General features: G+C 62.4%; 97 protein-coding genes, 5 tRNA genes and 1 pseudogene (2 of these 103 running past the window's edge). 46 read left to right on the top strand and 57 right to left on the bottom strand.

Annotation, left to right across the window (positions count from 1 at the left end):
- From treZ to FW789_RS02610, 6 genes are all read left to right on the top strand, one after another.
- Positions 1–1,422, top strand: partial view of a malto-oligosyltrehalose trehalohydrolase gene (treZ, locus tag FW789_RS02635; protein ID WP_446430842.1) — the 3' portion only. The gene continues 321 nt to the left of window position 1, outside the view; 1,422 of the gene's 1,743 nt are visible here — the last part of the coding sequence; its start codon lies beyond the left edge, outside the window; it ends in the stop codon at positions 1,420–1,422.
- Positions 1,419–3,488, top strand: coding sequence for a 4-alpha-glucanotransferase (gene malQ, locus FW789_RS02630; protein WP_446430841.1), 2,070 nt, complete (start codon positions 1,419–1,421; stop codon positions 3,486–3,488). Before treZ ends, malQ begins: the two co-directional genes overlap by 4 nt.
- Positions 3,485–6,253 (top strand): malto-oligosyltrehalose synthase, encoded by a 2,769-nt coding sequence (locus tag FW789_RS02625; protein ID WP_446430840.1) that lies wholly within the window; start codon positions 3,485–3,487, stop codon positions 6,251–6,253. Before malQ ends, FW789_RS02625 begins: the two co-directional genes overlap by 4 nt.
- 17 nt (positions 6,254–6,270) lie before the next feature.
- Entirely contained in the window at positions 6,271–6,588 is a 318-nt protein-coding gene (locus FW789_RS02620) for a DUF2934 domain-containing protein (RefSeq protein WP_207073043.1), read from the top strand.
- Between the two features lie 151 nt (positions 6,589–6,739).
- Positions 6,740–8,893, top strand: a complete 2,154-nt coding sequence (gene glgX, locus FW789_RS02615) for a glycogen debranching protein GlgX (RefSeq protein ID WP_103437915.1) — start codon at positions 6,740–6,742, stop codon at positions 8,891–8,893.
- A gap of 405 nt (positions 8,894–9,298) precedes the next feature.
- Positions 9,299–10,375, top strand: a complete 1,077-nt coding sequence (locus FW789_RS02610; RefSeq protein ID WP_446430839.1) for an autotransporter domain-containing protein — start codon at positions 9,299–9,301, stop codon at positions 10,373–10,375.
- Between the two features lie 48 nt (positions 10,376–10,423).
- On the opposite strand, the gene glgB is transcribed toward FW789_RS02610, so the two are convergent.
- From glgB to FW789_RS02595, 3 genes are read right to left on the bottom strand one after another with little or no spacing between them, the layout of a single operon-like run.
- On the bottom strand, positions 10,424–12,637 hold the full coding sequence (glgB, locus tag FW789_RS02605) for a 1,4-alpha-glucan branching protein GlgB (protein WP_446430838.1): 2,214 nt from the start codon (positions 12,635–12,637) through the stop codon (positions 10,424–10,426).
- On the bottom strand, positions 12,638–15,949 hold the full coding sequence (treS, locus tag FW789_RS02600) for a maltose alpha-D-glucosyltransferase (RefSeq protein ID WP_186699341.1): 3,312 nt from the start codon (positions 15,947–15,949) through the stop codon (positions 12,638–12,640).
- Between the two features lie 25 nt (positions 15,950–15,974).
- A complete protein-coding gene (locus FW789_RS02595) occupies positions 15,975–17,993 on the bottom strand; it encodes an alpha-1,4-glucan--maltose-1-phosphate maltosyltransferase (RefSeq protein WP_186699343.1) in 2,019 nt (672 codons plus the stop codon).
- 139 nt (positions 17,994–18,132) lie between these two features.
- Here FW789_RS02595 and FW789_RS02590 point away from each other — a divergent pair, with 139 nt between their 5' ends.
- From FW789_RS02590 to FW789_RS02570, 5 genes are all read left to right on the top strand, one after another.
- Positions 18,133–18,294: a hypothetical protein gene (locus FW789_RS02590; RefSeq protein ID WP_181003808.1), complete on the top strand. Its 162-nt coding sequence runs from the start codon at positions 18,133–18,135 to the stop codon at positions 18,292–18,294.
- A 221-nt stretch (positions 18,295–18,515) separates the two neighbouring features.
- A complete protein-coding gene (locus FW789_RS02585; RefSeq protein ID WP_186699346.1) occupies positions 18,516–19,679 on the top strand; it encodes an isovaleryl-CoA dehydrogenase in 1,164 nt (387 codons plus the stop codon).
- An 18-nt stretch (positions 19,680–19,697) separates the two neighbouring features.
- Positions 19,698–21,305, top strand: coding sequence for a carboxyl transferase domain-containing protein (locus FW789_RS02580; RefSeq protein ID WP_446430837.1), 1,608 nt, complete (start codon positions 19,698–19,700; stop codon positions 21,303–21,305).
- A gap of 4 nt (positions 21,306–21,309) precedes the next feature.
- A complete protein-coding gene (locus tag FW789_RS02575; protein ID WP_207073037.1) occupies positions 21,310–22,122 on the top strand; it encodes a gamma-carboxygeranoyl-CoA hydratase in 813 nt (270 codons plus the stop codon).
- Positions 22,119–24,068, top strand: a complete 1,950-nt coding sequence (locus FW789_RS02570) for an acetyl/propionyl/methylcrotonyl-CoA carboxylase subunit alpha (protein WP_446430836.1) — start codon at positions 22,119–22,121, stop codon at positions 24,066–24,068. Before FW789_RS02575 ends, FW789_RS02570 begins: the two co-directional genes overlap by 4 nt.
- A 50-nt stretch (positions 24,069–24,118) precedes the next feature.
- On the opposite strand, the gene FW789_RS02565 is transcribed toward FW789_RS02570, so the two are convergent.
- Complete coding sequence (locus FW789_RS02565; protein WP_103437924.1) at positions 24,119–24,826, bottom strand: LexA family transcriptional regulator; 708 nt, start codon at positions 24,824–24,826, stop codon at positions 24,119–24,121.
- 97 nt (positions 24,827–24,923) lie between these two features.
- Between FW789_RS02565 and FW789_RS02560 the strand changes: the two genes are divergently transcribed.
- The 3 genes from FW789_RS02560 (at position 24,924) to FW789_RS02550 (ending at position 27,475) form a co-directional block, all read left to right on the top strand.
- Complete coding sequence (locus tag FW789_RS02560; RefSeq protein WP_101320948.1) at positions 24,924–25,229, top strand: DUF6124 family protein; 306 nt, start codon at positions 24,924–24,926, stop codon at positions 25,227–25,229.
- A gap of 431 nt (positions 25,230–25,660) precedes the next feature.
- Complete coding sequence (locus FW789_RS02555) at positions 25,661–26,167, top strand: sigma factor-like helix-turn-helix DNA-binding protein (protein WP_207073035.1); 507 nt, start codon at positions 25,661–25,663, stop codon at positions 26,165–26,167.
- A 159-nt stretch (positions 26,168–26,326) separates the two neighbouring features.
- A complete protein-coding gene (locus FW789_RS02550) occupies positions 26,327–27,475 on the top strand; it encodes a M14 family metallopeptidase (protein ID WP_207073034.1) in 1,149 nt (382 codons plus the stop codon).
- Here FW789_RS02550 and FW789_RS02545 read toward each other — a convergent pair whose 3' ends face one another.
- From FW789_RS02545 to FW789_RS02515, 7 genes are all read right to left on the bottom strand, one after another.
- Positions 27,476–28,444 (bottom strand): Csu type fimbrial protein, encoded by a 969-nt coding sequence (locus FW789_RS02545; RefSeq protein WP_186699358.1) that lies wholly within the window; start codon positions 28,442–28,444, stop codon positions 27,476–27,478.
- A complete protein-coding gene (locus FW789_RS02540) occupies positions 28,441–30,762 on the bottom strand; it encodes a fimbria/pilus outer membrane usher protein (RefSeq protein WP_446431050.1) in 2,322 nt (773 codons plus the stop codon). Before FW789_RS02540 ends, FW789_RS02545 begins: the two co-directional genes overlap by 4 nt.
- A 76-nt stretch (positions 30,763–30,838) precedes the next feature.
- Positions 30,839–31,615, bottom strand: a complete 777-nt coding sequence (locus FW789_RS02535) for a fimbrial biogenesis chaperone (RefSeq protein ID WP_411562842.1) — start codon at positions 31,613–31,615, stop codon at positions 30,839–30,841.
- 36 nt (positions 31,616–31,651) lie between these two features.
- Positions 31,652–32,155 (bottom strand): spore coat protein U domain-containing protein, encoded by a 504-nt coding sequence (locus FW789_RS02530; protein WP_207073033.1) that lies wholly within the window; start codon positions 32,153–32,155, stop codon positions 31,652–31,654.
- Between the two features lie 3 nt (positions 32,156–32,158).
- Entirely contained in the window at positions 32,159–32,692 is a 534-nt protein-coding gene (locus FW789_RS02525) for a Csu type fimbrial protein (RefSeq protein ID WP_103437931.1), read from the bottom strand.
- 17 nt (positions 32,693–32,709) lie between these two features.
- Positions 32,710–33,240 carry a Csu type fimbrial protein gene (locus tag FW789_RS02520; RefSeq protein WP_103437932.1) on the bottom strand — a complete coding sequence of 177 codons (531 nt, stop codon included), beginning with the start codon at positions 33,238–33,240 and terminating at the stop codon, positions 32,710–32,712.
- A gap of 30 nt (positions 33,241–33,270) precedes the next feature.
- The gene (locus tag FW789_RS02515) at positions 33,271–33,777 is read right to left on the bottom strand and encodes a Csu type fimbrial protein (protein ID WP_446431049.1); all 507 of its coding nucleotides are present in this window, start codon (positions 33,775–33,777) and stop codon (positions 33,271–33,273) included.
- A gap of 347 nt (positions 33,778–34,124) precedes the next feature.
- On the opposite strand from FW789_RS02515, the gene FW789_RS02510 reads away from it, so the two are divergent.
- From FW789_RS02510 to FW789_RS02500, 3 genes are read left to right on the top strand one after another with little or no spacing between them, the layout of a single operon-like run.
- Positions 34,125–36,377 carry an ATP-binding protein gene (locus tag FW789_RS02510; RefSeq protein WP_446430835.1) on the top strand — a complete coding sequence of 751 codons (2,253 nt, stop codon included), beginning with the start codon at positions 34,125–34,127 and terminating at the stop codon, positions 36,375–36,377.
- A 15-nt stretch (positions 36,378–36,392) separates the two neighbouring features.
- Positions 36,393–36,854, top strand: a complete 462-nt coding sequence (locus tag FW789_RS02505) for a response regulator (protein ID WP_103437935.1) — start codon at positions 36,393–36,395, stop codon at positions 36,852–36,854.
- Between the two features lie 11 nt (positions 36,855–36,865).
- Entirely contained in the window at positions 36,866–39,250 is a 2,385-nt protein-coding gene (locus FW789_RS02500) for a response regulator (protein ID WP_446430834.1), read from the top strand.
- 96 nt (positions 39,251–39,346) lie between these two features.
- Here the strand turns inward: FW789_RS02500 and FW789_RS02495 are convergent.
- Positions 39,347–39,421 (bottom strand) — tRNA-Gln (locus FW789_RS02495).
- A gap of 268 nt (positions 39,422–39,689) precedes the next feature.
- Between FW789_RS02495 and FW789_RS02490 the strand changes: the two genes are divergently transcribed.
- Complete coding sequence (locus tag FW789_RS02490) at positions 39,690–39,932, top strand: DUF465 domain-containing protein (protein ID WP_101320974.1); 243 nt, start codon at positions 39,690–39,692, stop codon at positions 39,930–39,932.
- A gap of 176 nt (positions 39,933–40,108) precedes the next feature.
- Positions 40,109–41,188 carry a cell division protein ZapE gene (gene zapE / locus FW789_RS02485; RefSeq protein ID WP_207073031.1) on the top strand — a complete coding sequence of 360 codons (1,080 nt, stop codon included), beginning with the start codon at positions 40,109–40,111 and terminating at the stop codon, positions 41,186–41,188.
- Here zapE and FW789_RS02480 read toward each other — a convergent pair.
- Positions 41,185–43,074 (bottom strand): propionyl-CoA synthetase, encoded by a 1,890-nt coding sequence (locus FW789_RS02480; RefSeq protein ID WP_411562840.1) that lies wholly within the window; start codon positions 43,072–43,074, stop codon positions 41,185–41,187. The genes zapE and FW789_RS02480 overlap by 4 nt on opposite strands.
- 200 nt (positions 43,075–43,274) lie before the next feature.
- On the opposite strand from FW789_RS02480, the gene FW789_RS02475 reads away from it, so the two are divergent.
- A complete protein-coding gene (locus FW789_RS02475; RefSeq protein ID WP_446430833.1) occupies positions 43,275–44,141 on the top strand; it encodes a LysR family transcriptional regulator in 867 nt (288 codons plus the stop codon).
- Here the strand turns inward: FW789_RS02475 and FW789_RS02470 are convergent.
- The 5 genes from FW789_RS02470 to FW789_RS02450 form a co-directional block, all read right to left on the bottom strand.
- On the bottom strand, positions 44,115–45,272 hold the full coding sequence (locus FW789_RS02470) for an HPP family protein (protein ID WP_446430832.1): 1,158 nt from the start codon (positions 45,270–45,272) through the stop codon (positions 44,115–44,117). The genes FW789_RS02475 and FW789_RS02470 overlap by 27 nt on opposite strands.
- Before the next feature lie 133 nt (positions 45,273–45,405).
- Complete coding sequence (locus FW789_RS02465; protein ID WP_186699370.1) at positions 45,406–46,725, bottom strand: sensor histidine kinase; 1,320 nt, start codon at positions 46,723–46,725, stop codon at positions 45,406–45,408.
- Positions 46,722–47,390: a response regulator transcription factor gene (locus tag FW789_RS02460; protein ID WP_101320987.1), complete on the bottom strand. Its 669-nt coding sequence runs from the start codon at positions 47,388–47,390 to the stop codon at positions 46,722–46,724. Before FW789_RS02460 ends, FW789_RS02465 begins: the two co-directional genes overlap by 4 nt.
- Positions 47,391–47,705 carry a PepSY domain-containing protein gene (locus FW789_RS02455; RefSeq protein ID WP_103437941.1) on the bottom strand — a complete coding sequence of 105 codons (315 nt, stop codon included), beginning with the start codon at positions 47,703–47,705 and terminating at the stop codon, positions 47,391–47,393. It lies immediately after the preceding gene.
- Entirely contained in the window at positions 47,705–48,010 is a 306-nt protein-coding gene (locus tag FW789_RS02450; RefSeq protein ID WP_103437942.1) for a PepSY domain-containing protein, read from the bottom strand. Before FW789_RS02450 ends, FW789_RS02455 begins: the two co-directional genes overlap by 1 nt.
- Positions 48,011–48,235: 225 nt before the next feature.
- Here FW789_RS02450 and queD point away from each other — a divergent pair, with 225 nt between their 5' ends.
- Positions 48,236–48,592 carry a 6-carboxytetrahydropterin synthase QueD gene (gene queD / locus FW789_RS02445; RefSeq protein WP_101320994.1) on the top strand — a complete coding sequence of 119 codons (357 nt, stop codon included), beginning with the start codon at positions 48,236–48,238 and terminating at the stop codon, positions 48,590–48,592.
- 6 nt (positions 48,593–48,598) lie between these two features.
- On the opposite strand, the gene FW789_RS02440 is transcribed toward queD, so the two are convergent.
- Positions 48,599–49,366, bottom strand: a complete 768-nt coding sequence (locus tag FW789_RS02440) for a hypothetical protein (RefSeq protein ID WP_446430831.1) — start codon at positions 49,364–49,366, stop codon at positions 48,599–48,601.
- A gap of 67 nt (positions 49,367–49,433) precedes the next feature.
- Complete coding sequence (locus tag FW789_RS02435; protein WP_103437944.1) at positions 49,434–49,901, bottom strand: DUF1289 domain-containing protein; 468 nt, start codon at positions 49,899–49,901, stop codon at positions 49,434–49,436.
- 407 nt (positions 49,902–50,308) lie between these two features.
- On the opposite strand from FW789_RS02435, the gene acnB reads away from it, so the two are divergent.
- Positions 50,309–52,918, top strand: coding sequence for a bifunctional aconitate hydratase 2/2-methylisocitrate dehydratase (gene acnB, locus FW789_RS02430; protein ID WP_103437945.1), 2,610 nt, complete (start codon positions 50,309–50,311; stop codon positions 52,916–52,918).
- A 120-nt stretch (positions 52,919–53,038) separates the two neighbouring features.
- Here acnB and prpF read toward each other — a convergent pair whose 3' ends face one another.
- From prpF to FW789_RS02405, 5 genes are all read right to left on the bottom strand, one after another.
- Complete coding sequence (gene prpF, locus FW789_RS02425; RefSeq protein WP_446430830.1) at positions 53,039–54,226, bottom strand: 2-methylaconitate cis-trans isomerase PrpF; 1,188 nt, start codon at positions 54,224–54,226, stop codon at positions 53,039–53,041.
- Between the two features lie 55 nt (positions 54,227–54,281).
- Positions 54,282–56,870 carry a Fe/S-dependent 2-methylisocitrate dehydratase AcnD gene (acnD, locus tag FW789_RS02420; RefSeq protein WP_411562835.1) on the bottom strand — a complete coding sequence of 863 codons (2,589 nt, stop codon included), beginning with the start codon at positions 56,868–56,870 and terminating at the stop codon, positions 54,282–54,284.
- A 155-nt stretch (positions 56,871–57,025) separates the two neighbouring features.
- Entirely contained in the window at positions 57,026–58,153 is a 1,128-nt protein-coding gene (prpC, locus tag FW789_RS02415) for a bifunctional 2-methylcitrate synthase/citrate synthase (RefSeq protein WP_186699379.1), read from the bottom strand.
- 66 nt (positions 58,154–58,219) lie between these two features.
- A complete protein-coding gene (gene prpB, locus FW789_RS02410) occupies positions 58,220–59,110 on the bottom strand; it encodes a methylisocitrate lyase (protein ID WP_103437949.1) in 891 nt (296 codons plus the stop codon).
- Positions 59,107–59,823: a GntR family transcriptional regulator gene (locus tag FW789_RS02405; protein WP_103437950.1), complete on the bottom strand. Its 717-nt coding sequence runs from the start codon at positions 59,821–59,823 to the stop codon at positions 59,107–59,109. Before FW789_RS02405 ends, prpB begins: the two co-directional genes overlap by 4 nt.
- A 306-nt stretch (positions 59,824–60,129) precedes the next feature.
- Here FW789_RS02405 and rloA point away from each other — a divergent pair, with 306 nt between their 5' ends.
- The 5 genes from rloA to FW789_RS02380 all read left to right on the top strand — a co-directional run bounded on the left by rloA (position 60,130) and on the right by FW789_RS02380 (position 65,501).
- Complete coding sequence (rloA, locus tag FW789_RS02400; protein WP_103437951.1) at positions 60,130–60,666, top strand: retropepsin-like aspartic peptidase RloA; 537 nt, start codon at positions 60,130–60,132, stop codon at positions 60,664–60,666.
- A gap of 5 nt (positions 60,667–60,671) precedes the next feature.
- On the top strand, positions 60,672–62,207 hold the full coding sequence (gene rloB, locus FW789_RS02395) for an osmotic stress tolerance membrane protein RloB (protein ID WP_103437952.1): 1,536 nt from the start codon (positions 60,672–60,674) through the stop codon (positions 62,205–62,207).
- Positions 62,207–63,190: an alpha-L-glutamate ligase-like protein gene (locus FW789_RS02390; RefSeq protein ID WP_103437953.1), complete on the top strand. Its 984-nt coding sequence runs from the start codon at positions 62,207–62,209 to the stop codon at positions 63,188–63,190. The genes rloB and FW789_RS02390 overlap by 1 nt, the downstream gene beginning before the upstream one ends.
- Before the next feature lie 132 nt (positions 63,191–63,322).
- Complete coding sequence (gene pabB, locus FW789_RS02385; RefSeq protein WP_103438813.1) at positions 63,323–64,666, top strand: aminodeoxychorismate synthase component I; 1,344 nt, start codon at positions 63,323–63,325, stop codon at positions 64,664–64,666.
- A gap of 100 nt (positions 64,667–64,766) precedes the next feature.
- On the top strand, positions 64,767–65,501 hold the full coding sequence (locus FW789_RS02380; protein ID WP_101321028.1) for a phosphoadenylyl-sulfate reductase: 735 nt from the start codon (positions 64,767–64,769) through the stop codon (positions 65,499–65,501).
- 48 nt (positions 65,502–65,549) lie between these two features.
- On the opposite strand, the gene cysB is transcribed toward FW789_RS02380, so the two are convergent.
- Entirely contained in the window at positions 65,550–66,524 is a 975-nt protein-coding gene (gene cysB, locus FW789_RS02375; RefSeq protein ID WP_101321031.1) for an HTH-type transcriptional regulator CysB, read from the bottom strand.
- Between the two features lie 127 nt (positions 66,525–66,651).
- A complete protein-coding gene (locus tag FW789_RS02370; RefSeq protein ID WP_103437954.1) occupies positions 66,652–67,149 on the bottom strand; it encodes a universal stress protein in 498 nt (165 codons plus the stop codon).
- 286 nt (positions 67,150–67,435) lie between these two features.
- Between FW789_RS02370 and FW789_RS02365 the strand changes: the two genes are divergently transcribed.
- The gene (locus FW789_RS02365; RefSeq protein ID WP_150569846.1) at positions 67,436–68,512 is read left to right on the top strand and encodes a 3-deoxy-7-phosphoheptulonate synthase; all 1,077 of its coding nucleotides are present in this window, start codon (positions 67,436–67,438) and stop codon (positions 68,510–68,512) included.
- Between the two features lie 57 nt (positions 68,513–68,569).
- On the opposite strand, the gene FW789_RS02360 is transcribed toward FW789_RS02365, so the two are convergent.
- Entirely contained in the window at positions 68,570–68,851 is a 282-nt protein-coding gene (locus FW789_RS02360) for a GNAT family N-acetyltransferase (protein WP_101321037.1), read from the bottom strand.
- A 507-nt stretch (positions 68,852–69,358) separates the two neighbouring features.
- On the opposite strand from FW789_RS02360, the gene oprI reads away from it, so the two are divergent.
- The gene (oprI, locus tag FW789_RS02355; protein ID WP_003259780.1) at positions 69,359–69,610 is read left to right on the top strand and encodes an outer membrane lipoprotei OprI; all 252 of its coding nucleotides are present in this window, start codon (positions 69,359–69,361) and stop codon (positions 69,608–69,610) included.
- A gap of 139 nt (positions 69,611–69,749) precedes the next feature.
- Here oprI and FW789_RS02350 read toward each other — a convergent pair whose 3' ends face one another.
- The 3 genes from FW789_RS02350 to FW789_RS02340 all read right to left on the bottom strand — a co-directional run bounded on the left by FW789_RS02350 (position 69,750) and on the right by FW789_RS02340 (position 71,798).
- Entirely contained in the window at positions 69,750–70,727 is a 978-nt protein-coding gene (locus FW789_RS02350; protein WP_103437956.1) for a L,D-transpeptidase family protein, read from the bottom strand.
- A 125-nt stretch (positions 70,728–70,852) separates the two neighbouring features.
- Entirely contained in the window at positions 70,853–71,134 is a 282-nt protein-coding gene (locus tag FW789_RS02345; RefSeq protein ID WP_101321041.1) for a hypothetical protein, read from the bottom strand.
- Between the two features lie 58 nt (positions 71,135–71,192).
- Complete coding sequence (locus FW789_RS02340; RefSeq protein WP_178080780.1) at positions 71,193–71,798, bottom strand: arylesterase; 606 nt, start codon at positions 71,796–71,798, stop codon at positions 71,193–71,195.
- A 10-nt stretch (positions 71,799–71,808) separates the two neighbouring features.
- On the opposite strand from FW789_RS02340, the gene FW789_RS02335 reads away from it, so the two are divergent.
- The 3 genes from FW789_RS02335 to greB all read left to right on the top strand — a co-directional run bounded on the left by FW789_RS02335 (position 71,809) and on the right by greB (position 75,645).
- Positions 71,809–72,492, top strand: coding sequence for an ABC transporter ATP-binding protein (locus FW789_RS02335; protein WP_103437957.1), 684 nt, complete (start codon positions 71,809–71,811; stop codon positions 72,490–72,492).
- Positions 72,492–74,999: an ABC transporter permease gene (locus FW789_RS02330; protein WP_446430829.1), complete on the top strand. Its 2,508-nt coding sequence runs from the start codon at positions 72,492–72,494 to the stop codon at positions 74,997–74,999. Before FW789_RS02335 ends, FW789_RS02330 begins: the two co-directional genes overlap by 1 nt.
- 169 nt (positions 75,000–75,168) lie before the next feature.
- Entirely contained in the window at positions 75,169–75,645 is a 477-nt protein-coding gene (gene greB, locus FW789_RS02325; RefSeq protein ID WP_103437959.1) for a transcription elongation factor GreB, read from the top strand.
- A gap of 48 nt (positions 75,646–75,693) precedes the next feature.
- Here the strand turns inward: greB and FW789_RS02320 are convergent, their stop codons facing one another.
- Both FW789_RS02320 and FW789_RS02315 read right to left on the bottom strand, forming a co-directional pair.
- Positions 75,694–76,002 carry a hypothetical protein gene (locus FW789_RS02320; RefSeq protein ID WP_101321052.1) on the bottom strand — a complete coding sequence of 103 codons (309 nt, stop codon included), beginning with the start codon at positions 76,000–76,002 and terminating at the stop codon, positions 75,694–75,696.
- Positions 76,003–76,208: 206 nt separating this feature from the next.
- Positions 76,209–77,618, bottom strand: a complete 1,410-nt coding sequence (locus FW789_RS02315; protein WP_446430828.1) for a transglycosylase SLT domain-containing protein — start codon at positions 77,616–77,618, stop codon at positions 76,209–76,211.
- A gap of 148 nt (positions 77,619–77,766) precedes the next feature.
- Between FW789_RS02315 and FW789_RS02310 the strand changes: the two genes are divergently transcribed.
- From FW789_RS02310 to FW789_RS02300, 3 genes and pseudogenes are all read left to right on the top strand, one after another.
- Entirely contained in the window at positions 77,767–78,576 is an 810-nt protein-coding gene (locus FW789_RS02310; RefSeq protein WP_446430827.1) for a TatD family hydrolase, read from the top strand.
- A 108-nt stretch (positions 78,577–78,684) separates the two neighbouring features.
- A complete protein-coding gene (locus tag FW789_RS02305; RefSeq protein ID WP_340611655.1) occupies positions 78,685–80,163 on the top strand; it encodes a methyl-accepting chemotaxis protein in 1,479 nt (492 codons plus the stop codon).
- A gap of 75 nt (positions 80,164–80,238) precedes the next feature.
- Positions 80,239–80,460, top strand: a pseudogene (locus FW789_RS02300) (terminase); the annotation flags it as partial.
- Between the two features lie 2 nt (positions 80,461–80,462).
- Here the strand turns inward: FW789_RS02300 and FW789_RS02295 are convergent.
- From FW789_RS02295 to FW789_RS02285, 3 genes are all read right to left on the bottom strand, one after another.
- Positions 80,463–81,260 (bottom strand): acyl-CoA thioesterase, encoded by a 798-nt coding sequence (locus FW789_RS02295; protein WP_186699389.1) that lies wholly within the window; start codon positions 81,258–81,260, stop codon positions 80,463–80,465.
- A gap of 111 nt (positions 81,261–81,371) precedes the next feature.
- Positions 81,372–82,139 carry a CHAD domain-containing protein gene (locus tag FW789_RS02290; protein ID WP_446430826.1) on the bottom strand — a complete coding sequence of 256 codons (768 nt, stop codon included), beginning with the start codon at positions 82,137–82,139 and terminating at the stop codon, positions 81,372–81,374.
- 14 nt (positions 82,140–82,153) lie between these two features.
- On the bottom strand, positions 82,154–82,432 hold the full coding sequence (locus FW789_RS02285) for a hypothetical protein (RefSeq protein ID WP_101321064.1): 279 nt from the start codon (positions 82,430–82,432) through the stop codon (positions 82,154–82,156).
- 154 nt (positions 82,433–82,586) lie between these two features.
- Here FW789_RS02285 and FW789_RS02280 point away from each other — a divergent pair, with 154 nt between their 5' ends.
- Entirely contained in the window at positions 82,587–83,627 is a 1,041-nt protein-coding gene (locus tag FW789_RS02280; RefSeq protein ID WP_446430825.1) for a patatin-like phospholipase family protein, read from the top strand.
- Positions 83,628–83,700: 73 nt separating this feature from the next.
- Here the strand turns inward: FW789_RS02280 and FW789_RS02275 are convergent, their stop codons facing one another.
- The 12 genes from FW789_RS02275 to FW789_RS02220 form a co-directional block, all read right to left on the bottom strand.
- Positions 83,701–85,572, bottom strand: coding sequence for a SurA N-terminal domain-containing protein (locus tag FW789_RS02275; RefSeq protein WP_446430824.1), 1,872 nt, complete (start codon positions 85,570–85,572; stop codon positions 83,701–83,703).
- 180 nt (positions 85,573–85,752) lie between these two features.
- Positions 85,753–86,025, bottom strand: coding sequence for an HU family DNA-binding protein (locus FW789_RS02270; protein ID WP_101321070.1), 273 nt, complete (start codon positions 86,023–86,025; stop codon positions 85,753–85,755).
- Between the two features lie 152 nt (positions 86,026–86,177).
- Positions 86,178–88,574, bottom strand: a complete 2,397-nt coding sequence (lon, locus tag FW789_RS02265; protein WP_207073015.1) for an endopeptidase La — start codon at positions 88,572–88,574, stop codon at positions 86,178–86,180.
- A gap of 153 nt (positions 88,575–88,727) precedes the next feature.
- Complete coding sequence (gene clpX / locus FW789_RS02260; RefSeq protein ID WP_103437966.1) at positions 88,728–90,011, bottom strand: ATP-dependent Clp protease ATP-binding subunit ClpX; 1,284 nt, start codon at positions 90,009–90,011, stop codon at positions 88,728–88,730.
- 108 nt (positions 90,012–90,119) lie between these two features.
- Complete coding sequence (gene clpP / locus FW789_RS02255) at positions 90,120–90,761, bottom strand: ATP-dependent Clp endopeptidase proteolytic subunit ClpP (RefSeq protein ID WP_101321077.1); 642 nt, start codon at positions 90,759–90,761, stop codon at positions 90,120–90,122.
- A 91-nt stretch (positions 90,762–90,852) separates the two neighbouring features.
- The gene (tig, locus tag FW789_RS02250; RefSeq protein WP_103437967.1) at positions 90,853–92,166 is read right to left on the bottom strand and encodes a trigger factor; all 1,314 of its coding nucleotides are present in this window, start codon (positions 92,164–92,166) and stop codon (positions 90,853–90,855) included.
- 234 nt (positions 92,167–92,400) lie between these two features.
- The gene (locus FW789_RS02245; protein WP_207073014.1) at positions 92,401–92,706 is read right to left on the bottom strand and encodes a DUF6388 family protein; all 306 of its coding nucleotides are present in this window, start codon (positions 92,704–92,706) and stop codon (positions 92,401–92,403) included.
- A 221-nt stretch (positions 92,707–92,927) separates the two neighbouring features.
- On the bottom strand, positions 92,928–93,707 hold the full coding sequence (locus FW789_RS02240; protein ID WP_186699395.1) for a class I SAM-dependent methyltransferase: 780 nt from the start codon (positions 93,705–93,707) through the stop codon (positions 92,928–92,930).
- Between the two features lie 242 nt (positions 93,708–93,949).
- Positions 93,950–94,025 (bottom strand) — tRNA-His (locus FW789_RS02235).
- 33 nt (positions 94,026–94,058) lie between these two features.
- Positions 94,059–94,143 (bottom strand) — tRNA-Leu (locus FW789_RS02230).
- 57 nt (positions 94,144–94,200) lie between these two features.
- Positions 94,201–94,276, bottom strand: a tRNA-His gene (locus FW789_RS02225).
- A 50-nt stretch (positions 94,277–94,326) separates the two neighbouring features.
- A tRNA-Arg gene (locus FW789_RS02220) sits at positions 94,327–94,403 on the bottom strand.
- A 269-nt stretch (positions 94,404–94,672) separates the two neighbouring features.
- Between FW789_RS02220 and folD the strand changes: the two genes are divergently transcribed.
- Positions 94,673–95,527, top strand: a complete 855-nt coding sequence (gene folD / locus FW789_RS02215; protein WP_101321083.1) for a bifunctional methylenetetrahydrofolate dehydrogenase/methenyltetrahydrofolate cyclohydrolase FolD — start codon at positions 94,673–94,675, stop codon at positions 95,525–95,527.
- 77 nt (positions 95,528–95,604) lie between these two features.
- Here the strand turns inward: folD and FW789_RS02210 are convergent, their stop codons facing one another.
- Positions 95,605–97,308: a putative bifunctional diguanylate cyclase/phosphodiesterase gene (locus FW789_RS02210; protein WP_446430823.1), complete on the bottom strand. Its 1,704-nt coding sequence runs from the start codon at positions 97,306–97,308 to the stop codon at positions 95,605–95,607.
- A 401-nt stretch (positions 97,309–97,709) separates the two neighbouring features.
- Between FW789_RS02210 and FW789_RS02205 the strand changes: the two genes are divergently transcribed.
- From FW789_RS02205 to FW789_RS02190, 4 genes are all read left to right on the top strand, one after another.
- On the top strand, positions 97,710–99,020 hold the full coding sequence (locus FW789_RS02205) for a C4-dicarboxylate transporter DctA (protein WP_103437970.1): 1,311 nt from the start codon (positions 97,710–97,712) through the stop codon (positions 99,018–99,020).
- A 69-nt stretch (positions 99,021–99,089) separates the two neighbouring features.
- Positions 99,090–99,797 carry a FadR/GntR family transcriptional regulator gene (locus tag FW789_RS02200; RefSeq protein WP_103437971.1) on the top strand — a complete coding sequence of 236 codons (708 nt, stop codon included), beginning with the start codon at positions 99,090–99,092 and terminating at the stop codon, positions 99,795–99,797.
- Between the two features lie 16 nt (positions 99,798–99,813).
- A complete protein-coding gene (locus tag FW789_RS02195; protein WP_446430822.1) occupies positions 99,814–100,509 on the top strand; it encodes a GntR family transcriptional regulator in 696 nt (231 codons plus the stop codon).
- A 74-nt stretch (positions 100,510–100,583) separates the two neighbouring features.
- The gene (locus tag FW789_RS02190) at positions 100,584–101,570 is read left to right on the top strand and encodes a hypothetical protein (RefSeq protein WP_446430821.1); all 987 of its coding nucleotides are present in this window, start codon (positions 100,584–100,586) and stop codon (positions 101,568–101,570) included.
- Here FW789_RS02190 and FW789_RS02185 read toward each other — a convergent pair.
- Positions 101,560–101,988 (bottom strand): PACE efflux transporter, encoded by a 429-nt coding sequence (locus tag FW789_RS02185; RefSeq protein WP_150570772.1) that lies wholly within the window; start codon positions 101,986–101,988, stop codon positions 101,560–101,562. The genes FW789_RS02190 and FW789_RS02185 overlap by 11 nt on opposite strands.
- Positions 101,989–102,096: 108 nt before the next feature.
- On the opposite strand from FW789_RS02185, the gene FW789_RS02180 reads away from it, so the two are divergent.
- From FW789_RS02180 to FW789_RS02170, 3 genes are all read left to right on the top strand, one after another.
- Positions 102,097–102,975, top strand: a complete 879-nt coding sequence (locus FW789_RS02180; protein ID WP_186699400.1) for a LysR family transcriptional regulator — start codon at positions 102,097–102,099, stop codon at positions 102,973–102,975.
- A 162-nt stretch (positions 102,976–103,137) separates the two neighbouring features.
- Positions 103,138–105,024: a methyl-accepting chemotaxis protein McpA gene (mcpA, locus tag FW789_RS02175; protein WP_446430820.1), complete on the top strand. Its 1,887-nt coding sequence runs from the start codon at positions 103,138–103,140 to the stop codon at positions 105,022–105,024.
- 168 nt (positions 105,025–105,192) lie between these two features.
- Positions 105,193–105,978, top strand: coding sequence for a sulfite exporter TauE/SafE family protein (locus FW789_RS02170; protein ID WP_103437975.1), 786 nt, complete (start codon positions 105,193–105,195; stop codon positions 105,976–105,978).
- A gap of 33 nt (positions 105,979–106,011) precedes the next feature.
- On the opposite strand, the gene FW789_RS02165 is transcribed toward FW789_RS02170, so the two are convergent.
- Entirely contained in the window at positions 106,012–107,055 is a 1,044-nt protein-coding gene (locus FW789_RS02165) for a DUF1176 domain-containing protein (protein WP_446430819.1), read from the bottom strand.
- 103 nt (positions 107,056–107,158) lie between these two features.
- Positions 107,159–107,698, bottom strand: coding sequence for a histidine phosphatase family protein (locus FW789_RS02160; protein ID WP_186699406.1), 540 nt, complete (start codon positions 107,696–107,698; stop codon positions 107,159–107,161).
- 104 nt (positions 107,699–107,802) lie between these two features.
- Between FW789_RS02160 and FW789_RS02155 the strand changes: the two genes are divergently transcribed.
- Positions 107,803–108,372, top strand: coding sequence for a biliverdin-producing heme oxygenase (locus tag FW789_RS02155; protein ID WP_446430818.1), 570 nt, complete (start codon positions 107,803–107,805; stop codon positions 108,370–108,372).
- Here the strand turns inward: FW789_RS02155 and FW789_RS02150 are convergent, their stop codons facing one another.
- The 5 genes from FW789_RS02150 to FW789_RS02130 form a co-directional block, all read right to left on the bottom strand.
- The gene (locus FW789_RS02150) at positions 108,373–108,705 is read right to left on the bottom strand and encodes a DUF3325 domain-containing protein (RefSeq protein ID WP_207073008.1); all 333 of its coding nucleotides are present in this window, start codon (positions 108,703–108,705) and stop codon (positions 108,373–108,375) included. It lies immediately after the preceding gene.
- Positions 108,702–110,237 carry a PepSY-associated TM helix domain-containing protein gene (locus FW789_RS02145; protein WP_207073007.1) on the bottom strand — a complete coding sequence of 512 codons (1,536 nt, stop codon included), beginning with the start codon at positions 110,235–110,237 and terminating at the stop codon, positions 108,702–108,704. Before FW789_RS02145 ends, FW789_RS02150 begins: the two co-directional genes overlap by 4 nt.
- On the bottom strand, positions 110,234–110,521 hold the full coding sequence (locus tag FW789_RS02140; protein ID WP_186699414.1) for an iron transporter: 288 nt from the start codon (positions 110,519–110,521) through the stop codon (positions 110,234–110,236). Before FW789_RS02140 ends, FW789_RS02145 begins: the two co-directional genes overlap by 4 nt.
- 23 nt (positions 110,522–110,544) lie before the next feature.
- The gene (locus FW789_RS02135; RefSeq protein WP_186699416.1) at positions 110,545–112,785 is read right to left on the bottom strand and encodes a TonB-dependent siderophore receptor; all 2,241 of its coding nucleotides are present in this window, start codon (positions 112,783–112,785) and stop codon (positions 110,545–110,547) included.
- A 223-nt stretch (positions 112,786–113,008) separates the two neighbouring features.
- Positions 113,009–114,949: a methyl-accepting chemotaxis protein gene (locus tag FW789_RS02130; protein ID WP_446430817.1), complete on the bottom strand. Its 1,941-nt coding sequence runs from the start codon at positions 114,947–114,949 to the stop codon at positions 113,009–113,011.
- Positions 114,950–115,198: 249 nt separating this feature from the next.
- On the opposite strand from FW789_RS02130, the gene FW789_RS02125 reads away from it, so the two are divergent.
- On the top strand, positions 115,199–115,343 hold the 5' portion of the coding sequence (locus FW789_RS02125) for a Y-family DNA polymerase (protein WP_207073005.1). The gene runs 1,136 nt beyond the window's last position; 145 of the gene's 1,281 nt are visible here — the first part of the coding sequence; the start codon lies at positions 115,199–115,201; its stop codon lies beyond the right edge, outside the window.

Here is a 115,343-nt window from a genome sequence, read left to right as displayed (position 1 = left end):
ATCCAGGAGGTGCACGTCGGCCTGCTGGACGGCTACGCCGGCGTCGCCGGGCAACTGCCGCGGCTGGCTGAGCTGGGCGTAACTGCCATCGAATTGATGCCCTTGGGGCAGTTCCCAGGCGAGCGTAACTGGGGCTACGACGGCGTGCTGCCGTTCGCTCCACAGCACAATTACGGCAGCCCGCAGCAGTTGTGTGCACTGGTTGATAAAGCCCATGGCCATGGCCTGATGGTGATGGTCGATGTGGTCTACAACCACTTCGGCCCGGACGGCAACTACCTGCACGCCTACGCTGACCCGTTTTTCCGCGAAGACCGGCAGACGCCATGGGGCGCCGCGATTGATTTTCGCAAGCCCGAGGTGCGCGAGTACTTTATCCAGAACGCCCTGATGTGGCTGTGTGACTACCGCATTGACGGCCTGCGCCTGGATGCGGTGCATGCTATCGACCAACCGGATTTTCTACTCGAACTGGCCGCCCGGGTGCGTGCTGCAGTAGAGCCGGGACGACAGGTCTGGCTGGTACTGGAAAACGAGCACAATCAGGCCGACCTGCTCGAACAGGGCTTCGACGCGCAGTGGAACGACGATGGCCACAACGCCTTGCACGTGCTGCTGACCGACGAAGTGGAAGGGTATTACGAAGACTACAAGGACCGTCCAGTTGAAAAGCTCGCTCGCTGCCTGAGCGAGGGGTTCGTGTTCCAAGGGCAGAACACTCGCCACGGCACCCCGCGTGGTGAACCCAGCGGGCATCTGCCGCCGACCTCGTTCGTGCTGTTTTTGCAGAACCACGACCAGATCGGCAACCGCGCCATGGGCGAGCGCCTGACCCGCCTCTGCCCGCCGCAGGCGCTGCGTGCCGCAACCGGGCTGTTGCTGCTGTCGCCGATGATCCCGTTGCTGTTCATGGGCGATGAAGAAGGCAGCTGTCAGCCGTTCGTGTTCTTCACCGACTTCCATGACGAACTGGCCGATGCAGTACGTGAGGGGCGCCGCGGCGAGTTTGCCCACTTCGCCGCATTTGCCAACCCCGATACCCGCGCCAAGATCCCCGACCCGAACGCCGCCGCGACCTTCAACGCCTCACGGCTCGATGGCCAGCAAGTACTGGCCGGCTGGCACGGCTTGTACCAGCAACTGCTGCAACTGCGCGCTCGGCATATCGTCCCGCACTTGCCCGGCACCCGCGCCCTGGGCTGCGAAGTGCTCGGCGACAAGGCCGTCAGCGCGCGCTGGCAGTTGGGCAACGGCAGCGAGCTGCGCATCGACCTCAACCTGGGCGGTACTGCCGTCAACGCCAACCTGCCCGCCGCCCGCTGGCGCCTGTTCGACACTGGCGCCGATGCCCACCCTGACACTTCCCTGACCGCGCACAGTTGCGTGGTCAGCCTGATCCCTTCTGGCCTGGAACCATCATGAGCGACTCGCCCCTGCACCAATTGGCCGCTCGGGCCGGCCTGGCCCGAGACTGGATAGACGCCAACAACCGCCCGCAACAGGTCAGTGACGATGTCCTGCGCCAGGTCCTGGCCGGCCTCGGCCACCCTGCTGACGATAATGCCGCGATCACTGCCAGCCTGCGTGATCTGGAACACGCCGAAGACGGCGAGCACCTGCCGCCGCTGTTGACCTGCGAGGTCGACCAGGCGCTGTCGCTGGTGCATTACTTCCCGGCGGGCAGCGCTGTGCAGTGCGTGCTTGAAAACGGCGACCCGCTCGAGCTGCAACTGGACGAGCAGGCGCGCCTGCCGGGCACCCTGCCGCTTGGTTACCATCAACTGCAGATCGAGCAGCGCGAGTTCACCGTGGCGGTCTGCCCGCCGCGCTGTTACAGCCTTGAACAAGCCGTTGACGAGCCGCCTGCGCGGCTGTGGGGCCTGGCCGCTCAGTTGTACAGCCTGCGCCGGGAAGGTGGCGGCGGTTACGGCGATTGCATGGCCTTGGAGCAACTCGCCCGAAGCGCTGCCGAGCGCGGTGCCGACGCCATCGCGATCAGCCCCATCCATGCCTTGAGCCTCGCCGATCAGCAGCATTTCAGCCCCTACTCGCCTTCCAGCCGGCTCCAGCTCAACAGCCTCTATGCCAGCCCCGCCACCGTCCTCGGTGAGCGCGCGGTGCGCCTCGCTGTGGAAGCCTGCCTGTTGCAGCCAACCCTCGATGCACTTGAGCAGGAGCCGCTGGTCAACTGGCCGGTGGCCGCCGACGCGCAACAGCGCGTGCTGGAAGTCCTCTACAAAGACTTCAACCAGGGCAATCATCCGCTGCGTGATGACTTTGACAGTTTCTGCGCAGCGGCCGGCGAGCCACTGACGATGCATTGCCGCTTCGAGCTGCTGCAGGCCGAAGCTGTTGCCCAAGGCCTTGGCAGCGACTGGCGTAACTGGCCGCCGGACTGGCAAGACCCCCACCACCCTGAAGTCGAAGCACTGGCCGCCGCACATCCGTCGCGGGTGGAGTTTCATGCCTTTTGTCAGTGGCTGACTGAGCGCAGCCTGCAACGCGCACAACAGGCGGCAGTTGCCGGCGGCATGGCCATCGGCCTGATCGCCGACCTCGCCGTGGGTGCGGACGGTGCCGGCAGCCAGGCCTGGAGCCGGCAGGATGAACTGCTGGCCAGTCTGACCGTCGGCGCACCGCCGGATATTCTCAATCGCTCGGGGCAAGACTGGGGCATCAGTGCGTTCTCCCCAGAGGGCCTCAAGCGCAACGGCTACCGCGCCTTTATCGAAATGCTGCGGGCCAACCTGGCACATGCCGGCGGCCTGCGCATCGATCACGTCATGGGCCTGCGCCGGCTGTGGCTGATCCCCAACGGCGCCAAACCCAGCGAGGGCGCGTACCTGAATTTCCCGCTCGACGACCTGCTGCGCCTGCTGGCGCTGGAATCGGTCAAGCATGAGGCGGTGATCCTTGGCGAAGACCTTGGCACGGTGCCCGACGGCCTGCGCGAAACCCTGGCGAGCAAGGCCCTGCTGGGCATGCGCGTACTGCCTTTCGAGCAGCACTCGACCGGCCACTTCAAGGCGGTCCTGGACTGGCCGGACGACGCCATGGCGACCACCGGCACCCATGACCTGGCGCCCCTCGCCGGCTGGCTGCAAAGCCGCGATATCGACTGGAGCCATCGTTTGCAGTTGCTCGATGCCGCCGCAGAGCTGCACTGGCGTCACGACCGGCAAAAAGAGTGCGACGGCCTGCGCCGCCTGCTGGAAAGCAACTACGGCCCGCTGCCCGGTGATGACGAGTTGATTGACGCGGCTATCCGCTTTGTCGGCCATACCCGCGCGCCGCTGGTACTGATCCCGCTGGAAGACCTGCTTGGCAGCGATGAGCAGCCCAACCTGCCCGGCACTACCGAAGGCCACCCCAACTGGCGGCGGCGTTTTACCAAGCCTGTGACTGAATTACTCGATGACGAAGACGCTGCACGGCGTTTGGAACTGCTGGCGCAAGCCCGCGAGCAAGCTTGGGAGCGTGACCGATGAAAGCCTTGACCGCAACTGTGCGCCTGCAATTGCACAGCGACTTCACCCTTGACGATGCAGTGCCGCTGGTGCCGTATTTTGCCCGCCTGGGCATCAGCCATGTGTACGCCTCGCCGATCCTCAAGGCCCGCGCCGGGTCACGTCATGGCTATGACGTGGTCGACCCGACCCAGATCAACCCGGAGCTGGGTGGCGAGGCGGCTTTGCTGCGCCTGGTCGCCGCCCTGCGCAAGCACGGCATGGGCTTCATTCTCGACACCGTGTCCAACCACATGGCCGTCGGTGGCGCCGACAACCCCTGGTGGCAGAGCCTGTTGGCCTGGGGTCGACGCAGCCCCTACGCCGAATTCTTCGATATCCAGTGGCACTCCGCCGACCCGCTGCTGGCCGGTCAACTGCTGCTGCCGTTTCTCGGCAGCGATTATGGCCAGGCCCTGCAGAACGGCGAACTGCCGCTGACCTTCGATGCCACGACCGGCATGCTCGAGGTTGCTCATTATGATCACCGATTCCCGATCTGTCCGGCCGATTACGGCCAGATCCTCAGCCACATTCCACAGCTGCAAGACCTGGCTCAGCACTTCAGTGCCTTGCGCGGTTCGGCGCAGCCGCTGATAGACGCTCAGGCTCTGCACGCCGAACTGGCACGCCGGGTCAATGCCGGCACCTCGCTGGAGCAAGCCTTGGCTGCCTTCGACAGCAGCAGCGAGCAAGGCTTCCATCGCCTGCACGAGCTGCTCGAACGGCAAAGCTACCGTCTGGCCAGCTGGCGCACCGCTGCCGACGACATCAACTGGCGGCGCTTCTTCGACATCAACGAGCTGGGAGGCCTGCGCGTTGAGCGTTCGGTGGTGTTCGAGGCGACTCATGCGAAGCTGTTCGAGCTGATCGAACGCGGCCTGGTCGATGGCCTGCGCATCGACCATATCGATGGCCTTGCCGACCCTCGTGGTTACTGCCGCAAACTGCGCCGACGGGTCGACGGCCTGCTCGCCGCCCGGCCAGTGGAAGCCGCCGTGGAGCACTTCCCGATCTACGTGGAGAAAATCCTCGGCGTCGACGAGCACTTGCATCAGGACTGGTTGACCGACGGCACCACCGGTTACGAGTTCATGAACCAGGTGTCGCTGGTGCAGCACGACCCGGCCGGTGAGGCGCCGTTGACCGAGCTTTGGCGCGAAGTCAGCGAACGCCCCGAGTTCGAGGAAGAAGTCCGTCAGGCGCGCAGACTGGTGCTCAACGCGAGCCTGGCCGGCGACTGCGAATCGGTGGCGCAGGCCTTGTTGCAAGTGGCCCGCGACGACCTGATGACCCGCGACCTGACCCTGGGCGCGATTCGCCGCGCCTTGCAGGCGTTGGTCGAGCACTACTCGGTGTACCGCACCTACATCAATGCCCTCGGCCGCCCTGCCGAAGACGAAGCGTTCTTCCAACAGGCCCTGCTTGCCGCCCGGCAGACCCTCAGCGAAGCCGACTGGCCGCTGCTGGCCCAGCTCGAGCAGTGGCTCGGCGGCCAGCGCTGGCGCAGCCTGCCACCGGGCCGGGCGCGCAAGCAGCTGCGCCATGCCTGTGTGCGCTTCCAGCAACTGACCGCGCCCAGCGCCGCCAAAGCGGTTGAAGACACCGCCTTCTATCGCTCGGCGCGGCTGTTGTCGCGCAATGACGTCGGCTTTGAAGCCGAGCGATTCAGCGCACCGCCCGAGGCGTTCCATGAAGAAGCGCAGCGGCGCCTGCGTGACTTCCCCGACAACCTGCTGGCCACCGCCACCCACGACCACAAACGCGGTGAAGATTGCCGTGCTCGGCTGGCCGTGCTCAGCGAACGCGGGCCGTGGCTGGCGGGCCGTGTCGAGCACTGGCGCGAACTGGCCGAGCCGCTGCGCGAGGCCCTGAACGATGGCCCGGCGCCGAGCCCGGGCGACGAGCTGATGCTGTATCAGACCCTGCTCGGCAGCTGGCCGCTGCAGCTTGATCTGAACGATCAAAGCGCGTTGGAGCAATACGCCGAGCGCATCCGTCAGTGGCAACAAAAAGCCCTGCGTGAAGCCAAACTGCGCAGCGCCTGGAGTGCTCCGAACGAGGCCTACGAGGCCGCCTCGGCGGCGTTTGTCGATGGCCTGTTGCTGGAGCGTGATCACCAGCAACTGCGCAATTCCCTGGCTGAAGCTGCACAGGCGCTGGCCTGCCCTGGCGCACTCAACGGCCTGGCCCAGACCCTGCTGCGGATGACCTCTCCGGGCGTGCCAGACCTGTACCAAGGCAACGAGTACTGGGACTTCAGCCTGGTCGACCCGGACAACCGGCGCCCGGTCGACTACGCTCTGAGACGGGCCACGCTGGATGCCAGCACGCCACTGGCCGAGCTGCTTGGGCAATGGCGCGATGGGCGCATCAAGCAAGCGCTGATCGCCGAGGTGCTTGACCTGCGCATGGCGCACCCGCAGCTGTTCCGCCGTGGTGACTACCTGCCGCTGGAGGTACAGGGCGAACATGCCGACAAGGTCCTCGCGTTTGCCCGTGTTGCCGAGGGCGAGCGCGCCATCGTGGTGGTGCCGCGCCTGGCCAGCAGCTTGCTGGGCACTGCCAGCGCACCGTTGATCCCAGCGCAGAACTGGGGCAACACACAGCTGATTCTGCCGTTTGCCGAGTCCACTGCACATTGGACTGGACTTTTTGCGAGCCGCGCGGTCAGCCCTACTAGAGCGCTGAATTTGCGCGACGTATTGGCGGAATGCCCGGTCAATCTGTTGATACAACAATCTTGAGTATCAGGAGCGTCATGATGAGTGCCAACGAAAAGCGTATTCGCCAGTTTGCCTACGAAATCTGGGAGTCCGAAGGCAAGCCAGAGGGTCATGAGGAACGCCATTGGGAAATGGCCCGCAAGCTCGTCGAAGCGGAAGCCAGTTCGCCCCAGGCCGAGCCCCGTAAAAAACCTGCAGCCAAGCCCAAGGCCGCTGCCGAGCCCAAAGCTGCCGCGCAGCCAAAGCCCAGCGCCGCCCAGAGCAAAGCAGCACAGGCCAAACCTGCCGCCAGCGCAGCAGAAAAGCCAGCCGCCGCGAGGAAGTCTCGCACTGCGAAGAAACCTGCCGGCAGCTGAAACGCAACAATTGCGTAGCGGTTGAGCTCAACGCCTCCAGTACCCCGGCGCCGTCCTGCAAAGCAAGTTTGCAGCGGCGCCGGGGCTGGCTTGAGTTGCCCGCCGTACGACCACCTTTGCCCACCCATTCCCCTTGCCATCGAGGTCTGCCATGAGCCCCCGTGCCCAAAAGAAAACCCGCTCCGTTGCTCCCTCGCGCATTCGCGAGGGCATGCCCTTCCCCCTCGGTGCTACCTGGGACGGCCTGGGCGTCAACTTCGCCTTGTTCTCGGCCAACGCCACCAAGGTTGAACTGTGCATCTTCGATTCCAGCGGCGAGCAGGAGCTCGAGCGTATCGAGCTGCCTGAGTACACCGACGAGATCTATCACGGCTACCTGCCAGACGCTCACCCGGGGCTGGTTTACGGCTACCGTGTGTATGGCCCGTACGAGCCGCAGAACGGTCATCGTTTCAACCCTAACAAGCTGTTGATCGACCCCTACGCCAAACAGCTGGTCGGCACCCTGAAGTGGTCCGAAGCGCTGTTCGGCTACACCATCGGCCATCCCGATGGCGACCTGTCGTTCGACGAGCGTGACAGCGCCCCGTTCGTGCCCAAGTGCAAGGTCATCGATCCGGCCTTTACCTGGGGCCGCGACCACCGGGTGCAGGTGCCGTGGGATCAGACCATCATCTACGAAGCCCACACCCGTGGCATCAGCATGCGCCACCCTTCGGTGCCGGAAGAGCTGCGCGGCACCTTCGCCGGTCTGGCCAACGATGATCTGCTCAAGCACATCAAGGATCTGGGCGTTTCGTCGATCGAGCTGCTGCCGATCCACGCCTTCGTCAACGACCAGCACCTGCTGGAAAAGGACCTGAGCAACTACTGGGGCTACAACAGCATCGCCTTCTTCGCGCCGCACCCGGCGTACCTGGCCAGCGGCAAGATCGCCGAGTTCAAGGAGATGGTCGCGCACCTGCACAACGCCGACCTCGAAGTGATCCTCGATGTGGTCTACAACCACACCGCCGAGGGCAACGAGCAAGGCCCGACGCTGTCGATGCGCGGTATCGACAACGCCTCGTACTACCGCCTGATGCCGGATGACAAGCGCTACTACATCAACGACTCCGGCACCGGCAACACCCTCGATCTGAGCCACCCGTGCGTGCTGCAACTGGTCACCGACTCGCTGCGTTACTGGGCCGGCGAGATGCGCGTGGACGGCTTCCGCTTCGACCTGGCGACCATCCTCGGCCGGTACCATGATGGCTACAACGAGCGCCACAGCTTCCTCGTCGCCTGCCGCCAGGACCCGCTGCTGAGCCAGGTCAAGCTGATCGCCGAGCCGTGGGACTGCGGCCCGGGCGGTTACCAGGTCGGCAACTTTGCGCCGGGCTGGGCCGAGTGGAACGACCGCTTCCGCGACACCGTGCGCAGCTTCTGGAAAGGCGACGAAGGCCAGCTGGCCGACTTTGCCGCGCGCATGACTGCCTCCGGCGACATGTTCAACAACCGCGGCCGGCGCCCGTATTCTTCGGTCAACTTCATCACCGCCCACGACGGCTTTACCCTGCGTGACCTGGTCTCGTACAACGACAAGCACAACGAAGACAACGACGAGAACAACCAGGACGGCACCAGCAACAACATGTCGTGGAACTGCGGCGTCGAAGGCCCGACCGAAGATCCCGAGATCGCCGCCCTGCGCATGCGCCAGATGCGCAACTTCTTCTCTACCCTGCTGCTTGCCCAAGGCACGCCGATGATCGTTGCCGGTGACGAGTTCAGCCGCACCCAGCACGGCAACAACAATGCCTATTGCCAGGACAGCGAGATCGGCTGGATCAACTGGGACCTGGACGAAGAAGGTAGCGAGCTGCTGGCCTTCGTCAAACGCCTCACCCGCCTGCGCCTGAAGTACCCGGTGCTGCGTCGCTCGCGCTTCCTGGTCGGCGATTATAACGAAGCGATCGGCGTCAAGGATGTCACCTGGCTGGCGCCGGATGGCAACGAGATGAGCGTCGAGCAATGGGAAGATCCGCACGGGCGTTGCCTGGGCATGCTCATCGATGGCCGTGCGCAGGTCAGCGGCATCGCCCGCCCAGGCTCGGAGGCCACCGTGCTGCTGATCGTCAACTCACACCACGACAAGGTGCCGTTCCTGCTGCCTTCGGTGCCACAGGGCGAGCACTGGAACTGCCTGATCGACACCGACCGACCTGAGCTGCGCAAGGCTGAGCGGCTGGAGTTCGGCACCACCTTCGAGGTGACCGGCCGTTCGTTCCTGCTGATGGTGCTGGAGCGGGACGAAGACTGAGTGCGGGTGATGGCTGATGCACCTCTGCTGCGCTGTATCGCTGCAGAGGTGCAGGTCACACACCGAAAAGTCACACGCCGCTAGCAATGTTTCGGCATAGCCAATTCAGGGCAAATAGCGATCCTCGCTATGCGCCTTGAATTGTTCAACGATTCCAATCCTTTACCTCCATTTACAGTTCATCCACACGCCCCTCACAGATTCTTGACGCAAGCGCTGCGGTCTCCTTAGCTGAACTTACCAACTGTAGTAAATATTTCGCGCCGGGCGCTCTGGCGCGCGCCTTCGTGCGCGTTGAACACGCCCTGCGTGCTGGTTTGGGTCGCCCTCTGATGTGTGCCGTACAGCCCGTGACAACAGGCCAGGTCCCTTGGCTGTATTCAATGACAACAGAGGAGAACCGCCATGAACAAGACAGCGCATCCATCACGGATGGAGCATGTTTTCTACGCGGTTTCCACGTCGCTGCTTCTGGCAACCCCGGTGGAAACTTTTGCTTTCGATCAGCAGGACGACGAGCCCTTCGCCAGCCTCTTGCAGCAACCGGCTCCGGCGCAGTTTTCGCTTGATCCGGTCAGCGCCAGCGGCTTGAACATCAATACCCTGAGCGCCCTCTCAGAACGGCTGAGCGGGCGTCAGCAGCGGCCCCTGCCTGACGTGGACGCCAACCAATGGGCACAGCTTTTTCCCGGCCTGCCGCGCAGCAGCGCCCCAATGCAAAATCAGCTCGAAGCCCGCAGCCAGCAGTTGATCGTCGGACCTGATCTGCTGGTGCGCGAATCATCCGCCGGCAACCTGCACCGCGCCGGCATCTTCGCCGGCCAGAACAACCTGCGGAGCTCGTTCAACGGCATGCGCCCGCTGCTTGGCGACAAGCAGCGCAATGCAGTCAGCCTCAGCGGCGAAAGCCTGGGCGTGTACTGGAGCATGAGCAATGACAAGGGCTGGCACCTGGATGCAGTGGCCATGGGCACGCGCATCGACGTCAGCGGCCGCAGCGACAGCGGCCAGCGCCTGGACGATAGCGGTCACGCCATGACCTTCTCGGTCGAGGGCGGTTTGCCTATTGGTCTGGGTGGTGGCTGGGTGATCGAGCCGCAGGCGCAATTGATCAATCAGCAGTTCTTCCCCGGTAGCCAGGCGCAGGAGGCGACGTTGCAGGCGTTCGACAGCCAGCCGAACTGGAGCGGCCGCGTCGGGGCCAAACTGTCGGCCCGTTATGATGTACGCGGAACGCCGGTCGAACCCTACCTGCGGACAGACGTCTGGTACGACTTCAGCAACGCCGATGGCGTACAGCTGGATCAGGTCGACAAGATTTCCAGCTCGCGCAAGTCGACCACGGTCGAACTTGGCCTGGGGCTGGTGGCGCGGATGACGCCGGATGTGGCGCTGTTCGTCAGCGCCGACTACAGCAGCGACGTCGACGACAATGATCTGAATGGGCTGATTGGCAGCCTGGGTGTGAAGATGCGCTGGTGAACCGATCCGGGCAAGCTGCAGCGAGGCTGCGGCTTGCCCGGACTGGATTCAGCTGGCTGGCTTAAGCACCAGTACGCCCAGTGGCGGCAGGTTCAGCGCCAACGACAGCGGCTGCCCATGAGCCGGCAGCGCTTCAGTCGCTACGGCGCCCAGATTGCCGACGTTGGAGCCGGCGTACTCCTGTGCGTCGGTGTTGAGCAGCTCTTGCCAGTGCTCAGCAAACGGCACGCCAACCCGGTAGCCCTCACGCGGCACTGGGGTGAAGTTGGCCACGACCAGCAATGGCTCGCCACTGCTGCTCCAGCGTAACCAGGCAAATACACTGTTCTGCGCGTCGTCGCCGATCAGCCACTGGAAGCCCTGAGGCTGGCAGTCCTGCTCGTGCAATGCCGGCAGTTCGCGGTACAGGCGGTTGAGGTCGCCAACCAGCTGTTTGACGCCCTGGTGCTCGGAGTACTGCAGCAGGTACCAATCCAGCTGCTGGTCATGGTTCCACTCACGCCACTGACCAAACTCACAGCCCATGAACAGCAGCTTCTTGCCTGGGTGCATCCACATGAATGCCAGGTAGGCGCGCAGGTTGGCAAACTTCTGCCAGCGGTCACCGGGCATCTTGTCGATCAGCGAATGCTTGCCATGCACCACTTCGTCGTGGGAAATCGGCAGGATGAAATGCTCGGAGTAGGCATAGATCAGGCCGAAGCTCATCTCGTTGTGGTGGTGATTGCGGTGTACCGGGTCGTTCTGGATGTAGTGCAGGGTGTCGTGCATCCAGCCCATGTTCCACTTGTAGTCAAAGCCCAGGCCGCCCTGCTGGGACGGTTGGCTGACGCCGGGCCAAGAGGTGGATTCCTCGGCGATAACCAAGGCCCCAGGCGCCTCATGGGCAACCACGCCGTTGAGGTGACGCAGGAAGTCGATGGCCTCCAGGTTCTCGCGCCCGCCATGGCGGTTGGGCACCCACTCGCCGGCCTTGCGCGAATAGTCGCGGTAGAGCATCGAGGCCACGGCATCGACGCGCAGGCCGTCGATATGGAAGTGCTTCAGCCAGTGCAGCGCCGAGGCCATCATGAACCCACGCACCTCGTTGCGGCCGAGGTTGTAGATCAGCGTGTTCCAGTCCTGATGGAAGCCCTCCAGTGGGTTTTCGTACTCATACAACGCAGTCCCATCAAAGCGCGCCAGGCCGTGCTCATCGGTCGGGAAATGCGCCGGCACCCAGTCGAGAATCACGCCGATGCCGCCCTGGTGGCAGGCATCGATGAAGGCAGCAAAATCTTCGGCAGTGCCGTAGCGCGACGTCGGTGCGAACATCGACAGCGGCTGGTATCCCCACGAGCCCCCGAACGGGTGCTCCATTATCGGCAGCATCTCGATGTGGGTGAAACCCAGCTCCTGCACATAGGGCACCAGGCGCTCGGCCAGCTCACGCCAGTTATACAGTCGGGCTACTTCACCGCTGTCATTGAGCTCGCACTGCCACGAGCCCACGTGCAGCTCGTAGATCGACAGCGGCGCGTTGTAGGCATGGCGCTGGGCGCGTTGCTCCATCCAGTCCTGGTCGCGCCATTCGTGGCCCAACGGGCCGGCCACTTTCGAGGCAGTGCTGGGCGGCAGCTCGGTGGCGCGTGCCAACGGGTCGGCCTTGAGCGGCAGCACGCCATCCTGGCCGAGCACTTCGAACTTGTAGGTCTCGCCAACGCCCAGGCGCGGCAGAAACAATTCCCAGACCCCGGCGCCATGGCGCAGGCGCATCGGGTGGCGGCGGCCGTCCCAGTTGTTGAAATGGCCGACGACCGAGACCCGCTTGGCGTTCGGCGCCCACACCGAGAACAGCACGCCGTCGACGCCGTCGACCTGCATTGGCTGGGCGCCAAAACGCCCGGCCAGGTCACGGTGATTGCCCTCGGCAAACAGGTGCATGTCGATGTCGCCCAGCTGCGGGCCGAAACTGTACGGGTCTTCGGTGACCTGTTCACCACCGGCCCAGTTGATTACCAGTTGATAGTCCTGCGGCTGCGCCATGCGGGCGCTGAACAAACCGGGCAAGCTGCCCTGTTGCATTTCGGCAAGCACGCTGCCGTCGCTGCGCGAAATGACTTTGGCGCTCAGCGCGGCCGGTAGAAAAGCACGCACAAACTGTCCGCCCGCACCGTCCGGGTGCGGGCCGAGCACGGCAAATGGATCGGCGTGCTCGGCGCGGGCCAGGGCGTCGATGTCCCGTTGCCGAAGGCCGCCGTTGTCACGCTTGGTTGCGTTCATTTATGACTCTCCCCAGGTACTGATCAGTCCATGCAGACCATGCAAAGGCACGGCCAGCCAGCTTGGCCGGTTTTCGGCTTCATAAGTAATTTCGTAAGCAGCCTTTTCCAGGCAGAACAGCTCCAGTGCCGCGCGCTCGCCGTCGGCCTGCTCCCAGGCGTGGGGCATGGCGGCAGTGGCCAAACCATAGGCTTCGACGAAGGCGTGACGTGACTGGTGCAGGTACTGCCTAGCTACTCGCTGACGTGCCTGCCGCGCGGCGTCGGACAGGTCTACTGCCGAGTCGCTGCGCAGAATCATCGCAGCAGCATAGTCGAACGAGCGCAGCACGCCGCTGACATCTTTATATGGGCTGTGCTTGGCCCGGCGCTCCTGCAGCGGCCGGGCCGGCTCGCCCTCGAAGTCGATCAGGTAAGCGTCGCCCTGCACCACCAGTACCTGGCCCAGATGCAGGTCACCATGCACACGCATGAGCAAGCCACCCTGGGCCTGTTGAGCCAGCTCCTCGACGCGCTTGGCGAGGCCGTCGCGCTGTTGCTGCAGGTCGTCGACCAAGGCCTGGCTTTCGCTGTCGAGGCTATCGCGGTGCTGCGCGAGCAGGTCCAGCGCGTGGCTCAGTTCGGCGCTGATCTGCTCGCCCCAACGGGCGCTGTCGTCGGCGCTGCTGGCGCGTGGCGCGAACGCCTCGTCCTCGGTCGGCGTGGCCAGCAGCAGGTGCATTTCACCCAGACGCTGCCCGAACAGTGCGGCGAAGCCGTTGAGCTCGGTCAGGGCATCGGTGTGCGTTTCAGCGTCGGTACGGGTGGGCTCCATTTCATCGCGAATCGCGCGCTCCAGAGTGTTCTGGGTCCAGGCCCAGGCATCGCCCTGGTTGCTCAGGTAGCCCTGGGCGATCATCAATAGATTTGGCTCTTTCTGCGCATCCACTCGGCTGACCCACGCCAGCAGCGGCGAGATATTGGCAAAGCCGCCAGCGGTCAGGTAGGCGCTCATTTCCAGCTCGGGGTGAATACCCGGATTGACCCGGCGGATCAGCTTGAGTACTACGCAATCGCCGATCACTACCGAGCTATTCGACTGCTCGGCACTCAGGTAGCGCACCGGGCTGTCTTCATCCAGCCCAAGCGGCGCCAACAGGTCAGTCGCCTGGAAGCGCAACTCCCCATGCTCATAAGGCAACACGGTGCCGTCCTGGCAGTTACGCAGCACCGCACGAATGAACGGCTCGAGCACGAAGGCGTCGGTGATGAGGCCAACCTGACTGCCCCGACGCACGCGCGACAAGGCCAGTTGCTGCGGCAGCGCGCTGTGGATCTGGTCTTCAGGCAGCAGGCCAAACGGCAATTGATAATGGGTGGTCACGCCGTTGCTGAGCACTTCCAGCTCGGCCAATAACACCGGCGTGGTGGCCGTAGCCAGGCGTACGCCGTAGCTCAGCCGAACCTGGTCAATCGGTGCTTCCTTGCCGGCAAACCAGCGCCGCTTGGGCAGGTATTGCGGCAGTACCGAAGTTTCCAGGGCGTCTCGTGCGGGGGCATCAAGTAGCTCTTCCATACGTTTACGCAGCACCAATGTGGTCAGTTCAGGAAGGCTTTCTGCAGGCTCGGCATGCCAGCTGGGCATGCGCTCACGCGAGGCGAGGACGAACCAGTAGAAGCCGTAAGGCGCCAAGGTCAACAGGAACGGCAACTGGCCTATCGGCGGGAAGGCACTGCCACCGAGCATCTCCACCGGCACCCTATCGACGTACTGTGACAGGTCGAGTTCGGCCGCCTGCGCGGCGCGCGACACGTTGGCCACGCAGAGGATGGTTTCGCTATTGCCGTTGGCATCGGTGTATTCGCGGATGTAGGCGAGGATGCGCCGGTTGCTCGGCGTCAGGGTCTTCATGCTGCCGCGGCCAAAAGCCTTTTGCTGATTGCGCACAGCGAGCATGCGCCGGTTCCAGTTGAGCAGCGAATGCGGGTCGTGGGCCTGGGCTTCGACGTTGACCGTCTGGTAGCCGTAGAGCGGGTCCATCACCGGTGGCAGCACCAGCCGCTGCGGGTCGGCGCGAGAAAAACCACCGTTGCGGTCCGGCGACCACTGCATCGGCGTGCGAACGCCATCGCGGTCGCCCAGGTAGATGTTGTCGCCCATGCCCAGCTCATCGCCGTAGTACAGGGTCGGCGTACCGGGCATCGACAGCAGCAGGCTGGTCAGCAGTTCGATGCGCCGGCGGTCACGCTGCAGCAGCGGCGCCAGGCGCCGGCGGATGCCGAGGTTGATCCGGGCGCGGCGATCTTCAGCGTAGTAATTCCATAGGTAGTCGCGCTCACGGTCAGTGACCATCTCCAGGGTCAGCTCATCGTGGTTACGCAGGAAGATCGCCCACTGGCAGTCCGCCGGGATCTCGGGCGTCTGGCGCAGGATGTCGGTGATCGGGAAGCGGTCTTCCATGGCCAGGGCCATGTACATGCGCGGCATCAGCGGGAAGTGGAACGCCATGTGGCATTCGTCGCCAGTGCCCTCGCCAAAGTACGGCCGGGTGTCTTCCGGCCATTGGTTGGCCTCGGCCAAGAGCATGCGGTCCGGGTAGTTGGCGTCGATCTCGGCACGGATGGCTTTCAGCACTACATGCGTTTCAGCCAGGTTCTCGTTATTGGTGCCATCGCGCTCGATCAGATACGGGATCGCGTCCAGGCGCAGGCCGTCGACGCCGATGTCGAGCCAATAGCGCATTACATCGATAACGGCCTTGAGCACCCGCGGGTTGTCGAAGTTGAGGTCCGGCTGGTGCGAGTAGAAGCGGTGCCAGAAGTACTGCCCGGCAACCGGGTCCCAGGTCCAGTTGGACTTCTCGGTATCGAGGAAGATGATCCGCGTGCCGTCGTACTTCTGGTCGTCGTCCGACCACACGTAGAAATCCCGCGCCTTGCTGCCACGCTTGGCATGGCGCGCGCGCTGGAACCACGGGTGCTGGTCGGAGGTGTGGTTGATGACCAGCTCGGTGATCACTCGCAGGCCGCGCTTGTGCGCCTCGGCGATGAAGCGCTTGGCATCGGCCATGCTGCCGTAGTCCGGGTGCACGGCCTTGTACTCGGCAATGTCATAGCCGTCATCGCGCCGCGGCGACGGGTAGAACGGCAGCAGCCACAGCGTGTTGACGCCCAGCTCGGCGATGTAATCGAGCTTGCTGATCAGCCCGGCAAAATCACCGATGCCATCATTGTTGGCGTCGAAAAACGACTTGATGTGCAGCTGGTAGATCACCGCATCCTTGTACCAGAGCGGGTCGTCGATAAACGCTGCCGGGCGTGAACGCTTGGCCATGTGCGACTCCTGTACGAGATCAAGGCTACTGCGCGGCGCTGATACGCCAGATACCAAACGGCTGATAGCTCGGGTCGATGCGCATCCACTGGGTCTTGCCGTGCCAGGTCCAGCGGTGGCCGTTCATCAGGTCCTCGCCGTAGGTGTCAGCGTTGTCATCCAGGCCCAGTTCCCACAGTGGCAGTTCAAAGTTCGCCTCCTGGACGTTGTCCGGGTCCAGGTTGATCGCGATCAGAATGTAATTTTCGCGGTCGGCGGTGCGCTTGGCGAAATACAGGATGTTGTCGTTCCAGCAGTTGAAGAACGCCACGCCCAGGTGCGTCTGCAAGGCCGGGTTTTGCCGGCGGATGCGGTTGAGCTGGGCGATCTCGGCAATGATGTTGCCGGGCGCGGTGAAGTCGCGTGGGCGGATCTCGTACTTCTCCGAATCGAGGTATTCTTCCTTGCCCGGAATCGCCGCCGCTTCGCACAGTTCAAAGCCTGAGTACATGCCCCACAGCCCTGAGCCCATGGTCGCCAGCGCAGCGCGAATCAAAAAGCCGGCACGGCCGGAACGCTGCAGGAAGAACGGATTGATGTCCGGCGTGTTGACGAAGAAATTCGGCCGGTAGCAGTGGCTCCATGGCGGCTGGTTCAACGTTTCGAAGTACTCCTGCAGCTCCTGCTTGCTGTTGCGCCAGGTGAAGTAGGTGTAGCTTTGCGCATAGCCGACCTTGCCCAGGCGGGCCATCATCGCTGGTTTGGTGAAGGCCTCGGCAAGGAACAATACGTCAGGGTACTGGCTACGCACATTGGCGATCAGCCATTGCCAGAACGGCAGCGGTTTGGTGTGCGGGTTGTCGACGCGGAAGGTCTTGACCCCCTCCTCGACCCAGCCGATGACCACATCGCGCAGCGCCAGCCACAGCGAGGGCACGGCGTCGGCGGCATAAAAGTCAACGTTGACGATGTCCTGGTACTTCTTCGGCGGGTTTTCCGCATAGCGGATGGTGCCGTCCGGGCGCCAGCTGAACCAACCGGGGTGCTCGACCAGCCAGGGGTGGTCTTGCGAGCACTGAATGGCGAAGTCGAGGGCGATTTCCAGGCCGTGCTCGGCGGCTGCAGCCACCAGCCGGCGGAAGTCTTCGCGGCTGCCCAGTTGCGGATGAATGGCATCATGACCGCCGTCGGCACTACCGATCGCATACGGGCTGCCCGGGTCATCAGGGCCGGCCTGCAGTGAGTTGTTGGGGCCTTTGCGGTGGCTGCGGCCAATCGGGTGAATCGGCGGGAAGTACAGCACATCAAAGCCCATGTCACGGATCATCGGCAGGCGCGCATGGACGTCGTTGAAAGTGCCGTGGCGCGCCGGGTCGTCGGTGATCGAGCGCGGGAACAGCTCATACCAACTGGCGAACTGCGCCGCCGGGCGATCGACGTCCAGAGGGAATTCGATACTGCGGGTCAGGTAGCTGCGGTGCTCGGCCTCGGCCATCAGGCGCGCGGCATCTTCGCCCAGCAGCAGTGCAACCTGGGCTTGCTCATCGAGCCCGACCAGACGCGATTGCAGCGTCAGAATCTGCTCGCGCAAGGCGCCGTCCGTGCGCTCGGCGCCCTTGCCCAACAGCAGGCGGCCCTCCTCCAACTCCAGCTTGATCTCGACCGCAGCGTTGAATTTCTTTTCCAGGTCATAGCAGAAGGTGGCGTACGGATCGATCCAGGCTTCGATGCTGAACAGGTGCAGGCCCAATCCGGTCGGGGTGAATTCCCCAAGCCACAGATCATTGCCCGCGTCCTCCATCGGCACACTGTGCCACTCGCGGCTGCGCGCTTCACGCCAGTGCAGCAGCACCATCAGCCGATCATGGCCGTCGCTGTAGACTTTGCTGCTGACCGTCACCGGCTGGCCGCTGATGGCTTTGGCGGCAAAGGTGCCACCGTCGAGTACCGGTGCGGTGTCTTCAATGACCAGACGCGGCGCCAGCAACGCCTGGGCCAGGCTGATCGCCTGATCCGGGTGGTCATTGGCCATGGGCACGCTTTCGAAGGGCTCGTTGCGAGACATCGGACCTTGCTCCCTGTGGGCTTGAGGCGGTAAGGGTTCAGAGCCGTCGAAGGCGTGGGGGGTTCAAAAAAAAATGAGCAAATGGCGCAGGCGTGGTTCAAAGCCTTTGCATCCCTCATTTACCCAGCGAGGTCAGGCCATGAACATTCCAATCCCGGCGGAGACCCCCGATCCGAACATCGACGACCCGAGCTTGCCGCCGCCGGTGCCGCAGGATGATCCGGATGAGTTGCCGATCAAGCCGACCATGCCGCCTACGGTGGGCGACCCGCCGAGTGAGGAACCGCCGGTCAAGGTCTGAGCATAGTCAACAAGTGCGTTTATAGTCCGAGGGGCCGCTTTGCGGCCCTTTCTAATTGAGTCAGATCCCGACCAAACCTGCCTCTTAAAGCTTACGTTTACGTAAAGGTGATGATGCGATTGACAGTCTTCGACCACAGGTTTACGTTAACGTCAATCAGCCGCAACATCGCTCCCGTGTAGGGGCGTGGTGATATTTCAAGAACAATAAGGTACCCAAGCATGCATTACCCCAGCCTGAACTTCGCCCTCGGCGAGACCATCGACATGCTTCGCGACCAGGTCCGCGCCTTTGTCGCCGCCGAGCTGGCGCCGCGCGCAGCGCAGATCGACCAGGACAACCTGTTCCCCGCCGACATGTGGCGCAAGTTCGGCGACATGGGCCTACTCGGCATCACCGTGCCGGAAGAATACGGCGGCGCCGGCCTGGGCTATCTGGCCCACGTCGTAGCCATGGAAGAAATCAGCCGTGGCTCGGCTTCGGTGGCCCTCTCCTACGGAGCCCACTCCAACCTCTGCGTCAACCAGATCAACCGCAACGGCAGCCACGCGCAAAAGCTCAAGTACCTGCCCAAGCTGCTCAGCGGCGAGCATGTCGGTGCCTTGGCGATGAGCGAACCGAATGCCGGTTCCGACGTGGTGTCGATGAAGCTGCGCGCCGAACAGCGCGGCGATCACTACGTACTCAACGGCAGCAAGACCTGGATCACCAACGGCCCGGATGCCAACACTTACGTGATCTACGCCAAGACCGACCTGGACAAGGGCGCCCATGGCATCACTGCATTCATCGTCGAGCGTGACTGGAAGGGCTTCTCGCGTAGCAGCAAGTTCGACAAGCTGGGCATGCGCGGCTCCAACACCTGCGAGCTGTTCTTCGACAACGTCGAAGTGCCTGCGCAGAACATCCTCGGCCAGCTCAATGGCGGCGTGCGCGTATTGATGAGCGGCCTCGACTACGAGCGCGTAGTGCTCTCCGGCGGCCCGACCGGGATCATGCAGGCCTGCATGGACCTGGTAGTGCCGTACATCCATGACCGCAAGCAGTTCGGCCAGAGCATCGGCGAGTTTCAGCTGATCCAGGGCAAGATCGCCGACATGTACACCCAACTCAATGCCAGCCGGGCGTATCTATATGCTGTGGCGCAGGCCTGCGACCGCGGCGAGACCACGCGCAAGGACGCCGCCGGGGTGATCCTCTACAGTGCCGAGCGCGCCACGCAGATGGCGCTGGAGGCGATCCAGATTCTGGGCGGCAATGGCTATATCAACGAGTTCCCGGCGGGCCGCCTGCTGCGCGATGCCAAGCTCTACGAAATCGGCGCCGGCACCAGCGAGATCCGCCGGATGCTGATCGGCCGCGAACTGTTCAACGAAACCCGCTGAGCACAAGGACCTGCGCCCATGGCTATTCTGCACACCCAGATCAACCCGCGCTCTGCCGAGTTTGCCGACAACAGCGCGGCCATGCTCGAACAGGTTCAGGCGCTGCGCAGCCTGCTCGCCCAGATCTGCCAGGGCGGCGGCGCCAAGGCCCAGGAGCGGCACACAGCGCGGGGTAAGTTGTTGCCGCGGGAGCGTATCGACCGCTTGCTCGACGCTGGCTCGGCGTTTCTTGAAATCGGCCAATTGGCCGCTTACGAGGTGTACGGCGAAGACGTGCCCGCCGCTGGCGTGATCGCCGGCATCGGTCGGGTCGAGGGCGTCGAGTGCATGATCGTGGCCAACGATGCCACGGTCAAAGGCGGCTCTTATTACCCGCTGACGGTGAAAAAACACCTGCGCGCGCAGACCATCGCCCTGCAGAACCGCCTGCCGTGCATCTACCTGGTCGACTCCGGCGGCGCCAACCTACCGCGCCAGGATGAGGTGTTCCCGGACCGCGAACACTTCGGTCGGATCTTCTTCAACCAAGCCAACATGAGCGCCTTGGGCATCCCCCAGATCGCCGTAGTGATGGGCTCGTGCACCGCCGGCGGCGCCTACGTGCCGGCGATGGCCGACGAGGCGATCATGGTCCGCCAGCAGGCGACGATCTTCCTCGCCGGGCCGCCGCTGGTCAAAGCCGCAACCGGCGAAGTAGTGACCGCAGAGGAGCTGGGCGGCGCCGACGTGCACTGCCGCATCAGTGGCGTTGCCGACCACTACGCCGACAACGACGAACACGCGCTGGCCCTGGCCCGGCGCAGCGTGGCCAACCTCAACTGGCACAAGCTCGGCCGCCTGCAGTGCCGCGCACCGGTTGCGCCGTTGTACAGAGCAGACGAGCTGTATGGCGTGGTGCCGGCCGACCCCAAGCAGCCGTTCGACGTGCGCGAGGTGATCGCGCGGCTGGCCGACGGCTCGGTCTTCGATGAATTCAAGGCGCTGTTCGGCACCACCCTGGTGTGCGGCTTCGCCCACCTGCACGGCTACCCGGTGGCGATCCTGGGCAACAACGGCATCTTGTTTGCCGAGGCCGCGCAAAAAGGCGCGCACTTCATCGAACTGGCCTGTCAGCGCGGCATCCCACTGCTGTTTCTGCAGAACATCACCGGCTTTATGGTCGGCAAGAAGTACGAAGAAGGCGGCATCGCCAAGCACGGCGCCAAGCTGGTGACGGCGGTGGCCTGCGCCCAGGTGCCGAAGTTCACCGTGATCATCGGCGGCAGCTTTGGTGCTGGCAACTATGGTATGTGCGGCCGCGCCTACGACCCACGCATGCTGTGGATGTGGCCCAACGCACGGATCGGCGTGATGGGCGCCGAACAGGCGGCCGGGGTGTTGGTCCAGGTCAAGCGCGAGCAAAGCGAACGCGCCGGCGCGCTGTTCAGCAATGCCGACGAAGCCGCGCTCAAGCAGCCGATTCTTGAACAGTACGAGCGCCAGAGCCACCCCTACTATTCCAGCGCGCGGCTGTGGGACGACGGCGTCATCGACCCAGCGCAAACCCGCGATGTACTGGGCCTGGCGTTGTCTGCCGCGCTCAATGCGCCGATCGAACAGAGCCGTTTCGGCATCTTCCGGATGTGACCCCATGAGCGACTACAGCACCCTTGAACTGATCAAGGACCCCCGCGGCTTTGCCACCCTGTGGCTGAACCGGGCCGACAAGAACAATGCCTTCAACGCGCAGATGATCCGCGAATTGATCGTCGCCGTTGACCGCCTGGGCGCCGACCCAAGCCTGCGCTTCGTGCTGCTGCGCGGCCGTGGCCGGCACTTCAGCGCCGGTGCCGACCTGGCCTGGATGCAGCAATCAGCGCAGCTCGACTTCAATACCAATCTGGACGACGCCCACCAGTTGGGCGACCTGATGTACAACCTGTACAACCTCAAGCTGCCTACCTTGGCCGTGGTGCAAGGTGCCGCTTTTGGTGGCGCCCTGGGTCTGATCAGCTGCTGCGACATGGCTATCGGCAGTGAGGATGCGCAGTTCTGCCTGTCGGAAGTGCGCATCGGCCTGGCACCGGCGGTGATCAGCCCATTCGTGGTCAAGGCCATCGGCGAGCGTGCCACTCGCCGTTATGCGCTGACAGCCGAACGCTTCAGTGGCGTGCGTGCGCAGCAGCTGGGCTTGCTCGCTGAAGCCTACCCGGCGGAACAACTCGATCAGCAGGTCGAGGCCTGGGTCGACAATCTGCTGCTCAACAGCCCGCAGGCACTGCGCGCCAGCAAGGACCTGCTGCGTGAGGTCGGCCACGGCGAGCTGACTCCGGCAGTACGCCGTTATTGTGAAAACAGCATTGCCCGCATCCGCGTCAGCGCCGAGGGCCAGGAGGGCCTGCGCGCCTTCCTCGACAAGCGCCGCCCCGCCTGGCAACCCACCGACAAGGACGCACGCCCATGAGCCACCCCACCCTGACTACCTTGCTGGTTGCCAACCGCGGCGAAATCGCATGTCGGGTGATGCGCACCGCTAAAGCCATGGGCCTGACCACTGTCGCCGTGCACAGCGCCATCGACCGCGATGCGCTGCACACTCGTGAGGCCGATATCCGCGTTGATCTGGGGGGCAGCAAGGCTGCCGAGAGCTATCTCGATATCACTAAGCTGCTGGCAGCAGCCAAAGCCAGCGGCGCCCAGGCGATCCACCCAGGCTACGGCTTTTTGTCGGAGAACGCCGGCTTTGCCCGAGCCATTGAGCAGGCCGGGCTGATCTTCCTCGGCCCACCGGCCAGCGCCGTCGACGCCATGGGCAGCAAGTCGGCGGCCAAGGCGCTGATGGAGGCCGCGGGCGTGCCGTTGGTGCCCGGCTACCACGGCGCTGCGCAAGATCTGCAGGCGTTCCGCGAAGCCGCCGAGCGAATCGGCTACCCGGTGTTGCTCAAGGCCAGTGCCGGCGGCGGCGGCAAGGGCATGAAGGTCGTGGAAGAGGTCAGCCAGCTGCGCGACGCGCTGGCCTCGGCTCAGCGTGAAGCGCAGGCCTCGTTCGGCAATGCGCAGATGCTGGTGGAGAAGTACCTGCTCAAGCCGCGCCACGTAGAGATCCAGGTGTTTGCCGACCAGCACGGCAACTGCCTGTACCTGAACGAGCGCGACTGCTCGATCCAGCGCCGTCATCAAAAGGTCGTCGAAGAGGCGCCAGCGCCCGGGTTGGCGCCGGCGCTACGCAAAGCCATGGGCGAAGCGGCCGTGCGCGCTGCACAGGCAATTGGCTATGTCGGCGCCGGCACGGTCGAGTTTCTGCTCGATGCCCGCGGCGAGTTCTTCTTCATGGAAATGAATACCCGGCTGCAGGTCGAGCACCCGGTCACCGAGGCGATTACCGGCCTTGATCTGGTCGCCTGGCAAATCCGCGTGGCCCGCGGCGAACCGCTGCCGATCACGCAGGCGCAGGTGCCGCTGCGCGGCCATGCTATTGAAGTACGGCTGTATGCCGAGGACCCGGTCAACGAGTTTCTGCCGGCCACCGGGCGCCTGGCGCTGTACCGCGAGTCGGCGCCGGGCGAAGGCCGCCGGGTCGACAGCGGCGTCAGTGAAGGGGATCAGGTATCACCGTTCTATGACCCGATGCTGGGCAAGCTGATTGCCTGGGGTGAAGACCGCGAGCAGGCGCGTCTACGTTTGTTGGCGATGCTCGACGAATTCGCTATTGGTGGAGTCAAGACCAATATCGCCTTCCTGCGGCGGATCCTCGCGCACCCGGCGTTCGCTGCCGCCGAGCTGGATACTGGCTTCATTCCCCGGCATCAGGAGGCATTGCTGCCGGCAGCTGGTGAGCTGCCCGTTCAGTTCTGGGAAGCCGCAGCACAGGCCTGGCTGCAGGGCGAAGCCACGCGGGTTCGCGAAGATGATGCCGACTCACCGTGGGCCGCCCCCACTGGCTTGCGCCTGGGCCTGCCCAGCCAGAGCAGCGTCCACCTGCACAGCGGCGGGCAGGCTCAAGCGGTGACGCTGCAGGCCAGCGCGCCGTCGACCCTGCGCCTTGAGGGGGAACAGTTGTGCCAGGATGTGGACGGCGTGCGCCGGCGCCATCTGGCGATTCGTCGTGGCGCCACCCTGTACCTGCGCTGGGACGGTGACATGCATGCCGTCAGCGCCTACGACCCGATTGCCGAGGCCGAGGCCAGCAACAGCCAGCACGGCGGGCTCAGTGCGCCCATGAACGGCAGCATCGTGCGGGTGCTGGTCGCGCCTGGGCAGGCGGTCGAGGCCGGCACTGCGCTGGTGGTGCTGGAGGCCATGAAGATGGAACACAGCATCCGCGCCGCCCAGGCGGGTACGGTCAAAGCGCTACTGTGCGAAGAAGGTGACATGGTCGCTGAGGGCGCGGTACTGGTCGAACTGGAGTAACGTCTGTGCGTTCTCCGTGTCCCGCTTTGCGGCGCCACGGAGTACGCCGCTCAGAAGATCCCGTGCACGCGCACGACGACGCCAAGGAACTCACAGCCCTCTTCGCACACCAGCGTTGGGTAACTGCCATTTAGTGCTTTCAGGTAGCGTTGGCCACCCTCCTCTGTCAGCTGGCGGAAGATCGCCGACTTGCCGGGCTGGCGGGCCACTACCAAACGCCCTGGCTCCACGGCAACGCCACTGTCAACCAGCACCAGCATGCCCTCGGCAACGCTCTTGCCACTGACTGCGCTCATCGCATCGTTTTCAACCGGTAGCCACCAGGCGTTGCCCTTGGCCAGGTAATCGGTCTGCTCGAACACGCCTGGGTCGCTAGCCGCCTCGCTGCCCAGTGTCTCCCACGCACGCAGCGGGTAACGAAAGCACACTATGTATTTGGTCCAGTCTTCATCTTCGACGCTATCGTCGACGGCATAGCGCACGCGCTCTTCACCGATCTGCCCGGCCACCTGCAACTGCAGGCTGACGTGGTAGTGCGGCATGCCCAGTTCGACGAACACCTTGTTCATCGAATCGACCCGTGGTTGACGGCGTTTGCACAGCCAGTGGCCAATGCTGCCCTGGGAAACGCCAACGCGTTCGGCGAGCAGTTCCTGCGAGATGTCGAGCTCCTCCATCCGGTCACGGATGAGGGCAATCCATTTATCCATATTCATCGCTGGCACGATACGGACTGCCTCTAGGCGCTCAATACACATAAGGTAGTATTTCCTTGAAAGCATAAAAATACATTAGGTATTAGAATCAGGCAGAGTCCTTCCCACAGCGCCGTTCCCGGTATCAGGATGAAACCCCATGAAAAAAGACGAAACAGATCTGGACAGTGAAGCTGCGCGCCGCGCGCTTGACTACTACCTCAACCCCACCCCGCCGCGGCCCAACCTGGACAACAAGGTGTGGACCTTGCAGCCCGGGGTTTCCATTGGTGAAGCCCATGACCATGCGCTGGCCCTGCTGCGCTGCGCGGCGGCAACGGCCCATGAAACCGCCACCCACCAGGACGGCATGACCCGCGAGGTGACACTGGCGCTGATGCATATGGTGAACATGGCAAGGTCACTGCTCGAGCACAAAAAGGCAGTGATGACGGACGACAGATAAGAGCAGAACGTGAACGCCAGGTAACGGCAATGGCCCCGATTGCCGGGACAGGATGAGGGGTGCAGGTAATTTTTTTACCGATTTCAACAAATATCGTTTGACTGGCAAATGATAACGATTATTATTGCACTCAGCAGGTCGCGAGACCCGCTGGATAACCTGGAGACCTTAGGTCGGACTCTCAGATTATCTCCTCATCAGGCTAATCACGGTTTTTGACCCGGCTTTTTGCCGGGTCTTTTTTTTGGTCTTCAGGCTAATGAAGATGGGTACCGCTTGATGGCCGCGATCATAGCAAAAGTGTTTCTACAGGTGAATGGATGTAACAGCCTTTTACGCAAACAGCACTTGAGAATCAATCTCGTTAAGATTAAGCTGTTCGCGCATCAGGGAAGATGCCCCCACCCCTACACCTGAGCAAGGAGCCACCCATGACCCGCCTGCTGCCCCTTGAACAGCGCCTGCACAGCCATACCGATGAAGACGCCTTGCTGCACCGTCTGCGCCGTCTACCGCGGCGGGTGCAACAAGTGTTTCTGCTCAGCCGCCTCGAACAATTGCCGTTCGCCGCCATCGCCGAGCGCCTCGATCTCAGCGTACACGCCGTCGAACGCCACATGCATCAAGCGTTGCAGGGCACTCAGGCTCGGTCTGACAGCTTTGCCAGCGCCGCCGGCCATTGGTATATGCGCCTGCAAAACCCACAGGTCAGTGCCAGCGAGCGGATCGACTTCCGCCGTTGGCTGGACGCCGCCGACGAGCACTTGCAGGCCTTCCACCAGACCGAACTGCACTGGCGCCGCCTGCTCGCCCCGGCACGTCAACTGGGGCAGGACGGTTGGTACCGGCAGGGTCAGGCAGCGCTGTCACTGGGCGGTTGCTCGATCGCGGCCGGCCTGGGCCTGGCCGCCCTGCTGGCGATGGCGTACTGGGTGTGAGTAAACCCAGCCCTTGAGCCAGGCGCGGCCTGGCTGCGTTGCCGAGCAATGCCGACACTCGATGAAACACCCCCTGGCAACCGGCAACACATTTGCAGTCCCAGCCGGCGCTGCGAGCGGTGTAGAGTAACCGTCACAAAAAGCCACAGGAGCCTGGCAATGACCGTGACGTCGCCCGCTGTAACCATCGACTGCGCTTTCGATTCCGGCAATATTCAGGTGCTCGACGCCAGCAATCCAGAGCAGGTGCATCTGGCCATTCGCCCGGACAGCCACAGTGGCCACTTCCAGTGGTTTCACTTCAAGGTAGATGGCCTGACGCCTGGCCACACTCACCGTTTCAGCCTCGACAACGCCAGCCAGTCTTCCTACCCCAATGCCTGGAGCGGTTATCAGGCAGTGGCCTCGTACGATCAGCAGGTGTGGTTCCGCGTCCCCAGCCGATTCGACGGCGAGGCCCTGCACTTTGAGTTACAGGCCACTCAGACGCAGGTCTGGTTCGCCTACTTCGAGCCCTACTCGCGTACCCGCCACAACCAATTGATCGACCGCGCCCAGCAGCTGCCGGGAGTCGAGTTGCTGGCCCATGGACGCAGCGTGCAGGGCCGTGATATCCCACTTTTGCGCGCTGGTGAAGGTGCGCCCGGCAAGCGCAAGCTCTGGCTGATCGCCCAGCAGCACCCGGGCGAGCACATGGCCGAGTGGTTCATGGAGGGCGTGATCGAACGCCTCAAAGCCAACGATGCGCAGATTCAGGCATTGCTCGCTCAAGCCGACCTGTATCTGATCCCGAACATGAACCCGGACGGCGCCTTCCTCGGCCATTTGCGTACCAACTTCAAGGGCCAGGATCTGAACCGTGCCTGGCAGTCAGCCAGTGTCGACACCAGCCCCGAGGTGCTGTTTGCCCAGGCACAGATGAAGCAATACGGCGTCGATGCATTTATCGACGTGCACGGTGACGAAGAGATCCCCCACGTGTTCACCGCCGCCTGCGAAGGCAACCCAGGCTACACCCCGCGCCTGGCGAAGCTCGAGGAGCAGTTCCGCAGCACTTTGTGCAGCATCACCGCAGACTTTCAGACCACCCACGGCTATACCCGCGACCAGCCTGGTCAGGCCAACATGACCCTGGCCTGCAATGCCGTTGGGCATCAGTACGACTGCCTGTCGCTGACCCTGGAGATGCCCTTCAAGGACCACGACGACGCGCCCAATGTGCAGACAGGCTGGTCTGGGCAGCGCTCGAAGGATTTGGCCGGTGCGGTGCTGGAGACGTTGGCGAAAATCGCGCGTGATCTACGCTAGCTAGAACTGCACATCCAGAATCACGCTGTCGCTGTAGCTTGCAGCCGGCGGCGTCGGTTGATCGCTGTAGACCCGCGCGTTGTAGTTGAAAATCTGGCTACCGGTGCCAGTGCCTGCGCCCGGGTTGACGTTGGCATCGGTACTGGCACGCCTAGCTGTATTCAGCGAGCCCCAGCGCTCGCTGCCGGCGCTCTTGAAAATGTCATAGGCCAGATAGTTATTGGCCGGTGATTTCATCCGTCGACGGCCGCCAGCGGGGTTTACCCCATCATCCAGGCCAACGGTGTAGTTGCTGCCCTTGGTACAGGAGATGTTGATGCTTTGGTTGACCGTGGTAAACGCACTTACCACCGGCGCACTGTTGAAGACAATATTCGGGGTGGTGATCTGGCAGTCATTGCTTACCGTCAGGCTCACGTTGAGGGTGCGGCTGCCATTGCCCTTGTCGCGGCCCAGGCAAATCGTGCCGGCACTGATGCCAGAGCAGTAGTCCCAGGCCCAGGCGATGGTCAGGGTTTCCTGGTACAGGCCCGCAGCAACGTTGGCACCCAGGTTGGTCTTCACATACAGCGGCACGGTCTTGGGTGTGGTGCCATTGAGCAGGCCAAGCAGGTCGAGGATGCCGTTGCGGGCGAAGTCGAACGCCACGCCACGGGTGATCGGAAAGCTCGTGCTGTTATTGGCATACAAAGTGTAAGGGATCACGTCACCGGTTGGCCCAACCAGCCCGCTGGTGCTGGAGGTGATGGTTGCGTAGAAGTGATCGCCCGAACTCAGCAGACTGAGCAAAGAACCGGTGCACTGCAAACCGGCATTGCTGGTCGAGGCGCTTTGCACTGTGCCGCGCACCAGGGTCGAGTTGACCGTGCCGAAGCTCGCCGGCAGGGTATTGACCATATTGCACAGACCCCAGGCCGGCGCCGCCATCACCGTCGCGAGCAGCGCCACTGCCCCTGCAAAGCGGTTCATTGACACACCAGCGGGCCAATCAACGGCACCGGCCCCTGCCCTTCCGGCAGATCAAAGGCCACTTGGCACTGGCCGCCCTCGGCCAGCTCGACCTGCAGGGTGTTGTGCGCCGAGAGGTTCTCCAGGTACACCAGGCCGTCCCAGCCGACCACCGCCAGGCTGCCGCTCTGCTGATGGGTCACCTGGCTGCCCAGCTTGAGGTTGTTCTGCTGCGCGTCGACCAGCACGATGCTCGCCGCCAGCACCCGCTTAAGCGGGAACTCCAGCAAGTAGCCGCTACCCCGGCGCACGGCGACCCGCTGCTCGACCTGCGGTGCCAGCACATCGGCCGACAGCTCCATTGGATCGATCTCATACTTGCCGCGGTAGTAACCGCTGCTGTACGGCACCAACAAGTGGCCGTTGCGGTCAGTGCGGCCGACCAGCTGATTCTCATAGCGCACCGGGACATCGGCGTAACCGTCGGTGCTGACCACTACAAAGGCATCGTCAATCCGGTTGGCGGCAAACAGGCCGGCGTCCATCCATACCAGCGAACCGCTGGCGTCGGCCCAGCGGGTCATGGCGTCACTACTGCCATAGGTGCCAGCCTGCAACTGCACCGACTGCAGGCGCCAGGTCGCGTCAGCCTGGCGATAGGCTTCGCGGTCGCCATCGGCATAACCGAGATTGAAACCGATACCGCCACCCACCGGCACGGCGCGGCTGTAGTTGACCCGCTGCTGGCGGCTGCCATCCTGGCTGCGCTCCATGCTCAGGGCCAGGTTGCCATGCAGGTCGAACGGGATGACCAGCTGCGCCTGCATGGCCCACTGGCTTTCGCCGATCTCGCGGTTGGCCGACAGGTACAAGCTGCTATTGCCCCACAACGAGCGGCTCCAGCTCAGGTTGAGCAGACGGGTACGCGAGCCGTCTCCGGCCTGCACATCGAAATAGCCGGCACCGAGGCTGCCATAGCGCTCAAGGTTCAGACTCAGGGTGACCTGTTCACTACGCTTGGACAGCTGCGTGTACGGCGTGTCGACCCGCGACAGGTCGGCGTAGTCGCCATGGCGCTGCAGGCGCTGGTAACTGAAACCGAGGCGCTGGCTGTTGTATTGATACCCCAGTGCAACCTGCTGACCCTGCTCGCCGTCGAAACGGCTTTGCGCCAACGCCGCATTGAGCACGCCAAAATTGCCCAGCCGTAGATTGCCGCCCAGGCCACCGAGGGCAATGGTCTCGGCGCTCTCCAGATGGCCCTCGAGGGTAAAGCTGTCGCTGACACCGTGGCGCAGGCTGACGCTGGCAACGCCTGTGCCGTAGCCAAAATCACGTACGCCGTAGTCGCGGCGCAGGCTGCCGGCCGCCAGGGAAAAGTCGCTCAGGCCCTTGCCCAGCAGGCTGCTGGTGACGTAGAACGGCAGCGTGGTCGACACCTGGCGGCCGAGGGCGTCGGTGGTCACCACCACCGCTTCGCCGGCACCGTTGATGAACGGTACGTTGGTCAGGGTGTATGGCCCGGGTTGCAGGTCGGTGGTGCTCGCCTTGTAGCCGTTGATGAACAGGTCCAGCGACGTCGGCACCGCCGCCTCGCCGGCAAAGGCCGGCAGCGGATAGGTGACCAGGTCCGGGCGCGCGGCAAAGTCACGCGACAGCTGCAGGCCGCCGAGCCGCACCGAACTGGTCCAAGGCAAGGCGCCGGTGACCAGGTCACCGGCCTCGATGGTCAGCAGGCGTTGCTCGTCGGTATAGCGCCAGGTCGTGTCGTAACGCAGAAATCCCTGACGGGTATCGGCCTGCGGTGCGCTATTGAAGGCCTGGCGCCACTGGCCGGTGGTGCTGAACGTGCCCCAGCTGTCGAACAGACGCAGCTCGTTCCAGGCGGCCAGGTAGGTGCCGCTCTCATCGGTGTCATTCAGGTAGACGTCGTAGTTGAGCAGCGCGCCGAAGCTGCTGCGGGCGTCGCTGGCCGGGTACAGGCCGCGCTCGCCAACCCGCTGCAGCGGCAACCAGGCAGCGGGTACCTGCAACAGCAGGCGCTGGTTGGCGCTGTCGTAGTCGGCATGCAGGCCGGCATAAGCATCCAGCGCCACCTCACCCTGAGTAACCCCCGGCAGGCTGATGCCCGCTGCAGTGAGCACCTCACTGGCGATAAACAAGCGCCCGGCGCGTTGCTGCACGGGCACCAGCTCAGCCCTGGGCATTTGGTTCACCAGCAGGTCGAGGTACAGCGTGGCATCGGTGACCGCGCTGCTCTCGCTCGGTGGCGGCGGCAGGCCGTTGGCCAGCGCCAGCTGTGGCCCCAGCAGCAAGCCCAGGCACACCTGATGGGCCATACACGACAGCCATTTCACACACGGCTTCCAGCCATTGTCGGGTCCTCCGTGGCCCCTGACGTCGATTCATCGAAGTTCACTTGCCCGGGCTGATGGCCTGGGCCACGTCCTGACCGTTGACCCGGCCCTTGAGCACACTCGCTGCGGTGGGGACTGCGGGCACTGGCCAACGCATGCTGGCGCCGGGCAGCACATAGCCAAGCAGGCCTTCAACCACCGGCTTGTCCTGGCCGGCCTGCTGCAGCACTACATCGGTCAGGCGCGCGTGGACCGGGCCGCTGTTGCGCAGCTCGACGAAGGGCTTGCCCTGCACATTGACCGCGCGCCAGCTCAGCTGCGGCTTGCCGACTCCATCGGCACTGCGCTTGCCATCCGGGTCGGGTTTGCCCCACAGGCCTTCGCCATACACGAACAACGGCACCGAATAGCGCATCTGCAGGCGGATCGCCGCCGTCGGTGCCTGAGTACTGGCATCGACCGGCAAGGGTGAGGGGATTTCGTCGATGATGATGCGGTAGGCCTGCTCCTGACCGGCCGGCGAGCTGCCGGTACGGGTCAGCCGGATCAGCTGCTTTTGCCCCGGCGCGATATTCGCCACCGGCGGGCTGCCGATAATCTCGCGCTGGGCCTGGAACTGCTCCTCAAAGCCGCCCTGGCGCCAGGCAAATACGCGCACCTGCAGGTTGGCCGGCGTAGTGCCGCGGTTTTCCAGCCACAGCGCTCCCGCCTTCTGATCTGCCTCCAGCACCGGGTCAATTGGCCAGATCAGCACTGAGGTTGCCGCCGCGGCTGGCTGACTGGCCAGCAGCAACCCAACTACTATTGCTTGCGCCCACTTCGCGCCTGCCCCCATGCCATTCTCCTTGGTTTGTTGTGTTGATCCCTGCGTTTACCAGGTCACCGTGACCTGCACGACATCGGTATAGGTACCTGCCGGCAATGTCCCCGGCAGCTGCGTGCGACCGTAAACCGGCAGCTTGATCGCCGTCGGGTCGCTGTAGCTGACCGACGTCACCTGGCCGATTGCAAGGCTCTGACTGAAGCCGGCGTCGCGATACAGTTGGTAGGCGAGCAGTTGCGTGCCACCGCTGCGCTTCAGGTTGCGGGTCCCGCCGCTGTTGTTCTGGCCACCGTCCAAGGCCATGCTCAATGCCACCCCCGGCGTGCACTGGAAGCTCACCGTGCTGCCACCCAGCGCTGCGCTGACGCTGGCCTTGGACAGGGCTGATTGCGTGCCGAAGTCGAGGCTGCCGTAAGCGCTCACCCCGCCCACAACCAGGCACCCGGCCACGACCTGCGCGCTGACCTGAAAGGTACTGGTGGTCGCTGCATCCAACGGCAACGCCAGCACCAGGCCCAGCCCCGCCGTGGTTACGCGCACCCAGCGATTCATGGCTCAGAACGTCAGCTCGACGGCAACCGTGTCGGTGTAGGTGCCCGCCGGCAGGCCAGCCTTGCCCTTGGCCTGACCATACAGGTTGACGGTCTGGGCGGCGCCGGTACTGGTCGGCACGGCAATGCTGCCGTCGATGGCCAGCGGCACGGTGTGTCCGGCATCGGTATAGAAGTCATACGGCACAAAGTTGCCATTGCCGTCGGCCAACGCCCGCGTCCCTCCCGTCGACAAGCCATCATGAGCGCCGGCGCGCACGCGAATTGACGCCCCGGTGCCATTCGAGCAGAGGATGCTCATGGCGCCGCCACCCGGGCCCATGACCTGGGCATTGGCGGTACCGAACAAGGCGTCCTGAGTACCGAAGTTGAGGTTACCGAAGTTGACCCCGGAGGTACCGGCACTGCCGTTGACCTGGCAGGCGGCGATCAGGGTCAGGGTCGAGTTGATGGTCCCGGTCACGGTGGCTGCCTGAGCCTGGGACGCCAGCGCCAGGGCGAGCCCGGCGAGTACTGAGCAGGTGAGGTGTGTGCGCATCGGATTCTCCTTGGGTGTTACCAGTCCAGGGTCACGCTGAGGGTGTCGCGGTAAAGACCGGCGGGCAGCGCGCGCGGCTGCGCGATGACCACGCCGTAGATCGGAATCGGGATCTGCTGGCTGCTGTTGACGGTGAAGGTGCGCGCCTGGCCTACCGGGTAACGGCTGTTGCCGGTGGGATCGACCGCCAGTTGGTAAGGGATCATCTCGCGACCGTTGCTCAGCCGGCGCACACCATCGCCACCGTTCTGGCCAGCATTGATGCGCACGCTGAAGGCGCGCACCGACGGCGTGCAACTGATCTGCAGGCCACCATCGCCTGCGATTTCGTCGACCTTGCCCTGCAACGGCTCCTGCCAGCTCGGCCCGCGCGAACCAAAGTCCATGACCCCTGGCGTACCCAACGTCGCCGGTGGCTGGTCGCTGCTGATCTGGCACGCGGCACGGATCACCAGGCGCGCTTCGATAACCCCGGTGGTGCTGCCATGCACGGCGCCTGGCAGCAGCAGTGGGCCCAGGCTCAGGAGCAGAATGCCTGTGCGACTCATGACGTTGCCTCCTTGCTCATGGCGATGCCCCTACCAGGTGACCGTGACTTTCAACAAGTCGGCGTACAGGCCAGGCCGTGGCACCCAGGCCAGGCTGTCGATGCGCGCATACAGCGGCAACTCGACCGAGCCACTGTCTGGCACCCGCGCCGATTGTGCGCCGCCAACACTCAGCGGCTGGCGCCAGCCTGCGTCGCTGTAAAGCCGATAGGGAATGGGCCTGGCTCGCGCATCCGCGCTGGCCAGGAAGCGCAGCTCGCCTAAGCCGCCATGCTGGCCGCCGTCGACGCGGATTTGATAAGGCGTGTCCGGGTTGCATTCGAGCCGTGGTGGCCGCGGGCTGAGCAGCACGCCGGTCAACGGCGCAGCGGCGCCGTCAAGGCGTGCTGCGCTGCCAAGGTCGATCTGGCCCAATGCTTGCGCCGCCGCATCGCGGGGTTGGTTGACCAGCATGCAACCACGCTCGACCTGCACCCGCACCTCGACCAGAAAGTCCGCCGCCAGGCTGTTCACGCTCAACAACAGCCCCGACCACATGGCCACTCCGCGTACTTCCACCGCACTATCCCTGTTCAAGGCCCTGTTTCCAGGCTATGACCTTGAGGGTAGCAGCGCAGTCTGATCCCGCCGGGTTTGCCCTACCCTTCATTGGCATTAACAACAATGGCTTAGGTGGCTATTTGCCGCGTTAAAGGCCACCCGTTCCGCACCTTTCACGGCACTGCACGCTATTTTTGTACTCTAACCGGCGAACCCCTGAACTAATCAGACCTCAAATGGCCATATGCCGGCAAAGCAGCCGACAATCTGATACTTTTGCAGCAGCAACATCCTGTGCCATGCGCTTTCCGCCGGGCGAGGACAGAATTACCAGGAGTACCTCTTTGACAACTGCCCCCACTGCATTCGACCAGGCTGTCGAGCGCTGCGCCCAGGAGCCTATTCAGGTCCCCGGCAGCATCCAGCCGCAGGGTTTCATGCTGGTACTCGACGAGCAGGACCTGTGCGTGCTGCAAGCCAGCGAGAACGCTGAGCGCTGGCTTGGGGCTGCGGCGCCGGAGCTGCTTGGGCGCACCTTCGCCGAGCTGATCAGCGACAGTTTCGACCTGCGTGCACAGATGCAGTATCTGCCGGTCGATGAGGTATTCCCGTTTCATATCGGCGACGTTGAACTACGCCAGCCCAGCCCAGACTGCAGCCACATGCGCGTACTGGTGCATCGTCACGACCAGGTCCTGATCACTGAATTCGAACCGATCCGCACGGCCAGCGGCCCGTCCGGGCATGGCGATTACTACCCGCTGGTACGCGCCTTCGTCGGCAGCGTGCTCAAGGTCAGCTGCATCGTCGAACTGTTGCAGCAGTCGGTCCTGCAGATCAAACGCATTACCGGCTTTGGCAGGGTCAAGGCCTACCGCTTCGATGCCGAAGGCAACGGCGAGGTACTTGCCGAGGTCGCCGACCCCGGCTACCCGAGCTATCTGGGCCTGTGCTTCCCAGCCTCCGATATTCCACGCCAGGCCCGCGAGTTGTACCGAGTCAATCGGATTCGGGTCATCGAAGATGCCAACTACATTGCCTCGCCGCTGTATCCCCACAGCAACCCGCGCACCGGCAAGCCGCTGGACATGAGCTATGCGGCGCTGCGCGCGGTATCGCCGGTGCACCTACAGTACATGCGCAACATGGGCACCCTGGCATCGACCTCTTTGTCGATCGTGGTAGACGGCAAGTTGTGGGGGCTGATCTCCTGCCATCACGACCAGCCGCACGCCGTCGACCTGCCCACTCGCACGGCCTGCGAGTTGCTGGCCAGCGTGCTGTCGCTGCAGATCGAATCCCGGGAAGCGCACACCGGCACCCAGACCATGCTCGACATGCGCCAGCGCATCGTGCGCATGCTGGCTTCGATGGCCGACCACGACAGCGTCAGTGCTGGTTTGAATGCCTTGCCCCAGGTCCTGCTCGATTTTGCCAGTGCCACCGGCGCGGCGATCATCAGTGCCGAGCGCTGCGACCTGATCGGCGTGACGCCGCCCGCTGCGCAGGTCAATGCGCTGGTCCACTGGCTGTCGCAGCAAGACGCCGAGTCGGTGTTCAGCAGCGACAACGTGCGCCGCGACATCCAGGACTTACCAGAGCTGGCCAAGCACGTCGGCGGTGTGCTGGCGGTGGCGATTTCGCAGATTCACTCGCACTATCTGGTGTGGTTCCGCCCCGAGCAGGTACGCACGGTCAACTGGGCCGGGCGCCCGGAAAAAGCCATCAGCGCCGCGGGCCGCCTCAACCCGCGGCACAGCTTTGAGCGCTGGCAGGAAGACGTTGGCGGTTACTGCGAACCTTGGGACCCGCTGATCATCGAAGGCGTGGCCGAACTTCGCATAGCCGTACTGGGGATTGTGCTGCGCAAAGCCGAAGAGCTGGCGCAACTGGCCGGTGAGCTGCGCCAGTCGAACAAGGAACTCGAAGCGTTTTCCTACAGCGTGTCGCATGATCTGCGCGCACCGCTGCGGCACATCGCCGGCTACACCGAACTGCTCACCGAAGTCGAAAGCGAGAACTTCAGCGAACGCGGCCAGCGCTTCCTCAAGCACATCGAAGAAGCCGCGCACTTTGCTGGCACGCTTGTCGACAACCTGCTCAATTTTTCCCAGATGGGCCGCTCCGCCCTGCGCATGTCGGATGTCGACCTGAACGCCCTGGTCGAAACCATTCGCAACGAGCTGGCACCGGATTTTGCCGGCCGTACAATCATCTGGGATGTGGAAAAACTGCCCAAGGTGATCGCCGACCCGGCGTTCATCAATCTGGCACTGCACAACCTGATCGCCAACGCGATCAAGTACACCCGTGGCCGCGAACCTGCGCGTATAGAGATCCGCGCCAAGCAACACCCGCACGAAACTGAAATCTATATTCGCGACAACGGCGTCGGCTTCGATATGGCCTATGCCAATAAGCTGTTCGGCGTGTTCCAGCGCTTGCACCGCATGGAAGACTTCGAAGGCACCGGCATCGGCCTGGCCAGCGTGCGCCGGATCATCGAACGTCACGACGGCCGTGTCTGGGCTGACGGCGAGATCAATCAGGGAGCGTCGTTCCATTTCGCCCTCCCTCGCCATTCATCGAACACCTGAGGTAACGTATACATCATGCTAAAACCGATCTTGTTGGTCGAAGACAACCCCAGGGATCTGGAGTTGACGCTTGTCGCGCTGGAGCGCAGCCAGCTGGCCAACGAAGTCATCGTACTGCGCGATGGCGCCGACGCCCTCGACTACCTGTTGCGCCGCAACGGTTACGCCGAGCGCGACGATGGCAACCCGGCCGTGCTTCTGCTCGACCTGAAACTGCCCAAGGTGGATGGCCTGGAGGTGCTCAAGGCGGTGCGCGAAACCCCTGAGCTGCGCAGCATCCCGACGGTAATGCTGACCTCCTCGCGGGAAGAACCCGATCTGCTGCGCGCCTATGAGCTCGGGGTCAATGCCTACGTGGTGAAGCCGGTCGAGTTCAAGGAATTCGTCACGGCCATCTCCGATCTGGGGATCTTCTGGGCCGTCCTTAATGAACCGCCGCCTGGCTCTTTGCGGCTGACTCGGCGTGGTAACAATTGAGTCCAACTAGCATGTTGTCAGGCCCGCTCAAGCTACTGATGGTCGAAGACAGTTCGATGGATGCCGAGCTGACCTTGTTGCGCCTGGAGCGCAGCGGGTTGCAGATCGAGTCGCAACTGGTGTTCGACCATATTGGCGTCGAGCATGCGCTGCACCACGGCCGTTTTGACCTGATCCTGTGTGACTGCGTGTTGCCTGGCTCGTCCGGCATCGAGGTGCTGGCGATTGCTCAGCGGCTGGCGCCAGATGTGCCGTTCATCTTTCTTTCAGGCATTTATGGTGAAGAGCACGCGGTGGAGATGATCCGCCTTGGCGCCACCGACTATGTCCTGAAGAAGAACCTGCCGCTGCTGCCCAAGGCCGTGCGCCGGGCGCTGACCGAAGTGCAGGAGCGCCATCGCCGTCGCCGCGCCGAGGAAGCGCTGGCCGAGCTTGAGGCGCGCGCCCGGTTTGCCATCGATGCTGCGGGCATGGGTACCTGGGACTATCGCCCGCAGGAAGATCTGCTGCTCTGGGATGACCGCTGCAAGACCTTGTTTGGCCTGCCTGTCGACACTCAGATGTCGTTGGATGTGTTCTACGCAGGTATCTATCCCGAAGACGTCGCGCTGGTTCGTGACGCTGTCGAGCAGGTCATGCAGCCCCAGGCAGGCGGTCACTACCGGGTCGAGTTTCGTATCAATCAGCCTGACGGCCTCGAGCCGCGCTGGTTGCTCTCGAGCGGCCAGACCCAATTCGTCGACGGCCGCTGCCTGCGCTTTTCCGGCGTATTGCAGGACATTCATGAACAACGCCAGGCGACCACGGCGCTCAAGCAGCTCAACGAGATGCTCGGCGAGCGGGTCGAGCGGCGTACCCGGGAGCGCGATCGCTCATGGGAATTGTCCCAGGACTTGCTGGCGGTACTGAACAGAGACCTGACCCCGGTCGCGCTCAACCCAGCCTGGGAAGTCAGCCTGGGCATCTCGCGTGAACGCCTGAGCCAGACCACCCTGCTGCAGCTGCTACCCGAGCCGGATCAGGAAGCCTTTCTCGCTGAGCTGGCAGCGCTCGGCCAGGGCCGCACCAGTGCCCGCTTTGTAGGGCGCATTCAACATGCCAGCGGCCAACAGCGCTGGTTGTCGTGGGTGATCGTGCCCGAGGACACCCTGCTCTATGTGGTCGCCCGTGATATCACCAGCGAGCGCGAATCGTCGATGGGCCTGGCCGAGGCCAACATGCGCCTGCGCGAGCAGATCGATGAGCGCGAGCGTATCGAAGCGGCGCTGCAGCAGATGCAGCGGCTGGAGGCAGTCGGCCAACTGACCGCCGGTGTCGCGCACGACTTCAACAACTTGCTGACGGTGATTCTGACCGGCGCGAGTTTCCTTGAGCGTGACCTGCAGAAAGAGAATTACGACAAGGCCCGCAGCCGCCTCAAGCACATCCGCGAGGCTGGCGAGCGCGGTGCCAAGTTGACCTCACAGTTGCTGGCCTTCTCCCGGCGCCAGCGGCTCGAGCCTGTGCCGCTGAACCTCAACCAGACCCTCACCGGCCTGGAAGAACTGCTGCGACGCACCTTGGGCGGCAATGTCTCGGTACGCCTGGATCTGGATGCCAGCCTGTGGCAGGCACTGACTGACCCGACCCAGACCGAGATGATCATTCTCAACCTGGCGATCAACGCCCGCGACGCCATGGCCGATGGCGGCCAGCTGATTCTGTCGACGCGCAATACGTTGATCACAGAACGCGCCCAGCGACCGGAAGACCCGGAGCCTGGCGAGTACGTGATGCTGTCGATTCGCGATACCGGTTGCGGCATGAGTGAAGAGGTAGTCGGCAAGGTATTCGAGCCATTCTTCACCACCAAGGACATCGGTAAAGGCTCGGGCCTTGGCCTGGCCCAGGTGTTCGGCTTCGCCAAGCAATCGGGTGGCGGCGTGTCTATCGATACTGCGCCTGACCAGGGTACCTTGGTGTCGGTCTACCTGCCTGCGGTCAAGCAGCCTGTAGCCGTCGAAGCACCCGCGGCGCCTGCGGCGCCAGCCCTCTCGGCAGAAGGCCGTGATCGCACCGTGCTGTTGGTGGACGATGATCACCTGGTTCGCGACATGATCGGCGAGCTGCTGCGCTCGCACGGTTACCAGGTACGCCAGGCGCACGGTGGCGAGCATGCCCTGTGCTTGCTCGATGAACACGTCGATGTGCTGCTGACTGACTTTGCCATGCCCGAATTCAACGGCGCGCAGCTCGCGTTGGCGGCGCGTGAACGCTTCCCGCAATTGCCGGTGGTGATTCTCACGGGCTATGCCGAACTGCAAGGCTTCGAGCTAAGCGACAGTGTGGTCATTCAGAAACCGGTACAGGATCAGCTGCTGGCGAAGACCCTGGACGATTTGCTGGGCGCGGCCTGAGCACTGCGCTCAGCCGTTGCTCAGCAACTGCAATACGGATGGGGAGCGTTGGCTGGATTGCCCGGGAATAGAGAGAGGGTAAAGCGAGGAAAATAATGGCAGGGGCGGCTGGATTCGAACCAACGCATGGCAGGATCAAAACCTGCTGCCTTACCGCTTGGCGACGCCCCTGTATCTGATGCAACGAGTGCAATGCACTGTCGCTCTAACAATTCCCGTGGCTGACAACATGAGTTGTTGTCGGGGAATGCGCGGCACTTTAACAACAATCCTTGATCATGAAAACCCCTCTTTTAAAAAAAATCTCAAAAAAACAGCAAGTTAGTTAGAAACCAGTCGCGGTGCGACCGCCTGTCGGCAAAGCTCGCCCAGCTAAAAACCAAATCAGCGCAGCCCCGCTCAATAGTCAGGTAATCCCAGCGCTAACAAGGAGGGCGTCATGCCAGTTTCCCATGATCTGTACCAAGACCTGCACTACCCACGCGAAATCGTTCAGCAGCGCCGCCAGCAGGATCAGACCCTTGATCGCCTGCTCGACGAGTACGTCGATATCGACAACCAGGTGCTGGCTGCCGAGGCCATCTCGGCGGGCTATACCAGCGATGATGACCTGCACCGCCTCAAGGAACGTCGCTTGTCGATCAAGTATATGATCGACCGTCAGCTCAAGCGCGAGGACTGAGGTTGTTCATTTGGCAGTGGCGCATGACTACTGCCAGCGGGCACTGACCGGTCGGTAGTCGCCCACAATCGCCTTGCGACCCGCCGGGATGATTGCCTGCCAGCGGTGCTTGCGGTGAAAATGGTCGCTCACTGGAGGGCACCAACCGCCCTGCCCCGCCTGCGAGGACCACCCGCTTGTCTGCCTGGATTTCCACGCCGCTTCGCCACTTGCGCCGCCGCTCGCGTACCGATGCGCAAGGCGATTGCCAGCTGTTGAGCTACTTCGAGGACAAGGCCAGGCAGCGCGGCTATAGCTTGAGCGAAGGCCAATGCCGGGTTATCGAGCGCATGACGCAACAGTTTGCCGCGCTGGCTGATGGCCAGGCGCGCAGCTTGTATCTGTATGGATCGGTTGGCCGCGGCAAGAGCTGGCTACTCGATGGCTTTTACCAGGCGCTGGAGGTGGAGGCCAAGCTGCGCCTGCACTTCCACGATTTCTTCGCTCGTCTGCATCAGGGCATGCACCGCCATCGCGGCGCCGACAATGCCATGGCGGCGACCCTGGATGAACTGATTGGCGACTGCCAGGTGCTGTGCTTCGACGAGTTCCATGTGCACGACATCGGCGATGCGATGCTGCTCACCCGGCTTTTCAGCGCGCTGTTCGAGCGCAATGTATTTGTCGTCCTGACCTCCAACTATGCCCCCGAAGGCCTGCTGCCCAACCCCCTTTACCATGAGCGGTTTTTGCCAGTGATCCGCCTGATCAACAGCCGCATGTTGGTGATGGAAGTGGGCGGCGACATCGACTTTCGCAGCCTGCCGGCCAACCGCGCGCACCAGCGTTTTACCCAGGGCCACTACGTATGGCCCGGCACAGCTGAGCAACGCCTGGCCCTGGCGCTGCCTGAAACCCAGCCGCTGACCCTGGACATCAACCATCGCCCGCTGCGCGCTCTGGCCAGCCAGGATCGACAGGTGCACTTCAGCTTTGTCGATCTGTGCGAGCAGGCCACGGCAGTGGCGGATTATCTGGAGCTGGCCAGCCGTTACGATCGCTGGATCATCGACGACCTGGAAGACCTGGCCGAATGTTCGCTCGCAGCGCAGCAACGCTTCGTCAACCTGGTCGATGTGCTGTACGACCAAGACTGCGAGCTGGTGCTGATTGGCCGCTATCCGCTCGAGCAGAGCCTGGGTGGCGCCATTGCCGACCTGATGCGCAGCCGCAGCCGTCTCGGCCAGCTGCATCAGATCGGCACGACTGTGCTTTAACCTGCTCGGGGCAGATCGGCCAGCACCGCTTCGATTTCGCCAAGCACAGCCGGGTCATCCAGCGTTGACGGTGGTACATAGGCCTGACCGTCAGCGATCTTGCGCAGCACCGCGCGCAGAATCTTGCCGGAGCGTGTCTTGGGCAAGCGCTTGACCAACCGCACCCGGTTGAAGCATGCCAGCGCACCGATCTGCTCACGCACACTGGCAACCAGTTCAGCCTGCAATTTTTGCTCGGCTAGCTCTTCGCCGTCCTTGAGTACCACCAACGCCAGCGGCACCTGGCCCTTGATGTCGTCGTGCACACCGATCACCGCGCACTCGGCAACCGCCGCATGGCGGGCGACCAGATCTTCCATTTCGCCGGTAGACAACCGATGCCCGGAGACGTTGATGACGTCATCGGTGCGACCCATGATGTAGACGAAGCCGTCATCGTCCAGGTAGCCGCCGTCACCGGTATGGTAGTAGCCCGGATAGGTGTGCAGATACGCCTGTAGATAGCGCTGATGATCACCCCACAGCGTCTGGCTGCAGCCCGGCGGCAACGGCAGGGCGATGACGATCGCGCCCTGTTGATTCGGCCCGAGCAAATGGCCGTCGTCGTCCAGCACCTGCACGTGGTAGCCCGGTACTGCGCGGTTGCTCGACCCCGGGCGCGCCGCACTGCCTTCGAGGCCGACACAGGGGGCGGTCACCGGCCAGCCGGTTTCGGTCTGCCACCAATGGTCATGCACCGGCTTGCCTGTGACCTGCTCCAGCCATTGATGGGTGCTTGAATCAAGCTTTTCCCCGGCCAGGAACAACTGGCGCAGGGAGCTCAGGTCATACCCGGCGAGCAGTTCGCCATGGGGGTCTTCCTTGCGGATCGCGCGCATCGCCGTCGGCGCGCAGAACAAGGCATTCACCTGATACTGCTCGACCACCCGCCAGTACGCGGCGGCGTCCGGGGTGCGGATCGGCTTGCCTTCATAGAATACCGTGGTGCAACCAGTCATCAGCGGCCCGTAGACGATCAGCGAGTGACCGACCACCCAGCCCACATCGGAAATCCCCCACCAGACATCGCCCGCCTGCATACCATAGATATGGCGCATGGTGTAGCTCAAGGCGACCGCGTTGCCGCCGTTTTCGCGGACGATGCCCTTGGGTTTGCCGGTGGTGCCGGAGGTGTACATGATATATAGCGGGTCGGTTGCACTGAGCTCGACCGGCGCCACAGGCTGCGCGTTGACCAGCGCCTGTTGCCAGTCCAGGTCACGCCCAGGCTGCAGCGCGGCCTTGGCCTGTGGCCGCTGCTGCACCAGCACGTGGCGGGGCTGATGGCTGGCCAGTTGCAGGGCGCGGTCGATCAGCGGCTTGTATTCGATGACCCGATCAAACTCCAGCCCGCAGGAGGCCGTGAGCACCAGCGTCGGCTTGGCGTCATCGATACGCAGGGCCAGCTCGTTGGCGGCAAAACCGCCGAACACCACCGAGTGCACTGCGCCAATCCGCGCGCAGGCGAGCATGGCCATGGCCGCCTGCGGCACCATCGGCATGTAGATGACGACACCGTCGCCCTTGCGCACGCCCAACTCGCGCAGCAGCCCGGCCAGCCGCGCCACCTCATCGCGCAACTCACGGTAGCTGAAGCGCTGCTGGGTGGCGGTTACCGGCGAATCGTAGATCAACGCGGTCTGCTCGCCACGGCCTTGTTCGATCTGGTAATCCAGGGCTAGGTAGCAGCTGTTCAGGCGCCCGTCGGCAAACCAGCAATGGCTGCCGTCGGTGTTGTTGATCAGGGTCTGGCGCGGCTTGTGGTACCAGGCCAGCTGGTCGGCCTGCTCGGCCCAGAAGGCCACAGGGTCGGAAATGGAACGGGCGTAGCTGTGCTGGTAGGTCATGTCAGTCGCAACCCGATACTTGTTGTTATTGAAGGGCGAGCCTGCAGTATGGACCTGCCTGACGCCCCTGCCATGGGACTAAAGTCCATAACCGACCTGCAAATTCGCAGCAGCAGGCTCTATCAAGGCGGCGCTTTTGATGCGCGCCAAGCAGCGAGCAAGGCTCTAGAATAGCCATCACCTTGATCAATGAGCACAGCATGGATATCGAACAGGCACGCACCTTTCTGGAGATTGTGCGCTGCGGCAGCCTGGTCGCCGCCGCCGAGGGCCTGTGCGTGTCGCAGACGGCAATCACCGCAAGGGTGCAGCGTCTTGAGCAGCAGCTAGGTTGCCAGCTGTTTGTCCGCAGCCGCAGCGGCGCCAGCCTGACCGCAGACGGTGAAGCCTTCGTCACCTACGCCCACCAACTGGTGGAAACCTGGGAGGCCGCCCGCCGTGACCTGCCGCTGCCGCAGGGTTGTCAGCAGCTGCTGCACCTGGGCGGCGAAACCAGCCTGGGCAACCCGCTGCTGCTCGACTGGGTCAGTGCGCTGTACCGCGAGATGCCCAGCCATGCCATCCGCAGCGAGGTCAGCGACGGCGAATCGTTGCTGCGCAAGGTCGAGCGCGGCTTGCTCAATGCTGCGCTGGTCTATCAGCCCATCTACGGGCCTGGCCTGCAGGTGGAGCAGTTGATGGAAGAAAAACTGGTGCGCATCCGCCACGTAGAACGGCCAGAGCCGTATGTGTATATCGACTGGGGCGAGACGTTTCGCCGCCAGCACGATGCCGCCCTGCCCGACTGCGCCCGCCCAGCGCTGAGCTTCAACCTCGGCCCGCTGGCCTTGCAGTTCATTCTCGAGCACGGTGGCAGCGGTTATTTCCGTACACGGGTGGTGCAGGCTTATCTGGACAGCGGCGTGTTCGAGCGGGTGCCGCAAGCGCCGGAATTTACCTACCCGACTTTTCTGGTGTACACCCGCAAGCACGACAGCGCCGCCTTGCAGCAGGCCTTCGGCGTGCTGCGCCGGCAAGTCGCTGCGGGCGTCAGTGACTGGTCACAACGCTGGGACCCGCTCATCTGAAGCACGCGTGCTGTGGTTGAGCAACTGCCGCTTGAGACCGGCAATCAGGTCGGTCTGGGTGATCACCCCGACCAGCTTGCCGTCATCGAGTACCGGCAGGCAGTGCAAGCCTTGCTCGCACAGCAATGGCAGCAGGCGCTCCAGCGGGTGCTGGCTGCTGACACTGATCACCCGTCGGCTCATCACCTGCTCCAGCACCACCGGCCTGCGCCGCCACAGCCCACGCCAGCTGAACCGCGCCCGCGCCATGGCCGCCGTCAGCACATCACTGAGGCTGACGATGCCGACCAGGCGTCCCTCCGCCAGTACTGGCAGCGTCTTCAGGTGGTGGCTGGCGAGCATCTGCCAGGCTTGCTCCAGCGTGGTCTGCGGGCTGGCAAACTGCACATCGCGGGACATCACCGAAGCCGCGGTGATACCGCCTAGACTGCGCTGCAAGGCATGCTGTTCAGTGGCCAGAAGAATACGCTCAAGCTCGTCACGGCTGACGTCAACGTACTCGCCGATGTCTTCCAGGGCCTGATCAAGATCGTCACTGCTAAAACCCACCCGGGCGCTGGGCACCGGGTCGTGGGTGTGGTGCAGATCCTTGCGCGGCAAGCCAGGCTTGGGATAGCGCACGCCGGTCAGGCGGTTGTAGACCACCGCCACTGCGACCAGCACCAGCGCATTGAGCATGATTGGCTCGAGCAGATGATCGCCCATGGCGACCAGCCCGGAATCGGCCAGTACCGCGCTGACCGCTACTCCGCCGCCCGGCGGGTGCAGGCAGCGCAGCAGACACATGACCAACAACGACAAGCCCAGTGCAGCGCCAGCCACCCACAGCTCGCTGCCCAGGTGCTGGCGCATGACCAAGCCGATTACGCCCGCCAGCGCGTAGCTGCCCAGCACCGACCACGGCTGCGCCAGCGGCCCGGCGTGCACGGCGAAAACCAGCACGGCTGTTGCCGCCAGAGGGCCAAGCAAATGCAGCGCAATGGAGGGACCATAGGCCAGGCTGCACAGCCAACCTGCGAGGCACAGGCCGAGCAAGGCACCGACGCCTGCGCGCAGCCATTCTTTGGGAGGAATATTGAGGGGCGCCGGAATCAGGCGCTGCAACAGGGGTTCGGGACGCAAGGCAGACATCGGCAGAACGTGCTCTTCAACTTGGCTGGGATGAGCCATTTCAGAGCAAGAGTGTGCCGCGCGCACTATTGTGGGGCAAATTCAAAATAATGCGGTTTGGGCTCAATAATTTTGCAGCATCGGCGTAGGCCGTTCAGCGGCCTTTGCCGGGCAGCTCGATGCTCACTCGCAGGCCGCCTTGAGGGCTTTCCTGCAGGGCGATAGTGCCGCCCCAGGCGTCAATGATATCGCGCACGATACCCAGGCCCAGGCCGTGGCCGTTGACCTGTTCGTCCAGCCGCGAACCTCGCTCGAGCACGTGCACGCGTTTTTCCTCTGGAATGCCCGGGCCGTCATCATCCACCCATAACTGATAACCGGTGGCGCTCGTGGCGATACCCAGGCGAACTTCACTGTCAGCCCATTTGCAGGCATTGTCGAGCAGGTTGCCGAGCAGCTCGAGCAGGTCTTCACGGTCCCACGGCAGCAGCAGCCCGGCGGGCGTGTCGCGCTCCAGCAGCAGACCTTCACCATGAATCATGCCCAAGGTTGCCAGCAGGCTTGGCAGCTCCGCATCGCAATCAAACTGCGCGCCGGGCAAAGCATCGCCCGCCAACCGCGCACGGTTGAGTTCACGTTCCAGGCGCTGCTGGATCTGTTCGAGCTGCTCGCGCATTTGCATGCGTACGTCAGGCAAATCGCGCAAGCGCTCGCTGGAGGCCAGGCTGAGCAGAACCGCCATCGGCGTTTTCAACGCATGGCCGAGATTGCCCAGCGCGTTGCGCGAGCGGCGCAGGCTATCTTCAGTGTGGGCCAGCAAATGGTTGACTTGATCGACCAGCGGCTGCAGCTCGCTGGGTACTTCGGCATCCAGCTGTGAGCGCTGGCCTTGCTGCAGCTGCGCGATCTGCTGGCGGGCTCGCTCCAATGGCCGGAGCGAGCGGGTAACAGTGATGCGCTGCAATACCAGCACCAGCACCAGGGCGACCAGGCCCATGCCCAGGCCGATCTGCTGCATGCGCTGAAAGCCCTGGCGTATTGGTGAATAATCCTGCGCGACGCTGATCGAGATGTCCTGACCCAGGCGTCGATAGTCAGCACGCAGGGCCAGCAATTGTTGGCCCTCAGGACCTAATACATGGGTATCTTCGAGCCCCGGCTTGGCCGGCTTGGGCATGTCCAGGTCCCACAACGAGCGAGAACGCCAGCTGCCCTGCTCGAAATCGATGCGAAAGTAATACCCGGAAAACGGCCTTTGGTACGCCGCCGAGATGCGCCGCTCATCCAGCTGCAAACCGTCCGGGCCGCGCCCCAGCGCCACCAGCAGGTTCTCGCTTTCCTTGCGCAAACCGACTTCGAGGTAACGCTGCAGGCCAGCCTCGAACAGCCACAGGGTCAACTGCGCAAAGCCCAGCCCGATCACTACCAATACGGCGATAAGGCCAACACTCAAGCGTGCCTGGATCGACTTCACGGCGTGCTGCCGGCGTAGACGTAACCTTGCCCGCGACGGGTTTCGATGACGCTGCGGCCGAGTTTACGCCGCAGGTGATTGACGTGCACCTCAAGCACGTTGGAGTCGCGCTCGGTTTCGCCGTCATACAGGTGCTCGGCCAGATGCCCCTTGGACAGCACCTGGCCAGGATGCAGCATGAAATAGCGCAGCAGGCGAAACTCCGCCGCGGTCAGTTGCACATCGACACCCTCGCGGCTGACACACTGGCGGCTTTCGTCCAAATGCAGGCCGGCTGCTTCAAGCTTGGGCTGATTGGCCAGGCCGCGCGCGCGGCGCAGCAGTGCCTGAATGCGCAGTTGCAGCTCTTCAGGGTGGAACGGCTTGCTCAGGTAGTCGTCGGCGCCGGCCTTCAAGCCTTCGATGCGCTCGGCCCACGAGCCGCGCGCCGTCAGGATCAGCACTGGCGTGGCCAACCCGCCTGCACGCCACTGGGCGAGGACTTCCAATCCCGGCAAGCCGGGCAAGCCAAGGTCGAGAATGATCAGATCGTAGGGCTCGCTCTGGCCTTGATAGACCGCATCACGGCCGTCGGCCAGCCAGTCGACGGCATAGCCCTGACGCTGCAGGCCGGCAGTCAGCTCATCGGCCAGCGGCACGTTATCCTCGACCAGCAACAGGCGCATTCAGTCGTCCTCCTCGTCTTTGAGCAGCACACCGCTGCGGGCATCCAGCTTGATTTCGCGCACCACCCCTTCAAGGGTCAGCAGCTCGACCTCGTATTCATAGCGGCCATGTTTTTCTTCAAGCTCTGCCTCAAGCAAACGTGCCCCGGGATAACGCCCCAGGGCAGAGTCGAGCAGATGCTCAAGCGGCAGGATGATGCCCTTTTGCCGCAGCGCGAGGGCTTCATCCTGGTCAAGATCACGCGCCAGCGCCAGTGAACACACGGCCATCAGGGCCAGCGCCAGGTAGCGCGGCTTGCGCGATAGCGGGCTCATTATTTGTCTTGGGCGTTTTTCAGTATTTCGCCGGTCTTGGCATCCAGATCAACGTCCCACTCAACGTTCTGCGCATCGCGCAGTTCGACCTTGAGGATGTAGCGGCCGTATTCGTTTTCAAGCTCGGAATCGGTGATGGTTGAACCAGGATGCTTGGCCTTTGCAGTCTCGGCCAGTTTCTGCAATGGCTGCACGGTGCCGGCTTTTTCCAGGGCGCTGATTTCATGCGCCGGCACGTCGGCCAGGGCAGCGGTGGCAGCTACAGACAGGGCAGCAGCAGTGAACAGGGCAGTCAAAGTCTTCATGAGTATCTCTCCATCGGAATGTACAAGTTGTCTACGGGGTTAAGATTAACCACGGCTCCTTAAGCCAACCTGAAATTGCTCGCGGGCATGATAGCGCATGCCTTGAGCACTGTTGCAGTAGGTGCGCAAGCGCCACCGGGCAGCTGACCACACAGGCACAACCACTCACTGCGGCCATGCTGGTAGAATCGCCGCCATTCTCGCTTGCAACAGAGTTACTACCCCGTGGAAATTTTCAAAGAGTTCACCTTCGAATCGGCCCATCGCCTGCCCAATGTCGCGCCTGGTCATAAATGCGGCCGCTTGCACGGCCACTCGTTCAAGGTTGCCCTGCACCTGACCGGCCCGCTTGACCCGCATACCGGCTGGATCCGCGACTTCTCCGAAATCAAGGCGATTTTCAAGCCGATCTACGAGCAGCTCGACCACAACTACCTGAACGACATTCCTGGCCTGGAAAACCCCACCAGCGAAGTGATCGCGGTATGGATCTGGCAGCAGGTGAAACCGCTGCTGCCAGAACTGTCCAAGGTGCGTATTCACGAAACCTGCACCAGCGGCTGCGAGTACAGCGGCGCGTAGGCGGTTTCAGCCTATCGAGGGGTTCGGGTGCGGCGGCACGCATGGGTTGTCGATACACATCAGCAACACACCCGGCCTGCCGCGGCCTGTATTCAGATACCCTTGCCCATTCTCTACCAGTCGGCGCACCTTGACAGCTTCAAGGCCGCCATAGAGAGACAGGTTCAGGTGCAGGCCGCCCTCCACCAAGTGTTCCGGATTCAGGCCTGCGATGTGCCAGAGCGGCGTCTTCAAGCCCTTTCTGAGTTTGTAGAGCGGCAAGTCGAGATCAATCTGTGTGTCTATCGGCAGTCTTACCGCCAACGCTACACCGACCGGATCGTGCAGGGTTATTACCCCTTCTTTATCGATCAGGCTGCCAGCTTTGGCGGCTGCAGGGTAAAAACCCAGATAGCCGCTTCTGCTCACGTCCAACCAGTAGTTGAGCCTGGGATACTGGTCGCTGTTGCGGCCAGTATAGGCCGGGCGGATCTCGTAGACGTAGCCCAGCGCATGGCGATAGGTGCCGAACCAGAAGGTATCGACACTGAGCGATTGTCGTGAATCTTCGCCCTGCCATTCGTCCGGCGGAAATGAATCTGGCCGTGTTTCGTCATAATTGCGGCTCGCTATCAACCAGCCACTGTCGCTATTCCAGCCATCGAATTCGGTCCAGAGCGGCCGAGACAGGTCGTCGCCGTCCTCCCATACCGCAGGGGTCGAAACATAATCTGCAAGTTGCCAGCGGCAGCGGGCGGTAAAACTCAGTTCAGGCATGAATACAAGGCTGCTCATCACGTCACTCCAGCTTGAAGGAGCGATGAACGCTAAGGACTGCTGGCGCCGCGCGGCAGCTGGAAGGCTACCCCAGCACGTCCTTGAGAAACGACGGTGCGATGTAGCGCTGGTAATGTGCTTCGGACAACAGGAAGAACTCCCGGTCGATGGCGTCGCGCAACTGTGGCAGATCCCAGCCACGAAACTCAGGCAATAGCGCCATGCCATAGGCCTCAAGGTCACGGATCATCCGCGCGCCCCTGGCAATCAATTGATAGGCCCAGCAGTACTCTGACTGCTGCACCACAAAACGGATCGAGCGCTGCTCCAGTTGTTGGCGCAGGCAGTCCTTGTCGAACACTTCCAGCTTGGCCATCATCACCTGCACCAGCAACTGCTCCAAGCGTAGCCATACCGCGAGCTTGGCCTCTTCACTGTAGCCGTTCCAGTGGATCACTTCATGATGAAAGCGCTTGCAGCCGCGGCATACAAGATCGCCGTAGACGGTCGAGCAGAGCCCGACGCACGGGGTTTTGATGGACTGATTGGACATGAACAGACAACAGCTTGGCGGTGGCACACGCTCCCATGTTAGCCCTTTGTCTAACCAGGGTCACTTGTTAAAGTCGCATCCCGCGCCTTACTTTTGTTCAGTTTTTGCCGTAGAATCAACCGGCCTTTTCAAGGCAACAATGTCCGTTGGAAGCTGTTTTCAAAGCGTCACGAAGCACAGTTAATCCGGTAGAACGGTGTTGGCCGGACCATGCAGCCCTCGCATGCTCCGCGCCAACCCCTCATCAGCGCTCCGTTCTACAGGCGTAAAACTTTGAAAACAGCTTCTGCAAGGATTTTCCGCACGCCTGGCTAGGCGGCTCACAAAGCCGTATTGCGCATGGCTGCGCCAAATCCTGGATGAGCGTCCCGGACTCCCTTTAGGGACCACTGATGAGGGTAATAACTGTGCTTGAAGCCTACCGCAAACATATCGAAGAGCGTAAAGCCCTGGGCATCGTGCCCCAGCCGCTGAACGCCGAACAGACTGCAGGCCTGGTCGAACTGTTGAAAAACCCGCCAGCCGGCGAAGAAGCCTTCCTCGTTGACCTGATCACCAACCGCGTACCACCAGGCGTTGACGAAGCTGCATACGTCAAGGCCGGTTTCCTCTCGGCCATCGCCAAGGGCGAAGCCACTTCGCCACTGCTGGACCGCAAGCATGCCACCGAACTGCTCGGCACCATGCAGGGCGGCTACAACATCGAGACTCTGGTCGCGCTGCTGGACGACGCCGAACTGGCTGCCGTCGCGGCCGAACAGCTCAAGCACACCCTGCTGATGTTCGATGCCTTCCATGACGTCGCTGAAAAAGCCAAGGCGGGCAACGCCCACGCCAAGGCTGTGCTCGACTCCTGGGCGAATGGCGAATGGTTCACCAAGCGTCCTGCGATCGCCGAGAAGTACACCCTGACCGTGTTCAAGGTGCCTGGCGAAACCAACACCGACGACCTCTCCCCTGCCCCGGATGCCTGGTCGCGCCCTGATATCCCGCTGCACGCCCTGGCCATGCTGAAAATGGCCCGTGACGGCATCGAGCCTGAGCAACCAGGTTCGGTCGGTCCGCTCAAGCAGATCGAAGCCATGCGCGCCAAAGGCTTCCCGGTCGCCTACGTCGGTGACGTGGTCGGTACCGGTTCGTCGCGTAAATCGGCAACCAACTCGGTACTGTGGTTCTTCGGTGACGACATCCCCAACGTGCCGAACAAGCGCGCTGGCGGTTTCTGCTTCGGCACCAAGATCGCTCCGATCTTCTACAACACCATGGAAGACGCCGGCGCCCTGCCAATCGAATTCGACTGCAGCAACCTGGCCATGGGCGATGTCATCGACGTGTACCCGTACAAGGGTGAAGTACGCCGTCACGAAAGCGACGAGCTGGTCACCACCTTCGAACTCAAGACGCCAGTCCTGCTCGACGAAGTCCGTGCTGGCGGCCGTATCCCGCTGATCGTTGGCCGTGGCTTGACCGACAAGGCGCGCACTGAGCTGGGCATGGGTCCAACCGACCTGTTCAAGCTGCCGGACGCACCGGTCGATACTGGCAAGGGCTTCACCCTGGCGCAGAAAATGGTTGGCCGTGCCTGCGGCATGCCAGAAGGCCAGGGCGTCCGTCCAGGCGCCTATTGTGAACCGAAGATGACCACCGTGGGCTCGCAAGACACCACCGGCCCGATGACCCGCGACGAGCTCAAAGACCTCGCTTGCCTGGGCTTCTCGGCTGACCTGGTCATGCAGTCGTTCTGCCACACTGCGGCTTACCCGAAGCCAATCGACGTCACCACCCACCACACCCTGCCGGATTTCATCCGCACCCGTGGCGGCGTGTCGCTGCGTCCTGGCGACGGCATCATCCACAGCTGGCTGAACCGCATGCTGCTGCCTGACACCGTCGGCACCGGCGGCGACTCGCACACCCGCTTCCCGATCGGCATCTCGTTCCCAGCCGGTTCCGGCCTGGTCGCCTTCGCCGCTGCCACCGGCGTGATGCCGCTGGACATGCCAGAGTCGATCCTGGTTCGCTTCAAGGGCAAGCTGCAGCCTGGCATTACCCTGCGTGACCTGGTCCATGCGATCCCGTACTACGCCATTCAGCAAGGCCTGCTGACCGTCGAGAAGAAGGGCAAGATCAACGCCTTCTCGGGTCGCATCCTGGAAATCGAAGGCCTCGACGAGCTGACTGTCGAGCAAGCGTTCGAGTTGTCCGACGCTTCCGCCGAGCGCTCTGCTGCTGGCTGCACCATCAAGCTGCCGGAAAAAGCGGTTGCCGAATACTTGCAGTCGAACATCACCCTGCTGCGCTGGATGATCAGCGAAGGCTACGGCGATGCGCGGACCATGGAGCGCCGTGCGCAAGCCATGGAAGCCTGGCTGGCCGACCCGCAGCTGCTGGCTGCCGACGCCGATGCCGAATACGCCGAGATCATCGAAATCGACCTGGCCGACGTCAAAGAGCCTGTGCTCTGCGCGCCGAACGACCCAGACGACGCCCGCCTGCTGTCTTCGGTACAGGGCGAGAAGATCGACGAAGTGTTCATCGGCTCGTGCATGACCAACATTGGTCACTTCCGCGCTGCTGGCAAGCTGCTGGAGAAGGTCAAGGGCGGTATTCCGACCCGTCTGTGGCTGGCTCCGCCAACCAAGATGGACGCTCACCAGCTGACCGAAGAAGGCTACTACGGCATCTACGGCAAAGCTGGCGCGCGCATGGAAATGCCAGGTTGCTCGCTGTGCATGGGTAACCAGGCACGCGTGCAGACCGGTTCGACCGTGGTTTCCACGTCGACCCGTAACTTCCCTAACCGTCTGGGCGATGCCACCAACGTCTACCTGGCTTCGGCCGAGCTGGCAGCTGTGGCTTCGATCATCGGCAAGCTGCCGACCATCGAAGAGTACATGCAGTACGCCAAAGACATCGACAGCATGGCTGCCGACGTCTACCGCTACCTGAGCTTCGACCAGATCGCCGAGTTCCGTGATGCTGCGGAAAGCGCCAAGATCCCGGCTGTTCAGGTCTGATACCTGCAACAAGCGCCTAGCGCGGTAAAAAAGAAGCCCCGGCAGTGATGCCGGGGCTTCTTTTTATGCGGTGCTTTTGTTGCCGTTCAGCTTGGGCGAAGCCGCTGCACAGCGATGTGGCTAGAAGCTGTCCGCCGGCACCCGCACCCACCCTTCCATCAGCACCCGCGCACTGCGGCTCATGATGGCCTTGGTCACGGTCCACTGGCCGTCTACCTGGCGCGCCTCGGCGCCGACGCGCAATGTCCCGGACGGATGCCCAAAGCACACCGCCGTGCGCTCACCACCGCCGGCGGCCATATTGACCAGCGTCCCAGGAATGGCGGCGGCGGTGCCGATGGCGACTGCTGCTGTACCCATCATGGCGTGGTGCAGTTTACCCATCGACAACGCGCGCACCAGCAGGTCGATATCTGCCGCCGCGACCGCTTTGCCACTGGACGCAGCATAAGCAGCAGGTGCCGCGACGAAGGCCACCTTGGGCGTGTGCTGACGTTCGCGGGCCTGCTCGAGGTTGCTGATCAAGCCCATGCGCAGTGCGCCATAGGCACGAATGGTCTCGAAGCGCGCCAGCGCTTGCGGGTCAGCATTGATCGCATCCTGCAATTCGGTACCGCTGTAACCGAGGTCTTGCGCATTGAGGAAAATGGTTGGGATGCCGGCGTTGATCAGAGTCGCTTTGAACGTGCCAACCCCTGGCACTTCCAGGTCATCAATCAGGTTACCGGTGGGAAACATCGCCCCACCGCCTTCATCATCGGCGGCCGGCTCGACGAACTCCAGTTGCACTTCGGCAGCAGGGAACGTCACCCCGTCCAGCTCGAAGTCACCGGTCTCCTGCACTTCGCCGTTGCTGATCGGCACATGGGCAATGATGGTCTTACTGATGTTGGCCTGCCAGATACGCACCGTGGCAGTGCCGTTGTGCGGGATGCGCGCCGGGTCGACCAAGCCGCTGCTGATAGCGAACGAGCCGACCGCTGCCGAGAGGTTACCGCAGTTGCCGCTCCAGTCGACAAACGCCTTGTCGATGGCGACCTGGCCGAACAGGTAGTCAACGTCGTGCTCAGGCTTGGTAGTGGTCGAGACGATCACCGCCTTGCTGGTACTCGACGTGCCGCCGCCCATGCCGTCGGTCTGCTTGCCGTATGGGTCGGGGCTGCCGATCACGCGCAGCATCAGCGCGTCCCGGCCAGGCCCGGGCTGGCGAGCGCGTTCAGGCAGGTCTTGCAGCGAGAAAAACACGCCCTTGCTGGTACCACCGCGCAAGTAGGTGGCCGGGATCTTGATTTGTGCTGGATGGGTCATGGCTCAGTCCTGGCTGTGTAGGGGGATGCAAAAGGGCCGCAGAGCGGCCCTTCGGTCAGACAGTGGCTTCGAGGAAATCCTGGGCAAAGCGCTGCAGTACCCCGCCCGCTTCGTAGATCGAGACTTCTTCAGCGGTATCCAGGCGGCAGGTCACCGGTACCTCGAGGCGCTCGCCGTTGCGGCGGGTGACCACCAGGGTGAGGGTCGCCCGCGGGGTGCGCCGACCGAGCACGTCGTAGCTTTCGCTGCCATCGAGGCCGAGGGTGTTGCGGTCGGTGCCGGCCTGGAACTCCAGCGGCAACACCCCCATACCGACCAGATTGGTGCGGTGAATGCGCTCGAAGCCTTCGGCAACGATCGCCTCGACCCCGGCCAGGCGCACGCCCTTGGCGGCCCAGTCGCGTGACGAGCCTTGGCCGTAATCCGCACCGGCAACGATGATCAGCGGCTGCTTGCGCTGCATGTAGGTTTCGATCGCTTCCCACATGCGCACCACCTGCCCTTCCGGCTCAAGCCGCGCCAGCGAACCCTGCTGCACGCTGCCATCGGCCTTGCGCACCATTTCGTTGAACAGCTTGGGGTTGGCAAAGGTGGCGCGCTGGGCTGTCAGGTGATCGCCGCGGTGGGTTGCGTAGGAATTGAAGTCTTCCTCGGGCAGGCCCATCTTCGCCAGGTATTCACCGGCGGCGCTGTCGAGCATGATCGCATTCGACGGCGACAGGTGATCGGTGGTGATGTTGTCCGGCAGCACCGCCAGCGGGCGCATGCCGCGCAGGCTGCGCTCACCGGCCAGGGCGCCTTCCCAGTACGGCGGGCGACGGATGTAGGTGCTCATCGGACGCCAGTCGTACAGCGGCGGGACCTTGGGCCCAGTGTCTTCTTCGATGGCGAACATCGGGATGTACACACTGCGGAACTGCTCGGGCTTGACCGCTGCACCGACTACGGCGTCGATCTCGGCATCGCTGGGCCAGATGTCCTTGAGGCGGATTTCCTTGCCGTCGACCACGCCCAGCACATCCTTCTCGATATCGAAGCGGATGGTCCCGGCAATGGCGTAGGCCACCACCAGCGGCGGCGAAGCGAGGAACGCCTGCTTGGCGTACGGGTGGATGCGCCCGTCGAAGTTGCGGTTGCCCGACAACACCGCGGTGGCGTACAGGTCGCGGTCGATGATCTCCTGCTGGATAACCGGATCGAGCGCGCCAGACATGCCGTTGCAGGTGGTGCAGGCGAAGGCGACGATGCCAAAGCCCAGTTGCTCCAGCTCATGTTCGAGCCCGGCTTCCTGCAGGTACAGCTTGACCGCCTTGGAACCCGGCGCCAGCGACGACTTGACCCACGGCTTGCGGGTCAGCCCAAGGCGGTTGGCGTTGCGGGCGATCAAGCCAGCGGCGATCACGTTACGCGGGTTGCTGGTGTTGGTGCAGCTGGTGATGGCGGCGATGATCACGGCGCCGTCCGGCATCTGCCCAGGCACATCCTGCCAGGCCCCGGCGATGCCTTTGGCGGCCAGCTCGCTGGTGGCCACGCGGGCATGCGGGTTGGATGGCCCGGCCATGTTGCGCACCACGCTCGACAGGTCGAAGCTGAGGACACGCTCGTAAACAGCGTCGACCAGGCTGTCGGCCCAGAGGCCGGCGACCTTGGCGTAGTTCTCGACCAGTTGCACCTGCTGCTCTTCGCGGCCGGTCAGGCGCAGGTAGTCGATGGTCTGCTGGTCGATGGCGAACATCGCCGCAGTAGCACCGTATTCCGGAGCCATGTTGGAGATGGTGGCGCGGTCGCCCAGGGTCAGCGCGCGGGCGCCCTCACCGTAGAACTCCAGATAGGCGCCGACCACCTTCTGCTTGCGCAGAAACTCGGTCAGAGCCAGGACCAGGTCGGTGGCGGTGATGTTCGGCTGCAGGCGGCCGGTCAGCTCGACGCCGACGATTTCCGGCAGGCGCATCCACGAGGCGCGACCGAGCATGACGTTCTCGGCTTCAAGGCCACCCACACCAATCGCGATGACGCCCAGTGCATCGACATGCGGGGTGTGGCTGTCGGTGCCGACGCAGGTGTCCGGGTAGGCTACGCCGCGCTCGCTGTGGATCACCGGCGACATCTTCTCCAGGTTGATCTGGTGCATGATGCCGTTGCCGGGCTGAATCACATCAACGTTCTTGAAGGCTTTCTTGGTCCAGTTGATGAAATGAAAGCGGTCTTCGTTGCGCCGGTCTTCGATGGCGCGGTTGCGCTCGAAAGCCTGCGGATCGTAGCCACCACACTCGACGGCCAGGGAGTGGTCGACGATCAACTGCACGGGCACTACCGGGTTGACCTGGGCCGGGTCGCCGCCCTTGTCGGCGATCGCGTCGCGCAGGCCTGCCAGGTCGACCAGGGCGGTCTGGCCAAGAATGTCGTGGCACACCACCCGCGCCGGGAACCAGGGGAAGTCGAGATCGCGCTTGCGTTCGATCAACTGCTCCAGCGAGGCATTGAGGGTGGCTGGATCACAGCGGCGCACGAGGTTTTCGGCCAGTACGCGGGAGGTGTATGGCAGGCCTGCGTAGGCGCCGGGCTTGATCGCCTCGACCGCTGCGCGGGCATCGAAATAGTCCAGGCCGGAGCCTGGCAGTGCCTTGCGGAAGGTGCTGTTCATATAGTTATCAGGCTCACGGTATTGGTTGGTAAAGCTGGGGGCGCTGCACGCCCCTTTCGCGACGCAAGGCCGCTCCTACAAAAGCACCGCAGTCCACTCCAGGAGCGGCCTTGTGTCGCGATAGGGCTGCAGAGCAGCCCCCGACACCCGCAGCCTCAACGCTGCTCTATTGGCACATACTCACGCTGCTCGACCCCGACATACTCCGCACTCGGGCGAATGATCCGGTTGTTGGCACGCTGCTCGAACACATGCGCCGCCCAGCCGGTCAGCCGCGAGCAGACGAAGATGGGTGTAAACAGCTCGGTCGGAATGCCCATGAAGTGATACGCCGAGGCATGGTAGAAGTCGGCGTTGGGGAACAGCTTCTTCTGCTCCCACATGGTCTTGTCGATCGCTTCGGAAACCGGATACAGCACGGTGTCACCGGCTTCATCAGCGAGCTGTTTGGCCCAGCCCTTGATCACCTCGTTGCGCGGGTCGGACTCTTTGTAGATCGCGTGGCCAAAGCCCATGATCTTGTCTTTACGCTCGAGCATCTGCAGCAGCTCGGCGGTCGCTTCCTGCGGGCTCTGGAAGCGCTCGATCAAGGCCATCGCCGCTTCGTTGGCGCCGCCATGCAGTGGGCCGCGCAGCGAGCCGATCGCCGCGGTAACGCACGAATACAGGTCAGACAAGGTCGAGGCACAGACCCGGGCGGTAAAGGTCGAGGCGTTGAACTCATGCTCGGCGTACAGAATCAGCGAGACGTTCATCACCTTCACATGCAGTTCGCTCGGCTTCTTGCCGTGCAGCAGTTGCAGGAAGTGCCCGCCGAGGGTGTCTTCATCGCTGTTGCAGGCGATGCGCACGCCATGGTGGCTGAAGCGGTACCAGTAGCACATGATCGCCGGGAACAGCGCCAGCAGGCGATCGGTCTTGTCCTGTTGGGTGTCGAAGGTCAGCTCCGGCTCAAGCGTGCCGAGCATCGAGCAGCCGGTGCGCATGACGTCCATCGGGTGGGTATCACGGGGAATGCGCTCAAGCACTTCCTTGAGCGCCTGGGGTAGATCACGCAAGCCCTTGAGCTTGCGCTTGTAGTCGTTGACTTCGGCTTTGCTGGGCAGCTCGCCGTACAGCAGCAGGTAGGCGACCTCTTCGAATTCGGCATGCTTTGCCAGGTCACGCACGTCATAACCACGGTAGGTCAAGCCGGCACCGGCCTGGCCAACGGTCGACAGCGCGGTCTGGCCGGCCACCTGGCCACGCAGGCCTGCGCCACTGAGTACTTTTGCTTCGGCCATGGGGCTTCTCCTTTATTGAACTTGTTATGGAATTGCTGGCTAATCCGAGCGACTGCTAACTGAGTGTCAGCCTTTTTTCTGGGCAAACAGCGCATCGAGGCTCTGCTCGAAGGCGTGGTAGCCGATGGCATCGTAGAGCTCCATGCGAGTCTGCATGGTGTCGATGACGTTTTGCTGAGTGCCGTCGCGGCGCAGTGCGGTGTAGACATTTTCCGCCGCTTTGTTCATGGCGCGAAACGCCGACAGCGGGTACAGCACCAGCGACACGTCGACGGCTGCCAGTTGTTCGGTGGTGTACAGCGGAGTCGCGCCGAACTCGGTGATGTTGGCCAGGATTGGCGCCTGCACGCGCTCGGCAAAGGTCTTGTACATTGCCAGTTCAGTGATCGCCTCGGGGAAGATCATGTCGGCCCCCGCCTCGACACAGGCGGCGGCGCGGTCCAGCGCGGCGTTGAGGCCTTCCACTGCCAGCGCGTCAGTGCGCGCCATGATCACGAAGCTGTCGTCCAGACGCGCATCGACGGCGGCTTTGATCCGGTCGACCATCTCCTGCTGGGTGACGATCTCCTTGTTAGGTCGGTGGCCGCAACGCTTGGCGCCAACCTGGTCTTCGATATGAATGGCCGCCGCGCCGAACTTGTTCATCGAACGCACGGTGCGCGCCACGTTGAATGCCGAAGCGCCAAAGCCAGTGTCGACATCCACCAGCAACGGCAGGTCGCAGACGTCGGTGATGCGCCGCACGTCGGTGAGCACGTCATCCAGACCGGTGATACCCAGGTCTGGCAGGCCAAGCGAGCCGGCGGCGACGCCGCCACCGGACAGGTAGATGGCCTTGAACCCGGCGCGTTTGGCCAGCAACGCGTGGTTGGCGTTGATCGCGCCGACCACCTGCAAAGGATGTTCAGCGGCAACCGCGTCGCGGAAACGTTGGCCTGGCGTGCTCTTCACAGTCATGACTCACCTCGTGGGCTGTTGTTGTCTGCGCCTTCATAGTGGCGCGCGATATTGCGTTTGGACGCGCCGATATGGCGGCGCATCAGCAGTTCGGCCAGCTCGCCGTCGCGGTCGGCAATCGCATCGAGGATGCGGTGATGCTCGGCGAAGGCCTGATGCGGGCGGTTAGGCGTGGCGGAAAACTGGATGCGGTACATGCGCACCAGCTGGTACAGCTCGCCGCAGAGCATCTGCACCAGGGTCTGGTTGCCGCTGCCCTGAATGATGCGGTAGTGGAAGTCGTAGTCACCTTCCTGCTGGTAGTAGCCCACCCCGGCCTGGAACGCGGCATCGCGCTCGTGGGTGTCGAGCACCCGGCGCAGTTCGTCGATCTCGGCCGCACTCATGCGCTCGGCGGCCAGCCGACAGGCCATGCCCTCGAGCGATTCGCGGATCTCGTACAGTTCGATCAGTTCAGCGTGGCTCAGCGATACCACGCGAGCGCCAACATGCGGCACCCGCACCAGCAAGCGCTGGCCTTCGAGGCGATGGATAGCCTCACGCAATGGGCCCCGGCTGATGCCGTAGGTGCGCGCCAGCTCCGGCTCGGAGATCTTGCTGCCTGGAGCGATTTCGCCTTTGACGATGGCAGCCTGGATACGCCGGAAGACGTTTTCCGAAAGCGTCTCGCTTTCTTCCACTATGTTCGGCGGGGCTTGGCTGAGCTCCAGCATATTGTCGACACCTTGAACTTCAATAGCCACAAAACTAGCTAAACAGGGGTGAATAGTCAAAGCCAAAATGTACATTGTCGACAATCGTCTAACGGCGAACTTAAAGCGCGCCAGCACTGTCAGATTGCGACGCGCTGGCGTCAAGACGTCGCCGTGGTAGAATGCCGCGCTTCCCTGAGGGGGCATCAACAGTCCGCCTGTCGTCGTATGTCATTTGTGTAGTCATTTGTATAAGTGTCGACAGATCAAAAGGATGCTTGGCCAGTCGCCTTGCCCTGAACCCAGCACAGCACCGCGCCAGGATTTATGAGACTTACACCCGTTCTATTGTTGTTCTGCCTTGCCCTGCTGCCGACCTTCGGCCACGCAGCCGAGAAGACCGTGTACGGTCTGAACGAGTACGCCCACTTGAATGACCTCGACCTCGAGGTTGCGGCCAAGCTCGATACCGGCGCCAAGACAGCCTCGCTGAGTGCCCGTGATATCAAGCGTTTCAAGCGCAACGGCGAGAGCTGGGTGCGCTTCTACCTGGCCATCGATACCGCTCATTCGCACCCGATCGAGCGGCCGCTGGCCCGGGTCAGCAAGATCAAGCGGCGTGCCGGTGATTACAATGCCGACGAAGGCAAGGCCTACACCGCCCGCCCGGTCATCGAATTGAACATTTGCATGGGCCGTGCCCTGCGCACTATCGAAGTCAACCTAACCGATCGCAGCACGTTCCAGTTCCCGCTGCTGATCGGCTCCGAGGCCTTGAAAGACTTCGACGCGCTGGTCGACCCCAGCCTCAAATACGCGGCCGGCAAACCTGCCTGTGCCACCGACGCTCCCAAAGCAGAGTAATCCCGATGCGCTCTCTCACCCTTCACCTCAAAGTCCTCATCACCGTGCTGGTGTTGCTGGGCGTGGCGGTCACGGCCTATCAGATCTTCTTCCTCGGCATCCCGATGACCGAAGACGAAACCGACGACTTGTGGAACATCGACGCCAAGGTCGAGTTCGTCGCCAGTGCCAAGGATCCAGTCAAGGTGCAGATGTTCGTGCCGCCGCTGAGCCGCGATTACGTCAGCCTCAACGAGAGCTTCATCTCCAACAACTACGGCGTCAGCGTCAACCGCGCCGATGGCAACCGCAAGGTGACCTGGTCGGCGCGCCGCGCCAATGGCAATCAGACCCTGTACTACCGCCTGGTGCTGACCAAGCGCTACAGCAACGAGAAGATCGCCATCAAAGGCCCGACCTTCCGTGACAGCAAAGCTGTCGAGGGGCCTGAGAAGATTGCCGCCGAAGCGTTGATGGCGCCGATTCGTCAGCACTCGGCCGACGTCGAAACCTTTGTCGGTGAAACCATCAAGCGGGTCAACAACCTCAACGACGACAACGTCAAGCTGCTGTTGGCCGGCGACACCTCGGCCATGAACAAGGCCAAGGTCATCGACCTGCTGCTGTCCATCGCACACGTACCGATGGAAAAGGTCCACACCATTCGCCTGATTGCCGACACCCCGCAATCGCCTGAACTGTGGCTGCGCAGCTTCAACGGCAACGACTGGCTGTACTTCAACCCGGACACCGGCGAGCAAGGCCTGCCCAGCGATCGCCTGCTGTGGTGGACCGGCGATGACAACCTGATCACCGTCGATGGCGGCAAGAAGGCCAACGTCACCTTCAGCATGAACAACAGCGAGATGAATGCCATCCGCCTGGCCAAGCTGACCGACGAAAACACCGACGCCGACTTCCTCGAATACTCGCTGTACAGCCTGCCGCTGCAAACCCAGCAGACCTTCATGATCATGGTCATGATCCCGATTGGCGTGCTGGTGATCCTGGTGCTGCGCAACCTGATCGGCATCCAGACCCTGGGTACTTTTACCCCGGTGCTGATCGCCCTGGCCTTCCGCGAGACTCAGCTGGGCTTCGGCATCATCCTGTTTACCGTGATTACCGCGCTGGGCCTGTCGTTGCGCTCATACCTTGAGCACCTCAAGTTGCAGATGCTGCCGCGACTGTCGGTGGTGCTGACCTTTGTCGTGGTATTGATCGCTGCCATCAGCCTGTTCAGCCACAAACTGGGCCTTGAGCGCGGCCTGTCGGTGGCGCTGTTCCCGATGGTGATTTTGACCATGACCATCGAACGCCTGTCGATCACCTGGGAAGAACGTGGCGGTGGCCATGCCATGAAAGTTGCCATCGGCACCCTGTTCGCCGCCTCGCTGGCGCACCTGCTGATGATGGTGCCGGAGCTGGTGTACTTCGTCTTCACCTTCCCTGCAGTGCTGTTGATTCTGGTGGGCTTCATGCTGGCGATGGGTCGCTACCGCGGCTACCGCCTGACCGAGCTGGTGCGCTTCAAGGCATTCCTGAAGAAGGCTGACGCCTGATGTTCGGACTGATCAAGACGTGGAAAGCCCTGGAGGCCCGGGGCATCATGGGTATCAATCGGCGCAACGCGGACTACGTCCTCAAGTACAACAAGCGCAGCCTGTACCCGATCGTCGACGACAAGATCATTACCAAGGAGCGCGCCATCGCAGCCGGCATCCATGTGCCGGAAATGTATGGCGTGATCGAGACCGAAAAGCAGATCGACAAGCTGCACGAGATCATCGGCGGGCGTAGTGACTTCGTCATCAAGCCGGCCCAGGGCGCCGGCGGTGACGGCATTCTGGTCATCGCCGACCGCTTCGAGGACCGCTACCGCACGGTGTCGGGCAAGATCATCAGCCACGAGGAAATCGAACACCAGGTGTCGAGCATCCTCACCGGCCTGTACTCGCTTGGCGGCCACCGTGACCGGGCGCTGATCGAGTACCGGGTAACGCCGGACCAGATCTTCAAGAGCATCAGCTATGAAGGTGTGCCGGACATCCGCATCATCGTCCTGATGGGCTACCCGGTGATGGCCATGCTGCGCCTGCCTACCCGCCAGTCGGGCGGCAAGGCCAACCTGCACCAGGGCGCTATCGGCGTCGGTGTCGACCTCGCCACCGGCGTCACCTTGCGTGGTACCTGGCTGAACAACATCATCAGCAAGCACCCGGACACCACAAACTCGGTAGACGGCGTGCAACTGCCCAACTGGGACGGCTTCATGAAGCTCGCCGCCGGCTGCTACGAGCTGTGCGGGCTGGGTTACATCGGCGTGGACATGGTGCTGGATCAGGACAAGGGGCCGTTGATTCTCGAGCTCAACGCCCGCCCTGGCCTGAACATCCAGATCGCCAACGACTGCGGCCTGACCCAGCGCACCCATGCCATCGAAGCGCATATCGAAGCGCTGGCCAAAGACGGCATCAGCGAAGATGCCGAGCAACGCGTGCGGGTTGCGCAAAGCCTGTTTGGCCACGTCCCTTCGCACAACTGAAAAGTGCCTGCGCGTGGGGCTGCGAGCAGCTCCACTGCGCTATCCCGGCGGCGGATGTCGCAGCCGGGACTAGGCCGCTTGGCATCAGCAGCCTACAATCGCCTCCTCGTTTTTTCAGCGCTGTTCATTCGCATGCCGACCTGTACGCTTCACCCCCTGCCCTATCAGGCCGACCCGGCCGTGTGGTTCGCTCGCCTGCGCCAGGCGCCGGGCGCGATCCTGCTGGACAGCGCCCGCCCCGGCGCGGAACGTGGCCGCTTCGACCTGCTAAGCGCCTGGCCAGTCGAGCAGCTGCAAACCCAAGCCGATGAAGATGGCCGGGCGTATCTGCAACGGCTGCGCGCCAGCCTCAGCCGGCTAGGCCGCGCCGAGCTGCCGGACGGCGTCGAATTGCCCTTCGCTGGCGGCCTGATCGGCTACCTCAGCTATGATTTTGGCCGCCGCCTCGAGCAGCTACCGAACCAGGCTCGCGACGACCTCGGCCTGGCTGACGCGCAACTGGGTTCGTACGCCTGGGCCTTGGTCAGCGATCACCTGCTGGGCACCAGCCAACTGGTGTTTCATCCAAGCCTTGCGCCAGGCGAGCAGCAGCGGCTGATCGCGCTGTTCAGCACCGCGGCCGAGGCCGCGCCCGGCACCTTCAGCCTGCTCGCGCCGATGCGCGGCGATCTGCAGCCCGACGACTATCGCCAGGCGTTTGATCGCGTGCAGCAGTACATCAAAGCCGGCGACTGCTACCAGATCAACCTGACCCAACGTTTTCGTGCGCCCTGCCAGGGCGACCCGTGGGCGGCTTATCAGGCGCTGCGCAAGGCTTGCCCTACGCCGTTCTCTGGCTACCAGCAGTTGGCGGATGGCAGCGCCATGCTGAGCTTCTCGCCGGAACGGTTTGTGCGAGTGAGCCAGGGCGAAGTGGAAACCCGCCCGATCAAGGGCACCCGGCCGCGCTCCAGCGACCCGACAGAAGACGCACGCAACGCCGCCGAGCTGCTTGCCAGCAGCAAGGACCGCTCAGAGAATCTGATGATCGTCGACTTGCTGCGCAACGACCTGGGGCGCACCTGCGAGACCGGCACGGTCAAGGTACCCGAGCTGTTCAGCCTGGAGAGCTACCCCAACGTACACCACCTGGTCAGCAGCATCACGGGCCGCCTGGCCGCAGGCAAGGACTCGCTCGACCTGCTCGGCGATAGCTTCCCTGGCGGCTCGATCACTGGTGCACCGAAGATCCGCGCCATGCAGATCATCGACGAACTGGAACCCACCCGCCGCGCACTGTACTGCGGCTCGCTGCTGTACATCGATGTACGCGGCGAAATGGACAGCTCGATCGCCATTCGCAGCGTGCTGATCAAGGATGGTCAGGCCTGCTGCTGGGGCGGCGGCGCGGTGGTGGCAGACTCGCACTGGGAGGCGGAATACGAAGAATCGATCGCCAAGGTGCGGGTATTGCTGCAGACCCTGCAAAGGCTCTGAGCAGCGGCGCGGGGCATCACAAGCGGTTAGTCCTGCCAATTTTTGTTACCATTTGCAGACTACGAGCGCACAGCGCCATAAACCCGATGGAAACCGCCTGATGAGCCAAGCCTTCGACGTTGCCACCCTGGCTGCAAGTTACGCCAGCAAGTCCCCCCAGGACATTCTCAAACTCGCCTTCGAGCACTTTGGCGATGACCTGTGGATCTCTTTCAGCGGCGCCGAAGACGTGGTGCTGGTGGACATGGCCTGGAAGCTCAACAAGCAGGTCAAGGTGTTCAGCCTGGATACCGGTCGGCTGCACCCGGAGACCTACCGCTTTATCGATCAGGTCCGCGAGCAGTACAACCTGCCGATCGAAATCCTCAGCCCCGACCGGGCCAAGCTCGAGCCGCTGGTCAAAGAGAAAGGCCTGTTCAGTTTCTACAAGGACGGCCATGGCGAGTGCTGCGGGATTCGCAAGATCGAACCGCTGCGCCGCAAGCTGGCCACAGTCAGCGCCTGGGCCACTGGCCAGCGTCGCGACCAGAGCCCTGGCACCCGCAGCCAGGTTGCCGCACTGGAAATCGACACCGCGTTTTCAACGCCCGAGCACACCCTGTACAAGTTCAATCCGCTGGCGCAGATGAGCAGTGAAGAAGTGTGGGGTTATATCCGCATGCTCGAGCTGCCGTACAACAGCCTGCATGAGCGCGGCTTCATCAGCATTGGTTGCGAGCCGTGCACACGGCCGGTACTGCCCAACCAGCATGAGCGCGAAGGCCGCTGGTGGTGGGAAGAAGCAACGCAGAAGGAGTGTGGGTTGCACGCGGGGAATATCATTTCCAAGGCGTAGTGCACGGCGCCTGGATCGGGGCTGCTGTGCAGCCCCTGATACCGCAGATCAATGCACCGGCAGCTCAACCCCGTTGAACAGCTCTTCAAGCTCTTGCTTGTTATGGCACTGAATCGCCTTGGCCATCACTTCACGGGTCAGGTGCGGGGCGAACTTCTCGATGAAGTCGCACATGAAGCCACGCAGGAAGGTCCCGCGGCGGAAACCGATCTTGGTCACGCTGGCTTCGAACAGCTCGCTGGCATCCAGTGCCACCAGGTCGCTGTCGAGCTTGGCATCGACCGCCATGCCAGCCACGATGCCCACACCCAACCCCAGGCGCACGTAAGTCTTGATCACGTCGGCATCGGCTGCGGTGAACACCACCTTCGGGGTGAGGCCGCGATGGTTGAACGCCTCGTCCAGCTTGGAGCGGCCAGTGAATCCAAACACGTAGGTCACGATCGGGTATTCGGCAACCGCTTCCAGGGTCAGTTTCGGTAGCTTGGCCAGCGGGTGTCCCTGCGGCACCACCACACAGCGGTTCCACTTGTAGCAAGGCATCATGATCAGATCGCCGAACAGCTCCAGCGCCTCGGTGGCGATGGCGAAATCGACGGTACCGTCAGCGGCCATTTCAGCGATCTGCATCGGCGAGCCCTGGTGCATGTGCAGGGACACATCCGGGTATTGCTTGATGAAGCTGCTGATCACCGGCGGCAGCGCGTAACGCGCCTGGGTGTGGGTCGTGGCGATCGACAGCGTGCCCTTTTTCTCGTTGGAGAATTCCTGAGCGATCTGCTTGATGCTTTCAACCTTGCGCAGGATCTCGCCAGCGGTGTTGATGATGCGCTCGCCGGCTGGGGTAACGCGGGTCAGGTGCTTGCCGCTGCGTGCAAAAACTTCGACGCCCAACTCATCCTCGAGCAGACGGATCTGCTTGCTGATCCCAGGCTGCGAGGTATACAGGCTCTGCGCTGTTGCGGAGACGTTGAGGTCGTGGTGCGCCACTTCCCAGATGTAGCGCAGTTGTTGAAGCTTCATAGGTTTCCCTCGGTTCTGCGGTAAGTCACCAGCAGCAGGCAGCGACGATATATAACTATATTAGTGGCTAATGTAATAAATCTAGAACTATTTTGTTACATGAGCGGGAAATGTCCTACGCCGTATTTCACAATTTCCTACGCCCCAGATGCTGGGCCAGAGGCACCATATAGACCGGCACCGAGGACAACTGCAACAGCCGCACCGCTGTGCGCCCGATGGGCACATCGACCCCCGCCCCGTGGGTATGACTGCCGAAGATCAGCAGGTCAACGCTCAAGCGCTGGGCCTGCTCGAGAATGACCTGCGCAGGGTCGCCCTGGCGCACCCTGACCGCTTGAATCACCGCCAGGTCGGCGTCCTCGCCGAGCTCCTCACGAAAGCTGGCCAGCACCTTCTGCTCGATGTTGGCCATGACCGTGTTGACGCCCTGACTGTGCAACTGATCCAAGGTTTGCTCATCCAGATAACTCTGTAGCAACGACTCGGCAAACTGGCCCATCGGCTCGACTGCATGAATCACATAAAGCTGCGCATTGAAGGTTCGCGCCAGCGCCAGGGCATGCTGCATGACAAACGGCGCGTAAACCCCAAGGTCGGTGGCGTACAGCATGGAACGAATCATTCGGCCTCCTGCCCTGCCGCCAAGGCAGAGCAACTTCAGCTTAGCAGCGCCGCGCCCAGACGCCGTGCCGTCCAGCTACGCCGCTGCCGCAGTTGCCCGCGCATGCCACTATCTTGTGGCACCAGCTGCCATCTGATCGCACTCGCACCCTTTATTACCTGGGCTCAGCCCATTGTCGCGCCCCCCTGTAACGCGCTAAGGTTCGGCCTCCCCGCTGCGAACAATCTGCTGCTGGGCCGCACGGGGATTGTTGGCGGCCGGCACCCGTGACCTGACGAGTAACACGATGGCTGATTTACCGATCGATGACCTAAACGTTGCCTCCAACGAGACCTTGATCACCCCTGATCAGCTCAAGAAGGAAATCCCTCTCAGCGCCAAGGCCCTGCAGACCGTTACTGCTGGCCGCGAAGTGGTGCGCAATATCCTCGACGGCAAGGACCACCGCCTGTTCGTGGTGATCGGCCCCTGCTCGATTCACGACATCAAAGCCGCCCACGAATACGCCGAGCGCCTCAAGGTGCTCGCTGCTGAAGTCTCCGACACCTTGTATTTGGTGATGCGCGTGTACTTCGAGAAGCCGCGTACCACTGTCGGCTGGAAAGGCCTGATCAACGACCCGTACCTGGATGACTCGTTCAAAATCCAGGATGGCCTGCACATTGGCCGCAAGCTGCTGCTGGACCTTGCGGAAATGGGCCTGCCAACGGCCACCGAAGCGCTCGACCCGATCTCGCCGCAGTACCTGCAGGATTTGATCAGCTGGTCGGCGATCGGCGCGCGCACCACCGAATCCCAGACCCACCGCGAAATGGCCTCGGGCCTGTCTTCGGCAGTCGGCTTCAAGAACGGCACCGATGGCGGCCTGACCGTGGCCATCAACGCCCTGCAGTCGGTCTCCAAGCCGCACCGCTTCCTTGGCATCAATCAGGAAGGAGGCGTGTCCATCGTCACCACCAAAGGCAATGCCTATGGTCACGTGGTGCTGCGTGGTGGCAATGGCAAGCCCAACTACGACTCGGTCAGCGTTGCGCTGTGCGAGCAGGATCTGGCCAAGGCCAAGATCAAGGCCAATATCATGGTCGACTGCAGCCACGCCAACTCCAACAAGGACCCGGCGCTGCAGCCACTGGTAATGGAAAACGTCGCCAACCAGATCCTTGAGGGCAACCAGTCGATCATCGGCCTGATGGTCGAGAGCCACCTGAACTGGGGCTGCCAGTCAATTCCCAAAGACCTCGCCGACCTGCAGTACGGTGTTTCGGTGACCGACTCGTGCATTGACTGGAGCGCGACCGAGAAGGCCGTGCGCAGCATGCACAGCAAGCTCAAGGATGTGCTGCCGCAGCGTAAACGCGGCTGACGCTAGACAGCAAAACGCCGGGCATTGCCCGGCGTTTTTGTGTCCGCAGTCAGCGACTCAAGCCTTGCTCGAGTGGCGCTGCTGACGTTCCATGTAGCGCTCGACATACGAGCAGGACGGGATGACCGTATAGCCCATCTGCTCGGCGTACTGCAGTGCCTGCTGGGTCAGCGCCGCTGCGATACCGCGACCGCGCAGGGCGTTGGGTACGAAGGTACGGTAGATATCCAGCGTTTGCTTACCCAGATCCATGTAGGTGAGGTAGGCACGATGACCGTCCACATTGGTCTCGAACTGATGACCGGCCTGGTCATGGTGGATGGTCAGCGCTTCGCTCATCACTACTCCTCGCAGGTCTCGTCGGCAGACCCATACCTTACCCGATTGATGTATCCGGCGGAGAAACTCTACGCCCCCTCATGCCCCCTTCGACCACAGGGTTACCTGCACGTTCGGCATTTCTGGCACCTACAAATAGTAGGCGCCCGTGGCAGGATTGCTCAAGTTTTCAGCGCGCTTAGTCAGCTATCAGCAAACAGCGGTACACACCGCTGGCTCACTCACAAGAGCATCCGGATGATGTTCTGGTATGACGCTGAAAGACCGCTGAAGTCACCTTTAGTTCAACAAAAAAGTTCTGGTGCTACAAGTGCTTGCATGCGCCGGCGGCCATATTGGGGAAAACCCCGAGGTGCGCCGCCAACCCCCTATAAAGCGGCATTTTTTTCACAGTTCTTGCGCTCCGTCAGTTTACTTACTACAAGTAATGGGTACTATGTACGCCGGCCAGTTTCTCTTTTTTGAGAGATGGCTCTTTTGACTAGAAGATCCTTGAAGGGGAACACGATGAACAACGTTCTGAAATTCTCTGCTCTCGCCCTGGCCGCTGTTCTGGCTACCGGTTGCAGCAGCGTATCCAAAGAAACCGAAGCTCGCCTGACTGCTACCGAAGACGCAGCCGCTCGCGCTCAAGCCCGTGCCGATGAAGCCTACCGTAAGGCTGACGACGCTCTGGCTGCTGCTCAGAAGGCTCAGCAAACTGCTGACGAAGCCAATGAGCGCGCTCTGCGTATGCTGGACAAAGCCAGCCGCAAGTAATAATCCTCACGGATTGTTGTGAAGCCGACCCACTCGTGGGTCGGCTTTTTTATTGCCCAGGTTTTTCCCTGGGAAAACAAAAAATCTCAGGCAACAAAAAGGCCTGCGCGCGGCAGGCCTTCGGGCAACGCATTGCGAGTTACTGCAGCTCTTCGGGAATGCTCGACACCATCGGTGCGCCAGCCTGCCCTGCCACCGGCACGGCAATTTCCACCGGCATGCCATCTTCGGCGGCGACAACATCGCGCACCATGTCCCAGTTCATGCGCAGGTTGTTGGCCAGGTCTTCGCGCTTGAGCAGAGCATTGATCACTGCGGTGTGCTTGTCGACCACCGACGGATCACCATGATCATCTAGCGGCGTGTGGGCTTCCAGATACACCTTGCCGGCACTAACACCGAACTTGTACGGCTCGTTGATGATGCGCACGGGCGTACCCACCGGAACCATCTTCGACAACTCAAGCACGTTGTTGTTGAACATGCGGAAGCAACCGTGGCTGGTGCGCATGCCAATGCCGAATTTCTTGTTGGAACCGTGGATCAGGTAACCCGGCACACCCAGGGTGAACTTGAACGGCCCAAGTGGGTTATCCGGCCCGGCCGGCACCACGGTTGGCAGAATGTCGCCATCGGCGGCATGCTCGGCGCGGATCGAGGCCGGCGGCGTCCAGGTCGGGTTCGGCGTCTTGGCGGTGATCTTGGTGTTGGCGATCGGCGAGCCCCAGCCTTCGCGACCGATACCCAGCGGGTAGGTATGCACCACGTTCTGCCCTTTCGGGTAGTAGTACAGGCGATATTCGGCCAGGTTGATCACCACCCCTTCACGGGGGCCAGGCGGCAGCACATAACGCGTAGGCAGGATGATCTCGGTGCCAGCGCCCGGCAGCCACGGATCGACACCAGGGTTGGCCGCGATCATCTCGAGGTAGCCGAGGTCGTTGGCGGTGCCGATGTCGGCGAAAGTGTCTTCGTACTTGGCTTTGATGGTCTGCACCTGGCCAACGACGTCCTCACCAGGCGGCGGCAGTGGCAGTTCCAGCGCGCAGGCGGGGCCCGCTACCAGCAGGGCAGCCAGGGTCAGGCGACGGGTGACGGCGGGAATGCGCGGCAACATCCGGGAAATCCTTCGAAGGTAGATCAAGACGGTCGATTGTACACCCGCCCCGGCGCAAGCGGGAGACGGGCAGTAGCTGCATACATTTCAGATGATGAAAGGCTGCTACGGTTCCACGCGGCCGTTCACAGCTGTGGCCAGACGGGACGAGTGCCGCGCCGCTGGGCATCGAGGATGGCCCGGCACAACGTACACAGGCGGTTATCGCGCTGGATCGAGCGCGGCACCACCGACCAGCGCGGCTGAGCCGGCAGTAAACCACCACACAGGGTGCGGTCTACCGGCGCGCCCAACTCAAGTTGGCGAGCTACCAGGTGCACGCGGACTTCCTGACACGCGAACAGGTCCAGCTGATCATCAGGCTCGATCAGTTGATAGGCATACAGGGACCAGGCAGGACGCGGCATCGGGGGGTCTCGAAACGGGGGGCGCAACATTATCCGAAAGCGGCCCCCGTTTAAAGCGTCACAGCAAGGGTTTTATCACCGGCCAGGCATTTTCCAGCAGACGCTCCTGCGCGGCCTGCGCCGGATGAATGCCATCTGCCTGCATCAGCTCGGGTACCCCGCCCACGCCTTCAAGAAAGAACGGCACCAACGGCACCTTTTTATCAGCGCCCAACTCTTCGAACACTTGGGCAAAGGCCGTGGTGTAGCGCAGGCCGTAATTGGGCGGCAAGCGCATGCCCAACAGCACCACCTTGGCCCCGCTGGCCTGGGAGCGCTCGATCATCGACGCAAGATTTTGTTTCAATTGCGCTGGGGGCTGCCCACGCAGGCCATCATTGCCGCCCAACTCGATGATCACCAGCTCTGGCTTATGCGCTGCAAGCAGCGCCGGCAGCCGCGCCTGACCACCTGCACTGGTATCGCCACTGATCGACGCATTGACCACTTTGGCATCGTTCCCCTGGGCCTCGAGCCGCTGCTGCAACAGGGAAACCCAACCCTGGCGGGTATCCAGGCCAAAACCGGCACTGATACTATCGCCGACAACCAGCAGTGTCCCCGCCGTCGCGCTCTGAGCCAGGCAACACAAGGCCAGACCCGCACTCAACCACCACGCTCGCATTGGATTCTCCATGGATCAAAGCATTCTCGTTGCGCAGAACCTTAGCAAAGTGGTCCCCAGCACGGAAGGCGACCTGACCATCCTGCACGCGCTGGACCTGGATCTGGCCAAAGGCGACAGCCTGGCCATCGTCGGTGCGTCCGGTTCGGGCAAATCCACCCTGCTCGGCTTGCTCGCCGGTCTCGACCGGCCCAGCGCAGGCAATGTAATCCTGGCCGGGCAGGATCTCGGTCCGCTGGATGAAGACCAGCGCGCGCGAGTACGGGCCGAGCACGTCGGCTTTGTGTTCCAGTCGTTTCAGTTGCTCGACAGCCTCAACGCCCTGGAGAACGTCATGCTGCCGCTGGAGCTCGATGGCCGTCGTGATGCCCGCGAGGTGGCACGCAGCCTGCTCGAGCGGGTCGGCCTGGGCCAGCGCCTGACCCACACCCCGCGCCAGCTCTCCGGCGGTGAACAGCAACGGGTGGCGATAGCGCGCGCGTTCGCCGCGCAGCCGGCGGTGCTGTTCGCCGACGAGCCAACCGGTAATCTCGACAGCCACACCGGCGAACGCATCAGCGACCTGCTGTTCGAACTGAACAAGGAGCGCGGCACCACCCTGGTGCTGGTCACCCATGACGAGCGTCTGGCCAAACGTTGCCGCCGCCTGATCCGCCTGGACGCTGGCCGTCTGGTCGCGCCCCTGGAGCCGTGATGAGACGATTGTCGTTGCTGCGCCTGTGCAGCCTGGCCCTGCGCCAGCTGCTGCGCGATGTTCGCGCCAGTGAAGTGCGCGTGCTGTTCTTCGCCCTGCTGGTGGCGGTGGCGGCAAGCACCGCCATCGGCTACTTCGGCGCTCGCCTCAACGGCGCCATGCAACTGCGCGCCAGCGAATTCCTCGGCGCCGACCTGGTCTTGCAAGGCAGCTCGGCGGCAACCGATCCGCAGCTCAGCGCCGGCACAGAGCTGGGCTTGCGCCATGCGCGGGTCGTGGAGTTCACCAGCGTGGTCGGCACCGATGCAGGTATCCAGCTGTCGAGCATCAAAGCCGCCGATGCCGCTTACCCTCTGCGCGGCGAACTGCGCAGCGCCGCCGCGCCGTTTGCCGAAGAACGCCCAGGCAGCAGCCCGGCGCCTGGCGAGGCCTGGGTCGAACCGCGCCTGCTGGTAGCCTTGGGCCTGGCCATGGGTGACAGCATCGACGTCGGCATGAAGAGCTTGCGCATCAGCCGGGTACTGACCTACGAGCCCGACCGCGCCAACAACTTCTACAGCCTGACGCCGCGGGTGCTGATCAACTTCGACGACTTGCAGGCCACTGGCGTGATCCAGCCTGGCAGCCGAGTGACCTACCGCGACCTGTGGCGTGGAGAGGCCGAGACGCTGAGCCGCTATCGCCAGACCGTGGAGCCAACCCTGGCGGCCAACCAGAGCCTGCGCGACACCCGCGATGGCAATCGTCAGATCGGCGGCGCACTGGGCAAGGCCGAGCGTTATCTGAACATGGCCAGCCTGGTCGCGGTGTTGCTCGCTGGGGTAGCGGTGGCGCTGTCGGCCAGCCGTTATGCCGCACGCCGCCTCGACGCCAGCGCACTGCTGCGCTGCCTGGGCCTGTCCAGGCGCCAGGCCTTGGGCCTGTACTGCGTACAACTGGCAGCCTTGGGCCTGGTCGCGGCATTGGCCGGGGCAGTTATTGGCTGGCTGGCACAGCTGGGCTTGTTCCGCCTGCTGGATGGACTGATGCCGAGCACCATCCCGCCGGGTGGCCTCACTCCAGCGTTGGCCGGTATCGCCACCGGGCTGGTGGCCCTGGCCGGCTTCGCCCTGCCGCCGCTGGCCGCGCTGGGCCGGGTGCCACCGCTGCGAGTATTGCGCCGTGACCTGCTGCCTGTGCCAGCCAGCAATTGGCTGGTGTATGGCACAGCGCTGTTCGCCCTTGGCCTGATCATGTGGCGGCTGAGCCTGGACCTGTTGCTGACCTTTGCCCTGCTCGCTGGCGGCCTGATTGCCGCCCTGCTCCTCGGCGGCCTGCTCTTGCTCGGCCTGCGCAGTCTGCGCCGCTTGCTGGCCGGTGCGCCGCTGACCTGGCGACTGGGCCTTGGCCAGTTGCTGCGCCACCCGTTGGCCGCAGCTGGCCAGGCGCTGGCGTTCGGCCTGATCTTGCTGGCGATGGGCCTGGTCGCGCTGCTGCGGGCCGAGTTGCTGGACAACTGGCAAGCGCAGCTGCCAAAGGATGCGCCGAATCATTTCGCCCTGAATATCCTGCCGGATAACCGCGAGCCGTTCGCCCAGCGTCTGCGTGAAGCAAACGCCATCTCCGCGCCGTTGTACCCGGTCATCCCCGGCCGGCTGACCCATATCAACGATGAGCCGGTGCGCCAACTGGTGAGCAAGGAGTCCACCGGCGAACGCGCTGTGCAGCGCGACCTGAGCCTGACCTGGGCGGCCGATCTGCCGCAGGGTAATGCGCTGGTCAGCGGTGAGTGGTGGCAGGCAGCCCCAGCGAGTGACGGCATCCCGGGGGTATCGGTGGAAACCGAGCTGGCTGCCAGCCTGCACCTTAAACTCGGCGACCTGCTCAACTTCGACATCGCCGGCCAGCAACGCCAGGCCCGCGTCAGCAGCCTGCGCAGCGTGCACTGGGACAGCTTCCAGCCAAACTTCTACATGATCTTCCAGCCGGGCACCCTGCAAGGCCTGCCTACCACCTACCTGACCAGCTTCTATCTGGCCCCAGGACATGATCAGGAAGTGGTGGCGCTATCACGTGCGTTCCCGGCAGCCACCATTCTCCAGGTAGACGCCCTCCTCGAACAGCTGCGCAGCATCCTCGCCCAGGTCACCCTGGCGGTCGAATACGTGCTGCTGTTCGTGCTCGCAGCAGGCCTGGCAGTGCTGTTCGCCGGGCTGCAGGCCACCCTGGACGAGCGCATCCGCCAAGGCGCATTGCTGCGTGCACTGGGTGCCGGTCGGCCATTACTGGTGCGGGCGCGGCGGATCGAGTTCGGCCTGCTCGGCGCCGCCAGCGGTGTGCTCGCGGCAGTGGGCTGCGAGTTGATCAGCTGGGCGCTGTATCGCTACGCCTTCGATCTGCAGTGGAGCCCGCATCCGTGGCTGCTGTTGCTGCCATTGATTGGCGCCCTGCTAGTTGGCGGTGCTGGGGTGTTTGGTACTCGCCGGGCGCTGAATGCGAGCCCGCTGACAGTGCTGCGCGAGGGCTGACGCGAAGCGCTCGACACCCGGTGTGACCGAGGCCAGCCTTGCGTGCTAGCCTCGGCTCCGTGACTGTTGGGCGCCTGCCCAATTCTGTATTGAATTCGACGTTTGCACGCCTGGCAACGCTAGCCTGGTTTTGTGCAAGCAATCAGCTCGACCGTGCATGGAGTCAGCATTGCCAACCAACATCATCACCCGCGCAGGCCACACTGCGCTGAAAGCAGAGCTGGATCATCTGTGGCAAACCTATCGCCCGGAAATCACGCAAAAGGTCGCGTGGGCGGCATCGCTTGGCGATCGCAGTGAAAACGCCGATTACCAGTACAACAAGAAGCTGCTGCGCGAAATCGACCGCAGAATTCGCTACCTGCGCAAGCGCCTGGAGGATATCCGCGTTGTCGACTACGCCCCCGAACAAGAGGGCAAGGTGTTCTTCGGTGCCTGGGTAGAAATTGACAACGAGGCCGGCGAGGTCAAGCGCTTCAGGGTAGTCGGCTACGACGAAATCTACGGGCGTAATGACTACATCTCGATCGACTCGCCGATGGCGCGAGCACTGCTGAAGAAGTCGGAGGGGGATGAGGTGATCGTGCAGACACCGACCGGGGAAGCTGTGTGGTTTATTGCCAGTATCACGTATGAGGTAGGGTGACGATTTTAGGGCTGCGCAGCGGCCCCAAAATCTCGGCACACCGCTCACTCAACGCCGGGTAATCAACCCCTGCCGAGCAATCCGCGTCAAGTGACCAATCACCTCCCCCGCCTCTTCCGCCGTAGGCGATTGAATCACCGCCAGATCAAACCGGTCGCTGCCGTACTGCTTGAGCAAAGCACAGGTTTCAGCGAACTGAATGAGAAACGCGCGAGCTTGGCCCTTGCGCCGCGAAAAGCCGTCAAGGTGGCGCAACAAGGTAGGTTGGTGCTGGCCGCTGAGTAGAATGCGCGGGGTGCGCGATACCTGGCCGGCAGGCAGAGGGGTCAGGCAGACACTGGTACGTGGACAACTCATGGAGTAATTCTCCGCCTCGCGAATCCCGCTGGGCTGCGGTGGGAGGCGTCACCGAACCAGCGTTTTAGCGGTATTTCAGAGTGCCCTGGCATGGGGCTGCCTCCTGCGCCCCGCAAGTAGCTGTTTAAATCGGCGCAAGGGTTATGCTAGAGCTACACGCGACAACTTACAAGCTGTACGTTTAGCCCTTGTGACAGCTAGATTGCTCAACGCCTGGCGACGCGCTCGAGGCTGGCGCGCTCGCGATTGAAGGCGAGGAAGTACTTGTTGATGCTGTTGACGAAATTGACCGGGCCCATGCCGACCTGCTCCATGGCAATGCGCTCGGTCTGGAAGAACCACTGATTGCCATTGAGCCCGCGCCTGCGCGCCTCTGCACGCATCGCCTGGACCCGCTCCGGGCCGAGGTTGTACGCCGCCAGCACAAACGCCATGCGCTCGCGCTCGTTGAGCTGAGGGCTGGCGAAAAACTTGCGACGGATCAACGCCAGATACCGCGCGCTGGCCTGGACATTGCCGTCCACGTTCGCCGTGTTGCTCACCCCTACCCGCTGCGCCGCCGACGGCGTGATCTGCATCAGCCCATGGGCGCCGCCAACGCCTCGCGCGGCGGGGTTAAGGGTGGATTCCTTGAACGCCAGCGCGGCCAGATTGAGCCAGTCGATCTGCTGCGCCTCGCCGTGCTTCTGCAACACCCCACGCACCGCCTGCAAGCGCTGACGCTCCTGGCGGGCCAGCGGATTGTGCACGCGGTACTGGCGCCGGTAGATACGCTCGAATGCGGCGTCCTGGTTTTCCGGGGCGCGGTAGCCGGCCAGAAAGCGGTCGACAGTTGCCAGCAACTGATCAGCGTCTCTACCGACGTACCAGCGCACAGCCTGCGGTTGGCCGATCTGTACCTTGCTGTCCACACGCAGCCGCGGCATCACCCGGGCCCAGCGCAGCGCGATCGGCCGCTCCACAACAGTCAGGTGGTAAATGCCGGCCTGGACCATCTCCAGCACATCCTCGACCGCCAGCGTTGGGTCTACCCACTCGACCTTGATCGGTGCGCGCTTGCGCAATGCCAGCTGCTGATTGATAGCCTGAATCGCAGGGCCCGCGCCACTGGCGGTGGTCAAGGCGATGGTGCGCCCGGACAACTGCTCGACCCGACTGAAGCTGCGCTCGCCCTTGCGTCCAACCAGCAGCAAAGGCACGTTGTCGAGTACTGGCGCACTCACCCCGACGCCACTGACCTGGGCCGGGTCGAGCAGCTCGCCCGGCGCTGCCAGGTCACCTTCCCCGCGCTGCAAGGCGCCGAGCAGTTGCTCCTTGGCCCGCGGGATCAATTTGACTTGAATCAGATCACCCTGGCGTTCGCGGCCATTGAGAAAATGCTCCAGCGCGCGCAGCCGATGGTATTCGATGCCGACAGGCTCACCCTTGATTTCCCCGGAGCTGTTGCGGCTCTGGTTGACCAGCACCCGCAGTACCTTGCTGCTGCGCACCTGCGCCAGATCGCGCGGCAGCTTGCTGGTTGAGCTGGCCTGCGCCGGCCCGGACACTGCCGCATGAGCGGCGGCCGCCATTAGCAGGCTGAACATCAGCGAAACAATCAGCAGGAATCGCTGCATCGGCAAACATGTCCATGGTGTGGGAAGAGGCCTCTGCGGCGGCGCCAGCAGAGACTGAAAGACCTTGGCAATCCATTGAAGTTCTTGGCTTTTTCGCGATGTTCGGGGGATTTGCTATGCTGGCCGCCCCGCAGCACGAGGTAGCACCATGCAACTGATCGATATCGGCGTCAACCTGACCAACAGCAGCTTCCACGGCAAAGAGGCTGACATCGTCGAGCGCGCGCAGCAGGCCGGCGTCGTGCAAATGGTCGTGACCGGTACCAGCCTGGAGGGCAGCGAACAGGCGCTGGAGCTGTGCCAGCAACTGGATGAACCGGGGCATCGACTGTTCACCACCGCTGGCGTACACCCTCACGATGCCAAGAGCTGGGGTGTCGACAGCGAGCGGCAACTGCGCCACCTGCTCGCTCAGCCTCGGGTAAAGGCAGTCGGCGAATGCGGCCTGGACTTCAATCGCGATTTCTCGCCACGGCCTAAGCAGGAGAAAGCCCTGCACGCACATCTGGCCCTGGCAGTAGAAACCCAGCTGCCGGTGTTTTTGCATGAGCGCGATGCCAGCGAGCGCCTGCTGGCGATCCTGAAGGACTACCGTGACCAGTTACCGGCCGCCGTGGTGCATTGCTTCACCGGCGAGCGCGCGGCGCTTTTCGGCTATCTCGATCTGGACCTGCACATCGGCATCACTGGCTGGATCTGTGACGAGCGCCGTGGCACCCACCTGCACCCCTTGGTCAGCAGCATCCCCGTGGGTCGACTGATGCTCGAAAGCGATGCACCGTACCTGCTGCCGCGCAGCTTGCGGCCGAAACCGAAAAGCGGTCGCAACGAGCCTGCGTTCTTGCCCGAGGTGCTGCGTGAGGTCGCCTTGCACCGCGGTGAAAGCCTGGAATACACGGCAAGGCACACCACCGAGTGCGCGCGCCAGTTCTTCGCCCTGCCGCCAGTAGAGGCATAAGCCGACCGGGATTCGTTGACACACATCAAGACCCACTCTGAAGCAATCGGAAACAATGATGGCACCTTGCCAATGCTGTTTCCGCTCAACTCAGAGAAGACCTATACGATGGGTGCCTGGCTTAGCAATATTTCCTTGAAGTACAAATTCTGGGCCGTCAACGCAGTGGCCTTTGTCACCACCCTGCTGCTGGTGCTGTACGCCGTGCAGCTCGAGCAGCAGGCCCGGGCCGAAGGTGCGCGAGCAACCGCCCAGGCGCAGGCTCGTCTGCTTGCGGCCTGGCCGGCCGCGCAAGCGCTGCCTGAACTGGCCAATCTGATCAGCTGGCAAGCCGGGCAAACGCCAAGTTTCGCCGGCCAACCACTGCCCGCACTGAACAACGCCCAGGGCTGGGTCGAGCTGGCCAATCGCTCGCTATTGGGTGACAACCCGCTGCGCGGTGCTCAGGTCGTGAGCCATGGCCAACAGCAACTGGCGCTGCTGGCGCACTCGCCAAGCCTGCGCCAGGTGTTTATAGACCGCTTCGCCAATTACGCGGTGTGCGTGATGGTCCTGATGCTGGCCATGCTCGGTGCGTCGCAGCTGCTGATCCGCTTTCTGCTCAGCCAGCTCAACACGCTCAAGGACGTCATGCTCCACGTCGAGAAGACCGGCGACCTGTCGGCGCGTGTGCCGCTGGCCTGCGGCGATGAGGTCGGGCAAATGGCCGGCGCGTTCAACGCCATGCAGTCGACCTATCACCGGGTAGTCAGCACCGTAGCGCGCACTGCAGCACAGCTCGACTCCGGCGCCGCGCGCCTGGCAGCGAGCATGAGCGATGTGCGCCACGGCATGCTCGGCCAGCAAAGCGAGACCGACCAGGCCGCCACCGCCATCAACGAAATGACCGCGACTGTGCACCACATCGCCCAACATGCCGGTGCCACCCGTGATTTGTCGCAAACTGCGGACACGCTTGCCGGCAGCGGGCAGGCAGTCGTCGGTCGCGTGCAGGATTCGATTTCCGGGCTGTCCAGCGGCGTGCAGCAGACCGCTGAAATGATCCGCCAGCTGGCGGAAGACAGCCAGAAGATCAACGGCGTAGTTGGGGTGATTCATAGTATTGCCGAGCAAACCAATCTGCTTGCCCTGAACGCCGCCATCGAAGCGGCGCGGGCGGGCGATCTGGGCCGTGGTTTTGCCGTGGTCGCCGACGAGGTGCGCAACCTGGCCAAACGTGTGCAGAGCTCCACCGACGAAATCACCGACATGGTCTGCGCCCTGCAGTCGGGCACCCGCGACGCGGTGGAGTTTATGCAAGAGAGTTCATACAAGGCCGATGACTGCGTCAAGCAGGCCCGCGAGGCTGGTGAGTCGCTGGCGGAGATCACCAGCGCGGTTGCGCAGATGCGCGAGAGCAACACCCAGATTGCAGTGGCTGCCGAACAGCAAAGCCAGGTGGCCGAGGAAATGAACCGCGCGGTGGTGAGCATCCGCGATGTGACCGAGCAGACCGTGCAGCAGACCGTCGGCTCGGCGACCACCAGCAGCGAGCTGGCGACCCTCGCCGGTGAGCTGAACAAGGCGATCGGTCAGCTCAAGCTATAGGCACCATAGCCAGCCTCGATTGGCCGCAATGACCGTGCAGCACTAAGCTTTGGGCATGACTGTGAGGAAATGCCCATGAGCAAGCGCCTGTTCAACCTTCACCCCAGCCAATGGCGTGGCGAGCACCACGCCCACCGCCAACCGGCCGAGCTGGCACTGTTGCTGCTAGCCGTAGCGTTGGTCGTCCTTGGAGCATTGCTGGTCCTGTCCGGCGTGTTTGGAATGGACCTGAGCCAGATTGCGGTAGGCGTGATCGCCTTGATCGCCGGTCTGGGACTGCAACGCCACGGCTATCGTCGCTAGGCAAATACGGTGACGGTTTGGCGGCTGAGGGCAAGCAGCTCGCCGTCAGCCGTCCACAACGCCGCCGAGGCATGGCCGTAGCCATCCTTGGCGTATTCCGTGTCCACGCAATACCGGCACCAGTCATGGGTGCTCAGTTGCGACCGGGGCTGAATGAATTCGATGGTCCAGGTCAGGGTGCTGCCCGCCGCAGGCTGTTTCAGGTGCGGCAGCAGGCTCGGCGGCCAGGCGTCGACCAAGGCCAGCAGATGCGCTTCGGTCGCGGCCTCCTCAGGCACATCACGCAAACGCACCCAGCCGCCCATTTGCCGTGAAGTGTTGCCACTGAAGGGCAGCCCGCCGAGCGTCCAGCGCAAGGCCACATTGCGCATGAACTCTGGCGTCACACCTTTGATATAAGGCAATTCCGGCGCTGCTTCGGCGAGCGCCTTCATCTCGACCGGGGGCTGCGCAGGGACATCTATCAGCGAGGAGCGGCCCGCGCCAAAGCTGCCCTGCACGATCGTCACTACCTGGCCTTGCTGCACAGCACGTCCAAGCAGGGTGCTGACGGCTTTACCCTCGCGCAGCACCTCTACCTCGAAGCTGATCGGGACATCTGCCGCGGCGGGGGCAACGAAGGTAATGGCCAGCGAGCGCACCGGACGCTCGTCGACGAGTTGCAGGCGCATGCGCTCATAGACCATGGCAGCCATCAGCCCGCCGAAGACTGCGCGCCCCTGCGCCCAGGTGGCAGGCACCGTGACGGCTTCTGGTGATTGTTGTACCGCGGCCAGCAATTGGGTGAAGGTCATGGCGATCTCGCAGGCTTGGCTATCGAATCGGGGCAGCCAGGCGCCCCAGTTGCAACCGATCTTAACCAGCTGCGCTCGCCGATGCAGGCTTCATATCGGTCAATCCAGCGCCTAGCGGTGTGACACTGCCTTGTGCAGGCGCTTCAAGGTAAGGTCAGCTTGCCGCTCAGCAGCCTCAAGCTCAGCCTGCCAGGCCGCCTGACAGGGCCGTAGCGCTACGTCGAGCGGTACCTGCGCCAACCACTGCAGACGGTCGTGCCAATCGCCCAGATCGCCTTGCGCGCGCTTGAGCAGGCGCTGCAGCTTGTCGTCGGCATGATCAAGCTGTGGGTAGGCCTCATCGCCATAGCGCACACGCTTGATCAACAGGCGCAAACGGTGCCGATCGTGGGCTGGGTCGAGTAACCCCTGCTGCAGTTTGTGCCACTGTTTACCGAGGCGTTTGTCGACGCGTTTTTGCAGGCCTTTGACCAGGCCTTCGCGATCCGCTGCCCGCAGAAACGCCGGAAACGCGTCGATGATCGCCAGCATGCGCGTCAACTCGGGACTCGCGGCCACAGTGGCAAAAGTCTGCGCCCTGCCCCGCAGGCGCCGCTCGGCAGCGTCCTGTTGACCACGCTCGCGCAACTCGGCAGCGAGCACCTCACGGTCACGCAGCGGCGTGGTCAGGGCGCCCAGTGCCCGCGCGGCATCTTCCAACTGATCGACTGCAGGCAAGCCCCGCAGCGGCCGCAGCAAACTGCGCAGGCGCCGCGTGGTGGTGCGTAGGTCGTGCAGGGCTTCACTGTCGACATCAGCCGCCAGCCGCTCGCGGCAGGCGAGCAAGCGCACCTGCAGGGTCAGCACCTGGGCAACCACGTGATCAAGCATGGCAGACATACAACGCTCCTTGTTCAACGCCCGGCGCGGGACTCACGAATGTAGAAGCGGGCCTTCTCGGATTTTTTTGCACAGCCTTCAAAACCTTCGAACTGCTGCTGGGTCTTGGCCCCGGTCAGCAACGACAACGCCTTGGAATAACTGACGGTGCCAGCGAAACCTTCGGCCTTGGCCAGGTCGAGTTCCTTCCAGGCGGCGTCCAGCTGGGTTGCGCAGCTGTCACGATAGGCCGTCTTGCCGGCGCAGCCAGCGAGCGCCACAACCATCAATGGCAGGCAGATCCATGCTTTCATCAGTAATACCTCAAAGTGCACAAGGGAGTGGCCGTTCGACGCTCGGCCAAGCGAAAAGTGCCCTCATCAGCGTAGTCCAGCAAGGCTTGCATTGAAGCCGAGGGCGCAATGGGTGCATTGTTGGGGGATGGTCGCACAGCCGCGAGGGAATGACATGAGTAAACGCGTTGCATTGGTGCTGGGTTCGGGCGGTGCACGAGGCTATGCGCACATCGGAGTGATCGAAGAAATCGAGCGCCGCGGCTACGAGATATCCTGCATTGCCGGCTGCTCGATGGGCGCGGTGGTCGGCGGTATCTATGCGGCCGGCAAGCTCGATGACTATCGCCACTGGATCGAGAGCCTGGATTACCTGGATGTACTGCGGCTGGTCGATGTGAGCTTTCGTCTCGGCGCCATTCGCGGTGACAAGGTGTTTGGCCAGATCCGCAAGATTGTCGGTGAAATCAACATCGAACAGCTGCGCATTCCCTATACGGCGGTCGCCACCGACCTCACCAATCAGCAGGAAATCTGGTTTCAAGAGGGCTGCCTGCACCAGGCCATGCGCGCCTCGGCGGCAATACCAAGCCTGTTCACCCCCGTCGTGCAGGGCAACCGCATGCTGGTCGACGGCGGCATTCTCAACCCGCTGCCGATCGTGCCGGTGGTTTCCAGCCACTGTGACCTGATCATCGCGGTCAACCTCAACGCCACCAACCAGAACCAGTACCAGTTGCCGGTGATCGAGCGCCCCGCCGCGTTCAGGAAACGCTTCGACGCGCTGATGAGCTCGGTGGGTTCGCGCCTGCCGTTCCGCCGCAAGCCGGCAGAGCAGCTCAGCCGCATCGACCAGGCAGTGCTCGCCGAGAATCTGATCGCAAGCAATCCGTGGCTGGGTGAAGCGGCCAACCCCGAAGGCCAGCAACCCGCTGCGGCGCCCGAGAGCGGCGGCGCACCGCGCTCAGCAGCGGGCTCGTTCATCATCGACAACGTCGGCCCGGCGTCCCTGCTCGACCTGATCAACCAGAGCTTCGAGGTCATGCAGACGTCGCTGGCGCAATACAAGATTGCCGGCTATCCGCCAGATGTACTGATCAACGTGCCCAAGCGGGTGTGCCAGTTCTTCGAGTTCTACAAGGCACCGGAGCTGATCGCCCTGGGCCGGGAAATCGCCCGCGACACACTGGACATCTACGAGGGCAAGCGGCGCTGATTACCGCGCATTTGCAGGCTGCTGAAACCAGACAGGCCGCATAAGCGGCCTGTCTGGTTTTGGGCAGATCAACTCAGTAGCGAGTGATCTCGGCAGTAGCTGCCAAGTGCTTGCGGTAGGCCGCGAAGTCCTGCTGACCGGCACGCGAAGCGAGGTAGCGGCGGATCTGCTGCTTCTCTTCATCGGTGGCCGCAGCGCCTTCGTTGACGCCGCGCAGCTGGACCACCACCAGGCTGCCATCGGCGAGCACGGCACTGGCGTATTCAGGCTTGTCCTTGCCGGCAGGCTTGGCCAGACGGAACACTGCCTGCAGCTCGACTGGATCGATACCTTCCTGGCCGCGGCTGACCGCTTCCTGGACTTTCCAGGTCTGACCGTCATGGCCAGCACCGGCGGCGATCGAACCGTCACGCAGACCGGCAATCAGTTTGTCAGCCTTGGCTTTGAGTTCGGCAGTCGCCTTCTCTTTGGCCAGGTGCTCGCTGATCCGTTGCGCGACTGCTTCCAGCGGCAACTGCTCGGGCTTGCGGTGCTCTTTGACACGCAGCACCAGCACGGTCTCTGGATCCAGCTCGATCGCGCTGCTGTTGGCGCCTTCGTCGATCACTTCCTCGCTGAACGCGGCCTGGACAACCTGGCGGTTAGCTGTGATGCCGTCGCCACCTTCACGCCCGAACGGCGCCGAAGTCTGCACTTTCAAACCCAGGTCCTGAGCCGGCTGGGCCAGGTCGGAGGCTTCGAAGGCGGAGTCTTCCAGTTGTTTGGTCACCTCAACGAAGCGCTGCTCGACCTGCTGGGTTTTCAGCTCGCGGGTCAGCTTGTCTTTCAGGCTGGCGAAGGTCGGCACTTGGGGCGCCTCGACACCCAGCAGCTTGATCAGGTGATAACCGAACTCGCTGCGAACCGGCGGCGACACCTGGTCCTTGTTCAGCTTGTACAGGGCATCTTCAAACTCGGCGTCGTAAGCACCAGGGCCGGCGAAGCCAAGATCACCACCGCTGGCAGCGGAACCGGCGTCCTGCGAGAACTCCTTGGCCAGAGCGGCGAAGTCTTCACCTTTGGCCAGGCGCTGCTGGATTTCTTCGATCTTGGCCTTGGCCTGGGCCTCGCTGACCTTGTCGTTGACATCGATGAGGATGTGCGCGGCATGGCGTTGCTCGGCCAGGTTGGCGATCTCTTTCTCGTACAGCGCTTGCAGCTCGGCCGGATCGACCTTGACCTGGTCGAAGAACGCCGACTTTTTCAGCTCGATGTAGTCGATGACGACCTGATCCGGCGTCATGAACTCCTTGGCGTGCTGGTCGTAGTGCGCCTTGATCTCTTCGTCACTGACCTTGACCGCAGCCGGGTTGGCCTTGAAGGTCAGCGAGGCGAAGTCGCGGGTCTGTTTTTCCAGACGCGCAAACGCCTCGACCTGTTTGTCGGTGACGAAGCTGCTGCCTGCAAGCCCGGTGCGCAGCTGGCCGATGAGCATTTCTTCAGCAAGCATCTCGCGGAACTGCAGGCGCCCGTAGCCCATCTGGCGGATGACCTGGTCGAAGCGGTTTGCATCGAACTTGCCATCAACCTGAAACTCAGGCGTTTGCAGGATCACTTGATCCAGCGCGGCCTCGGAGAACGCAAATTTCGCGTCCTTGGCACCTTCCAACAGCAATTTGCGATCGATCAGGCCTTTGAGCGCTGCTTCACGCAGCATCTTTTCGTCCAGCAGAGCAGGATCGAAGTCCTTGCCCAGCTGTTGCATCAGCTGGCGGCGCTGCATATCGACAGCCTGGCTCAGCTCGTTCTGGCTGATGGTTTCACCGTTTACCTTGGCGGCGTCCTGGCTATGGCTGGCGGCCTGAAAAATCGCCTCGAAGCCCGTCAATGCCATCAGCACGACGATAAGGCCGATGATGGTCTTGGCAATCCAACCCTGTGAATTGTCCCTGATATTCTGCAGCATGCGTCCCCCAGAAACGGTTGTACCACTGCGTCGTCAACCGCGGAGCGTGGGTAGAGTCCTGATAGAAGAAAGGCGCATCCGAAGATGCGCCTTCTCGAAGCGAGCGTGACGGCGGGAACGTTTGCGTCCCGCCGTCACGCGATTGGCCACGGTAGCCCCGCGGCCGGCTGAACAGACGACTTAGTTGACAGCGTCTTTCAGGCCTTTGCCAGGCTTGAAGCCAGGAACCTTGGCTGCAGCGATCTTGATCGCAGCACCGGTTTGCGGGTTACGGCCAGTGCGCTCGGCACGGTCTTTGACCGTGAAAGTACCGAAACCTACCAGAACCACGTCGTCGCCTTTTTGCAGAGCGCCCTGTACGGAGTCGATCACTGCATCCAGAGCCTTACCGGCGGTGGCTTTCGAAATATCAGCAGATGTGGCGATAGCGTCAATCAGTTCCGACTTGTTCACTCTAAGTCCCCTTATCTCTAATTTAAGTATGTTTCTAAGTATGTAATTAGTGCATGCAAAACGAGCGCTGGGTGGCCTGTTGACACGAGCGTGCCGCTTTATAGCAAGGGCCCGAAAAAACTGTCAAGGAAAGCCCCCCAGCGTGAGACGTATTAGTGCGTGCTGATTCTTTCCTTGGCATCGCTGTCGCGCTTGTCATCCTTCGCGACGATCTCCGGAGCCACATCTGGCAAGGGCTCGGGGGCGTATTGCAGCGCAATTTGGAGGACTTCGTCAATCCATTTGACCGGTTTGATCTGAAGATCCTGCTTGATGTTGTCCGGAATCTCTTTCAGGTCACGAACGTTCTCTTCGGGAATGATCACCGTCTTGATCCCACCCCGGTGCGCTGCGAGGAGTTTTTCCTTGAGCCCGCCGATGGCCAGAACCTGACCCCGCAAGGTGATCTCGCCGGTCATGGCCACGTCGGCGCGGACCGGGATCTGGGTCAGTGCCGAGACCAATGCGGTGCACATGCCAACGCCTGCGCTCGGGCCATCCTTCGGCGTCGCGCCTTCAGGCATGTGGATGTGAACGTCGCGCTTCTCGTGGAAGTCAGCGGCGATCCCCAGGCTACGGGCACGGCTGCGAACCACGGTTTGCGCCGCCGTGATCGACTCGACCATGACGTCACCGAGCGAACCGGTCTTGATCAACTGGCCCTTGCCAGGGATCACTACCGCCTCGATGGTGAGCAATTCACCGCCCACCTGGGTCCAGGCCAGGCCGGTCACTTGACCGATCTGATCCTGCTGCTCAGCCAGGCCGTAACGGAACTTGCGTACGCCCAGGTGATGCTCGAGCTGCTCGCTGGCGACCTTGACCTTCACCGATTTCTGCCCGCTGTGTTCCTTGACCACCTTGCGGCAGATCTTCGCAATCTGACGCTCGAGCCCACGCACACCGGCTTCGCGGGTATAGAAGCGGATGATGTCGCGGATCGCCGAGACATCGATGTCCAGCTCGTCCTTCTTCAGGCCGTTGGCCTTGACCTGCTTAGGCACCAGATACTTGACCGCGATGTTGATCTTCTCGTCTTCGGTGTAACCCGGCAGACGGATGACTTCCATTCGGTCGAGCAGCGCCGGCGGGATGTTCATCGAGTTCGAGGTGCACAGGAACATTACGTCGGACAGGTCGTAATCGACCTCCAGGTAATGGTCGTTGAAATTGTGGTTCTGCTCGGGATCGAGTACTTCCAGCAGTGCCGAGGCCGGATCGCCGCGCATGTCGCTGCCCATCTTGTCGATCTCGTCAAGCAGGAACAGCGGGTTACGTACGCCAACCTTGGTCATTTTCTGGATCAGGCGGCCCGGCATGGAGCCGATGTAGGTACGCCGGTGACCACGAATCTCGGCCTCGTCACGCACGCCACCAAGGGCCATCCGGACGAACTTGCGATTGGTAGCAGTGGCGATCGACTCGGCCAGCGAGGTCTTGCCGACGCCAGGCGGGCCAACCAGGCACAGCACAGGACCACGGATCTTTTTCACCCGCTTCTGTACGGCGAGATACTCAAGGATGCGCTCCTTGACCTCGTCCAGGCCATAGTGGTCGGCGTCGAGAATTTCTTCAGCCTTGGCCAGGTCCAGGCGGACCTTGCTCTGGGCTTTCCATGGCACCTGCACCAGCCAGTCGAGGTAGGTCCGCACCACGGTAGCTTCAGCCGACATAGGCGACATCTGCTTGAGTTTGTTCAGCTCAGCCTGAGCCTTGGTCAGAGCATCTTTGGGCAGGCCAGCGGCATCGATGCGCTTTTTCAGCTCTTCGACTTCGTTGTGGCCTTCATCGCCATCACCAAGCTCCTTCTGAATGGCCTTCATCTGCTCATTCAGGTAGTACTCGCGCTGGCTGCGCTCCATCTGCTTCTTGACCCGGCCGCGGATGCGTTTTTCCACCTGCAGCAGGTCGATCTCGCCATCCAGCAAGGCCAGCACGTGCTCGACCCGCGCCTGCAGGTCGACGATCTCGAGGATCTCTTGCTTCTGCTCGATCTTCAGCGCCATGTGCGCGGCCATGGTATCGACCAGGCGTCCCGGCTCTTCGATGCTGTTGAGCGAGGACAGTACTTCAGCCGGGACTTTCTTGCCCAACTGCACGTACTGCTCGAACTGCGACAGCAAGCTGCGCACGAACACTTCCGACTCACGCTCTGGGGCGTCGGTTTCATCGATCAGGCTGACGTCGGCACGGACATGCCCATCAACCTCGTTGAAACGCTCGACAGCGCCGCGCTGCTCACCCTCGACCAGGACCTTGACGGTGCCATCGGGCAGTTTCAGCAGCTGCAGGACAGTGGCGATGGTGCCGACGCGGTACAGGGCGTCTTCACCTGGATCATCATCGGCAGGGTTTTTCTGGGCAAGCAGCAGGATCTGCTTTTCGCCCGTCATCGCCGCCTCGAGGGCTTCGATGGATTTTTCGCGCCCCACAAACAGCGGGATAACCATGTGCGGGTAAACGACGACATCGCGCAATGGCAAAAGAGGCAAGTCGAGGGTTGTCTTCATGATTTCGCCTCTACAGCGGCCTTATGGCCGAATCCGGTGGAAATAGTGCTTGGACCTAATGTGGGGGTAGGTCCTTCAAATTACAAGCACTTAAGCGGGAAAAGCAGAAAGGGGCCCTAAGGCCCCTTTCATTTTTCACAACGGCTGCCTGGATCAGGCGTCCGGTGCGGCTTTGGCCTGCGGCTCGTTGTTCTCGTAAATGAGCAACGGCTGCGAGGCACCTTCGATGACGCTCTCGTCAATCACCACCTTGCTGACTTCCTTCTGCGAAGGAATCTCGTACATGGTGTCGAGCAACACGCCTTCGAGAATCGAACGCAGGCCACGGGCGCCGGTTTTGCGCTCCAGAGCCTTGCGCGCGACGGCCTTGAGAGCGTCGCTGCGGAACTCGAGGTCCACGCTTTCCATCTCGAACAGCTTGGCGTACTGCTTGGTGAGAGCGTTCTTCGGCTCGGTGAGAATCTGCATCAGCGCAGCTTCGTCGAGTTCATCGAGGGTAGCCAACACCGGCAGACGGCCAACGAACTCAGGGATCAGACCGAACTTGACCAGATCATCAGGCTCGACTTCACGCAGGGATTCACCAACCTTCTTGCCTTCTTCCTTGCTGCGCACTTCCGCACCAAAACCGATGCCGCCTTTGGTGGAACGGCCCTGGATGACCTTCTCGAGGCCAGAGAATGCGCCACCGCAAATGAACAGGATATTGCGGGTATCAACCTGCAGGAACTCCTGTTGCGGGTGCTTGCGACCACCTTGCGGCGGCACGGAAGCCACGGTGCCTTCAATCAACTTCAACAGCGCTTGCTGCACGCCTTCACCCGAAACGTCACGGGTGATCGACGGGTTGTCCGACTTGCGCGAAATCTTGTCGATTTCGTCGATGTAGACAATGCCCATCTGGGCCTTCTCCACGTCGTAGTCGCACTTTTGCAGCAGCTTCTGAATGATGTTCTCGACGTCCTCGCCAACATAACCGGCTTCGGTCAGGGTGGTGGCGTCGGCGATGGTAAACGGTACGTTCAGCAGGCGTGCCAGGGTTTCGGCGAGCAGCGTCTTGCCCGAGCCAGTAGGCCCGATCAGGAGAATGTTGCTCTTGCCGAGTTCGACTTCGTCGCCCTTCTTGTCACGCTGATTCAGGCGCTTGTAGTGGTTGTATACCGCTACCGCGAGCACCTTCTTCGCGCGCTCCTGACCAATCACGTACTGGTCCAGGATGCCGCTGATTTCTTTCGGCGAAGGCAATTTGTGCGCATTGCTTTCGGCCTGGGCTTCCTGCACCTCCTCTCGGATGATGTCGTTGCACAGGTCGACGCACTCGTCGCAGATAAATACCGAGGGCCCAGCAATCAATTTGCGCACTTCGTGCTGGCTTTTGCCGCAGAAGGAGCAATAAAGCAATTTGCCGCTGTCCTCGCCGTTACGGGTGTCAGTCATTCGATCGATCCAATCCGGTAGGCTTGCAACACAAGATGAAGGCAATTGCGGGCTTTTTCAAGTCCGCAGGCAGGCGCTTTTGACGCCTGCCTGCTCTGGCCCTGAGGATCAGGACGCCAGCTGCCGCTTGTCGTATACCGAGTCGACCAGGCCGTACTCGGCCGCGCGCTGCGCGCTCATGAAGTTGTCACGCTCAGTATCACGCTGGATCGTCTCGAGATCCTGGCCAGTATGGTAGGCCAGCAGCTCGTTGAGACGGGCCTTGATACTGAGGATTTCCTGGGCGTGGATCTGGATGTCGGTGGCCTGACCCTGGAAGCCGCCAAGCGGCTGGTGGATCATGACGCGCGAGTTCGGCAGGCAGTGACGCTTGCCCTTGGCACCCGCGGTCAACAGGAAGGCACCCATGCTGCAGGCTTGGCCGATGCAGATGGTGGAGACATCCGGCTTAATGAACTGCATGGTGTCGTAGATCGACATACCCGCAGTCACTGAACCGCCCGGTGAGTTGATGTAGAGATGGATATCCTTGTCCGGGTTTTCCGCTTCGAGGAACAACATCTGCGCCACTACCAGGTTGGCCATGTAGTCTTCTACAGGACCTACCAGGAAGATCACCCGCTCCTTCAAGAGGCGCGAGTAGATGTCATAGGCGCGTTCGCCGCGAGCGGACTGCTCGACAACCATCGGGACCAGACCGCCTGCGGCCTGGATGTCAGAGCTCTGCTGAATATAAGAATTGCGGGACATGTCCTGCACTCACTCCCAAATAGTCATGGCTTGAATACGCACAAGCCAGCGCGAAGGCTGGCTTGTGGTGGTTTCCTACGAGAGCTGCAGATTACTCAGCTTCGGCAGGAGCCTGTGCTGGTTTTACTGCTTCTTCGTACGAGACCGATTTGTCGGTCACAGTCGCTTTCTGCAGGACAGTATCTACAACTTGCTCTTCCAGCACAACCGAACGCACTTCGTTCAGCTGCTGGTCGTTTTTGTAGTACCAGCTGATGACCTGCTCAGGCTCCTGGTAAGCGGAAGCCATTTCTTCGATCATCTCGCGGACCTTGCCTTCGTCAGGCTTGAGGTCGAACTGCTTGACCACTTCAGCCACGATCAGACCCAGCACGACGCGGCGTTTGGCTTGTTCTTCGAACAGCTCGGCCGGCAGTTGCTCAGGCTTGATGTTGCCACCGAACTGCTGAACAGCCTGTACGCGCAGACGGTTGACTTCGTTTTCCAGCAGCGCTTTTGGCACTTCGATCGGGTTGGCGGCCAGCAGACCGTCCATGACCTGGTTTTTCACCTTGGTCTTGATCGCTTGGCGCAGTTCACGCTCCATGTTCTTGCGAACTTCGGTGCGGAAGCCTTCCAGCGTGGTTTCCTTGATGCCGAACTGGGCGAAGAACTCTTCGTTCAGCTCAGGCAGCTGGGGAGCCGAAACGCTGTTCACGGTGATGGTGAACTCAGCAGCTTTGCCAGCCAGATCGAGGTTTTGGTAGTCCTCTGGGAAGGTCACGTTGACAACGCGCTCTTCGCCAGCTTTGGCGCCTACCAGGCCATCTTCGAAGCCTGGGATCATGCGGCCGGAGCCCAGTACCAGCTGGGTGCCCTTGGCCGAGCCACCGGCGAACTCTTCACCGTCAACTTTGCCGACGAAGTCGATGTTGACCTGATCGTCGATCTGCGCAGCGCGCTCGACAGTTTCAAAGCGGGTGTTCTGCTTGCGCAGGACTTCCAGCATGTTGTCCAGGTCAGCATCAGCCACTTCGGCGCTCAGACGCTCGACGTTGATCGAGTCGAAGCCGGCAACGGTGAACTCTGGGAACACTTCGAAGATGGCAACGAATTCCAGGTCCTTGCCTTTTTCGAAGGACTTTGGCTCAACGGCCGGGGCGCCAGCCGGGTTCAGCTTCTGCTCAACCACAGCTTCGTAGAAGGACGACTGAACCAGGTCACCGAAGGCTTCCTGACGGGCAGCTTCTTCGTAACGCTGGCGGATCACGCTCATTGGCACCTTGCCAGGGCGGAAGCCCGCAACCTTGGCGCGACGGGCAGTCTGCTGCAGACGCTTGTTGACTTCGGTCTCGACGCGCTCGGCCGGGACGGCGATGGTCATGCGGCGCTCGAGAGCGGAAGTGTTTTCAACCGAAACTTGCATGGATATTCCTCGTTGCACAGACGTTAGCCGGCGAAAGCCCGACTCCAGAATCAAGGGCAAGCATTCTAGTGACTCACGCACCAGAAGTCACCCCACTCAAGACGACGGGAAACCTCGCCGATCGATTTCATGGAAAACCCTGCGCAAAATGCGCCAGGCCTCATCTATAAAGGGCTGCACGCAGGCAGCCGCAGCCCTTGACTGAAAAACCTTGTCAAACAAACACGGCGGCAATCAGCCGCGCTCGGGGTCGATCTCGTTGAACGCGCAGTACTCATCCCACACCATGCCCAACGCCTCGGCCACCTCACGGTGCACCTCAAGACGCATGGCGTGCAGTTCTTCAGGGCTCTGAGCGACCAGTTGCAGGGTCAGTTCCCAGGGCTCGATGCCCTGCTCCTGCGCTGCATCATCAAAGGCCCACTGGATCTGCTGAGCCTGCTCGCGCGGGTTCAATTCGCGGATCTCTTCGAGCATCTGCGGATTGGCCTCGGCAAAACGTTGCAGTGCCAGCGCCTGGCGAGCTTCTTTGGCTATCATCGGGTATTTCCTCTGGCGGCAGCTGGCCGCAATTCAACCAGCTGAAATCTATCAGCTTTTACTGAATTGTCACCAGCGCAGCGTGCGCTTGTCACTATCGTGTCAAAGCGCGTCCAGAGGCTGCAGACGCCGAGCACGAGCGGCCCGAGGTGCACCTGCGGGCTAGCCCCCCCCCAATCAGCAGGGGCCGCCCAAGACCTTTGCGGCAATAATGGGCGCGATCAGACGAAACTGATGTTATGACGCTGCGCGCCGTAGACTACACGTGCCGCTGTAATCAGCTGATGTGGGATCTCTACATAGGGCACGTCGGAGTTGGTCAGCGCCACATCGAACAATTGCACCAGCCTGGAATTGCGGCGCACAAGAATCACGTCTGACCAATCCGTATTGGTGACTGCGACGGGGATGAAGTCGGTGCGCTTCATGAAACTGCCCAACGCCTCGAGAACACCCAGATTCTGCTTGGTGCCCATGACGCTGTGACAGCAATCATTGAGCATCATGATGCCATCTTCACCGAGAAACTCCTGATAGCGCATCATATCGCGCAGGACGTATTCGTACTGATGATTGGCATCGACATACACCAGGTCAAACTGATGAATGCCGGTTTGTTGACGGACCTTGTCGATGGCACTGATGGTATCGGCCCGGATCATGCTCACTTCCGGCTTGTCGACGAACTTCGCTGCGCACTCGTCATAGAGCGCATCCCAGGTCGCCGGGTCGTGCATAGAGCCGCCATAGTAGTACTCGTAGGCATCAACCGGTGCGACCCACTCCGGCAGCTCGTCGAATGGGCTGTAGGCATCGTTGGCCGCAGCGCTCCAGCTGTCAATCAGAACCATACGTTCCGGCTCCATGGCCGCATACATCTTCAATGCGTTTTCCCCGCGGAGCACACCCAGCTCCGCCACCAATGGGCGCTTTTCAAGCGACTGGAATACTGCACCCAGCAAACGATAAAAGTTGTCTCGATTGGTATGGCAGACTTTCATGGTTGATCCTTGTATGCACGAGAGTGGCGCGCCAGTAGACCAGCGGCAGACCTCCCACCTAGCAAGAAACCGACCAACAAGAATAAAAAACTAATAGATTCAACAGATTATTCGCGCAAGCCACCCCCCGACAGCCTGCATCATGCGAAGGCGGCGCCAGCCAAATGACGGCCCCCCCCCCCCGAAATGAAGGCAAAAAAAAGGCGCCTGATCATTCGATCGAGGCGCCTTTAATATAAATATGGGGTGGACGATGGGAATCGAACCCACGACAACCGGAATCACAATCCGGCGCTCTACCAACTGAGCTACGCCCACCATAGTGCGGTACTGCGTTGAAACCTTGAAGCATGGTGCGGATGAAGAGACTCGAACTCTTACAGCTTGCGCCGCTGGAACCTAAATCCAGTGTGTCTACCAATTCCACCACATCCGCATGCAACACTTAAATCAAAGGCGCCAGATTGTTCAATCAAGGCGCCTTCGAAAAATATGGGGTGGACGATGGGAATCGAACCCACGACAACCGGAATCACAATCCGGCGCTCTACCAACTGAGCTACGCCCACCATATAGCGGCATTACGTTACTGCATCACTTGCGTGCCTAAGCTGCCTAATGGCGCACCCGGCAGGACTCGAACCTGCGACCATCCGCTTAGAAGGCGGATGCTCTATCCAGCTGAGCTACGGGCACATAAGCAATCTGCCTAACCTCACAGGGGCTGGCAGCAACGCTGCGAACCACCCATTCTGCCCGACTTCGCCAACCAGTGATAGGCTGTGCCCGACAAGTGCGCCGAATGTTATAGACGAGCTGTAAAAGCGTCAACACCTTTCTCTAAAAAATCGAAATTATTGAAGGAGTTAGAGGATTTGCCCGACCACCCGCCTTTGCCCTCGGGCCGTGTCGTGCGAGAATGCGCCATTCTATCTGTTTCTTTCTCGATGGTTAATCACGCGTCTATGACTGCACACCTTATCGATGGCAAGGCGATCGCCGCCAACCTGCGCCAGCAGATCGCTCAACAGGTCGTGGAGCGCCGCCAGCAAGGCCTGCGCACGCCAGGCCTGGCAGTGATCCTGGTCGGCACCGATCCCGCCTCCCAAGTCTATGTATCGCACAAGCGCAAGGACTGCGAAGAGGTCGGCTTTATCTCCCAGGCGTTCGACCTGCCCAGCGAAACCTCCCAGCAAGCGCTGACCGACCTGATCGACCAGCTCAATGAGGACGCCGCAGTCGACGGCATCCTCCTGCAGCTGCCGTTGCCGGCGCACCTCGACGCTTCGCTGCTGCTCGAGCGGATTCGCCCTGACAAGGACGTCGACGGTTTCCATCCGTATAACGTCGGCCGCCTCGCCCAGCGCATCCCGCTGCTGCGCCCATGCACCCCGAAAGGCATCATGGCGCTGCTTGAAAGCACCGGCCAGGACCTGTACGGGATGGACGCTGTGGTCGTCGGCGCCTCGAATATCGTTGGCCGGCCGATGGCGATGGAGCTGCTGCTGGCCGGCTGCACCGTGACCGTCACTCACCGCTTCACCAAGGATCTGGCCGAACACGTCGGCCGCGCCGATCTGGTCGTGGTTGCGGCGGGCAAGCCGGGCCTGGTCAAGGGTGAGTGGATCAAGCCGGGCGCGATCGTCATCGACGTCGGCATCAACCGCCAGGAAGACGGCAAACTGGTCGGCGATGTGGTCTACGAGACTGCCCTGCCCCGTGCCGGCTGGATTACGCCGGTACCAGGCGGCGTTGGGCCGATGACTCGCGCCTGCCTGCTGGAAAACACCTTGTATGCGGCGCAAGAGCTGCATAAATAAGGTCAACGCCAACGGTGGCCACGGCTGTTACAGCGTGAAAAACGGCACTCATGTGCCGTTTTTTTGAGCCCAGTTCATCAGATGCGCTTGAGCACTCCACCAGGCCACTGCTCTGGCTGCACGTAGCCGTGCGCCCACACCAGCACATCCTCCGCCGGCATGGGCCGTGCAATCGCATACCCCTGAGCCAGATCACAGCCCAGCGCCATCAATACCAGGCCATGCTCGTGAGTCTCAAGACCCTCGGCGATGACCTCGCGGCCAAAGGCCCGAGCCAAGCCGATCACCGCCCGGGTCAGAGCCAGGTCATCCTGATCATGCAAAATGTCCCGGACGAACGACTTGTCGATCTTGATCGTCTGCGCCTGCAATCGCTTCAGGTAGCTGAGCGAGGAATAGCCGGTACCGAAGTCGTCCAGCGAGAAACGCACCCCAAGGCCCTGACAAGCCGCCAGGCATTGGCTTACGTGCTGGATATTCTCGATGGCGACCGACTCGACGATCTCCAGGTCCAGCAGCGCCGGATCGACCGAGGCATGGCGCGCCAGCAATTGCTCCAGACGCTCGGCAAAATCAGCGCGCTGCAAATGACGCGCGGCGATGTTGACGCTGACCGACCATTGATGACTTTGCGTGTGCCAGCTCTGCAATTGCTTCAAGGCCTGCTCGATCACCCATTCGCCCAGTTCGACGATCAGGTCGGTCTGCTCGACCAATGGCAGAAAATCCCCAGGCATCACCATTCCGTTGAGCGGGTGCTGCCAGCGCAGCAGCCCTTCAAAGCCCAGCACTTCACCGCTGCGCATATTCACCTTGGGCTGGTAATGCAGGCACAGCTCACCGTCATGCAGGGCCTGGCGAACCCGCGCCACAGTCTGGTGAGTGGCCTTGAGTTCAAGCTCCTGCGTCACGTCGAACAGGTGGTAACGGTTACGCCCGCGCTGCTTGGCGACATACATGGCCTGATCGGCGTGGCGCACCAGGGTGTCGGCATCCTCGTCATCCTGCGGAAACAGGGTAACGCCGATGCTCGCACTGACGATCACGGTCTGCTCGCGTAACGGGTACGGTGCCGCCAGGGCATCGAGGATGCGCTGCAGGCCTGCATGCAGCTGGTCACTGTCCTTTACATGGCGCAGGATCAGCACAAACTCATCCCCTGACAGCCGCGCCACCGAGTCCCCTGCGCGCAAGATGTTTTGCAGACGGCTCGCCACTTCTACCAGCAACCGGTCACCCGCGGCATGCCCGTAGCCGTCATTGACCGCCTTGAACCGGTCCAGATCAAGCATGCACACGGCCAACGGAATGTTCTCTCTGCGAGAAAAGGCCAGGGCCTGATTGAGCAGATCGGACAGGTAGGCGCGATTGGGCAGCCCGGTCAACACATCGTGTCCGACCCGCCACTGCAGGGTGTGCAGCAGTTGGCGCTTTTCGGTCACGTCGAAGCGAATCGAAACGTACTTGCGAACCCTGCCCGACGCCGGATCAACCAATGGCACCATGGTGCTGTCGACCCAGTACAACGAACCGTCCTTGGCACGGTTGCAGATCTCGCCTTTCCAGACCTGCCCGGCCACCAGCGCGCGCCACATATCGAGGAAGAACTCAGGCTCGTGCAGGCCCGAATTGAGGATCCGGTGGTTGGCGCCGAGCAGTTCCTCCCGGCTGTAGCCGGAGATGCTGCAAAACTGCTGGTTGACGTAGGTGATACGCCCGCTCAGGTCGGCTTCGGAAAAAATCGCGGCCGCGTCCACGGCCGCGCGGTAGTTATCGTCCATATGCCATCCTGGCCCAGCGCTTGAACCGCTCCATCCATACAGATTAGACGGCCGCTCAAGCAAAAGCGGCGGATTCTACGTGTCCATGCCGAGAATGGAAATGAGGCCAAAGCATCAGCGTACTGGCTAGCGCCGTTTGGGTCCAAGCGGCATCTGCCATGCCTTACACAGCAAATTGCTCTGGCGCGAGCTTTTGCATAGGTAATTTCCCGCGCCAGAGCGGCTAAATGCAATAGCTCGCAACTGGTCAGACCGGTCAGGCCAAATTCACTTGCAATGTAGGAAATTTCGCGGTTTTATGATCGGGCACTGAACAAACCGGTAAGACCACAATAATTAAGTCCTGCGCTCTTTGGCCCGCTGCTCCATCGAAGCAAGGACACCGATCTGAGACTCCTCCCATGCTTAAGTGGTGCTCGCGTTCGATTTTCCTTCAGGTGGTGCTAGGGCTGGCCCTTGGTATCGTTTGCGGCCTCAGCTTCCCTGAGGTCTCCCTCCAGTTGAAACCCCTCGGCGACGGCTTTATCAAGCTGATCAAGATGCTCATCGGCCTGATCGTGTTCTGCGTGGTGGTCAGTGGCATTTCCGGTGCCGGCGACCTGAAAAAGGTCGGGCGCATCGGCCTCAAGTCGGTCATCTACTTCGAGGTACTGACAACTATTGCCCTGGTCATCGGCCTGGTGTTCGCCTTCAGTACCGGCATCGGTAGCGGCGCCAACATCCATCTGGATCAACTGTCTGTTGCCGACGCCAATGGCCTCGCCGATCGTGGCCAGCAGGTCCACAGTACCGCCACCTTCCTCATGGGCCTGATCCCGACCTCGGTCATCGGCGCCTTCGCCGACAACAACATCCTGCAGGTGCTGCTGTTCTCGGTGCTGTTCGGCAGTGCCCTGAACCTGGTTGGTGAAGCCGCGTCCGGCATCTCGCGACTGATCAACGAACTCAGCCACGTGATCTTCCGCATCATGGGCATGATCGTGCGCCTGGCGCCGATTGGCGTATTCGGCGCAATCGCCTTTACTACCAGCAAATATGGCCTGGAGTCACTGCACCACCTGGGCGGCCTGGTCGCGCTGTTCTACCTGACCTGCGCCGGCTTCGTGCTGGTCGTGCTCGGCACCGTGATGCGCCTGTCGGGCCTGCGCCTGCTGCCACTGATCAAGTACCTGCGTGAAGAGCTGACCATCGTCATGGGCACCGCTTCGTCCGACGCTGTACTGCCGCAGATCATGCGCAAGCTCGAGCACCTCGGTATCGGCAGCTCGACGGTAGGCCTGGTGATCCCTACCGGCTACTCGTTCAACCTCGACGGTTTCTCGATCTACCTGACCCTGGCCATCGTGTTCATCGCCAATGCCACCGGCACGCCGCTGGCCATGACTGACCTGATGACCATCTTGCTGGTATCGCTGGTCACCTCCAAAGGCGCCCACGGCATCCCCGGATCGGCACTTGTGATCCTCGCAGCCACGCTGACCGCTGTGCCGGCGATCCCGGTGGTTGGCCTGGTGCTGGTGCTGGCAGTGGACTGGTTCATGGGCATCGGTCGCGCCCTGACCAACCTGATCGGCAACTGCGTCGCCACCGTGGCCATCGCCCGCTGGGAAAAAGACATCGACCTGGAGCGCGCCAATAACGTGCTCAGCGGCAAACCGGGCTTTGCCCACCAGCCGCGCAAACAACCCATCGCCCATCAACAGGAGTTCTGATTGATACAGGCCGGCAGCGATGCCGGCCTGCTTCAGGAGCGTTATGCAACTTTTATCAGGAAACGACCAATGATCAGTTCATCGACCGTGGTCACATCAGTAGTGGAAAAATTGCGTCAGGCGCTGGCCCGCGGCCAGTGGCGCAGCGGCGAGATGCTGCCCGGCCAGCGCGAGCTGGCCGAACAGATGGGCATCAGCCGGCCGAGCCTGCGCGAAGCGGTAACCGTCCTCGAAACCCTCGGCCTGGTGCGCTCGCTACCGGGCAAAGGGGTGCTGGTTCTGGACGCTGACGCCGCCGCAGCGCAAGAGCCGGTCGGCGACGCCGTCGGCGCTGCCAGTCTGGCCGACGTGCTCGAACTGCGTTACACCCTTGAGCCGTTTATCGTCGGCCTGGTCGCGCAGTCGGCCAACAGCCAGGACATAGGCCAACTACGCCTGACCCTGATGGACATGCGCGAGGCGCTTGACGCCAGCGACAGCGAAGCCGGCGTCAACGCCTACATCGCCTTCCACCAGGAGCTGTTTGCCCTGACCACCAACCCGATTTTCCAGAGCGTGGTGCAACAGACCGGCAATGCCCTCAAGCAAAGCGCCGACATGCTGCGCAATTCGCCCGAGCACCTGACTGCGCGCCTGCGTGAGAACGAAGCGGTAGTGCGTGCCATCCGTGACAAGAACAGCGCCCAGGCCAGTGCCCAGATGCGTCGGCACATCCTTCAGGAAGGCCAGCGCATGGGTATCGAACTGAATATCCCGGACGAACACCCCGGCCCATGACTCCAGGAGAGCGACCATGACCGCTTGCGCCCACGCCGCCAAGCCCCTGCCTGCCCTGCTCGGTGCCGGCGAGACCCGCCTCTCTGCCGAGCAAATCTACCCACGCTTGTTCGACGCCATCCTCGAACAGCGCCTGCCACCTGGCAGTGCACTGCCGGAACAGGCCCTGGGCGACGCCTTTGGCGTCAGCCGCACGGTGATCCGGCGGGTGCTTGGGCGCTTGTCCGATCAGCAAGTGGTGGTGCAGCGTCCAAGCCACACCGCGCACCTGGCCGCACCCGACCCGCAACAGGCGCGGCAAGTGCTCAGCGCCCGCCGCCTGGCCGAAACCACCCTGATCACCCTGGCGACCCAACGGGCCCGTCCCAATCAGATCCGGCAACTACGGCAACTGGTCGAGCGCGAGCGCCAGCACCATGAACAGGGCGAGCGCTGCACGGCGATCCGCCTCGGCGGCGAGTTCCACCTGAAGCTTGCGCAGATGGCTGCCAACGCACCCTTGGCGCGCTTTCTCAATGGCCTGGTGCCGATGACTTCGTTGATCATCGCCCGCTATGAGTCACCCTGCTGCGACCACTGCGCCTGGGAAGAGCACGCCGCGATCATCGATGCCGTCGAAAGTGGCGACAGCAGCGCGGCGCTGACCTTGATGCACGAGCATCTGGACCGGCTCGAAGCCAAGCTCGATCTCGGCCAGGACCACAGCCTTTAGCAAAAACCGCCGCGGGGCCGCTGCCTACCTATAATCAGCTGATCCCATCAGCCTCTTCACAAGGAGGCGCCGGCATGAATGCGCGTGGTGGCTTGCTCTTGCTCTGCCTGGTGCTGGCGGTAAACGGCTGCGCCGGCAAGCGGCCCACTGCGCCGCCCCCGGTCTTTCTGAGTGTCGGTGCCTGGCAGCAGGTCGATCGCGAACTGATCAACGCCTCGTTGGCTGCCACCGGCTCGGCCAACGACTATGCGCGGCGCTCGATGCGGGTGTGGAAGGACGAGGTGCAGAAACGCACCGAAAGCGACTTCATCCCGTGGTTCACCGGCTACTGGACACAACAGTGGCTGACCCTAAAAGTCGCCTGGTACAAGATGAACAGCGGCAACGGTGCCGAGCCACCCGAAAAGCGCCTGGCGCTGTATCTGCAGGAGCAGTATCACCGGCGCGTACTCGAGCCGGTGGCACGGGAGATCAACCCCGAAGCCATCCGTGACCGCGCCAGCGAGTTGTACCTGCAACTGTTTGCCCAGCAACTGACGGCCATCATCCAGCGCTACAACGCCCCGCCCGACCAGCTCAGCCAACGCCTCACGCGGGTCAAGGCAATCGCACTGGGCCCACCCGCTGCTCGGGATGCCAGCCTCTATCAACTGCTCAGAGCCAAACCCCTGGCACAGCAACCAGCCTGGCTTGCGCTGCACCTGCACCTCAATCAACAGGCAGCCAAACTCGCCAGCCAGACTCAGCTCGGCCTGTCGTCTGTGGCCACTCGCGCCAGTGAAAAGCTCAGCGCCACCCTCGCCCCACGCGGTATTGCCAGTGCGGTCGCGGCGGCGGTGGGCAAGGCCGCCGGGGCGTTGATCTCGGTAGCCGCCACCGGCATCGCGATGATCAGCCATGACCAAGAACAACCGCAGATGGTCGAGCAACTGCGGGTGATCCTCAACGTTGCCCTCAACCAGGAGTGGCGCGAGCTGATGGACAACCGCCAGAGTGGGGCGATGTCTGGGGTGTATTACCTGTCGGGGCAGATCGAGGATGGCCTGCTGCTCAAGCAGTAGCCATGGCCGAGGTGGGCAGGCCGAACAGGCGATCAAAGGCCCAGTTGTAGGCAAAGGTGTAGCACGGCACCAAGATAATGAACGCGAGATCTACCACCAGTGCTTCGAGCAGGGTCATGTCCAGCCACCAGGCAATCAGCGGGATCAGGTACACCACCAGGGTCAGCTGAAAACCAATGGCATGCGCCAGCCGCCGCGCCACGCTGCGCCCGCGCTTGCTCTGGCGCGCCTCCCAGTACTCGAACAGGCTGTTGTAGATCAGGTTCCAGAGCATCGCGATCGTGGTGATCATCACCGCCAGCGGCCCGGTATGTGACGCCTGGGTGTCGGACAGATACGCCAGCCCGAGTGTCGACATGCACAGGCCGATCAGCTCATAGAAAGTCACGTAGACCAGTTTGCGTTTGACACCTTGCACAGCGTTTACCTCAAGTGTTGCGTTCACCGAAGGCGCACAGGATGCTTCAGCAGACTTGACAGGAAAAGTCAGCTGCTATCAGCTTTGCTGACAGGAGCCTACCCAATCATGAATTTTTCCAGCGATACGATTCAGTTGTTTCTTGCCGTCCTCGACCACGGCTCGTTCTCGGCCGCCGCCCGCGCCTTGCGCCGGGTGCCATCGGCGGTGAGCATGGCAATCGGCAATCTCGAAGCTGAGCTTGGCTACCCGCTGTTTCAGCGAGGCCCGCGTGAGGCCCGCCCTACCCCGCAAGCACTCGCACTCGAGCCTCATGCACGGCTGATCGGCGACCAGCTGGGCCGCTTGCAGGTGCATGCGCTGGAGCTGTCCAGAGGGCTGGAAAGCAGCCTGGCCATTGCGGTAGTGCCGGACATCGACCACCAACCCCTGCTGCAAGCCATTGCGACCTTGAGCGCACGCTACCCGCTGCTCGACGTTGAGCTGATCAGCGCGCCGCAGGATGAGGCCCTGCACTTGCTCGACAGTGCACGGGTGAGCCTGTGCCTGGCGTTTGCCGAGCTCAAGGTCGACTCGCGTCGCAGCTTTCACAACATCGGCAAGGAGTCTCTACTGGCAACCCTGGCACCGCATCATCCGGCCCTGAACGGCAAGCGCATCCGCTACCTCGAAGACCTGGTCAATGTGCGCCAGATTCTGGTCTGCAGCAGCGAGCTGCCACTGGCTGATCCACGCACGCTGATCGGCGCCGCACACTGGCGCAGCAACAGCCTCGATCTGGCCCTGCAGATGGTCGAAGCAGGCTTGGGCTGGGGTGACTTCCCGGCCTCCCGAGTCAGCCCCCTGGTCGCCGCCGGGCGCTTGCTGCAGCTGGATTTCGGCAATACCCAGAACGCCCTGGAGCTGCCCGTGCATGCTTATTGGAGCAAACAGCAGCCGCTGGCGCAGGGCGCGCGAATGCTGGTCGAGTTGTTGACCGAGCATTAGCCGCAAGGCAAACCAGCCCACGCTCACCGTCCGTCGCCATGCACTAAATAAAGCCGCACTGCCCTATCAGCTTTATCCAGCTTGAGCCGATAGAAATCAAGTAAGCCGTCATCGCGTCACAAGCGCCCGGCGTCCTCTCAACATGGCTCAAGGTCTCGAAACATGAACCTGAAGTTCCGCCACAAGATTCTCCTCAGTGCCTGCGGTGTCGTGGTGCTGGCATTTGCCCTGTTCACCCTCTACAACGACTACCTGCAGCGCAGTACGATCCGCCAGAACCTGGAATCGTCGGTGCAGCAGGCCGGCGCCTTGACTGCCAGCAGCGTGCAAAACTGGATGAGTGGACGCATCCTAGTGCTGGAAAACCTCGCTGAAGACATTGCCGAACAAGGTGCTGGCAGTAACCTGGCCGGACTGATCGGCCAGCCTTCGTACACCCGCAACTTCCTCTTCACCTACCTGGGCCAGACCAATGGCGTATTCACCCAGCGCCCTGACGAGAAGATGCCTGACACCTACGACCCGCGTCAGCGCCCCTGGTACAGCGCCGCTGTCAGCGCCGGCCAGACTCTGCTGACGCCGCCCTACCAGAGCGCCGTCGGCGGCCTGGTGGTGACCATTGCCACCCCGGTCAAAGCCAAGGCCGACGGCCAACTGCTCGGTGTGATCGGCGGCGACCTGTCGCTCGACACCCTGGTCGAGATCATCAATTCGGTCGACTTCGGCGGCATCGGCCATGCGTTTCTGGCCGACCGCGACGGCCAAGTGATCGTCAGCCCGGACAAGACCCAGGTGATGAAAAACCTCAAGGACATCTATCCAGCCGCCAACCTGCGCGTCGAGCCAGGCATGCAGGACGTGGTGCTCGATGGCCAGGAGCGGCTGATCTCGTTCGCCCCGATCAACGGCCTGCCTTCGGCCAAGTGGTATATCGGCCTGTCCATCGACAAGGACAAGGCCTATGCGGCGCTGAGCCAGTTCCGCACCTCGGCGATCATTGCCATGCTGGTTGCCGTAGCGGCCATCGCCGGTCTGCTCGGTTTGCTGATCCCGGTATTGATGCGCCCGCTGACCACCATGGGCCGCGCCATGCGCGACATCGCTGAAGGCGAAGGCGACCTGACCCGCCGCCTCACCGTGCAGAACCAGGACGAGTTCGGCGAACTGGCGACCTCGTTCAACCGCTTCGTCGAGCGTATCCATGCCTCGATCAGCGAGGTGTCCTCGGCCACCCGCCTGGTCCATGACCTCTCGGAAAAAGTCGTCAGCGCCTCCAATGCCTCGATCAGCGGCTCGGAAGAGCAAAGCATGCGCACCAACAGCGTCGCGGCGGCGATCAATCAGCTCGGTGCCGCGACCCAGGAAATCGCCCGCAACGCCGCCGACGCCTCGCAACATGCCAGCGGCGCCAGCGACCAGGCCCATGACGGCCGCCAGGTGGTCGACGATGCCATCACGGCGATGACCGCACTGTCGCTGAAGATCAGCGAGTCGTGCGAGCAGATCGAAATCCTCAACACCAGCACTGACGACATCGGCAAGATCCTTGATGTGATCAAAGGGATTTCCCAGCAGACCAACCTGCTTGCACTCAACGCTGCCATCGAAGCTGCCCGCGCCGGTGAAGCCGGCCGTGGCTTTGCCGTGGTTGCCGACGAGGTGCGCAATCTTGCCCACCGTACGCAGGAGTCGGCAGAAGAGATTCACCGCATGATCACCAGCCTGCAGGTCGGTTCGCGTGAGGCGGTGCACACCATGAACGCCAGCCAGGTCTCGAGTGAGCAGACCGTGCAGGTCGCCAACAAAGCCGGTGAGCGGCTGGCCAGCGTCACGCAGCGGATCGGTGAAATCGACGGCATGAACCAGTCGGTGGCCACCGCCACCGAAGAGCAGACCGCCGTGGTCGAGAGCCTCAATCTGGACATCACCCAGATCAACACCCTCAACCAGCAAGGCGTGCAGAACCTCAACGAGACCCTGCAGCACTGCGATGCGCTGAGCCAGCAGGCTGGGCGTCTGAAGCAGCTGGTCGGCAGTTTCCGTATCTGATCCAGCCCCGCGTAAAAAAGCCCCGCGCCAGCTACGGCGCGGGACTCGCCCGCAACACCCTCCCGCACCCGGTTATAACCTAATAACCAACAAATCTATTTGGCTATATCAACTACCTATATGCTTGCGCTCATCCGATCACGGGCAAGTTGGGCAGTCGAGTAACGTATGGATGTAGGTTCTTTCGGTTTCACCATTGCAGGGCTAATCGTAGGTTTCATCGTTGGCATGACTGGCGTTGGCGGCGGGTCGTTGATGACGCCGATCCTGCTCTGGTTTGGCGTCAACCCTGCAACTGCCGTGGGCACCGACCTGCTCTATGCTGCTATCACCAAGGCCAGTGGCGTCTGGGTGCACGGGCGCAACAAGAACATCGACTGGAAGATCACCGGCTGGCTCAGCCTGGGCAGTGTGCCTGCGGCAGCAGTTACCCTGTGGTTCCTCAGCACGCTGCATGCCGACACCTCGGCGCTGAATGCGGTGATCAAGCAAGGCCTGGCTGTGGTGCTGATCCTGACCGCGCTGGCGCTGCTGTTCAAATCGCGCCTGCAGGCCTTTGCCAGCCGCCATGCCGGCGACCACTATCACCTCAGCGATCGCACCCTCAACGGCCTGACCGTGTTCACCGGGGTGATCCTCGGCGTGATGGTGACCCTGACCTCGATCGGCGCCGGTGCCCTGGGTACGGTAGCGTTGTTCCTGCTGTACCCGTTCCTGGTTACCCGCCGCCTGGTCGGCACCGAGATCGCTCACGCCGTGCCGCTGACGCTGGTCGCGGGCCTTGGCCATGCCGGCATGGGCAACATGGACTGGTCGCTGCTCGGTTATCTGTTGCTGGGCTCGCTGCCGGGCATCTACCTGGGCAGCCACCTCAGCGGGCGCATCTCCGACAACGTCCTGCGCCCATGCCTGGCGGCGATGCTGCTGCTGATCGGTTACAAGCTGGCGTTCTGACCTTCTCCCGGGGCTGCAGCGCAGCCCCTGCCGTTACTTGCCGGCGCGCCACAGCACCGGCCAGTATTCCGAAGAAACCTGCGCACAGCGGTCCATCTTGGCCAGGCTGAGCAAGCGCATGCGCTCACCGTCGTAGCGCCAGATCTCGTTGACACCGCAGTCGCCAATTCCGCGGCCTTTGTCGAAGCCATACAGCTCGCCGCTGTTCGAATCGAACGCGACATAACCGGTCAAGCGGCTGTCGACCACCTCACTTGCCGGCGCCTCGAACGGTAGCTCGCTGATCATGTAAGGCGCTGCGCGGCCAACCCGGTACAGCGTGTACGAGCAATTGTAGGCGCCGCATTCCGAACTGATCAGGGCCAGCGCGTAATGGTTGTCGAGTGGCTGTAGTTCGAGGCTGCGCACACCCTCTTGATCAAATACATCGCCGTCGGCCTTGGCTTTGGCCATGACCGCGCTACGCATCTGCGTAGCCTGCTCAGGGTCCAGCGCGGGCGCTGCGTTGAACAGCGGCAGCTTGGCCATAGTGAGTGCTGGTGGCACGCTGGCATCTGCGGCAGCGCCGGGGCGCACCAATGCGCTGGCATGGCCGATACGGCCTTGCACCGAATCGATCAGCAGCAGCGCCGCACTGATGCCCAGCAGCGATGCCTGCAACTCGCCGTCGCTGCTGGCCGCTGTCAGGCGCTCGCCGTTGCGCAACTGGCGCACGAGCGCGGCGCCGGCCTCACCGTCCAACTGCAGGACGGTTTGATATTCGTCGCGCTCCTTGTGCCAGCTGGCCGTCAACGGCTGGCCGTCGAGCAGCGGTAGCGAGTCCCAGGCCGCGCCGCCGACCACGCGCAGGCTCAGCGCACCGTTCAGACCAGCCTCGCGGTGCACCACCAGCCACAGCGAGTTGGCATCTTCCTGCGCTGCGGCGACGGCGGTACAGGCGCGGGTGTTGTCGCAGCCAACGATCCAGTCCTTGATCTGCCGATATACCGGTACCGGCTCCGGGCCAGCCGCTACGGCCAGGCTCGGCAGCAACGCGAGGCCGAGCAGGGCTGCCCGGCATGGGAGGGTTACGTGCATCATGCTGATTCCTGTGCAGTCCTTGAGGTGCCCTGAACGGGCCTGGCGATCATTGCAGATGCGCCGCCAAGTGCAACCGGGCGTTGCCAGGATTTGCGTCAGGTCACAGCAAACGCACTCGCCACTGCCCGTTGAAGCTCAACTGAAGTTTTGCCAGGGGCAGTACATCGATGCGCTGCAGAGCAGCCAGCGGGCAGTCGAGCAGTTGCCCAAGCACAGCCCTGATCACCTGAGGATGAGTCACTGCCAAGGTCGAGCCAGGGCTATTGAATGCCGCAAGCCAAGCGGCCACTCGTTCGCTCAGCTGAGCCAGGGATTCGCCGCCGTGGGGGGCACTGTAGGGATCGCTCAGCCACTGCGCCAGCGTATCCGGCTGCTCGCGCTGCAACTGTTTCAGCGTCAATCCCTGCCAGCGACCCGGATCAGCGTCGGCCAAGGCTGGCTCAATCATCACCTGATCGCCCAGCACACCGGCGGTGTCGAGGGTGCGGCGCTCGGGCGCTGACAATACCTGCGTGTAATCAGCCATCAGCTCAGCGGCAGAGGGCAGCGCCAGCAGCGCATCATCAGGGCAGGCCATACGGCCGAGCCGCTGGGCATCGGTCAGTCCATGGCAGATCAAGGTCAAGCGAACAGCTTTCACCGGTGTCCTCCAACGCAGGCTTCAGGCGCGCTGATACTACGCTGCCACCGCCACCTTGCGGTAGGATGCTGTCTAGATGCCATACCCTTCTACCCGAGCCGCCCATGCCCCACACCCCCAGCCCGCTTCTGCTCGCACTGCGCGCAGGTACCCAAGCCTGTCATCAGCGTCTGGAAGCCCGCTTGCCGTTTTTCCGTGATGACTTCGACCTGCCTGCCTATCGACGGCTGATGCAGGCTTACTATGGCTTCCATGCCCCGCTACAAGCGCTACTGGCAGATCATCAAGACAGCGAGCGGGCCAAGACCGCAGTGCTCGAACATGACCTTCTGGCGTTGGGCCTGAGCCGCGCAGAGGTTGCCGCCCTGCCCCGCTGTCAGGCGCTGCCGGCAACTGCCGATGAAGCCAGCGTGCTCGGCGTAATGTATGTGATCGAAGGCTCGACCCTGGGCGGTCAGGTGCTCAAGCGGGCGATGGCCGAGCGCCTGGGGATCGACAGCGACCACGGCGCGCGCTTTCTCGACGTGTACGGGCCACTGACCGGTGCGCACTGGCGCAGTTTCCTGCAGCGCCTCGACCAGCCTGCCGCCAGTCACCCGCAGACGGTGGCCGCCGCCATCGCTACGTTTGAGTGCTTCGAGCACTGGCTGCAGGACTGCGGCGTGCTGGCCTGATCAACCGAACAGGTGCAGCACACCCCACACCGGTATTGCCGCCACCAGCGCTACGGCGAACCTGGGCCAGTACGGCAGCAGCATCACCAGCACTACCGCCGCCAGCGAGATCACCCCAAACCAGGCCACCGCGCCCATCGCCCAGCCCCAGGCCTGAGCGCACAGCAGCAAGCTCAACAGCAGCCCCAGCCAGCCCAGCGCGCGCAGGCTCAGGCGCAGCGCTGGCGACGGTGACCGTTGCCACACCTGTTTGTAATGGCGCTCCAGCCCCTGACACAAACCGAGCATGCCGGCATAGGCAAACAGCAGGCTACCCGTCACCAGACTGATCATGCCTTGGCCTCCATTGTGCGCGCCGCGCGCGGCTTGACCACCACCGGTTTGGGGCACGCCGCACGCCATGCCGCCAAGGCCAGGCCAATACCCAACACCAGGCCCGTGACCTCGACACCCAGGCGCAGGTGGTCGACGCCGCCGGCAAAGATACCCAGCACACCCAGACCACCGCACAGCACGGCGCAAAGTGCCAACTGCTCGACCCATGCCTGTTTGGCAGGGCGTACGCCGGCATGCAGCAACGCCAGCAGCCACAGGCCAAAGAACGCCCGCACTTCCCAAGCCTCACGTTGCGCCAGCTCCGCTGGCAACAGTCGGCTGGCCCACAGTAAGCCGACACAGGCGACCATCAGGCCGCTGATAAAGCCAACGTTGCACACTTCAGCCACGCGATACCAACGTCGCGCCGCCGCATCGGCACGGCTGTCGGCAGGGGCATATTTGCGCCCACGCTTGACGCAAAACAGCACCAGCCCGCTGGCGATCATTGCGCAGCTGATCAAGCCGCAGATGAAGTACAGCCAGCGCATCGGGTAACCACCAAACTGCGCAAAATGCAGCCCGGCCATGACCCGCTGAGTCAGCGGCGCCGGGCGCAGCTCAGGGACGTCGCTGAGCAGCCTGCCGCTGACACCGTCGAACACCATTGCATTGCCTTTGGTCAGCGCGATGCGGTTACCCAGCACCGGCCGCACTTCGATCAGCGCCGCGGCGGTGTTCGGGTTACGAATGCCAATGCTGCCAATTGGCCCGAGACGGGCTTCGGCCTGGGCCAGCAGCGGCGCCAGTTCGACCAGATCGGCGGGCGTCTTGGCCAGCCGTCGCGGTTGTTCCACACGGGCATTGCCCTGGGCCTGGAAGTACGCCCGGCTGTCGCCCTCGAACACCGCGTCCACGCCTGCGGGGATGTAGATCATCATGAAAATCACCAGGCCGGTGTAGGTGATCATCAAGTGAAACGGCAGCAGCAACACCGCGCTGGCGTTGTGAAAGTCCAACCACGAGCGCTGGCCTTTGTCGGGGCGGAAGGTAAAGAACTCCTTGAAGATCTTCTTGTGAATGACGATGCCGCTGATCAACCCCGCAAGCATCACCAGCGCCAGCGCGCCGACCACGAAGATGCCCCAGTTGCGCGGCAGGTCGAGGGTGAAGTGGAAGCGGAAGAAGAAGTTGCCGCCGACGCTGTCACGTACGGCAAGCGGCTCGCCGCTGTTCGGGTCGAGCGGCACCACCACGCCGTGGCGGCGATCGCCGGTGGAGACGCTCAAGCCCGGCGAGCGTTCGGTCGGCAAGCTGATACCCCAGTTGCCGGCGTTGGCTTGGTGCTGTTGCAGGTAACTGATCGCGCGCTTGGCGGCATCGGCCTGGGACACTGTACTTGCCGGGATTTCTGGCTGCATCCAGTGGCTGAGCTCTTTGTCGAACACCGCCAGGGTGCCGGTGACAAAGATCGCGAACAGCAGCCAGCCAAAGATCAGCCCGGCCCAGGTGTGCAGCCAGGCCATCGATTGAGTGAAGGTGTTTTTCATGCCAGCCACCGCAGCGCCTGCGGCCAGAAGCCAATCAACGCCAACGGCACCGCCAGCGCCAGTGGCGCCCAGGCGCGCAGCGCGTCACGGCTGGCGAAGGCCCAGAGAATCGCCAGGGTATAGAAGACGAACGCCGGCAGCGTGGCGACGATCACTGCGTCCGCCGGCGACAGCGGCAGGATCCGCGCCAGGCAGGCGGTGCTGGCATAACTGAAGGCGTAGCCACCCAACAGGGCTGCGCCGCTGCGCGACAGGATGCGCAGCCAGGTTGGGGTTTCGCTCATCAGAAGGTCCTTGTGCCGATCGATCAGAACGAAATATTCAACGAGGCAAACACGGCGCGCCCAGGCTGGTTATAGGTGTTGGCGCCGGAACTGCTGGCGTTGCCGCCGCGCAGGATCTGCTTGTCGAAGACGTTGTTCACGCCCACGCGCACATCGTAGTTCTGGTTGAATTTGTAGCCGGTGCTGATATCCACCAGGCCGTAGGCTTCCACATCCTGCTGTGCTTCCAGGTCGTAGTCCTGCTGGGTGCGGTAGTTGTAGCTTGGCGATTTCTGCTTGCCGAAGTAGGTGCCGGCGAGCTGGAACGACAGCTTGTCGGTGGCGCGCCAGTCGAGGGTGGTATTGACCGTGTACTCGGGGATCACCGACAGCGGCTCGCCGGTTTCACGGTTGTCGTTGTCGAGCATCCAGGTCAGGTTGGTGTTCCAATCGAGCGTCGGGCTCAGCTCGATGAAGAAGTTGCCCTCGATGCCTTCGACCCGCGCTTCGCCGGCGTTTTCCCACTGGGTAACGCGACGGCCACTGTTGATCGCATAGATCACGTCGGTGCCACCGATGATCTTGTTCTGGTAGTCGTTACGGAAGTACGTCGCACTGGTGCGCCAGGTGCCGCGGTCGTACTGCAGGCCGATTTCCTTGTTGACGCTGATTTCCGGCTTGAGGTCGCTGTTGCCCTGCAGGTAGCAGCCACCGGAGTTGGTCTGGCCGACGCTGCAACCGTTGCCGCGGCTGTACAGCAGGTAGTTGGAGTTGTACTGGTACAGGTTCGGCGTTTTGTAGGCACGGGCAATGCCGCCCTTGACGGTCAGCGCCTCGGTCAGCTTGTGCGACAGGTTCAGGCTTGGGCTGAGGTTGTCACCGAAGGCTTCGTGGTGATCCAGGCGCAGCCCGGGGGTGACGGTGGTGTCGCCGATGATGACGTTGTCTTCGACGAACAGCGCGTAGCTCTTGGCAGTCATCTTCGAGTTGCTGCGATCAAAGCCACTGATCGCATCGCCGCCGCTGCCGCTCGGGTCGAAGCTCTGCGGGCGGAACGAGCCCTGGTCGTTGAGACTCTCGTACAGGTATTCGCCGCCCAGGGTCAGCACGTGTTCGGTGCTGCCCATGGCGAACGGCAGGTTGACCTCACTGGTCAGGCGCGTGTTGCGCAGCCGCGACATAGCCGCACCACTGTCGTTGATCGCGCCTTCCGGGCCACCGGCGAGGCCTTCGTTGAGGCGCCAATTGCGCACGTACTCGTAGGCCAGCACGGTCTTGCTGGTGCCCCAGCTGAAGTCGCCCAGGTGGGTCAGGTCGTAGGTGCTGCGCTGCATGATGTTGGTCTCCTTGCCGTACAGGCTGGAGATCAGATCAACGTTGCCGCCGCCGTTGCTGTTCATGGTGTCGCCGGCGTAGATGTTGCCTTGGCGGCTGTAACCGCTACTCATCTCGAGGCGATGCTCGTCGTTGAGCTTCCAGCTCAGCAGGCCGTTGATGTCTTTGTTGCGCACCCCTTCGCGGCCGCCTACGAGGGCACTGTTGGCCGCGTCGGCATTGATGTCGAGGTCATCGGCATCGGTCTTGGCCAGGCCGCCGAACAGACGGAAGCCAAGGTTTTCGGTCAGGCCACCGCTGAGGTTGAAGTTGGTCCGCCGGCTCATGCCCTCGGCGCTGTCTTCCGGCAGCTGGGTGTAGACGTTGACGTTGCCCTTGAACTCATCGGTCGGACGCTTGGTAATGATGTTGACCACCCCACCCATGGCCCCGGAGCCGTAACGCGCCGCCGCCGGGCCCCGCAGGATCTCGATGCGCTCGACCGCTTCGGCCGGCACCCAGTTGGTCTCGCCGCGGGTATCGCGATCGCCGTTCCAGCCGTAGCGCACGGCGTTGCGCGCATTGGACGGCTTGCCGTCGATCAGGATCAGGGTGTTTTCCGGGCCCATGCCACGCAGGTCGATCTGGCGGTTGTTGCCACGCGCGCCGCTGGCGCTGTTGCCGGTCAGATTGACCCCAGGCTCGCGGCGGATGATGTCGGACAGGTCATTGGCGGGCGGGCGGCGCTTGATGTCTTCTTCGGTAATGATCGACGAACCGAGCGCCTGACGCGCCTCACGTTCGGCGGTAACCAGAGTGTCCTGGATGATCAGTGCATTGCTGTCGAGCGGGACGTCCAGCACCTCGGCGTTTTGCTGCTCGTCGGCGTGAGCCGGCGCGACCAGCAGTGCTGGTGTGGCCAGGGCAACAAAAGCCAGGGCCAGGCCATTGGGTGAGGTTCTGGATTGCATCGACACATCTCCTGATCATGGGCAAATGCCAACCCCGACCAGGAAACCGAAGAGCCCACACCCTCCGGCCTCTCAAGCAGTACTTGGGGGGCCAATAGGGATGTGGAATATAATGATTCTCAAATGACTTTAAATCTTATTTACGAAATTTACAGATTGGGTGGGGAACTTGAACATTTTGGGGCCGCGTAGTGCCCCCAAAATCTGTCAGACCACCAAGATGTCAGGACTTGAACCGCCCAACCAACCCATTCAACTCCTGCGACAGCTGCGACAACCGCCCGGAGTCAGCCTGCGCCGAACTGGCCAGGCCCTCGACCAGCTGCGCTTCGTCATAGATCTGCTGAATATGCCGGTTGATCTCTTCGGCAACGCTGTGCTGCTCCTCCGCCGCTGCGGAAATCTGCAGGTTCTGGTCGCGGATTTCGTTGACCGACAACTGAATCCCTTCAAAGCTGTCGCGCGCACTCTCGATCGACGACACGCTGGCCCGCGACAGATCCAGGCAGCTGTCCATCTTCTCCGAGACCTCTGCAGTCTTGCTGCCGAGGGTATTGAGCAGCAGGTCGATTTCGCCCGTGGAGTCAGCGGTACGCTTGGCCAGCGCGCGCACTTCATCGGCCACCACGGCAAAGCCGCGGCCCTGATCACCGGCGCGGGCAGCTTCGATCGCAGCGTTCAACGCCAGCAGGTTGGTCTGCTCGGCAATGGCGCGGATGGTGCCGAGGATCTGGTTGATGCTGCGACTGCCCTGCTCCAGCTCGACCATCGCCTGGGACGACTCGCTCAAGCGCATGCCGAGGCGGTTGACGTTGGCGGTGGTCTGCTCGATCTGTTGCTTGCCCTCAGCGACACGGCGGTGGCCGTTTTCGGCAGCATCGGCAGCGCTGCTGCACGAGCGCGCAACTTCGTTGGCGGTGGCGACCATCTCGTTGAATGCAGTGGACACCAGTTCGACTGCTTCGCGCTGACGCCCGGCGGCTTCGTTCATGTTGCTCGCCACCTCGCTGTTGACCCGCGAAGCGTCCTCAAGATTGCTCGACGCAGCGCCGATGCGCTGGATCAGCTGGCGAATCGCCGCCAGGAACTTGTTGAACCAGCCGGCCAGCTCGGCGGTTTCATCCTTGCCCTGCACCTGCAGATCTCGGCGCAGGTCACCCTCGCCTTCGGCGATCGACTGCAAGCCGGTGCTGACCTGGCCGATGGGCTTGACGATCAGCTTGGAGAACGCCGCCGCGATCACCGCAAACACCAGCGCAAGCAAGATGACGATGACTGCCGTGAGATAGCTCATGCGCGTGGCAGCAGCCATCACTTCCTGCTTCTCGATCAGGCCGACAAAGCGCCAGCCCAGGCCTGGCGAAGTCCATACGTTGGCCATGTAGTTGACGCCATCGATCTCGACTTCAGTCGAGCCCTGCGCGGTCGCTGCCAGATGCGCGTAAGGCTCGCCAAGGTCCTTGAGCTGCTTGAAACTGTGGCTGGCGTCGCGTGGGTCGACCAGCACCGTGCCGTCTTCGACCAGCATCACGTAACCGCTGTCGCCGAGCTTGATGCTCTTGATCAGCTCGGTGAGGTTTTTCAGCGAGACGCTGACGACGAACACACCCTTGGGCTTGCCGTCGTCATCGAGCAATGCCCGCGCAGTGCCGACCAGCGCCACATCGTCCTTGTCGTAGTAATAGGCAGCGGTGCGCACGGTCTTGTTCGGGCTGGCCATGGCCGCCTTGTACCAAGGCCGCGTGCGCGGATCGTAGTTGGCAAGCTTGGGATCATCCGGCCATTTCGCGTAACTGCCGTCTTCCAGGCCGATGGACAGAATCGCCGCGGCCGGGTGAGTCGAACCATAGCGGGCGAATTGATCAATGACCTGCTGCGCTGCTGCCGGCATTGGCTGACTGGCGGCGTCGGTACTGGTGTACTGTTTTAAAGTACTTACTGAAGTGTATACAGGATCAGCGGACAGTTGATCGACGTTTTGTGTAGTAGCATCAAAGAACTGACGCATGTTGCCGTCTATCTGGCGGATTTCCCGCGTGCTGCCATCGACAAACTGTTCAAGTGCATCGGCGCGGATATTCAGCACCGATATAACCCCGACCACGCTGACTGGGATAAAGGCTACCGAGACGAAGGCAAGGATCAATTTGGTTTTTATTTTCACTGTCACGACCATCCATGTAGGGCGGGGGCAAATGGCCGCTGCTGGGCAGTAGTGGCGACCTGCTACTCACACTGTTTCGGCCGCACGGATCTATATCTTTAGCCAATCTCCTGTACACAATTTAACTGGCGATTGTTGTTGATCCACTAGTCAACTTTACCGACGACCCCGGGCCGGTGGTCGCCGCCAGCTTGACCGGATTAAACCGCAACTGTTTACTGTATGCATATACAGCTAAAACAAGCCGCCATGCCACCCTCCACCTCACCCGTATTCGCCCTGATTGACTGCAACAGCTTCTACGCCAGCTGCGAACGGGTGTTCCGCCCCGACCTGGTACGCACGCCGATCGTGGTACTGAGCAACAACGACGGTTGCGTCATTGCCCGCAGCG

This window comes from Pseudomonas sp. 1121_17, assembly GCF_052850745.1.
Note: the sequence above shows the minus strand (reverse complement) of the source record. Positions and strands in the feature narration are given on the sequence as shown.

Coding starts and splice junctions, on each gene's coding strand:
- FW789_RS02180 (WP_186699400.1), top strand. CDS start 102,097: ATGAATTTTTCCAGCGATACGATTCAGTTGTTTCTTGCCGTCCTCGAC.
- FW789_RS02590 (WP_181003808.1), top strand. CDS start 18,133: ATGAACATTCCAATCCCGGCGGAGACCCCCGATCCGAACATCGACGAC.
- FW789_RS02340 (WP_178080780.1), bottom strand. CDS start 71,798: ATGCGAGCGTGGTGGTTGAGTGCGGGTCTGGCCTTGTGTTGCCTGGCT.
- FW789_RS02435 (WP_103437944.1), bottom strand. CDS start 49,901: ATGTCCAATCAGTCCATCAAAACCCCGTGCGTCGGGCTCTGCTCGACC.
- FW789_RS02165 (WP_446430819.1), bottom strand. CDS start 107,055: ATGCACGTAACCCTCCCATGCCGGGCAGCCCTGCTCGGCCTCGCGTTG.
- FW789_RS02295 (WP_186699389.1), bottom strand. CDS start 81,260: ATGACCTTCACCCAATTGCTGGCCGCGGTACAACAATCACCAGAAGCC.
- clpP (WP_101321077.1), bottom strand. CDS start 90,761: ATGTCCCGCAATTCTTATATTCAGCAGAGCTCTGACATCCAGGCCGCA.
- FW789_RS02285 (WP_101321064.1), bottom strand. CDS start 82,432: ATGAAAGCATGGATCTGCCTGCCATTGATGGTTGTGGCGCTCGCTGGC.
- FW789_RS02335 (WP_103437957.1), top strand. CDS start 71,809: ATGGATCAAAGCATTCTCGTTGCGCAGAACCTTAGCAAAGTGGTCCCC.
- FW789_RS02240 (WP_186699395.1), bottom strand. CDS start 93,707: ATGAAAGTCTGCCATACCAATCGAGACAACTTTTATCGTTTGCTGGGT.
- lon (WP_207073015.1), bottom strand. CDS start 88,574: ATGAAGACAACCCTCGACTTGCCTCTTTTGCCATTGCGCGATGTCGTC.
- FW789_RS02580 (WP_446430837.1), top strand. CDS start 19,698: ATGGCTATTCTGCACACCCAGATCAACCCGCGCTCTGCCGAGTTTGCC.
- FW789_RS02195 (WP_446430822.1), top strand. CDS start 99,814: ATGACCGCTTGCGCCCACGCCGCCAAGCCCCTGCCTGCCCTGCTCGGT.
- FW789_RS02305 (WP_340611655.1), top strand. CDS start 78,685: ATGGGTGCCTGGCTTAGCAATATTTCCTTGAAGTACAAATTCTGGGCC.
- FW789_RS02275 (WP_446430824.1), bottom strand. CDS start 85,572: ATGCTGCAGAATATCAGGGACAATTCACAGGGTTGGATTGCCAAGACC.
- FW789_RS02390 (WP_103437953.1), top strand. CDS start 62,207: ATGTTCGGACTGATCAAGACGTGGAAAGCCCTGGAGGCCCGGGGCATC.
- FW789_RS02595 (WP_186699343.1), bottom strand. CDS start 17,993: ATGTCTCGCAACGAGCCCTTCGAAAGCGTGCCCATGGCCAATGACCAC.
- FW789_RS02140 (WP_186699414.1), bottom strand. CDS start 110,521: ATGAGCGAAACCCCAACCTGGCTGCGCATCCTGTCGCGCAGCGGCGCA.
- FW789_RS02345 (WP_101321041.1), bottom strand. CDS start 71,134: ATGCCGCGTCCTGCCTGGTCCCTGTATGCCTATCAACTGATCGAGCCT.
- FW789_RS02540 (WP_446431050.1), bottom strand. CDS start 30,762: ATGGCCCATCAGGTGTGCCTGGGCTTGCTGCTGGGGCCACAGCTGGCG.
- acnD (WP_411562835.1), bottom strand. CDS start 56,870: ATGAACAGCACCTTCCGCAAGGCACTGCCAGGCTCCGGCCTGGACTAT.
- FW789_RS02315 (WP_446430828.1), bottom strand. CDS start 77,618: ATGCAGCGATTCCTGCTGATTGTTTCGCTGATGTTCAGCCTGCTAATG.
- FW789_RS02460 (WP_101320987.1), bottom strand. CDS start 47,390: ATGCGCCTGTTGCTGGTCGAGGATAACGTGCCGCTGGCCGATGAGCTG.
- rloA (WP_103437951.1), top strand. CDS start 60,130: ATGAGACTTACACCCGTTCTATTGTTGTTCTGCCTTGCCCTGCTGCCG.
- malQ (WP_446430841.1), top strand. CDS start 1,419: ATGAGCGACTCGCCCCTGCACCAATTGGCCGCTCGGGCCGGCCTGGCC.
- FW789_RS02360 (WP_101321037.1), bottom strand. CDS start 68,851: ATGAGCGAAGCGCTGACCATCCACCATGACCAGGCCGGTCATCAGTTC.
- FW789_RS02585 (WP_186699346.1), top strand. CDS start 18,516: ATGCATTACCCCAGCCTGAACTTCGCCCTCGGCGAGACCATCGACATG.
- pabB (WP_103438813.1), top strand. CDS start 63,323: ATGCCGACCTGTACGCTTCACCCCCTGCCCTATCAGGCCGACCCGGCC.
- cysB (WP_101321031.1), bottom strand. CDS start 66,524: ATGAAGCTTCAACAACTGCGCTACATCTGGGAAGTGGCGCACCACGAC.
- FW789_RS02525 (WP_103437931.1), bottom strand. CDS start 32,692: ATGCGCACACACCTCACCTGCTCAGTACTCGCCGGGCTCGCCCTGGCG.
- FW789_RS02570 (WP_446430836.1), top strand. CDS start 22,119: ATGAGCCACCCCACCCTGACTACCTTGCTGGTTGCCAACCGCGGCGAA.
- glgB (WP_446430838.1), bottom strand. CDS start 12,637: ATGAACGCAACCAAGCGTGACAACGGCGGCCTTCGGCAACGGGACATC.
- FW789_RS02155 (WP_446430818.1), top strand. CDS start 107,803: ATGCCCCACACCCCCAGCCCGCTTCTGCTCGCACTGCGCGCAGGTACC.
- FW789_RS02320 (WP_101321052.1), bottom strand. CDS start 76,002: ATGAGTTGTCCACGTACCAGTGTCTGCCTGACCCCTCTGCCTGCCGGC.
- rloB (WP_103437952.1), top strand. CDS start 60,672: ATGCGCTCTCTCACCCTTCACCTCAAAGTCCTCATCACCGTGCTGGTG.
- FW789_RS02515 (WP_446431049.1), bottom strand. CDS start 33,777: ATGTGGTCGGGGCTGTTGTTGAGCGTGAACAGCCTGGCGGCGGACTTT.
- glgX (WP_103437915.1), top strand. CDS start 6,740: ATGAGCCCCCGTGCCCAAAAGAAAACCCGCTCCGTTGCTCCCTCGCGC.
- tig (WP_103437967.1), bottom strand. CDS start 92,166: ATGCAAGTTTCGGTTGAAAACACTTCCGCTCTCGAGCGCCGCATGACC.
- FW789_RS02625 (WP_446430840.1), top strand. CDS start 3,485: ATGAAAGCCTTGACCGCAACTGTGCGCCTGCAATTGCACAGCGACTTC.
- FW789_RS02190 (WP_446430821.1), top strand. CDS start 100,584: ATGAATGCGCGTGGTGGCTTGCTCTTGCTCTGCCTGGTGCTGGCGGTA.
- FW789_RS02450 (WP_103437942.1), bottom strand. CDS start 48,010: ATGAAGACTTTGACTGCCCTGTTCACTGCTGCTGCCCTGTCTGTAGCT.
- FW789_RS02565 (WP_103437924.1), bottom strand. CDS start 24,826: ATGTGTATTGAGCGCCTAGAGGCAGTCCGTATCGTGCCAGCGATGAAT.
- FW789_RS02545 (WP_186699358.1), bottom strand. CDS start 28,444: ATGAACCGCTTTGCAGGGGCAGTGGCGCTGCTCGCGACGGTGATGGCG.
- prpC (WP_186699379.1), bottom strand. CDS start 58,153: ATGGCCGAAGCAAAAGTACTCAGTGGCGCAGGCCTGCGTGGCCAGGTG.
- oprI (WP_003259780.1), top strand. CDS start 69,359: ATGAACAACGTTCTGAAATTCTCTGCTCTCGCCCTGGCCGCTGTTCTG.
- FW789_RS02490 (WP_101320974.1), top strand. CDS start 39,690: ATGCCAGTTTCCCATGATCTGTACCAAGACCTGCACTACCCACGCGAA.
- FW789_RS02135 (WP_186699416.1), bottom strand. CDS start 112,785: ATGCAATCCAGAACCTCACCCAATGGCCTGGCCCTGGCTTTTGTTGCC.
- FW789_RS02330 (WP_446430829.1), top strand. CDS start 72,492: ATGAGACGATTGTCGTTGCTGCGCCTGTGCAGCCTGGCCCTGCGCCAG.
- prpF (WP_446430830.1), bottom strand. CDS start 54,226: ATGACCCATCCAGCACAAATCAAGATCCCGGCCACCTACTTGCGCGGT.
- FW789_RS02290 (WP_446430826.1), bottom strand. CDS start 82,139: ATGTCTGCCATGCTTGATCACGTGGTTGCCCAGGTGCTGACCCTGCAG.
- FW789_RS02475 (WP_446430833.1), top strand. CDS start 43,275: ATGGATATCGAACAGGCACGCACCTTTCTGGAGATTGTGCGCTGCGGC.
- clpX (WP_103437966.1), bottom strand. CDS start 90,011: ATGACTGACACCCGTAACGGCGAGGACAGCGGCAAATTGCTTTATTGC.
- FW789_RS02470 (WP_446430832.1), bottom strand. CDS start 45,272: ATGTCTGCCTTGCGTCCCGAACCCCTGTTGCAGCGCCTGATTCCGGCG.
- FW789_RS02150 (WP_207073008.1), bottom strand. CDS start 108,705: ATGATCAGTCTGGTGACGGGTAGCCTGCTGTTTGCCTATGCCGGCATG.
- FW789_RS02530 (WP_207073033.1), bottom strand. CDS start 32,155: ATGAATCGCTGGGTGCGCGTAACCACGGCGGGGCTGGGCCTGGTGCTG.
- FW789_RS02500 (WP_446430834.1), top strand. CDS start 36,866: ATGTTGTCAGGCCCGCTCAAGCTACTGATGGTCGAAGACAGTTCGATG.
- FW789_RS02550 (WP_207073034.1), top strand. CDS start 26,327: ATGACCGTGACGTCGCCCGCTGTAACCATCGACTGCGCTTTCGATTCC.
- FW789_RS02350 (WP_103437956.1), bottom strand. CDS start 70,727: ATGTTGCCGCGCATTCCCGCCGTCACCCGTCGCCTGACCCTGGCTGCC.
- FW789_RS02280 (WP_446430825.1), top strand. CDS start 82,587: ATGAGTAAACGCGTTGCATTGGTGCTGGGTTCGGGCGGTGCACGAGGC.
- FW789_RS02535 (WP_411562842.1), bottom strand. CDS start 31,615: ATGGGGGCAGGCGCGAAGTGGGCGCAAGCAATAGTAGTTGGGTTGCTG.
- FW789_RS02380 (WP_101321028.1), top strand. CDS start 64,767: ATGAGCCAAGCCTTCGACGTTGCCACCCTGGCTGCAAGTTACGCCAGC.
- FW789_RS02480 (WP_411562840.1), bottom strand. CDS start 43,074: ATGACCTACCAGCACAGCTACGCCCGTTCCATTTCCGACCCTGTGGCC.
- FW789_RS02170 (WP_103437975.1), top strand. CDS start 105,193: ATGGATGTAGGTTCTTTCGGTTTCACCATTGCAGGGCTAATCGTAGGT.
- FW789_RS02245 (WP_207073014.1), bottom strand. CDS start 92,706: ATGATAGCCAAAGAAGCTCGCCAGGCGCTGGCACTGCAACGTTTTGCC.
- treS (WP_186699341.1), bottom strand. CDS start 15,949: ATGGCCAAGCGTTCACGCCCGGCAGCGTTTATCGACGACCCGCTCTGG.
- mcpA (WP_446430820.1), top strand. CDS start 103,138: ATGAACCTGAAGTTCCGCCACAAGATTCTCCTCAGTGCCTGCGGTGTC.
- FW789_RS02505 (WP_103437935.1), top strand. CDS start 36,393: ATGCTAAAACCGATCTTGTTGGTCGAAGACAACCCCAGGGATCTGGAG.
- FW789_RS02440 (WP_446430831.1), bottom strand. CDS start 49,366: ATGAGCAGCCTTGTATTCATGCCTGAACTGAGTTTTACCGCCCGCTGC.
- FW789_RS02610 (WP_446430839.1), top strand. CDS start 9,299: ATGAACAAGACAGCGCATCCATCACGGATGGAGCATGTTTTCTACGCG.
- folD (WP_101321083.1), top strand. CDS start 94,673: ATGACTGCACACCTTATCGATGGCAAGGCGATCGCCGCCAACCTGCGC.
- FW789_RS02210 (WP_446430823.1), bottom strand. CDS start 97,308: ATGGACGATAACTACCGCGCGGCCGTGGACGCGGCCGCGATTTTTTCC.
- FW789_RS02620 (WP_207073043.1), top strand. CDS start 6,271: ATGAGTGCCAACGAAAAGCGTATTCGCCAGTTTGCCTACGAAATCTGG.
- FW789_RS02560 (WP_101320948.1), top strand. CDS start 24,924: ATGAAAAAAGACGAAACAGATCTGGACAGTGAAGCTGCGCGCCGCGCG.
- FW789_RS02520 (WP_103437932.1), bottom strand. CDS start 33,240: ATGAGTCGCACAGGCATTCTGCTCCTGAGCCTGGGCCCACTGCTGCTG.
- FW789_RS02370 (WP_103437954.1), bottom strand. CDS start 67,149: ATGATTCGTTCCATGCTGTACGCCACCGACCTTGGGGTTTACGCGCCG.
- FW789_RS02555 (WP_207073035.1), top strand. CDS start 25,661: ATGACCCGCCTGCTGCCCCTTGAACAGCGCCTGCACAGCCATACCGAT.
- FW789_RS02455 (WP_103437941.1), bottom strand. CDS start 47,705: ATGAGCCCGCTATCGCGCAAGCCGCGCTACCTGGCGCTGGCCCTGATG.
- FW789_RS02365 (WP_150569846.1), top strand. CDS start 67,436: ATGGCTGATTTACCGATCGATGACCTAAACGTTGCCTCCAACGAGACC.
- FW789_RS02310 (WP_446430827.1), top strand. CDS start 77,767: ATGCAACTGATCGATATCGGCGTCAACCTGACCAACAGCAGCTTCCAC.
- FW789_RS02205 (WP_103437970.1), top strand. CDS start 97,710: ATGCTTAAGTGGTGCTCGCGTTCGATTTTCCTTCAGGTGGTGCTAGGG.
- FW789_RS02200 (WP_103437971.1), top strand. CDS start 99,090: ATGATCAGTTCATCGACCGTGGTCACATCAGTAGTGGAAAAATTGCGT.
- FW789_RS02405 (WP_103437950.1), bottom strand. CDS start 59,823: ATGCTGGAGCTCAGCCAAGCCCCGCCGAACATAGTGGAAGAAAGCGAG.
- FW789_RS02145 (WP_207073007.1), bottom strand. CDS start 110,237: ATGAAAAACACCTTCACTCAATCGATGGCCTGGCTGCACACCTGGGCC.
- prpB (WP_103437949.1), bottom strand. CDS start 59,110: ATGACTGTGAAGAGCACGCCAGGCCAACGTTTCCGCGACGCGGTTGCC.
- FW789_RS02575 (WP_207073037.1), top strand. CDS start 21,310: ATGAGCGACTACAGCACCCTTGAACTGATCAAGGACCCCCGCGGCTTT.